111 protein-coding genes and 1 pseudogene (2 of these 112 running past the window's edge) are annotated in these 112,986 nt (G+C 67.2%); 71 read left to right on the top strand and 41 right to left on the bottom strand.

The features are described 5' to 3' along the window. The 3 genes in view from murD to murG are tightly spaced (each overlapping or abutting the next) and all read left to right on the top strand, a layout consistent with a single transcriptional unit that may run on beyond the window. Positions 1 to 506, top strand: the 3' portion of a protein-coding gene (gene murD, locus ACIQ0W_RS04120) for a UDP-N-acetylmuramoyl-L-alanine--D-glutamate ligase (RefSeq protein WP_304689567.1). The gene continues 1,117 nt to the left of window position 1, outside the view; only the last 506 of its 1,623 coding nucleotides appear in the window; its start codon lies off the left edge, out of view; the stop codon is at positions 504 to 506. Then, positions 457 to 1,725: a putative lipid II flippase FtsW gene (ftsW, locus tag ACIQ0W_RS04115; RefSeq protein WP_081766170.1), complete on the top strand. Its 1,269-nt coding sequence runs from the start codon at positions 457 to 459 to the stop codon at positions 1,723 to 1,725. Before murD ends, ftsW begins: the two co-directional genes overlap by 50 nt. Further along, positions 1,722 to 2,795: an undecaprenyldiphospho-muramoylpentapeptide beta-N-acetylglucosaminyltransferase gene (gene murG, locus ACIQ0W_RS04110; RefSeq protein ID WP_396641543.1), complete on the top strand. Its 1,074-nt coding sequence runs from the start codon at positions 1,722 to 1,724 to the stop codon at positions 2,793 to 2,795. The genes ftsW and murG overlap by 4 nt, the downstream gene beginning before the upstream one ends. Before the next feature lie 90 nt (positions 2,796 to 2,885). On the opposite strand, the gene ACIQ0W_RS04105 is transcribed toward murG, so the two are convergent. Then, positions 2,886 to 4,220 (bottom strand): hypothetical protein, encoded by a 1,335-nt coding sequence (locus tag ACIQ0W_RS04105; RefSeq protein ID WP_396641542.1) that lies wholly within the window; start codon positions 4,218 to 4,220, stop codon positions 2,886 to 2,888. Beyond that, a complete protein-coding gene (locus ACIQ0W_RS04100) occupies positions 4,217 to 4,570 on the bottom strand; it encodes a PadR family transcriptional regulator (protein ID WP_396641541.1) in 354 nt (117 codons plus the stop codon). Before ACIQ0W_RS04100 ends, ACIQ0W_RS04105 begins: the two co-directional genes overlap by 4 nt. 143 nt (positions 4,571 to 4,713) lie before the next feature. On the opposite strand from ACIQ0W_RS04100, the gene murC reads away from it, so the two are divergent. The 15 genes and pseudogenes from murC to ACIQ0W_RS04025 all read left to right on the top strand — a co-directional run bounded on the left by murC (position 4,714) and on the right by ACIQ0W_RS04025 (position 20,470). Beyond that, the gene (gene murC, locus ACIQ0W_RS04095) at positions 4,714 to 6,126 is read left to right on the top strand and encodes a UDP-N-acetylmuramate--L-alanine ligase (protein WP_396641540.1); all 1,413 of its coding nucleotides are present in this window, start codon (positions 4,714 to 4,716) and stop codon (positions 6,124 to 6,126) included. A gap of 3 nt (positions 6,127 to 6,129) precedes the next feature. Next, positions 6,130 to 7,161, top strand: a complete 1,032-nt coding sequence (locus ACIQ0W_RS04090; RefSeq protein ID WP_396641539.1) for an FtsQ-type POTRA domain-containing protein — start codon at positions 6,130 to 6,132, stop codon at positions 7,159 to 7,161. A gap of 184 nt (positions 7,162 to 7,345) precedes the next feature. Beyond that, entirely contained in the window at positions 7,346 to 8,500 is a 1,155-nt protein-coding gene (gene ftsZ / locus ACIQ0W_RS04085; RefSeq protein WP_036294609.1) for a cell division protein FtsZ, read from the top strand. Between the two features lie 42 nt (positions 8,501 to 8,542). Further along, a complete protein-coding gene (locus ACIQ0W_RS04080; RefSeq protein ID WP_396641538.1) occupies positions 8,543 to 9,238 on the top strand; it encodes a YggS family pyridoxal phosphate-dependent enzyme in 696 nt (231 codons plus the stop codon). 33 nt (positions 9,239 to 9,271) lie between these two features. Further along, entirely contained in the window at positions 9,272 to 9,721 is a 450-nt protein-coding gene (locus ACIQ0W_RS04075; RefSeq protein WP_036294602.1) for a cell division protein SepF, read from the top strand. Positions 9,722 to 9,730: 9 nt separating this feature from the next. Beyond that, entirely contained in the window at positions 9,731 to 10,036 is a 306-nt protein-coding gene (locus ACIQ0W_RS04070) for a YggT family protein (protein WP_036294599.1), read from the top strand. Positions 10,037 to 10,178: 142 nt separating this feature from the next. Beyond that, complete coding sequence (locus tag ACIQ0W_RS04065) at positions 10,179 to 10,781, top strand: DivIVA domain-containing protein (RefSeq protein WP_036294597.1); 603 nt, start codon at positions 10,179 to 10,181, stop codon at positions 10,779 to 10,781. Positions 10,782 to 10,880: 99 nt separating this feature from the next. After that, positions 10,881 to 11,537, top strand: a complete 657-nt coding sequence (lspA, locus tag ACIQ0W_RS04060) for a signal peptidase II (RefSeq protein WP_396641537.1) — start codon at positions 10,881 to 10,883, stop codon at positions 11,535 to 11,537. A 2-nt stretch (positions 11,538 to 11,539) separates the two neighbouring features. Then, entirely contained in the window at positions 11,540 to 12,460 is a 921-nt protein-coding gene (locus ACIQ0W_RS04055) for an RluA family pseudouridine synthase (RefSeq protein ID WP_396641536.1), read from the top strand. Between the two features lie 45 nt (positions 12,461 to 12,505). Then, positions 12,506 to 12,841: pseudogene (locus ACIQ0W_RS04050) on the top strand (GNAT family N-acetyltransferase); the annotation flags it as partial. A 144-nt stretch (positions 12,842 to 12,985) separates the two neighbouring features. Further along, complete coding sequence (dnaE, locus tag ACIQ0W_RS04045; protein WP_370651857.1) at positions 12,986 to 16,453, top strand: DNA polymerase III subunit alpha; 3,468 nt, start codon at positions 12,986 to 12,988, stop codon at positions 16,451 to 16,453. A gap of 61 nt (positions 16,454 to 16,514) precedes the next feature. Next, entirely contained in the window at positions 16,515 to 17,555 is a 1,041-nt protein-coding gene (locus tag ACIQ0W_RS04040) for a hypothetical protein (protein WP_396641535.1), read from the top strand. A gap of 21 nt (positions 17,556 to 17,576) precedes the next feature. After that, entirely contained in the window at positions 17,577 to 18,902 is a 1,326-nt protein-coding gene (gene hisD, locus ACIQ0W_RS04035; protein WP_396641534.1) for a histidinol dehydrogenase, read from the top strand. A gap of 43 nt (positions 18,903 to 18,945) precedes the next feature. Then, positions 18,946 to 19,431, top strand: a complete 486-nt coding sequence (nrdR, locus tag ACIQ0W_RS04030; protein WP_051513196.1) for a transcriptional regulator NrdR — start codon at positions 18,946 to 18,948, stop codon at positions 19,429 to 19,431. A gap of 16 nt (positions 19,432 to 19,447) precedes the next feature. Then, the gene (locus tag ACIQ0W_RS04025; RefSeq protein ID WP_396641533.1) at positions 19,448 to 20,470 is read left to right on the top strand and encodes a quinone-dependent dihydroorotate dehydrogenase; all 1,023 of its coding nucleotides are present in this window, start codon (positions 19,448 to 19,450) and stop codon (positions 20,468 to 20,470) included. 24 nt (positions 20,471 to 20,494) lie between these two features. Here the strand turns inward: ACIQ0W_RS04025 and ACIQ0W_RS04020 are convergent, their stop codons facing one another. After that, entirely contained in the window at positions 20,495 to 21,064 is a 570-nt protein-coding gene (locus ACIQ0W_RS04020) for a DUF3043 domain-containing protein (RefSeq protein WP_036297148.1), read from the bottom strand. Between the two features lie 51 nt (positions 21,065 to 21,115). Here ACIQ0W_RS04020 and ACIQ0W_RS04015 point away from each other — a divergent pair, with 51 nt between their 5' ends. The 6 genes from ACIQ0W_RS04015 to ACIQ0W_RS03990 all read left to right on the top strand — a co-directional run bounded on the left by ACIQ0W_RS04015 (position 21,116) and on the right by ACIQ0W_RS03990 (position 26,916). Continuing rightward, the gene (locus ACIQ0W_RS04015; protein WP_396641532.1) at positions 21,116 to 22,513 is read left to right on the top strand and encodes a dipeptidase; all 1,398 of its coding nucleotides are present in this window, start codon (positions 21,116 to 21,118) and stop codon (positions 22,511 to 22,513) included. Between the two features lie 22 nt (positions 22,514 to 22,535). Continuing rightward, positions 22,536 to 22,910 carry an iron-sulfur cluster insertion protein ErpA gene (gene erpA / locus ACIQ0W_RS04010; protein WP_036297134.1) on the top strand — a complete coding sequence of 125 codons (375 nt, stop codon included), beginning with the start codon at positions 22,536 to 22,538 and terminating at the stop codon, positions 22,908 to 22,910. A 107-nt stretch (positions 22,911 to 23,017) separates the two neighbouring features. Further along, positions 23,018 to 23,926, top strand: coding sequence for a cytochrome c oxidase subunit II (gene coxB / locus ACIQ0W_RS04005; RefSeq protein WP_396641531.1), 909 nt, complete (start codon positions 23,018 to 23,020; stop codon positions 23,924 to 23,926). Positions 23,927 to 23,931: 5 nt separating this feature from the next. Continuing rightward, positions 23,932 to 25,689: a cytochrome c oxidase subunit I gene (ctaD, locus tag ACIQ0W_RS04000; protein WP_396641530.1), complete on the top strand. Its 1,758-nt coding sequence runs from the start codon at positions 23,932 to 23,934 to the stop codon at positions 25,687 to 25,689. A gap of 1 nt (position 25,690) precedes the next feature. Further along, positions 25,691 to 26,125 carry a cytochrome c oxidase subunit 4 gene (locus ACIQ0W_RS03995; protein ID WP_396641529.1) on the top strand — a complete coding sequence of 145 codons (435 nt, stop codon included), beginning with the start codon at positions 25,691 to 25,693 and terminating at the stop codon, positions 26,123 to 26,125. Beyond that, positions 26,125 to 26,916: a PP2C family protein-serine/threonine phosphatase gene (locus ACIQ0W_RS03990; RefSeq protein ID WP_396641528.1), complete on the top strand. Its 792-nt coding sequence runs from the start codon at positions 26,125 to 26,127 to the stop codon at positions 26,914 to 26,916. The genes ACIQ0W_RS03995 and ACIQ0W_RS03990 overlap by 1 nt, the downstream gene beginning before the upstream one ends. 36 nt (positions 26,917 to 26,952) lie before the next feature. On the opposite strand, the gene ACIQ0W_RS03985 is transcribed toward ACIQ0W_RS03990, so the two are convergent. From ACIQ0W_RS03985 to ACIQ0W_RS03965, 5 genes are all read right to left on the bottom strand, one after another. Next, positions 26,953 to 27,363, bottom strand: a complete 411-nt coding sequence (locus ACIQ0W_RS03985) for a rhodanese-like domain-containing protein (RefSeq protein ID WP_396641527.1) — start codon at positions 27,361 to 27,363, stop codon at positions 26,953 to 26,955. A gap of 160 nt (positions 27,364 to 27,523) precedes the next feature. After that, positions 27,524 to 29,317: a cytochrome bc complex cytochrome b subunit gene (locus ACIQ0W_RS03980; protein ID WP_396641526.1), complete on the bottom strand. Its 1,794-nt coding sequence runs from the start codon at positions 29,315 to 29,317 to the stop codon at positions 27,524 to 27,526. Continuing rightward, complete coding sequence (locus ACIQ0W_RS03975; protein ID WP_396641525.1) at positions 29,314 to 30,369, bottom strand: Rieske 2Fe-2S domain-containing protein; 1,056 nt, start codon at positions 30,367 to 30,369, stop codon at positions 29,314 to 29,316. Before ACIQ0W_RS03975 ends, ACIQ0W_RS03980 begins: the two co-directional genes overlap by 4 nt. A 39-nt stretch (positions 30,370 to 30,408) precedes the next feature. Further along, complete coding sequence (locus ACIQ0W_RS03970; protein ID WP_396641524.1) at positions 30,409 to 31,206, bottom strand: c-type cytochrome; 798 nt, start codon at positions 31,204 to 31,206, stop codon at positions 30,409 to 30,411. Positions 31,207 to 31,223: 17 nt separating this feature from the next. Continuing rightward, positions 31,224 to 31,856 carry a heme-copper oxidase subunit III gene (locus tag ACIQ0W_RS03965; RefSeq protein WP_144237988.1) on the bottom strand — a complete coding sequence of 211 codons (633 nt, stop codon included), beginning with the start codon at positions 31,854 to 31,856 and terminating at the stop codon, positions 31,224 to 31,226. Positions 31,857 to 31,999: 143 nt separating this feature from the next. Between ACIQ0W_RS03965 and trpD the strand changes: the two genes are divergently transcribed. Genes trpD through ACIQ0W_RS03950 form a run of 3 tightly spaced genes read left to right on the top strand, consistent with a single transcriptional unit; the run spans position 32,000 to position 35,420 of the window. Beyond that, complete coding sequence (gene trpD, locus ACIQ0W_RS03960; protein ID WP_036297117.1) at positions 32,000 to 33,058, top strand: anthranilate phosphoribosyltransferase; 1,059 nt, start codon at positions 32,000 to 32,002, stop codon at positions 33,056 to 33,058. Between the two features lie 40 nt (positions 33,059 to 33,098). After that, positions 33,099 to 34,094 carry a PHP domain-containing protein gene (locus ACIQ0W_RS03955; RefSeq protein WP_036297115.1) on the top strand — a complete coding sequence of 332 codons (996 nt, stop codon included), beginning with the start codon at positions 33,099 to 33,101 and terminating at the stop codon, positions 34,092 to 34,094. Positions 34,095 to 34,142: 48 nt separating this feature from the next. Then, on the top strand, positions 34,143 to 35,420 hold the full coding sequence (locus ACIQ0W_RS03950; protein ID WP_396641523.1) for a CynX/NimT family MFS transporter: 1,278 nt from the start codon (positions 34,143 to 34,145) through the stop codon (positions 35,418 to 35,420). Here ACIQ0W_RS03950 and ACIQ0W_RS03945 read toward each other — a convergent pair. Beyond that, positions 35,397 to 36,359 carry a 5'-3' exonuclease H3TH domain-containing protein gene (locus ACIQ0W_RS03945; RefSeq protein ID WP_396641522.1) on the bottom strand — a complete coding sequence of 321 codons (963 nt, stop codon included), beginning with the start codon at positions 36,357 to 36,359 and terminating at the stop codon, positions 35,397 to 35,399. The two genes, ACIQ0W_RS03950 and ACIQ0W_RS03945, sit on opposite strands and share 24 nt — an antisense overlap. 145 nt (positions 36,360 to 36,504) lie before the next feature. Here ACIQ0W_RS03945 and ACIQ0W_RS03940 point away from each other — a divergent pair, with 145 nt between their 5' ends. Next, on the top strand, positions 36,505 to 37,575 hold the full coding sequence (locus tag ACIQ0W_RS03940; protein WP_396641521.1) for a PQQ-dependent sugar dehydrogenase: 1,071 nt from the start codon (positions 36,505 to 36,507) through the stop codon (positions 37,573 to 37,575). A gap of 4 nt (positions 37,576 to 37,579) precedes the next feature. Here ACIQ0W_RS03940 and ACIQ0W_RS03935 read toward each other — a convergent pair whose 3' ends face one another. The 5 genes from ACIQ0W_RS03935 to ACIQ0W_RS03915 all read right to left on the bottom strand — a co-directional run bounded on the left by ACIQ0W_RS03935 (position 37,580) and on the right by ACIQ0W_RS03915 (position 42,413). Continuing rightward, a complete protein-coding gene (locus ACIQ0W_RS03935; protein ID WP_396641520.1) occupies positions 37,580 to 37,741 on the bottom strand; it encodes a hypothetical protein in 162 nt (53 codons plus the stop codon). Positions 37,742 to 37,776: 35 nt separating this feature from the next. After that, positions 37,777 to 38,115 carry a DUF2834 domain-containing protein gene (locus ACIQ0W_RS03930; protein ID WP_396641519.1) on the bottom strand — a complete coding sequence of 113 codons (339 nt, stop codon included), beginning with the start codon at positions 38,113 to 38,115 and terminating at the stop codon, positions 37,777 to 37,779. 130 nt (positions 38,116 to 38,245) lie between these two features. Beyond that, positions 38,246 to 38,827, bottom strand: a complete 582-nt coding sequence (locus ACIQ0W_RS03925; RefSeq protein ID WP_396641518.1) for a hypothetical protein — start codon at positions 38,825 to 38,827, stop codon at positions 38,246 to 38,248. A gap of 12 nt (positions 38,828 to 38,839) precedes the next feature. Beyond that, positions 38,840 to 40,906 carry a primary-amine oxidase gene (locus ACIQ0W_RS03920; protein WP_396641517.1) on the bottom strand — a complete coding sequence of 689 codons (2,067 nt, stop codon included), beginning with the start codon at positions 40,904 to 40,906 and terminating at the stop codon, positions 38,840 to 38,842. A 31-nt stretch (positions 40,907 to 40,937) separates the two neighbouring features. Beyond that, the gene (locus tag ACIQ0W_RS03915; protein WP_396641516.1) at positions 40,938 to 42,413 is read right to left on the bottom strand and encodes an APC family permease; all 1,476 of its coding nucleotides are present in this window, start codon (positions 42,411 to 42,413) and stop codon (positions 40,938 to 40,940) included. A gap of 220 nt (positions 42,414 to 42,633) precedes the next feature. On the opposite strand from ACIQ0W_RS03915, the gene ACIQ0W_RS03910 reads away from it, so the two are divergent. Both ACIQ0W_RS03910 and ACIQ0W_RS03905 read left to right on the top strand, forming a co-directional pair. Then, entirely contained in the window at positions 42,634 to 44,127 is a 1,494-nt protein-coding gene (locus ACIQ0W_RS03910; protein WP_396641515.1) for an APC family permease, read from the top strand. 73 nt (positions 44,128 to 44,200) lie between these two features. After that, complete coding sequence (locus ACIQ0W_RS03905) at positions 44,201 to 44,854, top strand: helix-turn-helix domain-containing protein (protein ID WP_396641514.1); 654 nt, start codon at positions 44,201 to 44,203, stop codon at positions 44,852 to 44,854. A gap of 120 nt (positions 44,855 to 44,974) precedes the next feature. Here the strand turns inward: ACIQ0W_RS03905 and ACIQ0W_RS03900 are convergent, their stop codons facing one another. Continuing rightward, positions 44,975 to 45,760 (bottom strand): SDR family NAD(P)-dependent oxidoreductase, encoded by a 786-nt coding sequence (locus ACIQ0W_RS03900; RefSeq protein ID WP_396641513.1) that lies wholly within the window; start codon positions 45,758 to 45,760, stop codon positions 44,975 to 44,977. A gap of 51 nt (positions 45,761 to 45,811) precedes the next feature. Here ACIQ0W_RS03900 and ACIQ0W_RS03895 point away from each other — a divergent pair, with 51 nt between their 5' ends. The 3 genes from ACIQ0W_RS03895 to ACIQ0W_RS03885 are packed head-to-tail and all read left to right on the top strand — an operon-like array spanning position 45,812 to position 48,317. Further along, positions 45,812 to 46,309, top strand: coding sequence for a DUF427 domain-containing protein (locus ACIQ0W_RS03895; RefSeq protein WP_396641512.1), 498 nt, complete (start codon positions 45,812 to 45,814; stop codon positions 46,307 to 46,309). Positions 46,310 to 46,367: 58 nt separating this feature from the next. After that, a complete protein-coding gene (locus ACIQ0W_RS03890) occupies positions 46,368 to 47,144 on the top strand; it encodes an isocitrate lyase/phosphoenolpyruvate mutase family protein (protein ID WP_396641511.1) in 777 nt (258 codons plus the stop codon). A gap of 45 nt (positions 47,145 to 47,189) precedes the next feature. After that, on the top strand, positions 47,190 to 48,317 hold the full coding sequence (locus ACIQ0W_RS03885) for an NAD(P)-binding domain-containing protein (RefSeq protein WP_396641510.1): 1,128 nt from the start codon (positions 47,190 to 47,192) through the stop codon (positions 48,315 to 48,317). Here ACIQ0W_RS03885 and ACIQ0W_RS03880 read toward each other — a convergent pair. Next, the gene (locus ACIQ0W_RS03880) at positions 48,303 to 49,346 is read right to left on the bottom strand and encodes an aromatic acid exporter family protein (RefSeq protein ID WP_396641509.1); all 1,044 of its coding nucleotides are present in this window, start codon (positions 49,344 to 49,346) and stop codon (positions 48,303 to 48,305) included. The two genes, ACIQ0W_RS03885 and ACIQ0W_RS03880, sit on opposite strands and share 15 nt — an antisense overlap. Before the next feature lie 82 nt (positions 49,347 to 49,428). Between ACIQ0W_RS03880 and ACIQ0W_RS03875 the strand changes: the two genes are divergently transcribed. Beyond that, the gene (locus ACIQ0W_RS03875; RefSeq protein ID WP_396641508.1) at positions 49,429 to 50,073 is read left to right on the top strand and encodes an SDR family oxidoreductase; all 645 of its coding nucleotides are present in this window, start codon (positions 49,429 to 49,431) and stop codon (positions 50,071 to 50,073) included. A gap of 115 nt (positions 50,074 to 50,188) precedes the next feature. Here the strand turns inward: ACIQ0W_RS03875 and ACIQ0W_RS03870 are convergent, their stop codons facing one another. Further along, positions 50,189 to 50,560: a winged helix-turn-helix transcriptional regulator gene (locus ACIQ0W_RS03870; RefSeq protein ID WP_396641507.1), complete on the bottom strand. Its 372-nt coding sequence runs from the start codon at positions 50,558 to 50,560 to the stop codon at positions 50,189 to 50,191. Between the two features lie 100 nt (positions 50,561 to 50,660). Between ACIQ0W_RS03870 and ACIQ0W_RS03865 the strand changes: the two genes are divergently transcribed. From ACIQ0W_RS03865 to rpsA, 5 genes are all read left to right on the top strand, one after another. Further along, complete coding sequence (locus ACIQ0W_RS03865; protein WP_396641506.1) at positions 50,661 to 51,518, top strand: SDR family oxidoreductase; 858 nt, start codon at positions 50,661 to 50,663, stop codon at positions 51,516 to 51,518. 43 nt (positions 51,519 to 51,561) lie between these two features. Further along, positions 51,562 to 51,945 (top strand): TraR/DksA family transcriptional regulator, encoded by a 384-nt coding sequence (locus ACIQ0W_RS03860; protein ID WP_396641505.1) that lies wholly within the window; start codon positions 51,562 to 51,564, stop codon positions 51,943 to 51,945. Positions 51,946 to 52,054: 109 nt separating this feature from the next. Continuing rightward, positions 52,055 to 53,134 carry a hypothetical protein gene (locus ACIQ0W_RS03855; protein WP_396641504.1) on the top strand — a complete coding sequence of 360 codons (1,080 nt, stop codon included), beginning with the start codon at positions 52,055 to 52,057 and terminating at the stop codon, positions 53,132 to 53,134. A gap of 76 nt (positions 53,135 to 53,210) precedes the next feature. Further along, the gene (locus tag ACIQ0W_RS03850) at positions 53,211 to 53,888 is read left to right on the top strand and encodes a GAP family protein (protein ID WP_396641503.1); all 678 of its coding nucleotides are present in this window, start codon (positions 53,211 to 53,213) and stop codon (positions 53,886 to 53,888) included. A 189-nt stretch (positions 53,889 to 54,077) separates the two neighbouring features. Beyond that, a complete protein-coding gene (rpsA, locus tag ACIQ0W_RS03845; RefSeq protein ID WP_036297343.1) occupies positions 54,078 to 55,526 on the top strand; it encodes a 30S ribosomal protein S1 in 1,449 nt (482 codons plus the stop codon). An 87-nt stretch (positions 55,527 to 55,613) separates the two neighbouring features. Here rpsA and ACIQ0W_RS03840 read toward each other — a convergent pair whose 3' ends face one another. Beyond that, positions 55,614 to 56,336: an SDR family oxidoreductase gene (locus tag ACIQ0W_RS03840; RefSeq protein ID WP_396641502.1), complete on the bottom strand. Its 723-nt coding sequence runs from the start codon at positions 56,334 to 56,336 to the stop codon at positions 55,614 to 55,616. Between the two features lie 62 nt (positions 56,337 to 56,398). Between ACIQ0W_RS03840 and ACIQ0W_RS03835 the strand changes: the two genes are divergently transcribed. The 3 genes from ACIQ0W_RS03835 to ACIQ0W_RS03825 are packed head-to-tail and all read left to right on the top strand — an operon-like array spanning position 56,399 to position 60,891. Then, on the top strand, positions 56,399 to 58,033 hold the full coding sequence (locus tag ACIQ0W_RS03835; RefSeq protein WP_304687344.1) for an MFS transporter: 1,635 nt from the start codon (positions 56,399 to 56,401) through the stop codon (positions 58,031 to 58,033). Positions 58,034 to 58,084: 51 nt separating this feature from the next. After that, complete coding sequence (locus tag ACIQ0W_RS03830; RefSeq protein WP_051513228.1) at positions 58,085 to 59,725, top strand: cell wall metabolism sensor histidine kinase WalK; 1,641 nt, start codon at positions 58,085 to 58,087, stop codon at positions 59,723 to 59,725. Next, the gene (locus ACIQ0W_RS03825) at positions 59,725 to 60,891 is read left to right on the top strand and encodes a hypothetical protein (protein ID WP_396641501.1); all 1,167 of its coding nucleotides are present in this window, start codon (positions 59,725 to 59,727) and stop codon (positions 60,889 to 60,891) included. Before ACIQ0W_RS03830 ends, ACIQ0W_RS03825 begins: the two co-directional genes overlap by 1 nt. Before the next feature lie 91 nt (positions 60,892 to 60,982). On the opposite strand, the gene ACIQ0W_RS03820 is transcribed toward ACIQ0W_RS03825, so the two are convergent. After that, on the bottom strand, positions 60,983 to 61,789 hold the full coding sequence (locus ACIQ0W_RS03820; protein WP_396641500.1) for a response regulator transcription factor: 807 nt from the start codon (positions 61,787 to 61,789) through the stop codon (positions 60,983 to 60,985). A gap of 590 nt (positions 61,790 to 62,379) precedes the next feature. On the opposite strand from ACIQ0W_RS03820, the gene coaE reads away from it, so the two are divergent. Continuing rightward, complete coding sequence (coaE, locus tag ACIQ0W_RS03815; RefSeq protein WP_396641499.1) at positions 62,380 to 62,982, top strand: dephospho-CoA kinase; 603 nt, start codon at positions 62,380 to 62,382, stop codon at positions 62,980 to 62,982. A gap of 76 nt (positions 62,983 to 63,058) precedes the next feature. After that, complete coding sequence (gene uvrB, locus ACIQ0W_RS03810; RefSeq protein ID WP_396641498.1) at positions 63,059 to 65,143, top strand: excinuclease ABC subunit UvrB; 2,085 nt, start codon at positions 63,059 to 63,061, stop codon at positions 65,141 to 65,143. A gap of 25 nt (positions 65,144 to 65,168) precedes the next feature. On the opposite strand, the gene ACIQ0W_RS03805 is transcribed toward uvrB, so the two are convergent. Further along, on the bottom strand, positions 65,169 to 65,393 hold the full coding sequence (locus tag ACIQ0W_RS03805; RefSeq protein ID WP_036295871.1) for a hypothetical protein: 225 nt from the start codon (positions 65,391 to 65,393) through the stop codon (positions 65,169 to 65,171). Positions 65,394 to 65,430: 37 nt separating this feature from the next. On the opposite strand from ACIQ0W_RS03805, the gene ACIQ0W_RS03800 reads away from it, so the two are divergent. From ACIQ0W_RS03800 to ACIQ0W_RS03750, 11 genes are all read left to right on the top strand, one after another. Continuing rightward, positions 65,431 to 65,871, top strand: a complete 441-nt coding sequence (locus tag ACIQ0W_RS03800; RefSeq protein ID WP_036295873.1) for a MarR family winged helix-turn-helix transcriptional regulator — start codon at positions 65,431 to 65,433, stop codon at positions 65,869 to 65,871. A 94-nt stretch (positions 65,872 to 65,965) separates the two neighbouring features. After that, positions 65,966 to 68,851: an excinuclease ABC subunit UvrA gene (uvrA, locus tag ACIQ0W_RS03795; RefSeq protein ID WP_036295875.1), complete on the top strand. Its 2,886-nt coding sequence runs from the start codon at positions 65,966 to 65,968 to the stop codon at positions 68,849 to 68,851. Positions 68,852 to 68,853: 2 nt separating this feature from the next. Then, entirely contained in the window at positions 68,854 to 70,797 is a 1,944-nt protein-coding gene (gene uvrC, locus ACIQ0W_RS03790; protein WP_396641497.1) for an excinuclease ABC subunit UvrC, read from the top strand. A gap of 25 nt (positions 70,798 to 70,822) precedes the next feature. Further along, positions 70,823 to 71,701: an RNase adapter RapZ gene (rapZ, locus tag ACIQ0W_RS03785; RefSeq protein ID WP_036295878.1), complete on the top strand. Its 879-nt coding sequence runs from the start codon at positions 70,823 to 70,825 to the stop codon at positions 71,699 to 71,701. A gap of 41 nt (positions 71,702 to 71,742) precedes the next feature. Then, complete coding sequence (whiA, locus tag ACIQ0W_RS03780; RefSeq protein WP_036295881.1) at positions 71,743 to 72,720, top strand: DNA-binding protein WhiA; 978 nt, start codon at positions 71,743 to 71,745, stop codon at positions 72,718 to 72,720. A gap of 143 nt (positions 72,721 to 72,863) precedes the next feature. Then, a complete protein-coding gene (locus ACIQ0W_RS03775; RefSeq protein WP_304687353.1) occupies positions 72,864 to 73,490 on the top strand; it encodes a superoxide dismutase in 627 nt (208 codons plus the stop codon). A gap of 123 nt (positions 73,491 to 73,613) precedes the next feature. Next, positions 73,614 to 74,624, top strand: coding sequence for a type I glyceraldehyde-3-phosphate dehydrogenase (gene gap, locus ACIQ0W_RS03770; protein ID WP_100813090.1), 1,011 nt, complete (start codon positions 73,614 to 73,616; stop codon positions 74,622 to 74,624). Positions 74,625 to 74,632: 8 nt separating this feature from the next. Next, positions 74,633 to 75,850, top strand: a complete 1,218-nt coding sequence (locus ACIQ0W_RS03765; protein ID WP_396641496.1) for a phosphoglycerate kinase — start codon at positions 74,633 to 74,635, stop codon at positions 75,848 to 75,850. Continuing rightward, positions 75,838 to 76,650: a triose-phosphate isomerase gene (gene tpiA / locus ACIQ0W_RS03760; RefSeq protein ID WP_396641495.1), complete on the top strand. Its 813-nt coding sequence runs from the start codon at positions 75,838 to 75,840 to the stop codon at positions 76,648 to 76,650. The genes ACIQ0W_RS03765 and tpiA overlap by 13 nt, the downstream gene beginning before the upstream one ends. A gap of 91 nt (positions 76,651 to 76,741) precedes the next feature. Then, positions 76,742 to 76,990, top strand: coding sequence for a preprotein translocase subunit SecG (gene secG / locus ACIQ0W_RS03755; protein WP_036295896.1), 249 nt, complete (start codon positions 76,742 to 76,744; stop codon positions 76,988 to 76,990). Position 76,991: 1 nt separating this feature from the next. Continuing rightward, entirely contained in the window at positions 76,992 to 77,348 is a 357-nt protein-coding gene (locus ACIQ0W_RS03750; protein ID WP_036295899.1) for an RNA polymerase-binding protein RbpA, read from the top strand. Between the two features lie 15 nt (positions 77,349 to 77,363). On the opposite strand, the gene pgl is transcribed toward ACIQ0W_RS03750, so the two are convergent. From pgl to tkt, 6 genes are read right to left on the bottom strand one after another with little or no spacing between them, the layout of a single operon-like run. Continuing rightward, positions 77,364 to 78,155: a 6-phosphogluconolactonase gene (gene pgl / locus ACIQ0W_RS03745; RefSeq protein ID WP_036295902.1), complete on the bottom strand. Its 792-nt coding sequence runs from the start codon at positions 78,153 to 78,155 to the stop codon at positions 77,364 to 77,366. After that, positions 78,145 to 79,095: a glucose-6-phosphate dehydrogenase assembly protein OpcA gene (locus ACIQ0W_RS03740; protein ID WP_100813091.1), complete on the bottom strand. Its 951-nt coding sequence runs from the start codon at positions 79,093 to 79,095 to the stop codon at positions 78,145 to 78,147. Before ACIQ0W_RS03740 ends, pgl begins: the two co-directional genes overlap by 11 nt. Further along, entirely contained in the window at positions 79,092 to 80,642 is a 1,551-nt protein-coding gene (gene zwf / locus ACIQ0W_RS03735) for a glucose-6-phosphate dehydrogenase (protein WP_036295906.1), read from the bottom strand. Before zwf ends, ACIQ0W_RS03740 begins: the two co-directional genes overlap by 4 nt. A gap of 20 nt (positions 80,643 to 80,662) precedes the next feature. Beyond that, on the bottom strand, positions 80,663 to 82,282 hold the full coding sequence (locus tag ACIQ0W_RS03730; protein ID WP_396641494.1) for a glucose-6-phosphate isomerase: 1,620 nt from the start codon (positions 82,280 to 82,282) through the stop codon (positions 80,663 to 80,665). Continuing rightward, positions 82,279 to 83,397, bottom strand: coding sequence for a transaldolase (tal, locus tag ACIQ0W_RS03725; RefSeq protein ID WP_036295912.1), 1,119 nt, complete (start codon positions 83,395 to 83,397; stop codon positions 82,279 to 82,281). Before tal ends, ACIQ0W_RS03730 begins: the two co-directional genes overlap by 4 nt. After that, on the bottom strand, positions 83,394 to 85,490 hold the full coding sequence (gene tkt / locus ACIQ0W_RS03720; protein ID WP_396641493.1) for a transketolase: 2,097 nt from the start codon (positions 85,488 to 85,490) through the stop codon (positions 83,394 to 83,396). Before tkt ends, tal begins: the two co-directional genes overlap by 4 nt. A 242-nt stretch (positions 85,491 to 85,732) precedes the next feature. Between tkt and ACIQ0W_RS03715 the strand changes: the two genes are divergently transcribed. Both ACIQ0W_RS03715 and ACIQ0W_RS03710 read left to right on the top strand, forming a co-directional pair. Continuing rightward, on the top strand, positions 85,733 to 86,677 hold the full coding sequence (locus ACIQ0W_RS03715; RefSeq protein ID WP_396641492.1) for a heme o synthase: 945 nt from the start codon (positions 85,733 to 85,735) through the stop codon (positions 86,675 to 86,677). A gap of 188 nt (positions 86,678 to 86,865) precedes the next feature. After that, positions 86,866 to 87,726, top strand: a complete 861-nt coding sequence (locus ACIQ0W_RS03710) for an endonuclease domain-containing protein (RefSeq protein ID WP_396641491.1) — start codon at positions 86,866 to 86,868, stop codon at positions 87,724 to 87,726. A gap of 112 nt (positions 87,727 to 87,838) precedes the next feature. Here the strand turns inward: ACIQ0W_RS03710 and ACIQ0W_RS03705 are convergent, their stop codons facing one another. Together ACIQ0W_RS03705 and ACIQ0W_RS03700 are read right to left on the bottom strand one after the other, a co-directional pair. Beyond that, positions 87,839 to 88,276, bottom strand: coding sequence for a dinucleotide-utilizing enzyme (locus ACIQ0W_RS03705; RefSeq protein WP_396641490.1), 438 nt, complete (start codon positions 88,274 to 88,276; stop codon positions 87,839 to 87,841). Positions 88,277 to 88,403: 127 nt separating this feature from the next. Continuing rightward, positions 88,404 to 89,366, bottom strand: coding sequence for a heme A synthase (locus tag ACIQ0W_RS03700; RefSeq protein WP_396641489.1), 963 nt, complete (start codon positions 89,364 to 89,366; stop codon positions 88,404 to 88,406). Positions 89,367 to 89,620: 254 nt separating this feature from the next. Between ACIQ0W_RS03700 and sufB the strand changes: the two genes are divergently transcribed. Genes sufB through ACIQ0W_RS03665 form a run of 7 tightly spaced genes read left to right on the top strand, consistent with a single transcriptional unit; the run spans position 89,621 to position 96,367 of the window. Further along, positions 89,621 to 91,039 carry a Fe-S cluster assembly protein SufB gene (gene sufB / locus ACIQ0W_RS03695; protein WP_036295923.1) on the top strand — a complete coding sequence of 473 codons (1,419 nt, stop codon included), beginning with the start codon at positions 89,621 to 89,623 and terminating at the stop codon, positions 91,037 to 91,039. A gap of 34 nt (positions 91,040 to 91,073) precedes the next feature. Then, entirely contained in the window at positions 91,074 to 92,276 is a 1,203-nt protein-coding gene (sufD, locus tag ACIQ0W_RS03690) for a Fe-S cluster assembly protein SufD (RefSeq protein ID WP_396641488.1), read from the top strand. Further along, positions 92,273 to 92,599 (top strand): non-heme iron oxygenase ferredoxin subunit, encoded by a 327-nt coding sequence (locus tag ACIQ0W_RS03685; RefSeq protein WP_396641487.1) that lies wholly within the window; start codon positions 92,273 to 92,275, stop codon positions 92,597 to 92,599. Before sufD ends, ACIQ0W_RS03685 begins: the two co-directional genes overlap by 4 nt. 29 nt (positions 92,600 to 92,628) lie before the next feature. Next, complete coding sequence (gene sufC, locus ACIQ0W_RS03680; RefSeq protein WP_396641486.1) at positions 92,629 to 93,411, top strand: Fe-S cluster assembly ATPase SufC; 783 nt, start codon at positions 92,629 to 92,631, stop codon at positions 93,409 to 93,411. A 9-nt stretch (positions 93,412 to 93,420) separates the two neighbouring features. Next, positions 93,421 to 93,750, top strand: a complete 330-nt coding sequence (locus tag ACIQ0W_RS03675; protein WP_036295934.1) for a metal-sulfur cluster assembly factor — start codon at positions 93,421 to 93,423, stop codon at positions 93,748 to 93,750. A 47-nt stretch (positions 93,751 to 93,797) separates the two neighbouring features. After that, positions 93,798 to 94,958 carry a MalY/PatB family protein gene (locus ACIQ0W_RS03670; protein WP_396641485.1) on the top strand — a complete coding sequence of 387 codons (1,161 nt, stop codon included), beginning with the start codon at positions 93,798 to 93,800 and terminating at the stop codon, positions 94,956 to 94,958. After that, a complete protein-coding gene (locus ACIQ0W_RS03665; RefSeq protein ID WP_396641484.1) occupies positions 94,955 to 96,367 on the top strand; it encodes an MFS transporter in 1,413 nt (470 codons plus the stop codon). Before ACIQ0W_RS03670 ends, ACIQ0W_RS03665 begins: the two co-directional genes overlap by 4 nt. Positions 96,368 to 96,464: 97 nt before the next feature. Here the strand turns inward: ACIQ0W_RS03665 and ACIQ0W_RS03660 are convergent, their stop codons facing one another. Together ACIQ0W_RS03660 and ACIQ0W_RS03655 are read right to left on the bottom strand one after the other, a co-directional pair. After that, complete coding sequence (locus ACIQ0W_RS03660) at positions 96,465 to 97,745, bottom strand: DUF222 domain-containing protein (protein ID WP_396641483.1); 1,281 nt, start codon at positions 97,743 to 97,745, stop codon at positions 96,465 to 96,467. Between the two features lie 140 nt (positions 97,746 to 97,885). After that, positions 97,886 to 98,524, bottom strand: a complete 639-nt coding sequence (locus tag ACIQ0W_RS03655; RefSeq protein WP_396641482.1) for a biotin transporter BioY — start codon at positions 98,522 to 98,524, stop codon at positions 97,886 to 97,888. Positions 98,525 to 98,665: 141 nt separating this feature from the next. On the opposite strand from ACIQ0W_RS03655, the gene ACIQ0W_RS03650 reads away from it, so the two are divergent. After that, entirely contained in the window at positions 98,666 to 100,264 is a 1,599-nt protein-coding gene (locus ACIQ0W_RS03650; RefSeq protein ID WP_396641481.1) for an ABC-F family ATP-binding cassette domain-containing protein, read from the top strand. 19 nt (positions 100,265 to 100,283) lie between these two features. Here ACIQ0W_RS03650 and ACIQ0W_RS03645 read toward each other — a convergent pair whose 3' ends face one another. Genes ACIQ0W_RS03645 through ACIQ0W_RS03630 form a run of 4 tightly spaced genes read right to left on the bottom strand, consistent with a single transcriptional unit; the run spans position 100,284 to position 102,271 of the window. Beyond that, the gene (locus ACIQ0W_RS03645) at positions 100,284 to 101,174 is read right to left on the bottom strand and encodes an SURF1 family protein (protein WP_396641480.1); all 891 of its coding nucleotides are present in this window, start codon (positions 101,172 to 101,174) and stop codon (positions 100,284 to 100,286) included. Continuing rightward, a complete protein-coding gene (locus tag ACIQ0W_RS03640; RefSeq protein ID WP_396641656.1) occupies positions 101,174 to 101,437 on the bottom strand; it encodes a hypothetical protein in 264 nt (87 codons plus the stop codon). The genes ACIQ0W_RS03645 and ACIQ0W_RS03640 overlap by 1 nt, the downstream gene beginning before the upstream one ends. Positions 101,438 to 101,442: 5 nt before the next feature. Continuing rightward, positions 101,443 to 101,808 carry a DUF3099 domain-containing protein gene (locus ACIQ0W_RS03635; protein WP_396641479.1) on the bottom strand — a complete coding sequence of 122 codons (366 nt, stop codon included), beginning with the start codon at positions 101,806 to 101,808 and terminating at the stop codon, positions 101,443 to 101,445. Positions 101,809 to 101,863: 55 nt separating this feature from the next. Next, positions 101,864 to 102,271, bottom strand: coding sequence for a DUF4190 domain-containing protein (locus ACIQ0W_RS03630; RefSeq protein WP_396641478.1), 408 nt, complete (start codon positions 102,269 to 102,271; stop codon positions 101,864 to 101,866). 109 nt (positions 102,272 to 102,380) lie between these two features. Between ACIQ0W_RS03630 and fabG the strand changes: the two genes are divergently transcribed. Continuing rightward, positions 102,381 to 103,091, top strand: coding sequence for a 3-oxoacyl-ACP reductase FabG (gene fabG / locus ACIQ0W_RS03625; protein ID WP_396641477.1), 711 nt, complete (start codon positions 102,381 to 102,383; stop codon positions 103,089 to 103,091). Between the two features lie 37 nt (positions 103,092 to 103,128). Here fabG and ACIQ0W_RS03620 read toward each other — a convergent pair whose 3' ends face one another. Genes ACIQ0W_RS03620 through glgC form a run of 3 tightly spaced genes read right to left on the bottom strand, consistent with a single transcriptional unit; the run spans position 103,129 to position 105,807 of the window. Next, on the bottom strand, positions 103,129 to 103,824 hold the full coding sequence (locus ACIQ0W_RS03620) for an alpha/beta fold hydrolase (RefSeq protein ID WP_396641476.1): 696 nt from the start codon (positions 103,822 to 103,824) through the stop codon (positions 103,129 to 103,131). A gap of 47 nt (positions 103,825 to 103,871) precedes the next feature. Then, positions 103,872 to 104,516, bottom strand: a complete 645-nt coding sequence (gene serB / locus ACIQ0W_RS03615; protein WP_396641475.1) for a phosphoserine phosphatase SerB — start codon at positions 104,514 to 104,516, stop codon at positions 103,872 to 103,874. 46 nt (positions 104,517 to 104,562) lie between these two features. Continuing rightward, positions 104,563 to 105,807: a glucose-1-phosphate adenylyltransferase gene (gene glgC, locus ACIQ0W_RS03610; RefSeq protein WP_396641474.1), complete on the bottom strand. Its 1,245-nt coding sequence runs from the start codon at positions 105,805 to 105,807 to the stop codon at positions 104,563 to 104,565. A 46-nt stretch (positions 105,808 to 105,853) separates the two neighbouring features. Between glgC and glgA the strand changes: the two genes are divergently transcribed. The 3 genes from glgA (at position 105,854) to ACIQ0W_RS03595 (ending at position 108,225) form a co-directional block, all read left to right on the top strand. Continuing rightward, positions 105,854 to 107,041, top strand: coding sequence for a glycogen synthase (gene glgA / locus ACIQ0W_RS03605; RefSeq protein ID WP_396641473.1), 1,188 nt, complete (start codon positions 105,854 to 105,856; stop codon positions 107,039 to 107,041). A gap of 46 nt (positions 107,042 to 107,087) precedes the next feature. Then, a complete protein-coding gene (locus tag ACIQ0W_RS03600) occupies positions 107,088 to 107,873 on the top strand; it encodes an ABC transporter ATP-binding protein (protein WP_396641472.1) in 786 nt (261 codons plus the stop codon). Positions 107,874 to 107,976: 103 nt separating this feature from the next. Then, positions 107,977 to 108,225, top strand: coding sequence for a type B 50S ribosomal protein L31 (locus ACIQ0W_RS03595; RefSeq protein WP_396641471.1), 249 nt, complete (start codon positions 107,977 to 107,979; stop codon positions 108,223 to 108,225). Between the two features lie 92 nt (positions 108,226 to 108,317). Here ACIQ0W_RS03595 and ACIQ0W_RS03590 read toward each other — a convergent pair whose 3' ends face one another. After that, entirely contained in the window at positions 108,318 to 109,064 is a 747-nt protein-coding gene (locus ACIQ0W_RS03590; protein WP_396641470.1) for a 3'-5' exonuclease, read from the bottom strand. Between the two features lie 124 nt (positions 109,065 to 109,188). On the opposite strand from ACIQ0W_RS03590, the gene ACIQ0W_RS03585 reads away from it, so the two are divergent. Next, a complete protein-coding gene (locus tag ACIQ0W_RS03585) occupies positions 109,189 to 110,091 on the top strand; it encodes an alpha/beta fold hydrolase (protein WP_396641469.1) in 903 nt (300 codons plus the stop codon). Here ACIQ0W_RS03585 and ACIQ0W_RS03580 read toward each other — a convergent pair. Beyond that, a complete protein-coding gene (locus tag ACIQ0W_RS03580; RefSeq protein WP_396641468.1) occupies positions 110,048 to 110,611 on the bottom strand; it encodes a CGNR zinc finger domain-containing protein in 564 nt (187 codons plus the stop codon). The two genes, ACIQ0W_RS03585 and ACIQ0W_RS03580, sit on opposite strands and share 44 nt — an antisense overlap. A 99-nt stretch (positions 110,612 to 110,710) precedes the next feature. Between ACIQ0W_RS03580 and ACIQ0W_RS03575 the strand changes: the two genes are divergently transcribed. Then, a complete protein-coding gene (locus ACIQ0W_RS03575) occupies positions 110,711 to 111,691 on the top strand; it encodes an EamA family transporter (RefSeq protein ID WP_396641467.1) in 981 nt (326 codons plus the stop codon). On the opposite strand, the gene ACIQ0W_RS03570 is transcribed toward ACIQ0W_RS03575, so the two are convergent. Continuing rightward, positions 111,663 to 112,136: an Lrp/AsnC family transcriptional regulator gene (locus ACIQ0W_RS03570; RefSeq protein WP_396641466.1), complete on the bottom strand. Its 474-nt coding sequence runs from the start codon at positions 112,134 to 112,136 to the stop codon at positions 111,663 to 111,665. The two genes, ACIQ0W_RS03575 and ACIQ0W_RS03570, sit on opposite strands and share 29 nt — an antisense overlap. Positions 112,137 to 112,237: 101 nt before the next feature. Beyond that, positions 112,238 to 112,986: the 3' portion of an alkaline phosphatase family protein gene (locus ACIQ0W_RS03565; protein ID WP_396641465.1), read on the bottom strand. It continues 1,048 nt past the right edge of the window; 749 of the gene's 1,797 nt are visible here — the last part of the coding sequence; its start codon lies off the right edge, out of view; it ends in the stop codon at positions 112,238 to 112,240.

Raw genomic sequence — 112,986 nt, 5'->3', positions numbered from 1 at the left:
CGCATGCCGCCGCATCTTCCCTCTCGGCCTACCCCGGAGCGATCTGGGTCGTCGGGGGACTGCTGAAGGGCGTCGACATCGGCCCGCTCGTGGCGGGACGGGGAAGTGCGGTCAAGGCGGCCATCGTGATCGGACGTGTGCGCGACGACGTGGTCGCGGCATTCGCGCGACACGCCCCCGACGTGCCCGTGTTCGAGGTGGAGCACGGTGAGACTGAAGAGGTCATGAGGCGTGTCGTCCAGCGGGCGGCGGGCATCGCGACGTCGGGAGACGTCGTGCTTCTCGCTCCGGCTTCGGCATCCTTCGATCAGTTCAGCGGATATGCCGAGCGCGGCACGCGCTTCGCGGAAGCGGTTCGCGAGCACGTCGAGGGACTCGATCCCGAGCGTGACGACACAGAATCCGAACGGGACGTAACGCGTCCCGATCGGCATGAGGCACAGGCAGGGGAGACGGATGGCGACTCGGACGCCGACACGCCCCCCGCGGGCGGCGCAACAGCCTGACGACGCGCCCCCACCCCGAGGACTCGCGGCGCGGGTTTCGCTCGGACGCGTATTCGCTCCCGTACCGAGCGAGTTCCTCCTCATCGCATCGACCGCTCTGCTGCTGACCGGCTTCGGGCTGGTCATGGTGCTATCGGCCACGACCGCGTCCGCGACAGCCGAGGGTCAGAGCCCCTTCGAATCGCTGATCAAACAGGGTGTGTTCGCCGTCATCGGCATCCCCCTGATGTTCGTGGCATCGCGCTTCCCGGTCAGGTTCTGGAAGAAGATCGCCTGGCCCTTGCTCGGATTCGCGACGCTCTTCCAACTGCTCGTCTTCGTTCCCGGACTCGGCGTCGAGATCCTCGGAAACCGCAACTGGATTTCCATCGGAGGGCAGACCGTCCAGCCATCCGAGTTCCTCAAGCTCTCGCTCGCCCTCTGGGTCGCGTACGTCCTTTACCGCAAACAGACCCTCTTGGGTCTCTGGCGCCACGTCTTCATCCCGCTCGTCCCGGTCTCGGCGGCGGTCATCGCGACCGTCATGGCGGGGCACGACCTGGGAACGGCGATGATCCTGGTGCTGATCGTGCTCGGTGGACTGTTCTTCTCGGGAGTGCGGCTGCGCATCTTCCTCTTGCCGCTCATCGGTGCAGCGGCCTACGTGGCTTACATGGCGGTCGCGAGCCCCAACCGCATGCGCCGCATCATGAGCTTCATGAACGAGGACTGCGACTACTTCAACGACTGCTACCAGGCCATGCACGGCGTGTTCGGTTTGGCCGGCGGCGGGATCTTCGGGCTGGGTCTCGGCAACTCCAAAGAGAAGTACGGGTGGCTGCCCGCCCGCGCCAACGACTACATCTTCGCGATCGTGGGTGAAGAGGTCGGTCTCATCGGTTGCATCGTGATCCTCGGGCTCTTCACGCTGTTCGCGGTCGGTGCTTTCCACGTCATCCGCAAGACCGACGACCCGTTCATCCGGATCGCTTCGGGCGGCATCACGATCTGGATCGTCGGGCAGGCGCTCATCAACATCGGTGTCGTGCTGCGCATCTTCCCCGTTCTCGGTGTGCCCTTGCCGTTCATGTCGCAGGGCGGAACGGCTCTGCTCTCGGTGCTGATGGCCTGCGGTGTCTTGCTGTCGTTCGCTCGGACGCTGCCGACGTCGGCTCCGACCGTCCGCACCGGCATCCGTGGCGGGGCGACCGCGGCCCGTCGAGGTAAAGTCTCGGCGTGACGACCTATCTTCTGGCCGGCGGGGGAACCGCGGGCCATGTCAATCCGCTGTTGGCGGTCGCGGACGGACTACGTGCCCGGGATCCCGAGGCGCGGATTCTGGTGCTGGGCACGAAGGAGGGGCTCGAGGCGCGCCTCGTGCCCGACCGCGGCTACGAGTTGCTGACGATCGAACGTCTGCCGTTCCCGCGCCGGCCCGATCGTGCGGCCATCGGCTTTCCGGCCCGCTTTCGGAGGGCGGTCGGACACGTGCGGCGGGTCATCCGCGATCGGGATGTTTCGGTCGTTGTCGGGTTCGGAGGCTACGCGTCGGCTCCGGCCTACGTCGCGGCGCGCCTCTCGGGCACGCCCTTCGTCGTGCACGAGGCGAATGCGCGCCCGGGTCTGGCGAACGTGCTGGGCGCGCGGAGCGCGTCGGGAGTCGGCGTCGCCTTCGCCGGGACACCGCTGCGGCGCTCCCGCGTCGTCGGGATGCCGCTGCGTCGCGAGATCGTCGACCTCGACCGGTCGGCACTGCGTGACGAGGCCGCGGCGCACTTCGGCCTCGACCCCGCACGTCCGACCCTGCTGGTGTTCGGCGGGTCGCTCGGTGCGCTGAGGCTGAACGAGGCGTTCGCGGGTTCGTACGCCGATGTGCTCGCCGCGGGGTATCAGCTCGTGCACGTGACGGGAGAGCGGTCGGACTGGTCCGACCCGGGTGTGCCCGGGTATGTCGTGAAGAAGTACGAGGACCGGATGGATCTCGCCTTCGCGCTGGCCGATGTCGTCGTCTCGCGGGCCGGCGCCGCGACGGTCAGCGAGATCAGCGCCCTCGGCATCCCCGCCGTCTACGTTCCCTACGCGGTCGGCAACGGCGAGCAGCGCCTGAACGCGGCGTCTGCGGTTGCCGCGGGTGCGGCCGTGCTGATCGACGACGCGTCGTTCACGGCCGACCGGGTGCGCGCGGAGGTGGTTCCGCTGTTGGGCGATGCCGCCCGACTCGACGCGATGCGTGCGGCCGCGGCATCCGTCGGCTCGCGCCGAGGCACGGAAGACCTGATCGCTCTGATCGACGAGGCCCTCGCGCGCTGAGTCCGCGCCCTGGGGCTCGAACTGTCACAGAACGCTCGATCCGAGCGCCGAATAGAGCGGTCTGTGACAGTTCGGCGCCCCACCCCGGGCCTACGCAGCTGCGGCGCGTGAGGGCTGGGTGCGACGGCCGCGGTGCGCGGTCAGGCGGCGGGCTTCGCCGATGGCGAGGACCAGCGCCGCGATCGGCAGGACGAACGGAAGCATCTGGATCGATGTGCCGAGGATGACGACGGATGCGCCGCACAGGGCCGCGATCGTCGTCCGAACGACCCGAGAGGCCCAGCGACCCACCGCGAGAATCCAGGTGACGGCACCGCCGAGGGGCAGCGCGGCGATCGTCAGGGCCCAGACGATCCGGTTGCCGTCACCGCCCCCGATGACGTTCTCCGTCGCGGCAATGAGCAATGCGATCGCGATGAGCGTCGGCGGGCCCCAGGTGTCGATCGTGCGATGGTCGTGGGATCGCAACAGCCCGATCGCCGCGCAATACGGCAGTGCGGCAAGGAATCCCGCGACGATTCCGGTACGCATCGCCTCGGTCGAATCCAGGGTGACACCGCTCCACCCGCTACCCGTGAGGGCGAAGAAGATGGCGCCCACGCCCGCAACAGTCGACACCGCGGCGCAGGCCAACACGCTCGGGCGGGCCGGGCGGGGCATTCTTGCCGCGGGCCCGGCGGAACGGGGGGCGCCTGCCACAGGCGATCTGTGTCGCGTCAGCAGAATCACCGCGCCCAGGGTTGCCACAGCGACGAGTGCCCCAGTTGTGGGGCTCAGTAGCGTGAACGCCAGCAGGGGATAGGCGATGATGGTGCACCCGCCGCCGCCCAGCCGCGCCCACGCCGTAGGCGCGGTCAGGGTCCGGAGAATTCCGCCCAGAACGAGGGCACCCCACGCGGTGGCGGCAAGCCACGCGGCCACGAAGAACCACACGAAAGCCTGAGCGAACCAGCTGCGGGTGATTCCCGCGTCGCCCTCGTCGAAGCCGACCGACCACGAGAGAGCGGCAAGGGTCGACAAGGCGGCGGCCGGCACCGCGAGTGCGAAGGCGGCCAGCGCCTCGGGGGCGGAGAGGATTCCGCGCGTCCGGAGAGTGGCGACGATGGCGAGAAGCATCAGCAGTGGCGCGGCCCCGAAACCGGGTATCAATCCGATGGGGCCCGCTCCCGCGAACAGGAGCGGTATGCCCGCGAGCCCGAAGGCAACGGCGAGGGATGCCGCAACGATAGCCGCGCGTCGATCCAGTCGAGCGCCGAGGCCGTGGACGACCGCGGCGCGCCGCATCGAGGCATCCGGAATCCGCTGCCCGCGCGCCTCGGCGTCGTCGAGCATCGTGCCCAACACAACCTCACCGTTGCGCTCTCGCCAGCGGCGCGGGTACCAGCGCAGCAGGGCGCGGAATGCGCGCTCGTCCGGAGCCGTCATGCGAACGTCGCCACGCCGACGGCGGGCGCGGGGTGCGGGGACGCGAGCGCCCGCCGCGCCGCGGATGCCCGATTTTCGAGGTCGGCGAGCTCTTCTTCGAGGCGGGTCCAACCCGTGTCTGTGAGTGCGTAGTAGCGGCGTGCGCGCCCCTCCACGATCTCGTCGCCGTCGTCAACGACGAGTCCGCGCGTCTGCAGGCGCTCGATCGTCGCGTAGAGCGTCGTGGTCTTGAGGGAGCCGGGATCGCCGGATGCCTCGTCCACATGTCGCAGGATCGCGTAGCCGTGGCGGCGCCCCTCGGTGAGGCTCGTGAGGATCCAGAAGGCGGTCGTTCCCAGGGGCGCGCTCATGCGTCGACCATATGCCCACTTCGGGAGTATGTCGAGTTGCTGAGTCGCCCGCGCCGGCTTGGCGAGCGCGCACGCGCCGAGAGCCCGAGTCCGGGCGCGCCGGGAGCCGACCTCGCAGGAGGCCGACCTAGACTTATCGGGCCATGATTCGACCCGACCTCAGCCTGCCGATTCCCGACAACATCGGCGCCGCGCACTTCATCGGCATCGGTGGATCGGGGATGTCGGGGCTCGCCCGGATGTTCCTGGCCCGCGGCATCCGGGTCTCGGGGTCCGACCGCGCCGACAGCGACGCGCTGCGTCAGCTCGCGTTGCTCGGGGCGCGCGTGCATGTCGGGCACGACGCTGCCAATCTCGGCGACGCCGACACCGTCATCCACACCGGCGCGATCTGGCCCGAGAACCCCGAGTACGTCCTCGCGAAGGAGCGGGGGATGCCGGTCATCCATCGTTCGCAGGCGTTGCACTGGCTCATCGGTGGTCGCCGTCTCGTTTCGGTCGCCGGCGCGCACGGCAAGACAACCTCGACCGGAATGATCATCACCGCTCTGCACGAGCTGGGCGCCGATCCGAGCTTCGTCAATGGGGGAGTGATCGCGCAGCTCGGCGCCTCGAGCGGCACGGGCGTCGACGAATTGTTCGTGGTCGAGGCGGACGAGTCCGACGGCACGTTCCTGCTGTACGACACGTCCATCGCCCTCATCACGAATGTCGACCCCGATCACTTCGACCACTACGGAACGAACGACGCGTTCGATGACGCCTTCGCGCGCTTCGCCGACGCCGCCCGCGAGAGCGTCGTCATCTCGGCCGACGACCCCGGGGCGCTGCGGGTCACCGCCCGCCTCACGCATCCGAACGTCATCACCTTCGGGGAATCGAACGGCGCGGACGTGCGTGTCACCGACATCACCACCGACGGCCCGGTGTCGTTTGCGCTGACCTACCGCGGCGCGACGGAGCGGGCCCGACTCGAGATCCCCGGTGCACACAACGCGATCAATGCCGCGGGTGTCGTCGCTGTGTTGCTCTCGCTCGGGTACGAGCTCGAGCCCGCCCTGCGCGCCGTCGAGGGGTTCGCGGGCACGATCCGCCGCTTCGAATTGCACGGTGTCACCCGCGGCGTCAGCGTCTTCGATGACTACGCGCACCACCCCACCGAGGTGGCGGCAGCCCTGGCTGCGGCGCGCACCGTTATCGGCGAGGGCCGCATCATCGCCGTGCACCAGCCGCATACATACTCCCGCACACAGCAGATGTATCGCGAGTTCGCCGAAGTGCTCGAGGAGTATGCCGACCACACCGTCGTGCTCGACGTCTATGGTGCCCGTGAGGATCCCATCCCGGGTGTCACCGGCGCCCTCGTCCGCGACGCCTTCGCGGCCCCCGATCACGTCGCGTACGTTGCGGACTGGCAAGAGGCGGCCGACTACACGGCGACGGTGGCGCGAGAGGGCGACTACGTCATCACCCTCGGCTGCGGCAACGTGTACCTGATCATTCCGCAGCTGCTCGAAGCGCTTTCGCACACGGCGCCGGCCGGCGTCACGGACTGACGGATGCGTCGGCCCCCGCCGCTTCCCGCGCCCGAGACATCCGGGGCAGCCTCGAAGCGCACATCGCGTTCGTGGGATGAGTCGCGTTCGTGGGGCGACGCGCGTTCGAGGGACGACGGAGCGACCGTTCCTCGTAACGACGAGGGTCTGGGTGAAGACGCATCCGTCGTCCCTGCTCCGTCCGAGGCGCAACCGTCGCCGACGGGCGAGCTGGCGGTAGACGAGGCGGCGACCCCTGAACGGGGTGAAGACCAGACGGCCCCGGATGCCGCACCCCGACGCACGGGAATCCGTGACGTCTGGCGTGCCGCACGGGCACGTCGCCGCGCGTTGCGTCGCGAGGTGCGCCGCTTCACCGTCCGCAGCCGGCGTCGGCGTCTCGTGTGGCTCGTGATTAGCGCCGCCGTGCTGATGCTGATCGTCGGCAGCGTCGGCGCGGCCTATAGCCCGCTGTTCGCGGTCGAGCGGATCGAGGTCGTCGGCACGACGTCGCTGCCCGCGGCGACGGTCGAAGAGGCCCTGGCCGGCCAGATCGGGACGCCCCTGCCGCTCGTGGATGCGAGCGCCGTCAAGGCCGCGCTGGTGGCCTTCCCCCTGGTCGAGTCGTACACGCTCGAGGCACGCCCGCCGCATGACCTGGTGGTACGGATCGTCGAACGCACACCCATCGGGGTCATCCAGACGGATGCCGGGTGGACGCTCGTTGATGCTGCCGGCGTGGCGCTGGAGACCAGCCCGAACCCACCGGACGGTCGCCCCATCCTCGAAATCGCCGGCGGGACGACATCCGGGGCGTTCGAGTCGGCGGGACTCGTCATGCGCGCCCTCCCGGAAGCGATCGCGACCCAGGTGACGCGCATCGCGGCGACCACGCGCGACGATGTCACTCTCACGCTCGCGAGCGGCACCCAGGTCGTATGGGGTGCTGTCGAAGAGACTGCGCTCAAGGCCGTGAATCTCGACCGGGCGATGGCTGCTCGGCCCGGTATGTCGGTGTACGACGTCTCGTCGCCCGCATCCGTCGTCGTCCGCTGACCCTCGCTGCTGCGAGCTTCTGAACCTGAGGTTTTTCTCACGTGTGCCGCGACACGCCGCGCGCCTGCGGGCGCCTGCGATGCCCCGGCCTACCGTGTGAACAGAGGAAATGCATACCGGGCATTTCTTTACAGTTCTACTTGAGGTTGAAGGTTTCACCCAGGTTCGCGACACGGAGGCCGGCATGAGCCAGAACCAGAACTACCTCGCCGTTATCAAGGTTGTCGGCGTCGGCGGCGGCGGCGTCAACGCCGTCAACCGCATGATCGAGCTCGGGCTGCGCGGTGTCGAGTTCATCGCGATCAACACCGACGCGCAGGCGCTCCTCATGAGCGACGCCGATGTCAAGCTCGATGTCGGTCGCGAGATCACCCGCGGCCTCGGCGCCGGCGCCGACCCCGAGGTGGGGCGCCGTGCGGCAGAGGATCACGCCGAAGAGATCGAAGAGGCCCTCCGCGGCGCCGACATGGTGTTCGTCACAGCGGGCGAGGGTGGTGGCACCGGCACCGGTGGCGCACCCGTCGTCGCCAAGATCGCGAAGTCGATCGGCGCCCTCACGATCGGTGTCGTCACGAAGCCGTTCTCGTTCGAGGGACGCCGTCGTCAGACACAGGCCGACACGGGCGTGGCCAAGCTCAAGGAAGAGGTCGACACTCTCATCGTCGTGCCGAACGACCGCCTGCTCGAGATCAGCGATCGCGGGATCTCGATGATCGAGGCGTTCGCGACGGCAGACCAGGTGCTTCTCGCCGGTGTGCAGGGCATCACCGACCTCATCACGACTCCCGGTCTCATCAACCTCGACTTCGCCGACGTCAAGTCGGTCATGCAGGGAGCGGGATCGGCCCTCATGGGTATCGGCTCTGCCCGCGGCGCGGATCGTGCGATCAAGGCTGCCGAGCTCGCGGTTGAATCTCCGCTGCTCGAGGCCTCGATCGAGGGTGCGCACGGTGTGCTGCTCTCGATCCAGGGTGGCTCGAACCTGGGAATCTTCGAGATCAACGATGCCGCGCAGCTCGTCAAAGAGGCAGCGCACCCCGAGGCGAACATCATCTTCGGTACGGTCATCGACGACACGCTCGGCGACGAAGTGCGCGTCACGGTGATTGCGGCCGGATTCGACGGCGGAGAACCCCTGCAGCGCAGCGAGCCCGTCGTCGCTCAGCGACAGGCGCCCGCCCTGCCGGTCGCCACGGCCGACGAGGCAGCCGAGGTCAAGGCCCCCGTGCGCGAGTCGGTTTCGGTCGGCTCCGCGTCCGGCCCGATCGTTCCCGAGGCCGCGGGTTTCGACTCCGCGTTCGGTGACGACGATCTCGACATCCCGGACTTCCTGAAGTAGCGGTATCCCGCAACGGATGCCGCGGCCCGCGAGAGGTGCCGCATGACCGAAGTGGCCCCTCTCGCGGACCGACTGGCGTTGTTGGACGAACGCGTCGCAGCCGCGGCCCGGACGGCCGGACGCGACCCGGCTGAGATCACGCGGATCGTCGTGACGAAGTTCCATCCGGCGCAGCTGGTGCGCGATCTGCACGCCCTCGGCGTCCGAGACGTCGGTGAGAACCGCCAGCAAGAGATCTCCGCAAAACGTGCTGAGCTCGAGGACCTCGCGGACATGCGCTGGCACTTTGTCGGGCAGATCCAGACGAACAAGGCGCGTGCCGTGCGGGCCGCCGCATCCGTCGTTCACTCGGTGGATCGGACCAAGCTCGCCGACGCTCTCAGTGGCGCCGCGGACGCCGGGACGCCGCCGCTCGACGTGCTCGTGCAGATCAATCTGACGGCCGACGCGGGACGCGGCGGAACGAATGAGTCGGACGTCGTGGCCCTCGCCGAACACGTCGCCGGATGCGCCGGCCTCCGGCTGCGCGGCGTCATGGCTGTGGCGCCGCTCGACGAGAATCCCGCCGCGGCCTTCGCACGCTTGGCCGAGCACGCCGCACGGGTCCGCGCCGTGGTGCCCGACGCATCCTGGATCAGCGCCGGGATGACGGGGGATTTCGAAGAAGCGATCGCCGGCGGCGCGACACACCTGCGGATCGGGTCCGCAATCACGGGCAACCGACCCGCCCGCGGTTAACCTCGAAACAGACGAGCCAACACGGAGGATGCGATGTCGAACCCGCTCAAGAAGACCATGGTCTACCTCGGTCTTGCCGACGAAGAAGAAGTCGTCGACGAGCCGCAGCAGCAGCACTCGCGCGTGCACGCCGTCGAGCCCAAGGGCACGGTGACGCCCCTTCGTCCGAAGGCCGTCCACCAGCCCGCAGCGGGCGGACTGACCGAGATCCTCACGGTGCACCCCAAGCAGTACCGCGACGCCCAGGTGATCGCCGAGAACTTCCGCGAGGGCATCCCCGTGATCATCAACCTCTCGCAGATGAGCGACGCCGACGCGCGCCGCCTCATCGACTTCGCGAGCGGACTGTCGCTGGGACTGTACGGACGCATCGAGCGGGTCACGAGCAAGGTCTTCCTGCTCTCGCCCGAGCACGTCGAGGTTTCGGGTGACGGCGGCATCCCGCACGCCGACCCGGACGCCGCGCCCTTCTCCGCGTCGTAGTCTGTATACGTGGAACTGCTGAGGCTCATTGCGTCGATCCTCAACGGTCTGATCCTGCTGTACGTGTTCGTGCTGCTGGGGCGACTCATTCTCGAGTACATCCCGGTCTTCAATCGCGAATGGCGTCCTCGGGGTGCCGGGCTCATCTTCGCTGAAATCGTCTACACCGTGACGGATCCTCCGATCCGGCTTTTTCGCCGATTCATCCCGCCGCTCCGTATCGGACCGGTTGCGATCGATCTCGCTTTCGCGCTCACGATCTTCCTGTGTTTCATCCTGCTGAGCGTCACACGATCCATCGCCGGCGCGGCATAAACCGGCGCTTTCGGTTGGGCTGACTGTGCCGTGACGCACCCGGTCCGCTCTCGCGACACCGAGATGGCTCAGCTATGCTGATGGCTTCGCGCCCCAGCGCAGCCACGCCGTGACCAGCAGAGATGAACAGGACGGATCCCCCATGGCTCTGACCCCCGATGACGTTGTTACCAAGCAGTTCCAGCACGTCCGGTTCAAAGAGGGTTTCGACCCCGAAGAGGTCGACGACTTCCTCGACGAGATCGTCGTCGAGTGGCGCAAGACGATCGCCGAGAACGAAGAGCTGAAGGCCAAGCTCGAGGCCTATGAGGCCGGCGAGAAGCCGGCCGCCGCGGCACCCGCTGCTGAGCCCGCGCCCGAGGTCGAGGCTCCCGTCGCGGCCGCGCCGAAGCCCGCTCCCTCGAGCGATGACGCCGGCGCAAGCACCAGCGCGGGAATCATCGAGCTCGCGCAGCGCCTGCACGACGAGCACGTCGCCGAGGGCATCGCCCAGCGCGACAAGCTGGTCGGAGAGGCTGAGGCAACCGCATCGCGCATCGTTGCCGAAGCCGAGGCCAAGCAGCGCGAAGAGGCCGCCCGCCTCGAAAAGGAGCGCACGGTACTCGAGGGTCGCATCACCGAGCTCCGTCAGTTCGAGCGTGACTATCGCGCCCAGCTGCGTAGCTACATCGAGGGTCAGCTGCGCGACCTCGAGACGTCCGGCTCGACGTCGGGCTCGACGCCCGTGTCGGCCATCGGTCTCTAGACCTTGACCGAACCGAGTCCCGCACCCGAGCAATCCGCGGGGCCGCGCAAGCCTCTCAATCGACCGGCGGCCATCGCTATCATCGCGACTCTCGCGGTGGTGGCCTTGGCCGCCGATCAGTTGAGCAAGTTCTTCGCCTTGCAGAATCTGACGCCGGGTGATCCGGTCCAGATTCTGGGCGAGTTCCTCGTCTTCGTCCTGGTCTTCAACCCGGGCGCCGCGTTCTCGCTGGGCGAGAGTGTCACGTGGGTCTTCACGATCGCGCTGGCCGCGGTCGCGATCGCGATCGTCTGGTTGATGATCACGCGGGTGCGCTCCCGGCTCTGGGCCGTGGCCCTCGGGCTGCTGCTCGGCGGCGTTCTCGGCAATCTCACCGATCGTCTGCTGCGTGACCCGGGCTTCCCGGTCGGCCATGTCGTCGACTTCATCTCCACGCCGTGGATGATGCCGGCGATTTACAACGTCGCCGACATCTTCATCGTCTGCGACATGATCGGGATCGCCCTGCTCGTCCTGCTCGGACTGCACATGGACGGCACCCGTGAACGTCGGGAAGACCGCGCCGAGACATCCCCGGACGAAAGCGTTGCCGACGGGGCCGTGGGCGATGAGTCCACGGCCGGCGGTCCTGTTTCGATCGAGGGCGTGGGCACCGACCGTGATGCGCTTTTCCCGGTCGCGGACCCGGATGTCGGGGCCCCACGACGACCCGACGGCGCTGTCGCGGACGGCACCGACGACCCCCCGAGGGCCTAGCAGTGCCGGCGCGGAGTCTTCCCGTGCCCGACGGTCTGGAGGGCACCCGGGTCGACGCGGCCCTGGCCAAGATGCTCGGGTTCTCGCGCACCTTCGCGGCAGAGGTTGCCGAATCCGGTGGCGTCAGTGTGGATGGTCGCGTGGTCGGAAAATCGGACCGCCTGTCGGGCGGAGTCTGGCTCGAGGTCAACTGGGAAGAACGCGAGGAACCTCGTGTGGTCCCGATGGCGGTGCCCGACTTCGGCATCGTCTACGACGACGATGACATCGTCGTGATCGACAAGCCGGCGGGTGTCGCGGCCCATCCGAGCGTCGGATGGGAAGGGCCGACGGTCCTCGGGGCATTGGCCGCGAGCGGATATACCATCGCCACGACCGGCGCCGCGGAGCGGCAGGGCATCGTGCATCGGCTCGATGTCGGCACGAGTGGGCTCATGGTCGTCGCGAAGTCCGAAGCGGCTTACACGGCGCTGAAGCGCGCTTTCAAGGAACGTGAGGTCGAGAAGATCTATCACGCCGTCGTGCAGGGGCATCCTGATCCCTTGTCCGGCACGATCGACGCGCCGATCGGTCGGCACGCCACGCACTCGTGGAAATTCGCCGTCACGCCGGACGGCAAGGATTCGGTCACGCACTACGAGACGCTCGAGGCATTCCGTGGTGCCTCCCTGCTCGAGATTCATCTCGAGACCGGGCGCACGCACCAGATCCGCGTTCACATGGCCGCGCAGAGGCATCCGTGTGTCGGCGATCCGCTTTACGGTGCGGACCCGACGATGTCGGCTCGTTTGGGGTTGACCCGCCAGTGGCTCCACGCTCGACAGCTTTCGTTCCATCACCCGGCGACCGGCGACTGGGTCACCTTCGCCTCGGATTATCCGGCCGATCTCGCCCACGCGCTCGAGGTGCTGCAGGCCGGATGAGCCGGGGTCCTGCCGAATGTCGCAGGCCCGGGGCAGAATGCGGTGATGGCGATCGACGTGCGGCCCGCGACGGTGTTCGAAGATGTGCAGATCATGGTGGGCCCCAAGCGCCCCGATGCGAATGTCTGCTGGTGTCTGAGCTACCGCATCCCGTCGAAAGAGAACCTCGCGCTTCGGGGCACGGCGCGCGGCGAGCGCGTTGCCGAGCTCGTGCGCGAGGGGCCGCCCGGTGTTCTGGCGTACGACGGGGAAGAGATCGTCGGGTGGGCGGCGATCCATCCGCGGGCGGACACCTCGTTCGCGCGGAACCGCAAGATCCCCCGTATCGACGATCAGGATGTCTGGTCGCTTTGGTGCGTGCGGGTGCGCGGTGGTGAACGGGTTTCCGAGGGTCCTGATGCGTCTCGATCTGGCGTAGCCGGGTCGGTTTCGGTGCGACCCGTCGACGATGTCGGAGGCGCCCCTTAGTGTGGACGAGTGGCAGCCGACTCCTTCGTTCATCTCCATGTGCACAGCGAATACTCGATGCTCGACGGGGCCGCCCGCGTCGGCCCGCTCGTGCAAGAGGCGGCACGTCAGGGCATGCCCGCGATCGCGATAACCGACCACGGCAACACCTTCGGCGCATACGAGTTCTACAAGGCCGCGAAGGATGTCGGCATCAAGCCGATCATCGGCGTGGAGGCCTACGTCACGCCGGGAACGCACCGCAGCGACCGATCCCGTGTGAAGTGGGGCAGCCCCGACCAGAACGACGACGACGTCTCGGGTTCGGGTGCCTATACGCACATGACGCTGCTCTCGCAGAGCACCGAGGGCATGCACAACCTCTTCCGGCTCTCGTCGCTCGCGAGCATCGAGGGGTACTACTTCAAGCCGCGCATGGACCGCGACATCCTCCAGAAGTACGGCAAGGGACTCATCGCGACGACCGGCTGCCCCTCCGGAGAGGTACAGACCCGTCTGCGGCTCGGGCAGTACGACGCGGCTCGGGCGGCGGCCGCCGAGTTCCAGGACCTGTTCGGCAAAGAGAACTACTTCGCCGAGATCATGGACCACGGGCTCAGCATCGAGCGCCGCGTGATGAGCGACCTGCTGCGCATCTCGAAAGATCTCGACATCCCCCTACTGGCGACGAACGATCTGCATTACACGCATCAGCACGATGCCACATCCCACGCCGCCCTGCTGTGCGTGCAGTCCGGGTCGACGTTGGACGATCCCAAACGCTTCAAGTTCGACGGCGACGGGTACTACGTCAAGACGCCGGCCGAGATGCGCCAGATCTTCCGTGACCACCCCGAGGCCTGCGATAACACCCTGCTCGTCGCCGAGCGCTGCGAGGTCGAGTTCAACACCAGCGCGAACTACATGCCGCGCTACCCGGTGCCCGACGGCGAGACCGAACAGTCCTGGTTCGTCAAAGAGGTGGAGCGGGGACTGCAGGCGCGCTACCCGTCGGGGATCCCCGACGAGGTGCGCCGACAGGCCGAGTACGAGACCGACGTCATCGTCCAGATGGGATTCCCGGGCTACTTCCTCGTCGTCGCCGACTTCATCAACTGGGCGAAGAACAACGGGATCCGCGTTGGCCCCGGTCGTGGTTCGGGTGCCGGATCGATGGCGGCGTACGCGATGCGCATCACCGACCTCGACCCGCTCCAGCACGGACTGATCTTTGAGCGGTTCCTCAACCCCGAGCGCGTCTCGATGCCCGACTTCGACGTCGACTTCGACGACCGCCGCCGCGGCGAGGTCATCCAGTACGTCACCGATAAGTACGGCGACGAGCGTGTCGCTCAGATCGTCACGTACGGCACGATCAAGGCCAAGCAGGCGCTCAAGGATGCTTCGCGCGTGCTGGGCTTCCCGTTCGGCATGGGGGAGCGGCTGACGAAGGCCATGCCCCCCGCGGTCATGGGCAAGGACATGCCCCTCGAGGGCATGTTCGACAAGGCGCATCCACGGTTCAAAGAGGCATCCGAGTTCCGCACCCTGATCGAGACCGATCCCGAAGCGAAGACCGTCTTCGACACCGCGGTCGGGCTCGAGAACCTGAAGCGCCAGTGGGGTGTGCACGCGGCCGGCGTCATCATGTCGAGTGAGCCGCTCAGCGACATCATCCCGATCATGAAGCGGGAGCAGGACGGCCAGATCGTCACGCAGTTCGACTACCCCGCGTGTGAGTCGCTCGGCCTGATCAAGATGGACTTCCTGGGGCTCCGCAACCTCACGATCATCGACGACGCGCTCGACAATATCGAGGCGAACCGTGGCGAGAAGCTCGTGCTCGAAGACCTGACCCTCGACGACGTGGCGTCCTATGAGCTGCTGGCGCGCGGCGACACGCTCGGCGTCTTCCAGCTCGACGGTGGGCCGATGCGGTCCCTCCTGCGTTTGATGAAGCCCGACAACTTCGAAGACATCTCCGCCGTCCTCGCGCTGTACCGTCCCGGCCCCATGGGGGTCGACTCCCACACGAACTACGCGCTTCGCAAGAACGGCCTGCAGCCGATCACGCCGATCCACCCCGAACTCGAAGAACCCCTGAGCGAGATCCTCGGTACGACCTACGGGTTGATCGTCTATCAAGAGCAGGTGATGTCGGCCGCGCAGAAGCTCGCCGGCTTCTCGCTCGGTCAGGCGGACATCCTCCGTCGCGCCATGGGCAAGAAGAAGAAATCCGAGCTCGACAAGCAGCAGGCAGACTTCTTCGAGGGCATGACGGCGAACGGATACTCGCCGGCCGCCCAGAACGCGCTCTGGAAGGTTCTCGAGTCGTTCGCCGACTACGCCTTCAACAAGGCGCACACCGCCGCATATGGGCTCATCTCCTACTGGACCGCCTACCTGAAGGCGCACTACCCCGCCGAGTACATGGCCGCCCTGCTGACGAGTGTCGGGGATTCCAAGGACAAACTCGCGGTGTATCTCAACGAGTGCCGACGAATGGGAATGAAGGTCCTCCCGCCCGACGTCAGCCAGTCGATCCGGTATTTCGCGGCCGTGGGCGATGACATCCGATTCGGTCTCGGCGCCATCCGCAACGTCGGGGCGAACGTCGTGGATGCGATCGTCGCGTGCCGCGGCGAGGAGCCGTTCACGTCGTTCCATGACTTCCTGCAGCGCGTTCCGCTGCAGGTCGCCAACAAGCGCACGATCGAATCGCTCATCAAAGCCGGCGCTTTCGACTCGACGGGTGCGACACGGCGCGCGCTGCTCGAGATCCATGAGAACGCGATCGAGCAGACCGTCGACGTCAAACGCAACGAGGCGAACGGTCAGTACGGTTTCGACTTCGACAGCCTGTTCGATGAGCCCCAGCACGGCTCGAAGACCGTGCCGCATCGGCCCGAGTGGACGAAGAAGGACAAGCTGGCTTTCGAGCGCGAAATGCTCGGGCTGTACGTGTCGGATCACCCGCTCGCGGGGCTCGAGATGCCGCTCGCCAAACACGCCTCCACGACCATCCATGATCTGCTCTCCGCCGAGGATCTCGGCGACGGCGACCAGGTCACCGTCGCAGGACTCCTGACGAGCGTGCAGCACCGCGTCGCCAAATCGAGCGGAAATCCTTATGGCATGGTGACCGTCGAGGACTTCAACGGCGAAGTGAACGTGATGTTCATGGGCAAGACGTACATCGAGTACCAGCCGCTGCTGCAGGCCGATGCGATCCTGGTCGTGCGCGGCAGGGTGTCTCGTCGCGATGACGGGCTGAACCTGCACGCCGTCTCGGCGATGGTGCCCGATCTGGGCGCCGTGGACGCCGGGGGAGCGCTCGAGCTCATCGTGCCCGAGCATCGCGCGACACACGCGGTCATCACCGATCTCGCCGTGGTGCTCGAGCGACACCGCGGCCAGACCGAGGTGCGCATGAAGCTGACCAAGGGTGACGTCGCGAAGGTTTTCGACGTGCCGCTTCCGGTCAAGGTGACCGCGGATCTCTACGGGGAATTGAAGTCTCTGCTCGGACCCGGATGCCTGGGCTGAGCGTATGTGCGCGAGGTAAGGTAGCCGGGGCGCCGACGGCGTCGCACGAGAGGGGATGGTTATGGCCGACGAGAACCTGACAGACGACGAGAGGGATCTCGGAGCTTCGCCGGTCTCGGCGACGGAGCCGGACCCGACGCCGACGGATGACGCCGACTTCGACGCGGCGACCGAGAGCGAGCCCGAAGAAGCACCTCAATACGGCGTCGGCCCGTTCACGATCCGCGAGGTCGCGATCCTCGGGCTCTGGGCTGTGGCATTCATCGTCTCGTTCTTCTCCGTTGTTCGTGCACCGTTCAGCTCCGTCTGGATGAGCGGTATCGATTGGGTGCTGACTATCGGCGTGCCGACGGTGGCTGTGTTCCTCATCACCCTGCGCCGCTTCTCGCCCGACGGGATTCGACGCGTGGGGTCGCTCGGCGTCGACCAGTTCGCATCCGTCGCCTTCTCGGTCTCGAGCGTCATCTGGCTCTCGTACATCTGGAACACGATCGCCACGGTGGTCGATGACGGCCCGTGGTACACGACGTGGGTCGTATGGGTCGAGCTGATCGTCTTCCTGGCCCTCGTTCTGCTCACCGTCTTCGCGCCGTTCATCGCGCCGTTCGACGAGGACTTCCGGGGACGCCCCGAAGCACCCGCGCATCGCAACGCCCGCGCCGTGCGTGCCGTCGTGGCCCGCCCCCGCCCCGAGCCGACGCCCGAGTCCTACGCTCCCGTTTCGGGGGATGGGGCCGCGCAGGCCACCGGCGCCTACCCGATCGGCTCGTATGCGGTGGACGACGCCGAGCCGTCCACGGGTGACACGGGCGTTGTCGACGCTGGCGGCTGGAGCCCGACCCCGGCGTACGCGCGCGGAGCGACGGACACCGGCGCGCAGCCGGTGACGGATGCGGCACCCGCAGCGGCTTCGCGCCCCTTCTGGGCGCTGTCGCCGGTCGAGCGCGACGTGGTCGACGAGCGCACCGGGGCCGCGTTGTTCCGGATCGGGCCGACGGCGTGGGCACTCGTGATCGCGGATCGCGGATCGAGCTTCGTCGTGCAGCATGAGGACGGGCGCGTCGGCGTGCTCTACGACGTCTCGGGCGTCACCCGGGGCTGATCCGCCGGGTAGCCTGGGAGGATGCGCACGATCGACCTCCGCGGCACTGCCGCGCGCGATGCCGCGGCCCTCGTCCCGCGCGCGACCGAAGCACGCGACAACGCTTTGCGCGTCGCTGGCGAACTCGTCGCCGACGTCCGTGACCGCGGCGAAGCCGCCCTGCGCGAGCAGGCCGAGAAGTTCGATGGTGTCACCGGACACACGCTCCGGGTTCCGCGCGCCGATATCGACGCGGCGGTCGACGGACTCGATGCCGATGTGCGAGATGCACTCGAACGCGCCATCGAGAACGTTCGGCGCGCGTCGGCGGCGCAGGTCCCGCCTCCGGTCGTCACCGAACTCGCTCCCGGGGCACGCGTCACCCAGCGCTGGCAGCCGGTCCGCCGCGTCGGCGTCTATGTGCCGGGCGGCAAGGCGGTCTATCCGTCCAGCGTCGTCATGAACGTCGTCCCCGCCCAGGTCGCCGGAGTCAGCGCCGTGGCGCTCGCTTCGCCCGCCCAACGCAGTGACGGCAAGGTGCACCCGACAATCCTTGCGGCGGCGGGTCTGCTCGGCGTGGATGAGGTCTACGCGATCGGTGGTGCGGGCGCGATCGCTGCGCTCGCCTACGGCGTTGCGGACATCGCTCTCGAACCGGTTGACGTGGTCACAGGTCCCGGCAACAATTACGTCGCCGCGGCGAAGCGTCACGTCGCGGGCGTCGTCGGGACCGACTCCGAGGCGGGTGCGACCGAGATCCTCGTGATCGCCGACGATTCAGCCGACGCGGCACTGGTTGCGGCGGATCTGGTCAGTCAGGCCGAGCACGACGAACAGGCCGGAGCAGTGCTCGTGACGGATTCGGCCGACCTGGCCGAGGCCGTCCGCGCGGCGGTGCAGGATGTCGCATCGCGCACGCGGCACGCGGAGCGGGTGCGTACGGCACTCGCGGGCACACAGTCCGCGATCGTGCTGGTGGACGATCTGGTTGCTGCGGTGGCGTTCAGCAACGCCTACGCTCCGGAACACCTCGAGGTCCAGACGCGCGACCCCGAGGGGCTGTTGCCCGAGTTGACCAATGCGGGTGCGATCTTCCTCGGACCGAACTCGCCCGTGAGCCTCGGGGACTATCTCGCGGGAAGCAATCACGTTCTGCCCACCGGAGGTCAGGCGCGCTACGCGGCCGGGCTCGGAGCGCAGACGTTCTTGCGGGCGCAGCAGATCATCGCGTACGACCGTGATGCGCTGGAGGGCGTGGCCGACGCGATCGTCGCGCTGGCCGAAGCCGAGGCCCTGCCCGCGCACGGTGAGGCCGTGACCGCGCGCTTCGCGCCGGTCGCAGCAGACTCCGAAGCATCCACGATCTGAAGCTGCCATTCAACGACTCCGCCTTTAGCGAGGACCACGAGATATGCACTGCCCCTTCTGTCGGCATCCCGACTCTCGCGTGATCGATTCGCGCACGAGCGATGACGGGCTCTCGATTCGTCGTCGCCGGCAATGCCCCGAATGCGGTGGTCGATTTTCGACGATCGAGACCGCGAGCCTCAATGTCATCAAGCGGTCCGGGGTCATCGAGCCGTTCAGTCGCGAGAAGGTCATGTCGGGTGTGCGTAAGGCGTGCCAGGGTCGCCCCGTGACCGAGGCGGATCTCGCCATGCTCGCGCAGAAGGTCGAAGAAGCAGTGCGGCAGACGGGCGCGTCCCAGGTGGACACGAACGAGATCGGGCTGGCGATCCTGGGTCCGCTCCGGGCCCTTGACATGGTCGCCTATCTGCGGTTCGCGAGCGTGTATCAAGCTTTCGAGTCGCTCGACGATTTCGAGACGGCAATCGACGATCTGCGCGCGGATCGCGTCGCGGCTCCGGGGTTCGACGGCGACGTGCCTCGTGCGTGAGTCAGAGGGGGGCGGGATGTACCGCCTTCTTTTCTCCGTCGTGCTCTCGAGGTTCGACCCCGAGACGGCGCATCACCTCGGGATGCGGGTCGTGCGTGCCGCGGGTGTTACTCCGTTCTCCGCTCTGGTCCGCCGAGTGACACGCCCCGCGCCAACGCTTCGGACGCGAGCTCTCGGCATCGACTTTCCCTCGCCTTTCGGTGTCGCCGCCGGGTTCGACAAGGACGCGGTCGGGGTTCTCGGGCTCGGCGCGCTCGGCTTCGGGCATGTCGAGGTCGGCACACTGACGGCGATCCCGCAGGACGGCAACCCCCGCCCGCGCCTGTTTCGACTCATCCCGGATCGCGCTGTGATCAACCGCATGGGATTCAACAACGGGGGAGCGGATGCGGCAGCCGCTCGCATCGCGAAGCTCCGCCGGCGTCACGACCGACCGGTGATCGGCATCAACATCGGAAAGAGCCGAGTCGTCGATGTCGCGGATGCGACGGCCGATTATGTGCGCAGTGCGACGCGCCTGGCGCCGCTCGCCGACTACCTCGCCGTGAATGTCTCGTCGCCGAACACGCCGGGCCTGCGCACCCTGCAGGCCGTGGAGACGCTCACGCCGTTGCTGCGCGCGGTCAAGGATGCGGCGGGGACCACACCGCTGCTCGTGAAGATCGCCCCGGACCTCGACGACGAAGAGGTGCGGGCGATCGCACTTCTCGCGGTCGAGCTCGGGCTCGACGGACTCATCGCCACCAACACGACGCTCTCGCGTGCGGGCCTCCGGACCGACCCCACTGTCGTCGAGGCTGCGGGCGCGGGCGGGCTCTCGGGGGCACCGTTGCGTGATCGCTCGCTCGAAGTACTTCGCGTCGTCCGAGCATCGGTCCCCGCCGAGTTCTGCGTGATCTCGGTCGGCGGCGTCGAGAGCGGCGCGGACGTGCGTGAGCGCTTGGACGCGGGGGCCACCCTCGTGCAGGGCTATACCGCGTTTCTTTACCGCGGCCCGTTCTGGGCCCGACAGATCAACCGCGCTCTCGCTCGCGGCTGATCGCCGCGCGAGAGCGGGGGCGGGTCAGGCGATCGGCTTGCCGCCGCGACGCACCTGCGGCTTCGGCAGACGCAGGAAGCGCATCTGCATCGAACGCATCGCCGCGTACCAGGCGGTGCCGCGCTCGAGCTTGTCGGCACCGAACTTGGTGCGGATGGCTCGCTTGGCGCGCCACCCCGTCAGAACCATGTCGAGGACGACGAGCAGGATGAAGCCCCACAATGCGATGAAGGCGTAGTACTGGATGTAGGTGTTCTGGATGAAGGTCAGCAGGATGACGACGATCATGGCCGGCATCACGAACTCGGCGAGGTGCCATCCTCCGTCGACGTAGTCGCGCAGGAACTTGCGCTGCGGCCCCTTGTCGCGGGCGGGGAGGTAGCGTTCGTCTCCCTTGGCCATACCGGCGCGAGCCTGATCGCGCTTCGCCGCGAGTTCGGCGCGGGCACGCTGCTTGGCCTCTTTCGTGTCGGCCACGAGGGGGCGTCGACGCATCGCCTCACGCTCGGAGCGCGTCGGGGTGGCGCGCCCCTTTCCGGCACCGACCGCGGCGGAATCCTCGTCGCTCGGCACGGGGGCGGGGGAGTTGGCCACGATGTTTCCTTGCAGGTCGGCGGAGTTGTACTCGCCCATAAGATTACCCGCATGCACGCATCGGAAGTCCCCTCGTCCCCACTCCGTACCGCTGTCGAAGATGGAATCGCTCCGGCACTCGCCGACCTGGGCGCCCTCGTGCGTATTCCGGGCATCGCTTGGCCCGCGTTCGATCAGACCCAGCTCGAGCGGAGCGCGAGTGCGGTCGCGCGCCTCGCCGAGGACACGGGAGTGTTCGATGAGGTGCGGATCCTGCGCGCCGCCATCCCCGGAACGGATGAGGTAGGTCAGCCCGCAGTCCTGGCCACGCGGGCAGCACGCGGGAATGCCCCGACGGTGCTTCTCTACGCCCACCACGACGTCCAGCCCCCGGGCGATGACGCGCTCTGGGAATCGCCGCCGTTCGAACCGACCGTTCGCGACGGACGCCTGTACGGGCGCGGCGCGGCCGACGACAAAGCCGGCATCATGGCGCACATCGCTGCGCTCCGGGCGCTGCGGGCGAGCACGGAGGGTGAGCTCGAGCTCGGTGTCGTCCTCTTCGTCGAGGGTGAGGAGGAGTACGGGTCCCGCTCCTTCGCACAGTTCCTCGCGGACAATCGCGATGCCCTCCGCGCGGACGTGATCGTGGTCGCCGATTCGGGAAACTGGGATTCCGACACTCCAGCACTGGCCGTGTCACTGCGAGGCAACGCGCGGTTCACGATGCGCGTCCGAACCCTCGACCACGCTTCGCACTCCGGAATGTTCGGCGGAGCCGTGCCCGATGCGATGCTCGCCACGATCAAACTGCTGGCAACGCTGTGGGATGCGGACGGCACGGTCGCCGTCGAAGGGATGACGGTGCGTGAGGCGCACACACCGGACTACTCCGAGAGCACCCTGCGCGATGAGGCCGGGCTTCTTCCCGGGGTCTCGCCGGCCGGTGCCGGAGACATCCTGTCGCGGATCTGGAATCGTCCCGCGATCACGGTCATCGGCACCGACTTCACGAGCGTCGAAGCGGCTTCGAACACCCTCTCGCCCGAGGTCTCGGTCGTGATCAGCGCCCGCGTGGCACCGGGCCAGAAAGCCTCCGATGCCTATGCCGCTCTCGAGTCGCACCTGCGCGCGAACGCGCCGTTCGGGGCCGAGCTGACCTTCTCAGACGTCGACCTCGGGGACGGGTTCCTCGTCGACACGTCCGGGTGGGCCGTCGCGGCGGTGCGGGATGCTTTCGCCGAGGGATACGGCGTCGACCCCGTCGACATCGGGGTGGGCGGCAGCATCCCGTTCATCTCGGATCTCGTCCGCGAGTTCCCCGAAGCGCAGATCCTCGTCACCGGGGTCGAGGACCCGCATTCGCGAGCGCACAGCCCGAACGAATCCCTGCATCTGGAGACGTTCCGCCACGCGATCTTGAGCGAAGCGTTGCTGTTGCGCGCCCTCGATGACCGAGGCCGCGGGTAGACTCGGCGCAGGAGGACTGACAATGACAGACACCACGATCGTTCCCAACGAAACGACCACCGAGGCTCGCCCGCACGGCGTCAATCTCACCGAGGCCGCGGCCTTGAAGGTCAAGAGCCTGCTCGAGCAGGAAGGCCGCGACGACCTGCGTCTTCGCGTTGCCGTTCAGCCCGGCGGATGCTCCGGACTCATCTACCAGCTCTACTTCGACGAGCGCTATCTCGACGGCGACGAGACCGTCGACTTCGATGGCGTCGAGGTCATCGTCGACAACATGAGCGTCCCGTATCTCGATGGCGCAGCCATCGATTTCAAAGACACGATCTCGGAGCAGGGCTTCACGATCGACAACCCCAATGCTGCGGGCAGTTGCGCCTGCGGTGACAGCTTCCACTAGCCTCACGAGCGCATCACGATCGGTGCGCGCGCTGGGTGAGTGTCCTGAATCGCATGTGAGGTTGCCCTAGACTTGGGCGAGTCACACCCGCGTCCGAAAGGTGAATCGTGCGCTCCAAACGCCGCCTCCGCTGGGCCGCTATCCCGGTCGGGATTACGGCAGCATTCCTCCTTGCAGGATGCACGACCACCGAGTTGAACGGGTATCTCCCGGGCTTCACCGACGACGGCGTGCAGGCGACGGACCGCACCGAGATGGTGTCGGGTCTCTGGGTCAACTCCTGGATCGTCCTGCTCGTCGTGGGTGTGATCACGTGGGGTCTGACGCTCTTCGCGATGGTGGCCTATCGGCGCCGCAAGGGCCAGACCGGCCTCCCGGTCCAGCTTCGGTACAACATGCCGATCGAGATCTTCTACACGCTCGTTCCGTTCATTCTCGTCCTGGGCCTGTTCGCGTTCACCGCGCGGGACCAGACGATCCTCGAGACGCAGTACGAAGATCCGGATGTCTCGATTTCGGCCATCGGCAAGCAGTGGGCCTGGGACTTCCAGTACAACGGCGAAGAGGAAGACAACTCGGACGCCGTATGGACTCAGGGTGTCCAAGCGGTCCCCGCGGCGAACGGCGACGTGGATCAGGCGGCGCTGCCGACCCTGGTTCTCCCCGTGAACAAGACGGTGCAGATCGAGCTTCTCTCGCGTGACGTCATCCACTCCTTCTGGGTCATCGACTTCTTGTACAAGAAGGACATGATCCCCGAGCGGGAGAACTACTGGTCCTTCACGCCCACACGTGAGGGCACCTTTGCCGGCAAGTGCGCCGAGCTCTGTGGCGAGTATCACTCGGCCATGCTCTTCAACGTCGAGGTCGTCAGCGAAGACGAGTACGAGGACTACGTCGACTCCCTCCGCGCGGCGGGTCAGACCGGTGACATCACCACCGACTACGACCGCAATAGCAACCTGCCCGGCACGGGTGGAAATACAGTCGACGTCGTCGGCAGCGAGGAAGGCTGATCACCGTGGCCACGACTCTCCCACTCCAGGAGGCCGGACGAGCGACGACTCTCCCGCCGCGCCAAGCGGCGCTGCTGAGCTCATCGCGCGTTGAGCAGAAGGGCAACATCGTCGTCAAGTGGATCACCTCCACTGACCACAAGACCATCGGGTACATGTACCTGATCGCCTCGTTCATCTTCTTCCTCCTCGGCGGCGTGATGGCTCTCATCATCCGTGCCGAGCTGTTCGCGCCGGGTATGCAGGTCATCCCGACCAAGGAGCAGTACAACCAGCTGTTCACGATGCACGGCACGATCATGCTGCTGATGTTCGCGACGCCGCTCTTCGCCGGTTTCGCGAACGTCATCATGCCGCTGCAGATCGGTGCGCCCGACGTCGCGTTCCCGCGCCTCAACGCTTTTGCCTTCTGGCTGTTCCTCTTCGGCTCGACCATCGCTGTGTCGGGCTTCCTCACCCCGCAGGGTGCCGCATCGTTCGGATGGTTCGCCTATCAACCGCTTGCGAATGCCACGTTCTCGCCAGGGGTAGGCGGTAATCTCTGGATGCTCGGGCTGGGAATGAGCGGCTTCGGCACCATTCTCGGTGCGGTGAACTTCATCACGACGATCATCACGATGCGCGCGCCGGGTATGACGATGTGGCGCATGCCGATCTTCACCTGGAACACGCTCGTTACGAGCCTGCTCGTCCTGATGGCCTTCCCGGTGCTCGCCGCGGCGATCCTGGCCGCCGCCGCTGACCGTGTTCTCGGCGCTCACATCTACGACCCCGCGAACGGTGGCGTGCTCTTGTGGCAGCACTTGTTCTGGTTCTTCGGCCACCCCGAGGTCTACATCATCGCGCTACCGTTCTTCGGCATCGTGTCCGAGATCTTCCCCGTCTTCTCGCGCAAGCCGATCTTCGGCTACAAAACGCTCGTCTACGCCACGATCGCGATCGCCGCGCTCTCGGTGGCGGTCTGGGCGCACCACATGTACGTCACGGGATCGGTTCTCCTGCCGTTCTTCGCCCTGATGACGATGCTCATCGCGGTTCCGACCGGCGTGAAGATCTTCAACTGGATCGGCACGATGTGGCGCGGTTCGGTGACGTTCGAGACGCCCATGGCGTTCGCGCTCGGCTTCCTGATCACGTTCGTCTTCGGTGGGCTGACGGGCGTCATCCTGTCGATGCCTCCGCTCGACTTCGCTCTGTCGGACTCGTACTTCGTTGTGGCGCACTTCCACTACGTGGTGTTCGGCACGGTCGTGTTCGCGATGTTCGCTGGCTTCTACTTCTGGTGGCCGAAGTTCACCGGTCGGATGCTCAACGAGCGCCTCGGCTACCTCCATTTCTGGTTGCTGTTCATCGGCTTCCACATGACGTTCCTGATTCAGCACTGGCTGGGCGTCGATGGCATGGTCCGCCGTTACGCGGACTACTCCGAGGCCGACGGATGGACGTGGCAGAATCAGGTCTCGACGGTTGGTGCGATGATTCTGGCCGTCTCGATGCTGCCGTTCTTGTTGAACGTGTGGATCACCGCGCGCAAGGCCCCGAAGGTCACCGTCAATGACCCGTGGGGATATGGAGCATCCCTCGAGTGGGCGACCTCGTGCCCGCCGCCGCGCCACAACTTCACGTCGATCCCGCGCATCCGTAGCGAGCGCCCCGCGTTCGACCTCAACCACCCCGAGGCCGGCCTTCCTGTCGGTGTAGGTCCCGCCAAGGACGCCCCCGATGCTCCGACGGTCGATCTTGCGGCCGGAGAGGTGAAGTAACGTGCGTTCGAACGTCGGACTGTGGTGGCTGCTTTCGGCCTTCTTCCTCCTGATCGGTGCCGTTTACACCGTGTGGAACATCGTCGCTTATCCCGACCGCAACTGGTACAACGCGATCGAGTGGGTCGGGTCGGTTGCCCTCGTGTTCAGCGGTTTGATGGCTGCCCTCGTGGCCTGGTACCTGCAGCGCGTTCACAAGTCGCAGGGCGGCGAACTGCCCGAAGATATCCTGACCTCGGATGTCGACGACGGAGATCCCGAGCTCGGTGAGTTCAGCCCCTGGTCCTGGTGGCCTATCGTGCTCGCATTCTCCGCGGGCGTCGCGTTCATCGGCCTTGCCGTGGGCTCGTGGCTGGTGCCGATCGGGTTCGCCATCTTCCTTGTCGCGATCGTCGGTTGGGTCTACGAGTACTATCGAGGCTATTTCGCCCATTGATGGCGCTCTCACTGAGCGCGGCCGTCCTCTCTGACATCGGACCTCGTCGGTCCGGCAACGAGGACGCTGCGTTCGTGGCGCCTTACGCGGCGGCGGTTGCGGACGGCGTCGGCGGGGGTCCCGCGGGTGAGATCGCGGCCGCGCCCCTGATTCATCGTGTCGCTTCATCATCGCGCGATGTCGAGAGCGTCGAGCGGGTTCGTGCCCTGCTGCGCTGGTCGAATTGGGACATCGGGGCGCGGGTGCGTGAAGACCCGGCTGTTGCGGGGATGGCGACGACATTCACCGGGCTGTTTCTGTCGGGCTCCGGACTGTTCCTCGCTCACGTCGGCGACTCGCGTGGATATCTTCTGCGCGACGGGTCACTCTCACGGCAGACCCGCGACGACTCGTGGGTGCAGCACCTGGTCGATTCGGGATTGATCTCGCCGCGCGATGCACTGACGCACCCGCGACGGAACATTGTGACCGCATCATTCCAGGGCGATCCGCGAGACGGCGACGCGCTGACGGTGACCCGGCTTGAGCCGCGCGCCGGAGATCGGTGGCTGCTGTGCAGCGACGGCATCTCTGACTATCTGCCCCACGATGTCCTGAACGATGTGCTGAGCGCGCATACGGCCGCCGACACGGCCGCAAACGCTCTCGTTGCGATGGCCATCGAGGCAGGAACCCACGACAACGTCACGGCGGTCGTGTGCGATCTCGTCGACGGTGAAGTTTTTGACGGGCGGCCGCTTTTCGCCGGCGCGGCGGCTGACCATTTCGCCGAGGACGTTGCCATCGCCTGACTCCGCTCCTCGCGACGAGTCTGGATCAGCCGCGCCTCACGACCATAGCCTCACAACCATGGTGAGCGGGTCGAACGTGCGGGGCAGCGGGCCTTCATTGTTCTCCGTCGGCTGCCCCTCGCGCACCCAGTACTCGTATCCGCCGATCATCTCCCGGACGGAGTAGCCCAGTTGGGCAAACGCGAGCGCACCCTTGCTGCCGGCGTTGCATCCGGGACTCCAGCAGTAGACAACAACGGGGATCGCCGGGTCGAACTCGGCGATGCGGTCGGGGATGTCGCGATACGGCACGTGCACGGCACCGACGATCCTGCCTTGCGCCCAGGCTTCGTCCCCGCGGACGTCCACGAGCACGAGATCCTCGCCGGCACGCTGGGCGGCGTACACATCAGAAGGGTCCGTCTCGTGGGCGAGGCGAGCGGAGAAGTAGGTGATCGCGTCGGTCATATGTCGACCGTACGGCGCGCACGGCGGGAGAGTGAGACGCACAACTGCCAAGCGGCGTCCGAAGACCGCCGAGCCGTCTGGAGTGCCCATCGAGAATCACGAATGCCCCGGCACACCCGCGAAGGGCGGTGCCGGGGCATTGGTGGTGCGGACTCTCGTCCTACTTCTTCTTGCCGTCTTCTTCGGGCTCATCGGGGGCCACGATCGTCGTCGGACGAACCGCGGTCTCGGGGACGTTGCCCGTGGTGTCGGCGTGCAGAGCCGCCTCGGGGTTTCCGGCACGCTCGTGAGCGCCCTGGATCTCCGCCATCTCTTCGTCCTCGATGTGGCCGAGCGCGTGGTGCTGGTGAGCAACGGCCGCGTCGATCTCGGACTGGGTGAGGGGAGCGAAGCGGTCCTCGAAGAACCACCGCGAAACCGCGGAGCGCAGGTTCTGGTGCCAGGGGATCTGTCCGTGAGCGTTCGGGCGCACAACCAGCGGCTCGAATGTTTCGTGCGACGTGAGCTTCCACCGCTCGTACTCGTCCACGGGCTGGTGCACCTCGATGAACTCGCCACCCGGCAACCGTACGATGCGACCCGACTCGTAGCCGTGCAGGGCGATCTCGCGGTCCTTACGCTGAAGCGCGATGCAGATGCGCTTCGTCACGAAGTAAGCGATGATCGGGCCGACGAACAGCAGAGCCTGGAGGGTGTGGATCACACCTTCCATCGACACCCAGAAGTGGGTGGCGATGATGTCGGAGGATGCAGCTGCCCACAGGACCGCGTAGAACGTGACGCCGGCCGCACCGATGGCCGTGCGCGTCGCGGCGTTGCGCGGGCGCTGAGCGATGTGGTGCTCGCGCTTGTCGCCCGTGACCCACGCCTCGATGAAGGGGTAGATGAGCACGAGAACGATGAACAGCCCGATGACCGACAGCGGAAGGATGATGTTCCACGACCAGGTGTGTCCCAGGAAGACCGACTCGAGATGCGGGGGAACGAGGCGCAGGCCGCCGTCCGCGAATCCGATGTACCAGTCGGGCTGGGTACCGGCGGAAACGGGGGAGGGGTCGTAGGGACCGTAGTTCCAGATCGGGTTGATCTGCACGAACGACGCGATCAGGACGATCACACCGAACGTGATGAAGAAGAACCCGCCCATCTTGGACATGTAGACGGGGACCATCGGGTAACCGACGACGTTCTCGTTGGTGCGTCCGGGGCCCGCGAACTGCGTGTGCTTGTTGATGATCATCAAGAGCAGGTGGGCGGCGATCAAGGCCACCACCAGCGCCGGAAGGATCAGGATGTGCAGCACGTACAGGCGTCCGACGATGGCAACTCCCGGGAACTCGCCGCCGAAGAGCAGGAACGACGTCCAGGTTCCGATCAGGGGGATGCCCTTGATCATGCCGTCGATGATGCGCAGACCGTTGCCCGAGAGCAGGTCATCCGGCAGGGAGTATCCGGTGAAGCCCTCGGCCATCGCGAGGATGAAGAGGATGAATCCGACGACCCAGTTTAGCTCGCGCGGCTTGCGGAAGGCGCCCGTGAAGAACACGCGGAGCATGTGCACGCCGATACCGGCCACGAAGACCAGAGCGGCCCAGTGGTGGATCTGCCGGACGAGCAGACCGCCACGCAGGTCGAACGAGATGCGCAGCGTCGACTCCATGGCCGCCGACATCGGGATGCCCCGCATCGGCGCCCACGCACCGGTGTAGTGCGTCTCGACCATCGATGCCTGGAAGAAGAATGTCAGGAACGTGCCCGAGAGGAGCACGACGACGAAGCTCCAGAGCGCGATCTCACCGAGCATGAACGACCAGTGGTCGGGGAAGATCTTTCGGCTGAGCTCTTTGACCAGCCCCGACGCGCTCGTGCGCTCGTCGATGTAGTTGGCCGCTCCGCCGACGAAACGTCCACCGAGGGGGGCCTTCTTTTCCTCAGTTGCGGTTGAGGTACTCAATAGCGCTCCCAGAAGCTCGGGCCGACGGGTTCGTGGAAGTCGCTCTGTGCGATGAGGTAGCCCTCGTCGTCCACCGCGATCGGCAGCTGCGGCAGAGGGCGGGCGGCCGGTCCGAAGATGACCGCGGCGCCGTTGGCCACATCGAACTGAGACTGGTGGCAGGGGCAGAGCAGGTGGTGAGTGTGCTGTTCGTACAGCGCAACGGGGCATCCGACGTGCGTGCAGACCTTCGAGTACGCGACGATGCCGTCGTACGACCAGGACGCGCGCTCGGCGGTCTCGGTGAGCTCCTCGGGCTCCATGCGCATCAGCAGCACGATCGCCTTGGCCTTCTCTTCGAGGTAACCCTCGTCGTGCCCCAGCTCTGCGAGCGGCTCGGGGATCACGTGGAAAGCGGAGCCGAGCGTGACCTCGGAAGCCTTGATCGGAACTCCGGAGGGGTCGCGGGCTAGACGCATGCCCGGCTCCCACATCGTGTGGCTCAGCAGCTCGACGGGGTTCTCGCCCTCGGGCGCCAATCCGCGGAAGAGGACGATGCCCGGTGCGACCGACGCGATCAGGGCGCCGATGAGGGAATTGCGAATCATCGTGCGGCGTCCGAATCCGGACTCCTCGTTCGCGACCGTGAGGGCCTGGACGGCCGCCGCGCGCGTTGATTCTTTGCCACGCGTCAGGTGGCGCGCTTCGATGTGCTCCGTATCGGACATGACGGCCTTGGACCAGTGGATGGCCCCGATGCCGATGGCCAGCAACGCGAGCGCGATGCCGATGCCAATGAAGAGGTTGTTGTTGCGGATCGCGACGACCGTGCGGTCCTCGATCGGAAACAACATGTAGGCCGCGACGGCCCAGATGCTGCCCGCGATCGACAGATAGAACAGCGAGTAGACGGTGCGTACGGCTTGCCGCATCTTCGCGGGATCCTGGTCCGTCATGCGCGCGCGGTGCGGCGGGAGGCCCGGGTTGCGTACGGGATCGCTCACGGCGACCGCGAGCCCAGACGGAGGTTGGGGCCCCCGATCGTGCTCCGCTGCCTCGATCTCGTTTGCCATGCTGCTCCTCGTGCTAAAAGTTCTCGATGCGTGCGCGAGTCAGTTGGACTTCGCTGTGATCCACACGGTCAGCGCGACGAGTCCACCGATACCGAAGATCCAGATGAACAGGCCCTCAGAAACCGGACCCAGCGAGCCGAGCGTCAGCCCGCCGGCACCCGCGTTGTCTTCCATCCACAGCAGAGCCGAGATGATGTCGCGCTTGTCATCGGGCGAGAGATTCATGTCGTTGAACACCGGCATGTTCTGGGGGCCGGTGACCATGGCCGCGTAGATGTGGCGCGGGTCGACACCGTCGAGCGAGGGCGCGTACTTGCCCTCGGTCAGAGCGCCACCCGCGGCGGCGACGTTGTGGCACATGGCGCAGTTGACGCGGAAAAGCTCGGCGCCGTTTGCGACATCGCCTTCGCCATCCAGGACACGCCCGGTAGCGATCTCGGGCCCGGGGGCAACCGACTGGACGTACGCGGACATCGCGGCGATCTGGTCTTCGGTGAACTGAACCGGCTTCTGCGGGGCCTGCGGTCCCTGCATCTGCAGCGGCATCCGACCCGTGGCGACCTGGAAGTCGACGGCCATTGCGCCGACGCCGTACAGACTCGGCCCGTTCGCCGTGCCCTGCAGGGCAAGACCGTGGCAGGTGGCGCAGTTGGCCTGGAACAGCTTCTTGCCGTCTTCGACGGTGAGCGTTTGTGTGGCGGCAGTATCGGTCGTCGACGCCATGGCGGCGGATGCACCGGCGTACAGCCCGCCTGTCAGCACGAGACCCAGTCCGATCAGGCCGGCAGCGGCCAGCGGGCTGCGCCGACCGGAACGACGCTTCTTCTCACGAGGCATTCGGGTGTGGCTCCGCTCTATTTCAGGAAGTAGATCACGAGGAACAGGGCGACCCACACGACGTCGACGAAGTGCCAGTAGTACGACACGACGATCGCGCTCGTGGCCTCTTTGTGGCCAAAGTTTTTGACCGCGTAGGCGCGGCCGATCACGAGCAGGAAGGCGACGAGCCCACCCGTCACGTGCAGGGCGTGGAAGCCGGTGGTGAGGTAGAACGCCGACGCGTAAGAGTTCGCCTCGATCGGCATCCCCTCAGCGACGAGCTGCGCGTATTCCCACACCTGGCCCGACACGAAGATGGCGCCGAGGGCGAAGGTGAGGAAGAACCACTCGACCATTCCCCAGCGCTGCCAGAACGTGTTCTTCTTCACCGTGTACGGCTGGTTACGCTCAGCGGCGAACACACCCATCTGGCATGTCACGGAGGACAGCACCAGGATGATCGTGTTGCCGAGCGCGAACGGCACGTTCAGCAATGAGGACTCTTCGGCCCACAGCTCGGGAGAGGTGTTCCGAAGGGTGAAGTAGATCGCGAAGAGCCCGGCGAAGAACATGACCTCGCTACCGAGCCACACGATCGTGCCAACGGCGACAGGATCCGGACGTTTGATCGTCCTCACTGCCGGGGCATACGTCGCAGAGGTGGTCACAGGTCCATTATGTCCGATCGTGAGGGCGAAGGATCGCACGCGCACCCTTTCGATAGCCCCGATCGAGACTTAGGATCTCCTAAGAAAGCACGTGGCGCGGGCTGTGTGAATGGTCAGCGCGGCCCATCGTTAGGATCGCAGTCATGACGGATGCGACGACTTGGCCCGACCTCATCTCGGCGCTGCTGGCCGGACGTGACCTCAGTGTGTCGGAGGCCACCTGGGCCATGGGACGGGTGATGGCGGGCGAGGCGAGCCCCTCGCAGCTCGCGGGGTTTCTCGTCGCCCTCCGAGCAAAGGGCGAGACGGTCGACGAGGTCGTCGGGTTCCGCGACGCGGTTCTCGACGCGGCGATGCCTCTCGAGATCAATTCGGACGCCCTCGACATCGTGGGCACGGGTGGAGATCGTTTCGGAACCGTTAACGTTTCGACGATGGCATCGATCGTGGCTGCCGCATCCGGAGTCCCGGTCATCAAGCACGGCAACCGCGCCGCGAGCTCTTCCTCCGGTTCGTCGGATGTGCTCGGCGCGCTGGGTGTGTCGCTGACCCTCGCGCCCGAGGCCGTCGCCGAAACCCTGCGGCGAGCCGGGATCACCTTCGTCTTCGCCTCGGCATTCCACCCCGGCTTTCGGCACGCGGGACCGACGCGAGCCGAACTCGGCGTGCCGACCGTGTTCAACATCTTGGGTCCGCTCTGCAACCCGGCGCGGGCCGAGGCGAACGCCGTCGGCGTCGCGCAGTTGGATCGCGTGCCCCTCATCACGGGTGTGTTCCAGACCCGCGGAGCGACTGCTCTCGTCTTCCGCGGCGATGACGGGCTGGACGAACTCACCACGACGGGCCACAGCCGCATCTGGGAGGTCAGCCGGGGAGATATCCACGAACACGATCTCGATCCGCGCGATCTCGGCATCCCGCGTGCGGCGATCGCGGACTTGAAAGGTGGCGACCCTGCGCACAACGCGGAGGTCGTGCACCGAGTCCTTGCGGGGGAGGAGGGCCCCGTTCGCGACATCGTCCTCCTCAACGCGGCAGCCGGTCTGGTGTCGTACCGCCTATCGCACGACTCGGCTCAGGTTCAGCGCCCGATCGTCGAGAGACTCGCCGAGGAGCGGGAACGCGCGGCATCCGCTATCGATTCGGGTGCGGCCCGGGATCTGCTCGCGCGCTGGGGCGAGGTTTCGCGCGAACTCAGCTGAGGCCTTCGGGGGTGTCGGGGGCTCGGCGTAGGGTGATCGCGTGGATCCCGTAGCCGCCCTCAACGAGATCGCGACGCTGCTCGAGCGAGAGCGAGCATCGCGATACCGCTCCAAGGCTTTTCGTTCTGCCGCGGAGGCTGCGGCGGATCTTTCGGATGAGATCCTGCGGGATCCGACGCGTCTGCGGCGGATCGCGGGCATCGGCGATTCGTCTCTCGCCGTCATCGGTCAGGCCATGGCTGGCCAGGTCCCGGACTATCTTCTCGAGTTGCGCTCCCGCTACGACGTCCCCACCGTGGGAGAGGTGCGCGCCGCGCTGAAGGGTGATCTGCATGCGCACAGCGACTGGTCGGATGGTTTGGCTTCGATCGATCTGATGGTGCAGGCCGCGCGCGACCTGGGGCACGAGTACCTGGCGTTGACCGATCACTCACCCCGACTGCGTGTGGCGAACGGCCTCTCACCCGGACGACTGCGCGAACAGCTGGCAGTTGTCGCCGGGATGTCGGGCGAGGGGTTCACGCTCTTGTCGGGCATCGAAGTCGACATCTTCGACGATGGCGCACTCGACCAAGAGCCCGCGCTGCTCGACGAGCTCGACATCGTGGTCGCTTCGGCTCATTCGAAGCTGCGGATGGAGTCGCCGGCGATGACTCGACGACTGGTGGCGGCGGCATCCGATCCTCGCGTCGACGTGCTTGGCCACGTCACCGGGCGGCTCGTCGAGGGCGCACGAGGAACCCGACCGCCCTCGACATTCGATGCCCGTGCGGTGTTCGAGGCGTGCGCCGCGAGCGGCGTTGCCGTCGAGATCAACTCCCGTCCTGAGCGCCAGGATCCGCCCGATGACCTGTTGGCACTCGCGCTGGAAATCGGATGCCTGTTCTCGATCGACTCGGACGCTCATGCGCCCGGTCAACTGTCGCTGCTCGATTACGGTGCCGCACGTGCCGAGGCGGCGGGGGTTCCGGCCGAGCGCATCGTCACGACGTGGCCCCTCGCGCGCCTCCGCGAGTGGACGGGACGGGCACGTTAGATGCCCGGGCCGCGCTGCCTAGACTGAGTCGGTGACAGGTCTGGTTCGATGACGGGGCCCGCCGCCTCATCTGCCCGGCGCGCTTTTCCGTGGCTCGTCGTCGTCGGAATCCTGGTCGCGGCGCTGAGCCTGCGGGGGCCGATGATCGCCCCGACACCTGTGCTGCGCGACATCCAGGACGATCTCGGGATCGGCGCGGCGAGCGCGGGGCTGCTCACGACGGTGCCTGTCCTGATGTTCGCCCTGTTGACACCCGTCGCGGCCCTCGTCATCCGCCGGGCGGGCGCGGAACTCGCCCTACTGCTGACCCTCGTCGGAGTGATGCTGGGGACGCTCGTGCGTGCGATTCCGGGTTTCGGGTGGATGCTCGCCGGGTCGCTCGTCATCGGCGCCGCGATTACGGTCGGAAACGTCGTGGTGCCCGTCATCATCCGTCGCGATGTGCCGCCCACGCAGGTGAGTGCTGTAACGGCGGCGTACGTCGCGATGTTGAACGCCGGATCGCTGCTGACTGCTCTGGCGACGGCGCCGCTGGCGGGCGTGCTCGGCTGGCCGCTGGCGCTCCTCGCCTGGATCGTGGTGACCGTCTCCGGAATCCTGCTCTGGGCGGTGCACCTGCGGCGGGCTCGCGGCGCGGACGCCGGCTATTCGGGAGAACCTTGGGCTGGCGCCGCCAATCGGACCCAGGGTCGCGCTTCCGATATCGAGACGTTGACGGGACCACTCCCCGTGCCAGGAGGGCGCCGAAGCGGCATCCTCCGTCGTCCGATCGTGTGGCTGCTGGCCTTCACGTTCGCCTGCCAGGCAGCCATCTACTACGGCCTGACGACGTGGCTGCCGACGATTCTGGGCGACGAACTCGGGGTTGATCGGACGACGGCCGGCACTCTGGCATCCGTGTTCCAGGGCGTGGCAATCGCCGGCGCGTTCGTCGTTCCCCTGTTGGCGCGACGCTTCGCGCCGATCGTGCCCGCGCTCGTGATCTGCGCCTGCTGGCTGGCTCTGACCGTCGGGATGCTGGTCGCGCCCGCGCAGTTCATCCTGTGGGCGTCCCTCGGCGCGATCGCGCATGCCGGAGGTTTCGTCGTGATCTTCTCGACACTCGTCGCGGTCGCGCGCTCGGATGCCGAGGCAGCCGGGATGTCCGCTTTCGTTCAGGGCGCGGGCTACACCGTCGCGGCTCTTGCGGCGCCGGTCATGGGTGCTCTGCACGAGGTCAATGACGGGTGGACGGGCGCGCTCGTGCTGCTTCTCGTGTTGTCGATCGCGTACGGGGTTCTGATGCTCGCCGCGATGTCGCGGCTACCGAGTGGGCGCGCTTCCTGAATCGGTGATCGCGGTGATCGCCGCGAGCGCGCGGTCCATCGCCGTTCCGAGTGCCCATTCCGCTGCGAGCGCGAGTGCCTCGGCGTGCTGAGCGTCGGTCGGGGGTTTCAGCAGGCCGCCCGATTCGGGCACGTCGTCGGCCAGGTCGAGGTCGCGCACCACCCCGACGACCTTCGGTGCCACGGCCAGATAGGGAAGCGCTGCGAGGAGCTTGGCCCGGACACCGGCCGACATCCCCTCACCCGCTTCTGCGGCGGCGAGGATCCCCGTGAGGTCACCGTGCGCCGCGATCAGCGTCGCGGCGGTCTTCTCGCCGACGCCCGGGACGCCCGGCAACCCGTCTGACGCATCGCCTTTCATGACGGCGAAATCGGCATACTGCTGCGGCAGGACCCCGTACTTCCGCACGACGACGGCGTCCGTCACGACCTCGAGATTACTCATGCCGCGAGCGGTATAGATCACACGGACGTCGGCCGCATCGTCGACAAGCTGAAAGAGGTCGCGGTCGCCGGTGACGATGTCCACGGGGACGGATGCCTGGGTGGCAAGCGACCCGATGATGTCGTCGGCCTCGTGTTCGGCGCGCCCGACGATGGGGATGTCGAGGGCTCCGAGCGCGCGGCGGATGAGGGGTATCTGCGCCTCGAGGGGGTCGGGAACCTCTTCGACATCGGCGCCACCCGGGACGATCTCGACCACGCGATGCGCCTTGTAGCTCGGGATCAGATCGACTCGCCACTGCGGGCGCCAGTCATCGTCCCAGCAGGCGATGAGGTGCGTCGGCCGGTACGTCGTGACGAGCTTCGCGATCATGTCGAGCAGGCCCCGCACCGCGTTGACCGGGGTTCCGTCGGGCGCTTTCACCGTGTCGGGCACGCCGTAGAAGGCGCGAAAATACAGCGAGGCGGTGTCGAGCAACATCAGGCGCTGGTTCACGACATCAGTCTGGCAGCCCGGCCGAGCGGGCGTGCTGCCGGGTTAGCGTGGAGGGGAAGCAACCGGAGGTGCCATGCCGGCGAACACGATCCCCGACGAGCGACCGATGCGGTCGATACGTCGTGTGGTGATCGCTGCTGCTTTCATGACGATCAGCACGATCGGGCTCGCCGGATGCGTGGGCGCGCCGGTCGGGTCATCGACCCCGTCGGTCGCGGGTACACCGAGTGCCACCGCGTCGGAGCCGGCCGGCCCGCGGGACGTGGTGACCGGTCTCGCGGCCCCGTGGTCGGTCGTACGCGTCGGCGACTCCGCGCTCGTTTCGGAACGGGACTCCGCCCGGGTTCTCGAGTTCGCTCCGGGGGGAGACATCCGGGAAGTCGCCACTATCGCCGGCGTCGTGACCGGAGGCGAGGGCGGCCTGTTGGGGCTCGCCATCGCTCCGGACGAGGGCGCCCTTTACGCCTACTCGACGGCAGAGAACGGGAACCGCGTCCAGAAGTTTGCTCTGCAGGGCGAGCCCGGTGCCCTCAGCCTGGGCCCAGCCGAGGTCGTCATCGACGGGCTGCCGAAGGCCGGGGTCCACAACGGTGGCCGTATCGCGTTCGGACCGGACGGCGCTCTGTACGTGACGACCGGGGATGCGGGTGTGCCCGGATCGGCACAGGACCCGGACAGCCTCGCGGGCAAGATCCTGCGGCTCGATCCCGACGGGGGCATTCCCGCCGACAATCCGTTCGCCGGATCCCCGGTGCACAGTCTCGGACACCGCAACGTCCAAGGTCTGGGATGGGCGGACGACGGGCGGATGTTCGCGAGCGAGTTCGGTCAGGATGCGGTCGACGAGCTGAATGTGGTCGAACCCGGCGCCAACTACGGGTGGCCCGAGGTGGAGGGGTCGGGCGGCGCCGATCGCGGGTTCGTGGATCCGGTGCAGGAGTGGCCGACGGATGCGGCGAGCCCGAGCGGGCTCGCGGTGATCGGCGACACCATCTACGTCGCGAACCTGAGAGGCCGTTCGCTGCGGGTCGTGCCACTCGACGATCTGAGTGCGTCCACCGTGCATCTCGCCGGGACGTACGGGCGTCTGCGCTCGGTGCTGGAAGGGCCCGACGGCGACCTCTGGATCGTCACGAACAACACGGACGGACGCGGTGACCCCACGGAGGGGGATGACCGTATCGTCGCGTTCGATCCGACGACGGTGGTGTACTAGGGCTTCAGCTGCCGCCGGACATCAGACCGATGACGCCCGAACCGAGCCAGTAGATGCCGACCGCTCCACCGACCACCCAAAGAATCATCCGGGACGTCGTCGGAGGGGTGTGGGGCTTCTTGGCGGGTTTAGCGGGCTTGCCGGAGTCGGCGGAGTTGTCGGTCACCAGACGAGCCTAACGATCCGGGCGAAGCGGTCGGCTCACGCGTCGCGTGCGCGAGCGGTCAGGTGCCGCTGTCTCATCGCGAGGAACAACGGAAAGGTGAACGCGAACGCGGTCACGCCCGACAGGACGATGTAGAGCCAGGCGCGACGCATCCCGATCCTGCGCGCTTCCACGATGATGAAAACGCACCCGGCGATCGCGACGACGAGCAGGTCGACGGTGATCGATGACACCGCGGGGCCACTGGAGACCAGGTCGCCGAGGTAGTCGCGAAGTTGAAGGATGGCGATGGCGTTGAAGATCCAGGTGCCGACCAGCCCCGCGATGGCGAGCGCGAGGTAGGTGAGGGCGAGAGGGGTCCAGTCACGGGTCATGCGTCGATCATCCGCCCTCGGGCGGAATTGCTCGCGAACGGTCGCGACATGCCGTGCGCGCGTGGTCCCTCACGGCATGTCGCGTCCGTTCGCGGGGTCGCGACGACCTCACGCGAGGAGGGCCTCGACCTCAGGCGAGCAGGGCCACGCCCATCACGGCCGTCGATGCGCCCATCGCGATGAGCTGGCCGCGCTCCAGCGCGGAAGCGCGAGCCGCGCCCCCGTGTGGTGAGCGGGCGGCGATCACCGAGACGAGTCCGAAGAGCAGAGCGGATGCCGCGGCCATCGGCCCGAACGGGGCCCCCGTCGAGTGGTGCCCGGTCGCCACGGCCGGGGTCGAGGCATCCGGAATCATGGCGAGCACGAGCGTGGCCATCACGACCAGGCCGAGCGTCGCGTGCACCGTCATCACGGTGGAGGGCACTTTCGCGCCTGAAACGGGCACTTTCGCGACTGAAACGGGCACCCTCGCGACTGTCCGAACCCGCGCCGCGCGGCCGCGGAGGGCGGCCAACGCGATCGCCGCGACGATCAGCAGCGCCGCCCACACGAGCGGGGCGACGAGACCCCACAGCACGACGTCGAGCATCGCGATGAGCATCAGGACGGATGCGGCGAGCTCGGGCACCCGCGCCCGGCGGCGATCGGCGGCTATGCAGCACGCCCCGATCGCCGCCGGCGCGAGAGCCCCGAGGTGGAGGATCTCACCCACGAAGCGACCGGCTCAGTGAGACGCGTGGTCGTCGTGAGCGCCGTGCGCCGCGGACTCGTGCGCGTGCCCGGCGTCGTGCGCGGAGTGAGACTCGTGGGCGTGACCCGCACCAGCCGAGCAGTGATCCGACATCTCCGGCGCCGGCACGTTGAGCGTCGGGTTGCGCTCGAAGAAGTTGTACGGCTTGAGCGTGAACTTGGCGTAGTCCATCGGCATGACGGGCCAGTCCTCGTTGCGCGGGAAGTGCGTGAGGCCGAACGTGTGCCACAGCACGACATCCTCGCCGACGAGCGGCTCGTCGCCCGCGATGTACGCCGTCACGCCGTCGCCGCCCGGGTTCTGGTTGACGAAGTCGCCCGCCGCGTACCGCTCGGCCGGGTCGTACTTGGTCACGAACAGGTTCTTCGTCGCGAACTCGGCTCGCCTCGCGATCGAGGACGAGCCGTCCGCGAGCAGCGTGGGCGTCTCGGTCGGGAAGAGCACATACGACGTCGGCTGCCCGAGCTCGGTCGTCTTCTCGGTCGACGCGATCTGCCACACCCGGTTCACGGCGCCGTCGGCCACGCGCCCCGACACGGCCTCGGACATGATGGGCGTGACCTTCTTGGTGAAGGCATTGCCCGCGGGGTTCGTCTCGGAAAAGGGCAGGCGCACGGCGTCGATCTCGTTGACGACGTTCGACAGGCCGTCGACCGTCATGTCGAGGCGCGCCGAGAACAAGTGCTGGTGGTACGGAGCCCCGAGTCCGGGTGCGACCTGCGACGCGTATGGATAGGCGGTGCCGTCAGCCGCATCACCCGGGAAGGACGACGTGAACAGGATGCCTGTGAGCTTGGCCTCGCACTCGATGGTGCCGTCGAGGTAGAGGTACCAGAAGAATCCGTAGTCGTAGTTGCCGACCGTCGTGAAGAACGAGATGACCAGGCGTCGTGACCGACGCACCTCGTGCGACCCGGTGAAGATGTCGGTGTGCTTCCAGAGCGCACCGAAGTCCTCCTCGTGCATGCAGATCCCGTTGTCGATCGTGCGGGGCATGCCGAGCTCGTCCGGAAGCACCGCGTCGAAGTACTTGATCTCACCGACGCAGTCGCAGCCGAGCGCGAGCGAGTTCGTGTACCGCCCGAACATGTACTCGCCCGTGTCGAAATAGTTCTGCCAGAATCGGTTCGGGTGCGGGTCCGCGTACGGCACGAGCATCTCGTTGATCGACCCGCGGTACATGACCGGGCGGTCCACGCCCTTGTCAGCGAACGAGAGTTCCCGCAGGATCAGGCCCTCGCGCATGTCGAAGCCGATCCGCAGCTTCCAGTTGCCCCACGTGACGTGTTCGCCGTCGACCGTGAAGCTCGGTCCCTCGGGCTGCGTGATGACGATCGGCTTGAGGGTGTCGAGCGGCGGCCCCTGCAGCTCCGGGTCGTCGAAGTTGCCGTGCGTCTCGGGAACCGCGAACCCCGGGGTGTCGATGATCTCGATCACCCGGCGGTCGGCGGTGTCTATGTAGGCGGTCAGGCCATCGACGGGGTGGGCCCAGGGGTGGTCGGCCGGGTGGTCCATCCGGAACACGAACGACCGGACGACGCGCCGTCCCTCTTCCGCCGCATACCCGTAGTGGCCGGCGGACAGGGGGACGGCGATGACCTGATCGATCGTGAGGCCGCGGGCGGCGAGCGCGGCGATCCATCCCTCGTCCTCGGCGAGGATCAGCCCGACATCTTCGAACTCGGCGTCGAGGATCGGCAGCTGGCCCTTCGAGCCGTCGAGCACGATGCTCGAGAGCGTCGCGCCGGTCGTGATCGACACGATCGAGTCGGTCGATCGCCCCGTCGCCATGTCGAGCAGCTGCACCCGCGCGCGCCGGTCGGGGAGAGGACCTTCGCCCGACTCAAAGGCGAGCACCTCGCCTTTGGTCGGCTCTTCGAGACCGACGTACGCGAAGCGCATGGTGGTGGAGAAGTCCGGCCACCCCAGCACGATCGTGCGTACGGCCTCGAGCTCGGCGACCGAGAGGGACGACAACGGGTGGGCGGGGGCGCTGGGCGCGACGTGGGCGGCGGATGTCTGGATGTCGGTGATGCTCATGAGTGTCTCCTGGGTGGGGCGGTGAGGGGGGTCAGCCGGCGATCGAGTCGGTCAGCTTCGCGTAGGCGGCCGGGCGGCTCTTCTTGATCCACCACGCCTGGAAGTACCCGAGCGCGGGGAAGAGCGCGATGAGCGCGAACAAGAACCAGCTCACGCCCCCGAACACCGGAGTGCCCTCGCCATCCACGTCGCCGACCATGATCGGGAAATACGCCGCGATGAGGACCGCGGAGGCGAGCAGACCGAGCAGCCCCAGCGCGGGCGCGATGATCGTGTTCCACGGGCGGCGGTCCTTGCGGGTCTTCGCGAAGTACACGATGACGGCCATCGACGTGATGGCCATGAGGATCGCGATCGCGAGGGTCGCGACACCGGCGAACCAGGTGAACACCTGCAGCACCGGGTCGAGGTTCAGGGCCGCGAAGACGCCGATGAGCACGACGGCCGTCACGGTCTGCACGAGCGAGGACACGTGCGGCGAGAGATGCTTGGCGTGGACCGAACCGAGGCGGTCGGGCAGGACGCCGGCGTTCGCCATCGAGTGCTGGTAGCGGGTGACGACGTTGTGGAACGACAGGACGCACGCGAACATCGCCGTGATGAGCAGGATGTTGACGCCGATCTCGCCCGCGACGCCCAGGTAGCGACCCATGGTCGTGATGATGAAGGTGCCCGGGTCTTCGGCGATGACGTCGATGACCCCGTCGGGGCCCCAGGCCATGACCAGCGCCCACGACGCGAGCGTGTAGAACAGGCCGATACCGATCACGGCCGCGTACGTCGCGCGGGGGATCGTCTTGTTCGGGTCGCGCGCCTCGTCGCGGAAGATCGCCGTGGCCTCGAAGCCGATGAACGCCGCGATCGCGAACATGAGCCCTACCCCGGGCGATCCACTGACGATGTTGGCGGGCTCGAACGGAGCCAGACTCAGGCCGTCCTCGCCGCCCGTGAACATGACGGCGGCGACCAGCAGCAGCACGATGCCGACCTCGGCGATGAGCAGGACACCGAGGACCTTGCTGGAGAGATCGATGTGGCGGTAACCGAGGATGCCGACGAGCGCGATGACACCGAGCGAGTAGAGCCACCACGGCAGGAGTGGCCCACCGAGGGACTGGATCGTGACGGACAGGATGTACCCGATGTATCCGTATACCGCGATCTGGATGGTCGTGTACGTCAGCATCGCGATCCACGCACTCGCCAAGCCCGTCGAGCGGCCGAGGCCGTAGCCGACGTACGTGAAGAAGGCGCCGGGCTTGGGTACATGGCGGGTCATCGTGGCGAGACCGACGGAGAACAGCACCAGGATGACGGCACTGATCGCGTAGAGGGCCGGGAATCCGACACCGTTGCCGATCAGGATGCCGAGCGGGGAGGCGCCGCCGATGACGGTCAGTGGTGAGGCGGCGGCGACGACCATGAAGACGATGGCGGTCACACCGAGCGAACCCTTCAGGGTCCGCTTGGCGGATGCCTCGACTCCCGGGGACTCAAGTTTGGTCATGAGATGTCCGATCTGTGGGGGATCTGTCGTGAGGTGCGCGGATTGCCCCGAGCCTGACGGCGGCCGGTTGCCTCGCTGTCTCGGCCGTGTGAAACCTCTCCGCTGCCGTGTGGGACGCCGGAGCGACGGCGTCTCATTCCGTGACACACGGCCGAAACACAGGGGACGCGCTGCGGCAACCGGCCCTGCGTACCGTGAGCCGCAGCGGAAAGGAGATGACGTGACGGCACTCGATCGGGCGATTGCGCGTCCCGCTCCCGTCCGCGACTTCGGTGCGCGTTCTCCTCTCGACGGCCTGGACAGGCGGAGCGTCTCGTTCGCCGATGTGCTGGCACAGTCGGTTGCCGCCGTTGCGCCGTCCGCGGCCGCGACGACGGTGGTGGTGCTGGTCGCGGGGGTGGCCGGCGCCGCCACCGTCCCCGCGATGCTCGCGGCGGGTCTCGTCGCGCTGATGGTCGCCTCGACGATCAACCAGTTCACGAAGCGCATGGCCGCGGCCGGATCGCTCTACACCTTCGTCTCGAAGGGGCTCGGCTCCGGCGCGGCGCTCGCCGCGGGCGCCGCCATCGTCATCGGCTACGCGTTCATCTCGGTGTTCGCCCTGCTCGGCGGCGCGCACTACCTGACGATGCTGCTCGGTGGCCTCTGGCCGGGCTTCGGTGGGCCGTGGGACGTCGCGGCCGTACTCGCGGCCGAAGCCGCGGTGCTGACACTCGTTCTCGTGCGCGGCATCCGGGTCTCGTCGAGGGTCGCCCTCGTCGTCGAGCTCGTATCGGTCGTCATCATCCTCGTGCTCCTCGTCGTGCTCCTGGTGCAGATCGGACCGCTGGACGTCTCGGCCCTGGTTCCGACCGAGGGCTTCTCGCTCGCGGGCTTCGCGGCGGGCGCTGTGCTCGCGCTGACCGCCTTCGTCGGATTCGAGAGCGCCGCGACACTCGGGGTCGAGGCGCGGTCGCCGCTGCGCAACATCCCGCGGGCGATCGTGACGACGGTTCTGCTGGCGGGAGGGCTGTACGTGCTGGCCGCTTACACGCAGGTAGCCGGATTCCACGCCCTCGGACGGGAGCTGGCGGGCAGTGATTCGCCGGTCAACGCACTCGCCAGCGCCTACGGGGTCGCGCAGCTGGGCGTTCTGATCGACCTGGGCATCGCCGCATCCTTCCTCGCGTGTGCGATCGCCTCGACGACCGCCCTCACGCGGGTACTTTTCGCGCTCGGGCGAGACGGAATCGCGCCCCGCGCTCTCGGCAGCGTGCACCGGCGTTTTCGCACCCCGATCGGTGCGATCGCCGTCGCGGTGCCGGTCGTTGCGATCGCCCCGATAGTGGCCGTGCTTGCGGGCGTCGGGCTGTGGAATGCGATGGAATCCGTGATCGCCGTCTCGGCCGCGGGCTATATCGGTGCGTACGTTCTCGTGTGCGTCGCAGCACCCGTCTTTCTGCGGAGAATCGGAGAGCTGACCTTCCGCGCCGGTTTGGTCGCATTCACCTCTGCTCTCGTCCTCGCGGCAGGACTCGTCGCATACCTGGTCTTCGAGGGCGTGCGCGGAAACCCGGGCGCACCGCTGGCACTCCTGGTCGCGGTCGTGGCGGCGCTCGCGGTCGTCTGGCGCCGACGCCGGGGTGAGGCATCCCTCGCCGGAATCGGCGCGTACGACGAACCGGTCGCCTCGGAAGTGCTCGGCGGCGTCGCGCGGAGACCATCGGATGGCTGAGCCGCGCATACGCTCGGACCCCCACCCGACGGGTGATCTGTCGGCTCGCCAACCTCGCGCGATCCACAGTGCCTTGACGCTGCTCGAAGCCGTCGCTGAGCTCGGGGCCGGTGCGACGGCGCGCGAGATCTCCGAGGCGCTCGGGCTGCCGAAGGCGACGACCTACCGGCTCGTGAACCTGCTCGTGCAGGACGGCTTCCTCGTGCGCACGCCCGATCTGTCGGGCTTCGCGCTCGGCGCGAAAGTCGTTCATCTCGCTTCCGTGGCGGCGCCGGTGCGGCTGCCCTCGGCCGCGCGGGACCTGCTCACCGCAGCGCGCGATCATGTCCGCGGGGGAGTCCACGTCGTCCTGTACCCCGAGGGGCGCGTGAGTCTCGTCGACGCCGACCCGGACTTTCCGTTCAGCGATCCGGTGCGCCTGGCACGCGACCCTGCTCGCTACGCGCTGGGGCGGCTGCTCCTGGCGGAGGCCGATTCATTGCCCGACCGCGACAATGCGCCCGGGCTGAATTCCGCGGCAGCCGACATTCGCAGGTTCGGGGTGACGCGGCAGATCGGCGAGCTGGTGCCAGGATTCGGATGCCTCGCTCTGCCCATCCGCGACGCCGGAGGGGCGCTCGCGGGTGCGCTCGGCTTCTCGGGTCCCGCGCATCGCGTGGAGGAGCCGTCCGGGGTCATTCGCCTGCTCGCGCCGACCGCGGAGCGCCTGGCGCCCCTTTTGACCTGAGGGCGACGCTGAAACTGAAGCGTGAACGGTCGCAACACGCCGTTCTATGCGCGTGTGGAACGGCGAGTCGCGTCCGTTCGCGGCGTTGCGGTGGCGGCTCGCGAGGCGGCTGCGCGGGCCTCAGGCGAGCAGGCGACCGCTCGCGCCGAGGACGAGACCGCGCGGCAGCAGGCCCGCGAGTGTCGCGGCGACCGCGTTGGTGCCGCCTGAAACGACGCTCGGCGGGGTGTGGCGGCGATCGAGTGCGCGCAGGGCGGTTGCGACCACCTGTGCGGGGGACTGCACGCGCCCGCGGGCCATGTCCTCGGCGTTTGCGACCTCGAAGAACTCGGTTGCCGTGGCGCCCGGGCTCACGGCGAGCACACGCAGGCCCGAGGCGCGGGTCTCGTAGGCGATCGCCTCGGTGAAGCTCAGGACGAAGGCCTTCGAGGCCCCGTACGCCGCCATGTGCGGGGTCGGCTGGTACGCCACGACGCTCGAAATGTTGACGAGCACGCCCCGCCCGACGGCGACGAGCCGGGGCAAGAAGGCGTGGGTGAGGGCGACGAGGGACGAGACGTTCAGCTGGATCATCGCGGCGATCCGAGCGTGGTCGGCCTCGATGAAGTCCCCGCGCATGCCGAATCCGGCGTTGTTGATCAGCGAGTCGATGAGGATGCCCCTGCGCTCGAGCTCGTCGCGCAGCTCGGTCGCCGCCTCGTCACGGGCCAGATCCATCGCGATCGGTGTGGCCGTGATGCCGTGTCGCGCGCGGAGCTCGGCTCCGAGGTCGTTCAAGCGGTCCTCACGACGAGCCACGAGGACGAGGTTCGCACCGCGCGCGGCGAGAGCGTCGGCGAACGCCGCACCGATGCCCGAGCTCGCGCCCGTGATCAGGACGGTCGTGGCGGTGAAGTCGATGGGCATGATCGCCACACTAAGCGCCCGCGCATGTGAGGGGGCCGTTAGCGTTGACGGATGCGCCGTCCCACTCCCGACCCCGTTACCGCCGCACAGGAATCGGTGTGGGACTACCCACGCCCGCCCCGCGTAGAAAGGGTCGACGCGGGAGTGACCATCGACCTCGGCGGTGTCCGGATCCTCGACACCAGCGACGTGGTGCGCGTGCTCGAGACGAGTCATCCGCCGGTCTACTACCTGCTGATCGCGGACTTCACCGAGGGGGCGCTCGTGCCGGCGGCGGGATCGTCCTTCTGCGAATGGAAGGGTGCGGCGCGCTACCTGGACGTGCGTGGCGGTGGACGCGTCGTTCCCCGCGCGGCCTGGAACTATCCGAATCCCGCGGCCGGGTTCGAGATGCTGTCCGACCGCGTCGCGGTCTACGCGGGCGAGATGGATGCCTGCACCGTGGGTGGCGAACGCGTCGTCCCGCAACCGGGCGGCTTTTACGGCGGATGGATCACGGCGGCCATCGCCGGTCCGTTCAAGGGCGTTCCGGGTTCCAACGGCTGGTAGCCCGGCCGGTCGGGGGAGCAGCGGCCCGATTCCCGCGACCCCGCGTTAGCGTGGAGACATGAGCACCCAGGTAGAAAAGGCCCAGTCCCTCGAGCAGTTGCACACCGCACCGGAGATCCTCCGGGTCGTGAACGTGTGGGATGTCGTATCGGCGCGGGCGGTCGCGGCGTTGCCTGAGACGAAGGCCCTCGCCACCGCGGGTCACTCCATCGCGGCGAGCTTCGGGTACGAGGACGGCGAGAACATCCCCCTGGACGTCATGCTCGACATGATCGCTCGGATCGTCTCCGCGACGGATCTGCCCGTCAGCGCCGACCTCGACGCGGGCTACGGCGACGCCGGAGAAACCACACGTCGTGCCATCGGCGTGGGTGTGGTCGGTGCGAACGTCGAAGACCGGCTGCGTCCGCTCGACGAGTCGGTGGCGAATGTGCGGGCCATCATCGCCGCGGGCGAGGCCGAGGGAGTGCCGTTCGTGCTGAACGCCCGCACGGACGCCTTCGTACGTGGCGGAGGCCGTCCCCGTGAGGAATCCGTCGCAGACGCCATCGAACGCGGACGGGCCTACCTGGACGCGGGCGCCAGCCTCGTGTTCGTGCCCGGGGTGCTCGACGCCGACACGACCCGCGACCTGGTGCACGGCCTCGGTGTGGGCAAACTGAGCGTCATCGGGCTGCCCGGCTCGCTTTCAGCGGCGGAGTACGAGGCGCTCGGTGTGGCCCGCATCTCGTACGGCCCGATGACGCAGCGTGTCGCGCTGACGGCGCTGCAGGACCTCGCGTCCGAGCTGTATGCCGACGGTGTCATCCCGGCCTCGACGCGGGCGCTCAACTGACCCCGCTGGCGAGACTGGAATAGCGCGGGCGCGGCCAAGGTTCTGATGGGCGTGGAAGCCCTTCCGGTCGACGTCGTGGTGACCGGCGCGGGTCAGGCAGGGCTGTCGGCGGCGTATCACCTGAAACGGCGCGGGTTTGCGCCGGTGGACGATGCTGTGGCGGGTACGCGGACATTCGTCGTGTTGGACGCGAATGCGGGCCCGGGCGGTGCGTGGCAGCATCGCTGGGCGTCGCTCCGCATGGGCACGGTCAACGGGATCCACGAGTTGCCCGGGTTCCCCGTGCCGCCCGCGGATCCGACGGCGGCGAGCCGGGACATCCTGCCCGACTATTTCGCCGAGTACGAGCGACAGTTCGATCTGCGCGTTCATCGCACCGAACCCGTTCGGACGATCGAGCGTGAAGACGACGACCCGCACGGGCGGCTGCGGGTGCAGACGGAACGGGCGACGTATTCTGCGCGCTACGTGATCAACGCCACGGGCACGTGGACGAAGCCGTTCTGGCCGCACTACGCGGGCCAGGAGCGCTTTCGGGGGCGCCAACTCCATGTCGCGAACTACGTTTCGGCCGATGAGTTCGCCGGTCAGCGGGTCGTGATCGTCGGGGCCGGGGTGTCGGCTCTGCAACTGCTCGACGAGATCTCGCACGTCGCCGACACGTTCTGGGTCACCCGGCGCGAGCCGGAGTGGATCGACGACGACTTCGACATCGCCGCCCGGGTGGCGGCGATCGCGGGAGTCGACGAGCGCGTGCGCCAGGGTCTCGCGCCGGGCAGCGTGATCTCGGTCACCGGCATGCATTGGACACCGTGGGCCCGTGCGGCGCAGGCGCGGGGCGTGCTCATTCGGCATCCGATGTTCTCGTCCATAGAGGAGAACGGCGTGCGGATGCCGGATGGTTCGTTCGTCGCCGCCGACGCGATCCTCTGGGCGACGGGATTCCGCGCGGCGCTCGATCATCTGGCGCCGTTGCGCATTCGCGTGCCCGGCGGCGGCATCCGGGTCGGTGACAGTCGGGCGACGGACGAGCCCCGGCTGTTCCTCATCGGGTACGGGCCTTCGGCGTCCACGATCGGCGCGAATCGCGCGGGGCGTGTCGCGGTCTCGCAGATCGTCTCCGAGATGGATGCGCACATCGAAGAGTCCGCCGGGGCTCTACACCCCGCGTGAGAGAGTCGCGTGTATGCGTTGCAGATCTTCGAGCAGCGAGCCGATCAGGATCCAATGGTCTGGTGACGGGGTGGGGATCGCCAGAGGAGCGGTGAGCGCCGGGCCCGTGGCTTCGAGCGGGTCGGGTGGGCCTGCCGCGTCGGCATCGACACCCCTCAGATCGAGGCGGACATCATGGGCGGCGCGTCGCAATTGGCCGGCGATCGCCCGCACGGTGGGTTCGTCGGCGATCGTCGGGTCGTAGTGGTCGTAGAACGCGCGGGTCATCCCGATGACCTGCGTGACGATGGGTCCGAGGCGATCGAGCACCGAGCCGAGGCTCGCCAGCTCTTCGCGGTGACGCCGCGCGCGCGGGTTGAGGGTGAGGGACTCACGGCCCGCGGCGATCGCGTTCTCGGCCGCGTCACGCATGGGCCGCATCAGCCGGGCGGTGAGCAGAAGCTCCTCGAGATCCGCGCGCGAACGCGGATGCTCGAGGGCCGAGGCCAGGCGCTCGAGGGACGCGGCGACTTCTTCGCCGAGCGCATCGACGGCGCGATGGGCGGGAGCGACCGCGACCGGCGGTACCAGGATGACGTTCACGATGATGCCGATCGCTGCACCGATGATCGTCTCCAGCACACGGTCGACCGCGTACCCCGGAGTTGCTGCCCCGAGCGAGAGGACGAGGAGCGCGCTGATCGCCACCTGGTTCGCGGTTCCCGAGGTCGCGCGGGCCAGCCAGGCGACGATCAGTGCGACGACGATCGAGACGAGGATGACCCAGGTGTACTCCCCGAAGGCGATCCCGAGCGCCGACGCGATGACGACCCCCACGATCACCCCGACGCTTCGCTCGATGGCTTTGCTGAACGACTGGTTCAGGCTCGGCTGCACGACCAGCAGGGCGGCGATCGCGGCGAAGACGGGCGGTGGGCCCTGAACGACCCAGTCCGCGATCAGCCACGCCGAGACCGTTGCGACCGCGGATTTGAGAACCTGGAGGACGGGCGCCCGCTGCGGGGCACGAATGGCGGATGACACGCGCATGCCCCCACGGTATGCCGGTACCGGCCAGGCCAGGCGCGGGCGCGCATAGGCTGGATGGTTCCGAACGATCGAGGAGGCTCGCATGTCCCGGATTCTGATTATCGGTGGTCACGGCAAGGTGGCCCGTCTTCTGACCCCGATCCTGGCCGCACGTGGTGACCAGGTCTCGGCGGTCATCCGCAACGCCGATCAGACGGCCGATGTCGAGGCGGATGGCGCGAGCGCTCTGGTCGCGGACGTCGCGAATCTCGACCGCGACGAGCTCGCTGCGCTGTTCGCGGGCCAGGACGGCGTCGTCTGGGCGGCGGGCGCCGGCGGGGGAGACCCCGAGCGGACGTACGCGATCGATCGTGACGCGGCCATCCGTTCGATGGATGCCGCCGAAGCCGCCGGAGCGAAGCGCTATGTCATGGTGTCCTATTTCGGAGCCGGACCCGATCACGGTGTGCCCGCGGACAACTCGTTCTTCGCCTATGCGGAGTCGAAGGCGGCCGCCGACGGATATCTTGAGGACACGGGGCTGGACTGGACCATCCTCGGCCCGAGCGGCCTGACGCTCGACCCGCCGACGGGACGGATCGATGTCGGCGGCACCGAGTCGCGCACGGTGGCGCGCGCGGATGTCGCGGCGGTCATCGCCGCGGTGCTCGCCGAGCCCTCGACGATCCGCCGCACGATCGAGTTCAACACGGGCTCGACCGACATCGTCGAGGCCGTTCGCGCCTGAGTCCGCGACGGCAATCGCCGAGTGCACGACATCCAGCCCAGTGCACGACGTGGATACGGTGCGCAGGTCGTGCACTCGCGCGCAGGTCGTGCGCTCGGCGTCTTTCGGCGGGACGTCAGTCGGCCCGCGAGAGCATCGCGGGCGCGTTGGCCGCGATCCAGTCCATGAGCGGAAGAACCCGCTCCATCATGTCTCGGCCGAGATCGGTGAGCGCGTACTCCACGCGCGGCGGCACCTCGGGGTAGGACTCGCGGTGGACCAGACCGTCGGCCTCGAGCGTGCGGAGGGTCGAGGCGAGCATCTTCTCGCTGATGCCGTCGACCTCGCGGCGCAGTGCGCCCCAGCGGAGCGTGCCCTCGCTGAGGGCGAGGAGAACGAGCACGCCCCATTTGCTCATCACGTGATCGAGCACCGTGCGCGTCGGGCATCCATCGGTGAAGACCGCGTCGCTGGTCACGGCCCGGATGTCCGCAAGACTTACCACCATGTGGGTACCTTACCAAAAAGTGGGTACCCGACTGCCGGAATGCAGTCGACCATGGATGCGGTTGGCAACAGCAGACATCCGCCGTCGAAAGGGAACCACCATGACTTACCTCGTCACCGCCGCCAACGGACACCTCGGCCGCCTCGTCATCGAGGCGTTGGTAGCCCGGGGCATCGACCCCGCCGAGCTCGTCGCGGGCGCACGCTCGCCCGAGAAGATCGAGGACTTCGCCGCACGCGGCATCCGCACCGTCGAGCTCGACTACGACCGCCCTGAGACGATCGCGGCGGCACTCGAGGGAGTCGATCGCGTGCTGCTCATCTCGGGCTCCGCGCCCGGGGCTCGCCTCGCCGGCCACCGGAACGTCATCGACGCGTCGAAGACCGCCGGAGTGGAGCGCCTCGTCTACACGAGCGCTCCGCAGGCGACGACGTTCGACTATGCGCTCGGCGCCGATCATCGAGCGACCGAAGGGGCCATCTCCGCATCCGGGATCCCGGCCGTGATCGTTCGCAACAGCTGGTACACCGAGAACTATGCGGCAGACCTCGACCGCGCGGCCGAGACCGGCGTCGTCGCGTCGTCCGTCGGCGACGCCCGGATCGCCAGCGCGAGCCGCATCGACTATGCCGAGGGCGCCGCCGTCGCGCTCGTCGGCGACGGACACGTCGGTCGGGTCTACGAATTCGCCGGCGACGTGGCATGGACCTTCGACGACTTCGCAGCCGCGGCATCCGAGGTTCTGGGTCGCGAGGTCGCCTACCAGCGGTTGACGAGCGACCAGCTGGCCGCGGGACTCGAAGCCGCGGGTCTGGACGCAGGAACGGTGGGCTTCGTGGTCGGTCTCGATCAGGCCATCGCCGGTGGTGTGCTCTCGAGCGCCGACGGGACGCTGTCGCGGATCATCGGGCGGCCGACCACGCCTTTGGTCGACGGTCTGCGCGCGCTCCGCGGTTGAGCCCGACGGCCCCCGTCGTCACCCGCCGATCTATCGTGGAGAGATGACCGCGGGGGCCGAGATTCCGGGACCGTCGGCGGGCGATGCGCCCGACTACGCCGGCTTCATCCGCGCGCGTCGCGACGAGATCCAGACGCGTCTCGCCCTGGTCGAGGCTCAACTGATCGGCATCCGCGGCGCCCGCGAAGAATGGACGGACGACGAGCACGACCCCGAGGGTTCGACGCTCATCACCGAATGGTCACGGGCCGAGGGTCTCCGGGGCGAGTACCTCGCCGAGCTCGACGACCTGGAACACGCGCGCGAACGGCTCGACGCGGGGGAGTACGGCCGATGCACACGGTGCGGCGAGCGGATCGTCGAGGGCCGGCTTCGGCTGAGGCCCGCCGCGACGAAGTGCGTGCCGTGTCTCGGCGCGTCGCGCTGAGCCTCGCTACACTCGCACCCAAAGCCACCTCGTCGGAGACTTCGCCGCGGGGCGGAGTCCGGGGCCGCCGAAGGCAGGGACCGCAGTGGGGACTGAGAACAGAGCGCTGGTGGGCGATGCCCTCGAGCTCGTCGTGGCGGGCGTGGGGCCCTACCTCGATCGCATGCTTGTCGATCACGCTGTGGTGGAGGACGGTGTGCCCGTCGTCGATCGTGACCTCGTCGGCATGCTGGGCGTTCTCGCGGGAGCGCCGACATTCTCCGGCGATGAGGCGACCTCGAATGCAATGGCTGGGTACGCGCGTGAATTGCAGGCCGTGTGGGATGCGTGGGCGCGCATCCGTCCGTTCGACGCGGCGGAGACGTACCGAGCCTTGGATACCGCCGCCCGCCTGCTGCAGACCGCCGGGGCGGAGGATGAGGCACTGACCGTTCGAGAACTCGCCACCGTCCCCCTCGCCCTGTTCGCGGCACGGGTGCTCGCGGAGTATGTCGCGGACGCTCCGGATGCGGAGGCCGTGCCTCAACCCGAGATCGGGCCCGCATCTCATGTCGAGCCCGAGCTCGAGTCTCATGAGTCCGAGCGCGCAGCTCATGCAGAGTCCGAGCGCGCGGCTCGTGCCGAGCCCGAGTCCGGTGCTCAGCGCGAGCCCGCTCCGGACCCGCACGTCGAACCCGTGGGCGAGGATCTCGCCGAGAACGCGGACGAGCACGAGCACGAGAGCGAGGACCTCACACGCCCCGTCCGCCTCCGGGCCGTGAACCACGCGCGTCACGCGGAACGCGTCGAAGATGCGCGGGCACCGGCATCCATTCGCGCCCTGCGCGCGGTCGATCCCGCCCTGCCGCTCGTGACCTGGTCCGAGCTCAGCGATACGATCACCGCGCTCTTGGCAACGGGACGTCTCGACCCGCAAGTGCTCGCCAGCTTCACGCGTCGGAGCCTCGACGAACGCGCACGGGCCGCGGTGGAGGGCGCATCGGGACGCGGCGTCTCGATCCGGCCCGAGCATGTCGTCTGGGTCGTGACGGTCTTGCGCACGCGGTATGCCGGAACGGCTCGCGTCACGAGGGCCGCAGCCACGGCGCTCGTCGCCGAGTACATCGCCGAGTTGGCGCCCCGCGCGGGTGTCGATCCGAGGCGGGTGCGGCAGGACATGATGGCCTGGGTGGACGTCGAGCGCGCCTGATCCGCCGCCGTCCTGGCACACTTGCCGAGGGCATCCCTCGCGACGCGCCCCCTACGACCCGGGAAGGAGTGCGACGGTGGCCGAATGGCTGGTGCTCATCGCGCTCGGTTTGACCGTGGCCTTCACGACGATCCCGATCGTCACGACGATCGTCGTCGTCCTCTCCAGTGGGACGTCACGGCCGGGATGGCTCATCACGATCGGCTACGCGGCTGCGCTGCTCGTGATCGTCGGACTGTTCGCGGGTGTGCTGCACGCCGTGCGCCTGCCCCAGTTCGGCGACAAGACGTTGATCGGCTGGATCGAGGTCGTCGCCGGTCTGCTCATGGTGACGCTCGGAATCATTCAGATCGTGCGGCGTCGGAACGCGCCGCCGCGGACGTCGCCCCTCGTGCGGGGAGTGCGCAACCTCACACCGACGCTGACCGTCGCGCTCGGGGCGAGCTTCGCGATCCATCCCGAGGCGCTTCTGCTCACGGCCACCGCGGCGACGCGTGTGCGACACGAGGACCCGTCCCTGTTGGTTCTGGTCATCATGCTGGCGGTCTTCGTGGCGGCCTCCGTATCCACCGTCGCGGGCATCACGGTCCTGTTCTCGGTTGCCCGTGGGGGCGTTCGCGCCCGCATGGAGCGATTCCAGGACTGGATCGAGCGTGACTCCGGATTCGTGATGTCGATCGTGCTCGTGCTGGTCGGAGTATTCGTGCTGCTGCTCGGCACCGGCAATCTCGGCTGGATCGGAATCCGTCTTTAGCCGAAGAGCGGGCATACTGCGGGCGGCGGCACCGTTCTGATACCCTTGAATGTCACTTCTGTGACGTTCTCGCCGTGCATGCGCGGCAACAAGAAATCCGCTTCGCCCGGCCCCGGGTATCCGTTCGTCCTCATGGCGTTCGATCAGGGTCGGAGCCCGACCATACAACCAACAAGGACAACCCACTACATGACTACCGCAACGACCGCCACGGCTCCCAAGCAGGTCGCGATCAACGACATCGGATCTGCTGAAGACTTCCTGGCCGCGGTCGAGAAGACCCTCAAGTTCTTCAACGACGGAGACCTCATCGAAGGCACCGTCGTGAAGATCGACCGCGACGAGGTCCTCCTCGACGTCGGGTACAAGACCGAGGGTGTCATCCCCTCGCGCGAACTTTCCATCAAGCACGACGTCGACCCCAATGAGGTCGTCAAGCTCGGCGACGCTGTCGAGGCTCTTGTTCTCCAGAAGGAGGACAAAGAGGGACGCCTCATCCTGTCCAAGAAGCGCGCTCAGTACGAGCGTGCCTGGGGTGACGTGGAGAAGATCAAGGAGAACGACGGGGTCGTCACCGGTCAGGTGATCGAGGTCGTCAAGGGCGGTCTGATCGTCGACATCGGTCTCCGCGGCTTCCTCCCCGCCTCGCTCATCGACCTGCGTCGCGTCCGCGACCTCACGCCGTTCCTCGGCCAGGAGATCGAAGCGAAGATCCTCGAGCTCGATAAGAACCGCAACAACGTCGTCCTGAGCCGCCGTGCGCTGCTCGAGCAGACGCAGTCGGAGTCGCGCACGAACTTCCTCAACGCGCTGCATAAGGGCCAGGTCCGCAAGGGCGTCGTCTCGTCGATCGTCAACTTCGGTGCGTTCGTCGACCTCGGTGGCGTGGACGGCCTCGTGCACGTCTCGGAGCTCTCGTGGAAGCACATCGAGCACGCCAGCGAGGTTGTCGAGGTCGGCCAGGAGGTCACCGTCGAGATCCTCGAGGTCGACCTCGACCGCGAGCGCGTCTCGCTGTCCCTCAAGGCGACGCAGGAGGACCCGTGGCAGGTCTTCGCCCGTACGCACGCGATCGGTCAGGTCGCGCCGGGTAAGGTCACCAAGCTCGTACCGTTCGGTGCGTTCGTCCGCGTCGCGGACGGCATCGAGGGCCTCGTGCACATCTCGGAGCTGTCGGGCAAGCACGTCGAGCTCGCCGAGCAGGTCGTGTCCGTGGGCGAAGAGGTGTTCGTCAAGGTCATCGACATCGACCTCGAGCGTCGCCGCATCTCGCTCTCGCTCAAGCAGGCGAACGACTCGATCGATCCGTTCGGCACCGAGTTCGACCCGGCCCTCTACGGCATGGCGACCGAGTACGACGAGAACGGCGAGTACAAGTACCCCGAGGGCTTCGACGTCGAGACGCAGGCGTGGAAGGAAGGCTTCGACGCCGCCCGCGAAGCATGGGAGCAGGAGTACGCCGCTGCCCAGGCTCGCTGGGAGCACCACAAGGCTCTCGTCGCCAAGGCCGCCGAGGCCGAGGCTGCAGCGCCCGAAGCATCCGCGTCGTCGTCGTTCTCGAGCGAGTCGGCCGGAGCAGGCACGCTTGCTGACGACGAGTCGCTCGCGGCTCTTCGCGAGAAGCTCGCCGGCCGCTAAGCCGCGATTTCGCAACAACCGACAGGGGTCGGGGCCTTCGGGCCTCGGCCCCTGTGGCGTTGCGCCTCTGCTCCTGCGGTGTTCGCTTCAGCCCCGGCGCACCTCGACGCGGGGTCGCACCGCGACATCCGTGATCTGTACGTCGGCCGGTGCGTCCACGACGCGTCGCACTTCGCGGGCGACGGACTCCGGCCGGATGTAGACCTCGGGGTCGTACGTTCCGCCCGCGTCGGCCACCATGGTGCGCTGCATGGCGGTGTCGGTCGGTCCCGGGGCGACGGTGACGACGCGGACGCGGTGCCGTTCCTCGTCCAGACGCAGCACGTCAGCGATCGCACGGAGGGCGAACTTCGAGGCCGTGTAGATGGCGCTGCCCGCCGAGGGGCGCGTTCCCGATCCCGACCCGATGAAGACGACCGTGCCCTGGGCGCGACGGATGAGTGGCAGCGTCGCCCGTGTGAGCAAGGCAGGCGAGATGACATTGATCCGGAGCTGACGTTCCCAATCGTCCTCGGTGGCCTGTTCGACCGAGCGGACGTCGGCGATCGCGGCGGCGTGCACGAGAACATCGAGACGATCCAGTCGGGCCGCCAGCCGCTCGACCGCCGCGGCATCGGTCAATTCCACGACCTGTGTTTCGGTTCCGGTTTCGGAGGCCAGCCGTGCCAGCGAATCGACGTCCCGTCCGACGGCGATCACGTGGTGGGTTCGCGTCAGGTCCCGCACGATCGCGCCGCCGATGCCTCCCGTGGCGCCCGTCACGAGGGCGAGAGGGCGGGAGTCGGATGCGGGGGCTGATTGTGCGCTCATGCACCCTGTATACGCGACCGGTCTGCGCAATGCCGGCAGCGGGCGGGCGATAACGTGATGCCATGACCGATGCCGTACCGCCGCCCGCCCCCGCTTCTCCGGATGCGGACACCCCCCGGCGCGCACCGTTGGTGCTCGCCGCGCTGATTCTGGCGGCGCTGGTATGCAACATCAACCTCGCGGCAGCGAACATCGCGCTGCCGGACATCGGTGACGCGTTCGGTGCCGGTCAGACATCCCTGAATCTCGTGGCGCTCGGGTGTTCGCTCGGGCTCGCGATGTCCGTGCTCTACCTGGGGGCCTTGGCGGACCGCTACGGCCGGAAGCAGCTGCTGATGCTGGGGCTTGCGCTCACGCTCGTGGCGAGTCTCTTTTCGGCCTTCGCGCCCTCTGTCGAGCTCCTGATCGTCGCCCGCATCTTCACGGGGATCGCCGCCGGGATGGCGTACCCGACGACACTTTCGCTCATCACGGCGCTGTGGGCCAACGGTCCCAAACGTACCGGCGCCATTGCGCTCTGGTCGAGCGTCAGCGCCATGGCCACGGTCGTCGGCTCGGTGCTCGCGGGTCTTCTCCTGCAGATCTTCTGGTGGGGGTCGGCTTTCCTGCTCGCTCTGCCGTTCGCGGCCGTGGCGCTTGTGCTCGTCGTCATCCTCGTGCCCGCTCACGTGAAGGAATCCAGCGACCCGGTCGACCATCGCGGCGGGGTGCTCGCTACTCTCGCCATCGCCGCGCTCGTGCTCGGTATCAGCATGGTCTTCGCGCCTGGTCAGGTGCTCACCGGCGCGGTCCTGCTCGTCGCGGCACTGGTTCTGCTGGTGCTGTTCGGGTGGCGTCAGGCCGTGACGAAGCATCCGCTCTACGATCTGCGCGTCGCGCGGCGGCGCCTCTTCTGGGTGCCGGCCGCCGCCGGGACGATCGTGTTCGGCTCGCTCATGGGGGCGATGTTCGTCGGTCAGCAGTTTCTGCAGAACATCCTCGGATACAACACCCTCGCGGCCGGGCTCGCGGTTGTTCCCGCGGCCGTCGGTCTGCTGGCGATCGCCCCGATCTCGGCGCGCCTCGTCACCTCGCACGGCTCTCGGGTGACGATGCTCGTCGGTTACGCGCTCGTGTTCGTCGGATTCGTGACCATGCTCTTCTGGCGTGAACAGACGCCGTACCCGCTGATCGGCTTCGGGTTCCTCGTGATCGGTGCGGGAGCGGCGTTCGCGATGACGCCCGCCTCACGCGCTCTGACCGAGAGCACGCCCGTCCGTCGCGTGGGCATGGCCTCTGCGACCTCCGATCTACAACGCGACCTCGGCGGCTCCATCATGCAGGCCCTGCTCGGCGCGATTCTGGCGAGCGGCTTCGCGGCTGCTTTCGCGCGTTCGATCGCCGCGAGTTCCGAGGCCTCGCAGATCAGCGACAGCGTCACGCGGGCGCTCCAGGCATCCTTCGCCTCGGCCCTGCACGTCGCCGATCAGTACCCGCAGTACAAGACGGAGATTCTCGCCGCGGCGAGTCACAGCCTGGTCTCGGGCGCTCTCGCGGCCTACCTCGTCGGCGCCATCGCGATCGCACTCGGCGCGTGCCTGGTGGCGTTCTTCCTTCCCCCGCACGCCCGGGAACGTGAGCTGGTGGCCCAGTACGAAATGCAGGACGCGTCGGGCACACCAGATTCGAGGGATTCCGTTGCGCCGAAGCGGGGGTAGCGGTCTGCGTGGCTCGCACTTCGGCGGCCCCCGGCGCGGTAAGTTTCAGCAATGACCTCAGACGCCGCACTCGCGCGGCGCTCACGCATCAACGACAGTGTCCGCGAACGCACGGTGCTGCAGAATCAGGTTCTGCTCGGCAGCATCGTCTTGATCGGGGCCCTCGTGATCCTCGCTCTCGGCCAGGCGCAAAACCTCGACGCTTTCCTCATCGGCATCGCCATTGTGTTCGCGACAACGGGAGTCGCACTCATCGTTCCCTGGAACCGGCTCGCGCCGGTCGTGAGCGTCGCCATTCCCGCTGCAGACATCGTTGCGATCGCCATCCTCAGATACGCCTCGCCCGACTCGGGGCTGGGGATATTGTGGGCATTCCCCGCGATGTGGATCGCTTACATGTACGGGGTCGTCGGGACGGTGCTGGCGGTCGTCAGCGTCTCACTTTTCTTCTGGGTGCTGATCGCGATCAGCCCGGGCCAGGGGCTGACCGCCACTTCTCTCCTGCTGCCCATATCGGTGGCAGCCGTCGCAACCATCGCGTACCTGGCAGCCCGCCGCTCCGGGGCGCAGCGCGAGCTGCTCGACAAACAGACACGCAACCTCGAACGTTCGGTCGAGCGCGCTCGGCGCCAGGAAGACATCGTGACGGATGCGTTGGATGCCGTCGACTTCGGTGTGATCCGCATCTCACCGGACGGTTCGCTCGCCGTCACGAACGAGGCCCACGCTCGGCTTCAGCGCGCGAGGTCCAAGGGTGCCGAGGCTGCCGCTTTCGGAGCGGATGGCGTTACGCGCCTGCTCGCCGACGAGATGCCGCTCGCTCGCGCCCGCGCCGGCGAACTCTTCGAGAACGAGCTGGTCTGGTATGGCGAACCGGGTGACGACAGCCGTCGCGCGCTGAGCATGACCGCCCGTCGCATCCAGGATGTCAACGGTCAGGACGCCGGCACGATCGTGATCTCTCGAGACGTCACGACGGAAGAGCTCGCTCTACGAGCGCGCGAGGACCTCGTGGCATCCGTATCGCACGAGCTGCGCACCCCGTTGACGTCGATCATCGGATACCTCGATCTGGCCCTCGACGAAGATTCCCTCGCGCCGACGGCACGACGAAGCCTCGAGGTCGCCGAGCGCAACGCGACCCGTCTGCTCGAACTGGTGTCCGACATCCTCACCGTCTCCGCGGCGTCCCGACAGGGCGTGGACCTCACCGTCACACCGCAGATGTCGGATCTGGCGGAGGTGGTGATGGCGTCGATCGAGGCGGTCATTCCTCCGGCGGGGGAGCGACGCATCACGATCGATGCGTCCGGCGTCGAACCCGCGATGGCGTACGCGGACCCGCACCGTATCCGTCAGGTGATGGACAATCTGCTCTCGAACGCGGTGAAGTACAACGACGACGGCGGCCACATCGAGGTGGGTCTCACTTCCGACGGCCTGCACGCCTGGATCATCGTCCGCGACGACGGCCCCGGCATCAGCGAGCAGGAGCTGCCGCGCCTGTTCGAGCGCTTCTTCCGCGCGGATGCCGTCCGCAAGACGACGACGCACGGAAGCGGGCTGGGGCTCGCCATCACGCGAGACATCGTGCGCGCCTCCGGCGGCGAGATCACCGTCCAGACACGAGCCGGCGAGGGAGCGACGTTCATCGTCCGACTGCCCGCCACCGACCCGCGGGGAGAAGCCTGATGGTCTTCGACATGTTCTCGATCTCGATCTGCACCGCGGTCGTCGTGGTCGTCGCGGGGGTGCAGTTCGTCCTTGACACCGTGCTGCGACGCGACACGGGCGCCGGTCGGATCTGGTCGCTCGCCTTCATCGCGGGCATCCTGACGACCCTCTGCTACCTGGCTTGGGTCGCCTCGGGCGAGGCGGGGCTCGCCATCGCGATCGGTAACGCGTCGTTCGTCGTGGGAACCGGCTGCCTATGGGTCGGGTCCCGCAGTTACAACGGTCGCTCGTTGAAAGTCTCCGCATGGATCGTCGCGGGTTCTGCCGCTGCAGCGTTCATCGCGACCCTCGTCGCGGGACCGGACGGCGGGGACTGGGCGGGAGCGCTCGTGATGTTCATCGCTCTCGCCGTTCTGGCGGGCTTGGGTGCGGTCGAGTCGCGCCGCGCGGCGATGGGGCGCAGTGCCACCACGGTCGCGCTGACGCTCGTGCTCGGCGTGCAGAGCCTGTACTACGTCGCACGCTCCATCGTCTTCGCGCTGCTAGGCCCGACGGATGAATTCTTCCTGACGTGGTTCGGATCGATTACGACGTCCTTTCTCACCATCATCCTGACGATCGTGGCCGTCGTGTCGATGTCGGTGCTTCGGTCCGGGCAGGCACGCCTGCGCGGGCGCGGCGACAGCACGACCCTGCTCCTGGATTCCGACGGGCTGTACGACGACGAGTCGTTCGCCAAGCTGTTCGGCGACCTGACACACCGGGCCGCGGCGTTCAGCGAGCGGATCGCTGTGATCTCGGTCCGACTCGATGATCTGCCCCAGATCGCGACCGCCTTCGGCGCCGTCGAGGCTCAGGACATCGCGCACGCGTGGCGGGTCGGCACGCGTCGCTACGCGCCCACCTCGGCGATCGTCGGCCACGCGGGATCGACGGGCATCGTCATCGCTCTGCAACCGTCCTCGATCGGGGACGCGCGTCGCGTCGCGAGCCGTATCCACCGTCGTCTGCTGGACGACTTCGGATCGATCGGAACGTCGGTGGTTCCCGTTCTCGGTGTGGGCATCGCTGTCAGCGACATCGCGGGCTACGACTCGGAGGCGCTGTTGACCGCGGCGAACGACGCGGCCGTGCGCTCGGCTTCGAGTCCGGATGCTTCCGTGATGATCGCCGGCGCCGTCTGAGTCCGAGCCCGCGCGGAACGAGTTCAGGCGGGGAACGAGTTCAGACGCCGAACGAGTTCAGGCGCCGAACAAGTTCAGGCGCCGATAGTGATCAGGCAGATGTCAGGCGGTAGCCGACGCCGCGGATCGTCTCGATCCAGCGCGGCTTCGCCGCAGATTCGCCGAGCTTGCGCCGGAGGTTCGCGACGTGCACCTCGATTGCGCGCACATCGTGTTCGCTCACGAAGCCGCTCCCGCCCGCGTATCGTCCGCCACGGAGCATGAGTGCGAGGTCGTCCTTGCCGACGACACGGCGGCCGGCCGAGAGGAGGTCCGCCATGATGTCGAACTCGCTGCGCGTCAATTCGACGTCTGCACCGTCGACCATGGCGATGCGCATCTCGGGATGAAGGCGAAGACCGCGGTGCTCGTACCATCCGTCGGAGTCATCCTGTTGCGACGCAGCGGTCGGTGCGCTGTTCGCCGCTGCTGCCGCGGCCACCGCGGAGGGCGCTGACTCGATGGGGGTGACCGTGGCCGGTGCCGCGGTGCGCGGTCGCCGCATCATGGCCTCGATGCGGGCTCGGAGCTCTCGCGGGCGGAAAGGCTTCGTGACGTAGTCATCAGCCCCGGCCTGGAGTCCCTGCAACGTGTCGATCTCGTCGGCACGGGCGGTGAGCATGACGATGTAAGTGTCGCTGACCTCGCGAATCCGCTTGGCCGTCTCGAAGCCGTCGATTCCGGGCATGCTGACATCGAGGGTCGTCACGACCGGTTGATGCTCTCGAACAAGCTCGATCCCGTCCATGCCAGAGGATGCCGCGTGCACCACGAATCCGGCCTGCTCGAGGACCTGCGAGATCAGCACACGTATGTCCGTGTCGTCCTCGATGACCACCGCGACGCCCGAGTTCGACACCAACACCCCTCCTGGCCAGGCACGCGTGACGGAAGGTGCGCTGACTTCGGTGATGATATCCCAGAAGACTCTTCTGAATGCTTCCCCAGGCATTCGTGTCCTAACTGTCGAGGGGTGGATGCTGCGGGCTGAGACCGATTCGGGTGGTCTCGCGCGCGACGAGTTAGTACATACGGGCCCGCCGCCGTCCAGTCCCTGTGCTCGACGTCTCCCCAGACGTGTGTCGTTGCATGGCGTGCTGAACCCGTCAGGACTCAGAGGCATGCGGTCGCGAGCGACGTGGTCGGACGGCTGGCGCCGGCACCGATGTATCGAATAGCGAGATCCCCCCGGCTCTCGCTCTTCTCTTTACTGCTGCCCGAGAATCCAACGCCCCCCGCGTCGTTTTCTCGTGCTGTTCATTCGTACGTTGTCGCGGCTCGCGGTCCTCATCTTCGACCCGCTCGGTGCGACAGATATGACGTTAGGGGGTCAGTCTCAAGGGCGGCTCAGTCCGCGCTCAGGGTCGTCTTCAGGTCGCGTCTTGAGCCGATCCTGAGGTTTGCGGGGTCGTTTGCTCGCGTCGCTTTCGGGCATGGCATGCTCGATCCATGCCCCTTATCGCACTCACGGGAGGCATCGCGGCGGGCAAGTCGACGATCGCCCGTCGTCTTGCCGAACACGGAGCCGTCATAGTCGATGCCGACGCCATCGTGCGCGAGGTTCAGGCTCCTGGATCCGCAGTGCTCGAGCACATTGCACAAACGTTCGGCACCGACGTCATCCGGTCTGACGGATCTTTGGATCGCGCGGCGCTCGGTGCCATCGTGTTCGGCGACGATGCCGCTGTCGCTCGACTCAACCGCATCGTCCATCCCGCCGTGCGTATCCGATCCCAGGAACGCTTCGCCGAGGCGCGTGAGGCGGATCCCGACGGCGTGGTGGTCTACGACGTTCCGCTGCTTGCCGAAGCCCGGGCGGGCGACCCATGGGACCTTGTCGTGGTTGCGCACGCACCGGCGGACGTGCGTGCCGCCCGTTTGGTCACGGAGCGCGGCCTCACAGCAGACGAAGCCGCGCGTCGCATCGCATCGCAGGTCTCCGACGACGAGCGGCTCGCTATCGCCGACGTTGTCATCGATACGGCCGGCACGATCGAGCACACACTCGAGCAGACGGACGCCCTCTGGGAGCGGCTGAGCGTCGCATCCTGATTCCGCCGGTCCTCTCCGGCGTGCGCGGAGCGCGAACAGCAGAGCCGGTGTCGGAGGCCCCGCTTAGGCTCGAAGCATGCAGACCACGCGCAGCGTGCGGCCGTTCGAGGTCGTCAGCGAGTACCAGCCCTCGGGTGACCAGCCCACAGCCATCGCGGATCTCGCTCAGCGCATCAATGCGGGCGAGACCGACGTCGTGCTGCTCGGCGCAACGGGTACGGGCAAGTCGGCGACAACGGCGTGGCTGATCGAGCAGGTGCAGCGGCCGACCCTGATCCTGGCGCACAATAAGACCCTGGCCGCGCAGCTCGCGAACGAGTTCCGCGAACTGATGCCCAACAACGCCGTCGAGTACTTCGTCTCGTACTACGACTACTACCAGCCCGAGGCGTACGTTCCGCAGACCGATACGTTCATCGAGAAGGACAGCTCGATCAACTCCGAGGTCGAGCGGCTCCGGCACTCGACGACCAACTCGCTGCTGTCGCGGCGCGATGTGGTCGTGGTGTCCACGGTCTCCTGCATCTACGGTCTGGGTGCCCCGGAGGAGTATCTGCGCGCCATGGTCGCGCTCCAGGTGGGGGAGCGCTACGACCGCGATGCCCTGATCCGCAAGTTCATCTCGATGCAGTACAACCGCAATGACGTCGACTTCTCGCGCGGCAACTTCCGCGTGCGGGGTGACACGATCGAGATCATCCCGGTCTACGAGGAGTATGCGATCCGCATCGAGTTGTTCGGCGACGAGATCGAGGCGCTGTACCGCCTGCATCCGCTGACCGGCGATGTCCTCGAGAAGTTGGACGCCGTCCCGATCTTTCCCGCTTCGCACTATGTCGCGGGAACGGACGTCATGCAGCGCGCGATCGGCACGATCGAGACCGAGCTCGAGGAGCGTTTGAAAGAGCTCGAGGGCCAGGGCAAGTTGCTGGAGGCCCAGCGGCTGCGCATGCGCACGACGTTCGACCTCGAGATGATGCAGCAGCTCGGCTTCTGCTCCGGGATCGAGAACTACTCCCGGCACATCGACGTCCGTGGGCCAGGAGAGGCACCGCACTGCCTGCTCGACTTCTTCCCCGATGATTTCCTCGTCGTGATCGACGAGTCCCACGTCACCGTTCCCCAGATCGGGGCGATGTACGAGGGGGATGCCTCACGCAAGCGCACGCTCGTTGACCATGGCTTCCGTCTCCCGAGCGCCATGGACAACCGCCCCTTGCGGTGGGACGAGTTCAAGGACCGCGTCGGTCAGACGGTGTACCTGTCGGCGACGCCGGGTCGGTACGAGATGGGCATCGCGGATGGCATCGTCGAGCAGATCATCCGTCCGACAGGGCTCGTTGATCCGCAGATCATCGTCAAACCCGCCAAGGGACAGATCGATGACCTGCTCGAGCAGATCCGACTGCGCGTCGAGCGCGACGAGCGCGTACTGGTGACGACCCTCACGAAGAAGATGTCGGAAGAGCTGACGGACTTCCTGGGTGAGCACGGCGTGCGCGTGCGCTACCTGCACTCCGATGTCGACACGCTCCGTCGCGTGGAGTTGTTGACCGAGTTGCGAGCCGGTGTCTACGACGTCCTGGTCGGCATCAACCTGCTCCGTGAGGGGCTCGACCTGCCCGAGGTCTCGCTCGTGGCGATCCTCGACGCCGACAAAGAGGGGTTCCTGCGGTCCGGGACATCCCTGATCCAGACCATCGGTCGCGCGGCTCGAAACGTGTCCGGCGAGGTGCACATGTACGCCGATCGGATCACCGACTCGATGCGCAAGGCGATCGACGAGACGGATCGTCGCCGCGAGAAGCAGGTCGCGTACAACCTCGAGCACGGAATCGATCCGACCCCGTTGCGCAAGCGCATCGCGGACATCACCGAGGTGCTGGCGCGCGAGGGTGCCGACACCGCCGAGATGCTCTCGAAGCGCGAGGCCGGGCGCGGGAAAGGCAAGGCGCCGACCCCCCGATCGCTCAGCACGAAGGGCCACCAGGGGATCGCGGCCGAGGGTGCGAACCAGCTCGAGGCGACGATCGGCGACCTCAGCGCGCAGATGCTCGCGGCCGCGTCGGAGCTGAAGTTCGAACTCGCGGCGCGTCTGCGCGACGAGGTCCAGGACCTCAAGCGCGAGCTGCGGGCGATGGAGCGCGCCGGGCACGCCTGATCCGCGGTCGCGGCCTAACCCGCAGCTACGGGCAGTGCAGCAGCGGCTTCGGGCCGGAGCGATCGATGGTGTGACTGTCCATCGGTGCGTGGCAGATCGGGCACGGGGCGGGACCGGACGGCTCGGGCGCGACGTCGTCGTAGGGTCCGACTGCCGCGGGGCCCGCGACGCGGATGAGCGATGCGTTGAACCATTGGTACAGCCCGCCCGCTTCGCGAATGCGTTGCCGGAGCGGGGTCTTGTGGGTCATAACAATTAGTGTACTAAGTAATCGCTAGACTGGGTGCATGCCAACTCCCGACGATCTGCTGCGCCTCGACAACCAGGTGTGCTTCGCGATCGTCACGGCGGCGCGCAACGTGGTGTCGATCTACCGGCCCATCCTGGAGCCGCTCGGGCTGACGCATCCGCAGTATCTCGTCATGCTCGCCCTGTGGGAGAGCGCGCCTCGATCGCTCGGCGAGCTGGCCGAAGAACTCGCCCTCGAGCCCGCGAGCCTGTCGCCTCTGATCAAGCGCCTGCAGTCGCAGGGCCTGGTCAGCAGGGATCGATCACCGGACGACGAGCGGATGCTGCGGATAGCGCTCACCCCGGCGGGCACGGCGCTCCGCACGCGCGCCCTCGAGGTGCCGACGCAGGTAATGGCGTCCGTTGGGCTCGATGCGGAACGTCTTGCGGCGTTGCGGGACGCGCTCGGCCCGTTCGCCGGCCGCGGCGGAAGGCCCTGAATTCAGTGACGGGTGTGCGCACGCGTTCGGGCTCAGACATCCGCTCACCGCGAACCGCGAAGCCGGTGTCGGTGGCCGCTCCTACACTTGACGAGTGCCTATCGTCCCCGTTGCTACGTCGTCGAAACTGAGCGTCAGAGGCGCTCGGGTTCATAACCTCAAGAACGTCGACCTCGAGATTCCGCGTGATTCGCTGGTGGTCTTCACGGGGTTGAGCGGATCGGGTAAGTCGAGCCTCGCGTTCGACACGATCTTCGCCGAGGGGCAGCGTCGTTACGTCGAGTCGCTGAGCGCCTACGCGCGCCAGTTCCTGGGTCAGGTCGATCGTCCCGACGTCGACTTCATCGAGGGCCTCAGCCCGGCCGTCAGCATCGACCAGAAGTCGACCAACCGCAACCCGCGGTCGACGGTCGGCACGATCACCGAGATCTACGACTACCTGCGCCTCCTCTGGGCGCGCATCGGCGTACCGCATTGCCCGGTGTGCGGCGAGGTCATCCAACGACAGACGGTTCAGCAGGTTGCCGACCAGCTCGTCGAGTTGCCCGAAGGTACGCGCTACCAGATCGTCGCTCCCATCGTGACCCAGAAGAAGGGCGAGTTCGTCGACCTGTTCCGCGAGCTTGGGGCGAAGGGGTACTCTCGCGCGATCGTCGACGGTGACTTGATCCAACTGTCCGAGCCGCCGGCGCTGAAGAAGAGCTACAAGCACGACATCGCGGTCGTCGTCGACCGCTTGGTGGCGGGTCCCGACATCCTCGGGCGTGTGACGGATTCCGTCGAGACCGCGCTGGGGCTCGCGGGCGGAGTGATGCAGGTCAACTTCGTTGACGAAGAGGGCGACGAAGCCTGGCAGAGCTTCTCCGAAAAGCTCTCGTGCCCCAACGGTCACCCCTTGCAACTCACCGAGATCGAGCCGAGGACGTTTTCGTTCAACGCGCCGTTCGGCGCGTGCCCGGAGTGCTCGGGGCTCGGCACCCGGATGGCCGTGGACGTGGATCTGCTGCTCGGCGACGAGTCCGCGTCGATCCGAGAAGGTGTCATCGTCCCCTGGACCACTCAGGGCAAGGGGCTCTTCCAGTACTACGAGCGCCTCCTCGAGGGTCTCGCCCGCGACCTGGACTTCTCTCTCGATACGCCATGGCGGAAGCTCCCGGAAGAGGTCCGCGAGGCGGTCCTGCGCGGCGAGGACTACAAGGTCACCGTCAAGTGGAAGAACCGCTACGGGCGCGAGATGCGCTACGCCTCTGGGTTCGAGGGCGTCGTGCCCTACATCGAGCGCCAGTGGTTGCAGGCGGAGTCCGACACGCAGCGTGGCCGCTGGGGAGAGTTCCTGCGCGAAGTCCCGTGCCCCGTGTGTGACGGCGCCCGCCTGAAGCCCGAGGTGCTGGCCGTACAGGTGCACGGCCATTCGATCGCGGATGTCACACGGCTGAGCCTGTCCGATGCCTACGAGTTCATGCAGACGCTGCAGCTCACGAATCGTGAAGCGAAGATCGCGGCGCAGGTCCTGCGCGAGATCCGTGTGCGCTTGGACTTCCTCTTGCAGGTCGGACTCACCTACCTGAACCTCGGTCGCTCGGCCGGTTCGCTCTCCGGTGGCGAGGCGCAACGCATCCGACTCGCGACGCAGATCGGCTCGGGCCTGACCGGCGTGCTTTACGTCCTCGACGAGCCGTCGATCGGGCTACACCAGCGCGACAATCGTCGTCTGGTTCGAACGCTCGAGACCCTGCGCGACCTCGGCAACACGCTGATCGTCGTCGAACACGACGAAGAGACCATCCAGGCCGCGGACTGGGTCGTCGACATCGGGCCGCTGGCCGGCGTGCACGGCGGAACGGTTGTCCACTCCGGCCCGTATGAGGCGCTCCTGACCGACGAGAATTCGCTCACCGGCGATTACCTCGCCGGGCGCCGTGAGATCCCGACGCCCCGCAAGCGCCGCAAGATCGACAAGAACCGCAAGATCACGGTCGTCGGTGCGCGCGAGAACAATCTGCGGAACGTGAGCGCGGACTTCCCGCTCGGGGTACTCACCGCCGTCACCGGCGTGAGCGGCTCGGGTAAGTCGTCGCTCGTCAACGACATCCTGTATCAGGTGCTGGCGTCACGCCTGAACGGCGCCCGCACGGTTCCCGGCAAGCACACACGCGTCACGGGCTTGGACGATCTCGACAAGGTCGTGCACGTCGACCAGAACCCGATCGGCCGCACGCCGCGCTCCAACCCGGCGACATACACGGGCGTCTTCGACCGCGTTCGCACGCTGTTCAGCGAGACCCCCGAGGCGAAGGTGCGCGGGTACCAGCCCGGTCGCTTCAGCTTCAACGTCAAGGGCGGACGCTGCGACGCGTGCTCCGGCGACGGCACGATCAAGATCGAGATGAACTTCCTGCCAGACGTGTACGTGGACTGCGAGGTGTGCCACGGCAAGCGGTACAACCGCGACACGCTCGCCGTGCACTACAAGGGCAAGAACATCGCCGAAGTCCTGGAGATGTCGATCGAAGAGGCGGCAGACTTCTTCGAGCCGATCCAGGCGATCCACCGCTACCTCAAGACACTGGTCGATGTTGGGCTCGGATACGTCCGTCTCGGCCAGTCGGCCACGACGCTCAGTGGGGGAGAGGCGCAGCGCGTCAAGCTCGCCACCGAACTGCAGCGCCGCAGCAATGGACGCAGTATCTACGTTCTCGACGAGCCGACCACCGGCCTGCACTTCGAGGATGTCCGGCGCCTGCTCGAGGTACTGGGCGGTCTCGTGGACAAGGGCAACACGGTCATCGTCATCGAGCACAACCTGGATGTCATCAAATCCGCGGACTGGGTCATCGACCTCGGGCCCGAGGGTGGCTCCGGCGGCGGTCAGATCGTCGCGACGGGCACGCCCGAGCAGGTGGCCCGCAACGAGAACAGCTTCACCGGCGCCTTCTTGGCGGAGGTGCTGGGACAGCGCGAGCAGCGCAAGGCGGGGTAGCCGTGGCCGCCGCGCCGTCCCGCCCGCAGCTCCCGTATCGTCCCCGGGCGGGGGAGATCCCCACCAATCCGGGCGTGTATCGGTTTCGCGATGCTTCCGGGCGCGTTCTCTATGTGGGCAAGGCGAAAAATCTTCGGTCGCGGCTGAGCAACTACTTCGCGCCGTTGCACACCCTTCACGAGCGAACCCGCCGCATGGTCACGACCGCGACGTCCGTCGAGTGGACCGTCGTCGGAAGCGATGTCGAAGCGTTGCAGCTGGAGTACATGTGGATCAAGGAATTCGATCCGCCCTTCAACGTGCGCTACCGCGATGACAAGTCCTACCCCTTCATGGCGATCACGCTGGGAGACGAGGCTCCGCGCGTTGTCGTCACCCGCAATCGGCGGATCTCCGGGGCAAAGTATTTCGGACCGTATCCGAAGATCTGGGCGGTGCACGACACGATCGACCTGATGATCAAGGTCTTCCCGATCCGCACGTGCAGCGACTCGAGTTATCGCAAAGCGATGCAGACGGGGCGTCCCTGCTTCCCCGGTCAGATCGGCAAGTGCGGCGGGCCGTGCTCGATGAAGGTGACGATCGACGAGCATCGGGCGATTGTGGATGACTTCGTCGCGTTCATGTCCGGCGGCGATCAGAGGTTCCGGACGCAGCTGTCTGCCCGTATGCGCGAGGCGTCGGCCGCGATGGACTACGAGAGCGCGGCGAGCTATCGAGACAAGCTCGCGGCCGTGGACGCGGTGCTCTCGCGTAGCGCGCTCGTGCTGGGTGAGGACGTCGATGCGGACCTGTTCGGCATCGCCGAGGACGAACTTGCCGCGACCGTGCAGCACTTCGTCATCCGAGGTGGACGCATCCGTGGCGTGCGTGCGTCGACGATCGAGAAAGAACTCGACATCGAGGGCGGCGATCTGGTCGATCAGGTCCTGCAGCGCGCCTACGGCGACGCCCCGGCAGCAGACATCCCGCGCCGCGTCTTCGTGCCGACGCTCCCCTCGGATGCGACAGAGCTCGAGGAGTGGCTGCGCGACAAGCGCGGGCGACCCGTTACGGTGCAGACCGCGCAGCGGGGACGCAAGGCGGACTTGCAGCGCACGGCGAACCTCAACGCCCAACAGTCGCTCATGCTGCACAAGACGCGCCGCACGAGCGATTACATCGCCCGCAGCCAGGCGCTCACAGACCTGCAAGAGGCGCTGGGCCTCGCCGTGGCGCCCCTGCGGATCGAGTGCTTCGACGTGTCGCACCTCAGCGGGTCCAACGTCGTGGCGTCGATGGTCGTTTTCGAGGATGGGCTGCCGCGTAAAGACCAGTACCGGTCGTTTTCGATCGCCGAGACGACGGATGACACGGACTCCCTCCACCAGGTTCTGACGCGTCGACTGGCCTACCTCGACCGGCCCGAAGAGCCCGAGATTGAGGGCGCGCCGCGCAAACGCCCCCGCTTCGCGTACCCGCCGCAGCTCCTCGTGGTAGACGGCGGTCGGCCACAGGTCGAGGCCGCGGCGCGAGCCCTCGCGGACTCGGGGCATGAAGAGATCGCCCTGTGCGGCATCGCGAAGCGGTTGGAAGAGGTCTGGCTTCCCGGCGACGAGTATCCGGTCATCCTGCCGCGCACGAGCGAGGCGCTCTACCTGTTGCAGCGGCTGCGAGACGAAGCTCACCGGTTCGCGATCACACATCAGCGTTCCCGTCGCCGCAAAGACATCCAGAGCGTCCTCGCCGAGATCCCCGGACTCGGCGCCGAACGTATTCGGGTCCTGTTGAGGCACTTCGGTTCCGTCGCGGCTCTGAAGCGCGCCAGTGCGGATGAGATCACCGAAGTGAAGGGCATCGGGCCGAAGCTCGCCGCGACCATTCAGTCGCGGCTGCAGGATGCCGCGGAGGTGTCAGCAGCCGTCGAGGGCGCGAGCGTCCCGCCCCTCGCCGAGTCAGTAGGCTAGAAGAAGGGCGAATCGGGGCGGAGCGATGACGGATACGGACGGCAGCGCGGGGGAAGTCCTGGTGGTCACCGGCATGTCGGGGGCGGGCAGGTCGACAGTCGCCAACGCGCTCGAAGACCTCGACTGGTACGTGGTCGATAACCTGCCGCCGCAGATGTTGCGGCCGTTGCTCGACATCACGGGCCTCGCCGCCGGAGCGCTTCCCCGTGTCGCCGCGGTTGTGGACGTGCGCGGAAGAGGGCTCTTCGAGGACCTCCCCGACGTGATGAGCGCACTCCGCAAGGGCCGCCAGGTCCGGCTCGTGTTCTTGGATGCGTCCGACGAAGTTCTCGTGCGCCGTTTCGAAGCGGTCCGTCGGCCGCATCCGTTGCAGGGCGAAGGCACGATCCTCGACGGGATCCATCGGGAGCGTCGCCGTCTCGCTCCCATCCGCGAGAGCGCGGATCTGATCATCGACACGAGCGCCTACAACATCCACCAGCTCGCGACCACGGTGTCGGAGCTGTTCCTGGAGGAGAGTTCCGCGCGCCACGCGATCACCGTGCAGAGCTTCGGCTTCAAGTACGGGGTTCCGCCGGACGCGGACCTCGTGGCGGACATGAGATTTCTCCCCAACCCCTTTTGGAACGAAGATCTTCGCCACCTCACCGGTCAGGACGAACGGGTGAGAGACTTCGTGCTCGCACAAGAGGGGGCGACCGAATTCTTGGATGCCTACGCGTTGTCCCTGGCGCCCGTATTGGCCGGGTACCAGCGCGAGAACAAGCGCCATTCCACGGTCGCCGTGGGGTGCACCGGGGGCAAACACCGCTCGGTCGCCATGGCGGAGCAGTTGGCCGCTCGGCTCTCCTCCGTGCCCGGGGTCGCCGTGCGAGTGAAGCATCGGGATCTCGGTCGCGAGTAGGCTAGGCGGGTTCACGTTCGACCCGATCCGAGGAGCGCAGGTTGCCACTCACCGCCGATGTCAAGGCCGAACTGGTGACCATCCGTGAGTCGCGGGCAACGGCGCGCGTCGCCGAAGTGACGTCTTTGCTGCGTTTCTCGGGCGGACTGCACTCCATCGCGAACCGGATCGCGATCGAAGCGGAGCTGGACTCCGAGGTGCTCGCGCGTCGTACGGCGCGTGACCTGGTCGAGCTCTATGGTGTTCGTCCCGAGCTCGGGCATGTCCAAGCATCCTCCTCTCGTCAGGAGGGCCATTTCGTGGTTCGGGTCATCGAGGGCGGCGAGACACTCGCGCGTCAGACGGGCCTGCTCGATCAGCGTCGTCGTCCCGTACGCGGTCTGCCCAACAAGCTCACGACGGGATCCCGCGAAGACCTCGCCGCGATCTGGCGCGGAGCTTTCCTCGCCGCTGGCACCCTGACCGATCCCGGCCGCTCGGCGGCGCTGGAAGTCACCTGCCCCTCATCCGAAGCCGCGATGGCGCTCGTCGGCGCCGCACATCGTCTGAGCGTGGCGGCGAAGGCCCGCGAGGTGCGGGGTGTGCACCGCGTCGTCGTGCGTGACGGAGAGGCCATTCGTGCCATCCTGCAGGCCATGGGTGCCGTGCGCGCGGCGGCGGAGTGGGAGCAGTTGCGCCAGCGGCGCGAGGTTCGCGCGGGAGTGAACCGCCTCGTGAACTTCGACGATGCCAACCTGCGACGTTCGGCCCAAGCTGCCGTGGCTGCGTGCGCGCGCGTCGAGCGAGCTCTTGAGATTCTCGGACCCGGAATTCCCGACCACCTGCGGGAGGCCGGCGAGCTGCGCCTCGCACACCGCGAGGCGAGTCTCGACGAACTTGGGCACCATGCCGATCCGCCACTCACGAAGGACGCTGTCGCGGGCCGCATCCGTCGCCTGCTCGCGATGGCCGACAAGCGTGCCGAGGACGAGGGCATCCCCGGGACCGAGGCGGGGATCCCCGTCGACGTCGACGCCTGATCGAACGCAGGGGCGACGCGACAGCGATCCGATCCATGTTCCGGATCGGGAAGCAAGTCCCTGGCCTCTGTGTTGCCCCTCGTTAGGATGAGAACGTCATCCGCGCCGCGCGAAGCGTGGCACCGACAGGAGGAAATACGACTATGGCGACTTACACGCTGCCCGAACTTCCCTACGACTACGCCGCACTCGAGCCGCACATCAGTGCCTCGATCATGCAGCTGCACCACGACAAGCATCACCAGGCTTATGTGACCGGCGCCAACACGGCGCTCGAGCAACTGGCCGAGGCCCGCGACAAGGGCGACTACGCGTTCGTCAACAAGCTCGAGAAGGACCTCGCCTTCAACCTCGGCGGGCACACGAACCACTCCATCTTCTGGACCAACCTCTCGCCGAACGGTGGCGACAAGCCCACCGGCGAACTCGCGGCCGCCATGGATGACCACTTCGGTTCGTTCGACAAGTTCACGGCTCACTTCACCGCCGCCGCGCTCGGCGTCCAGGGATCCGGCTGGGCCGGACTGTTCTGGGATTCGATCGGTCAGAACCTGATCATCCAGCAGTTCTTCGACCAGCAGTCGCAGTTCGCCGCGGGCACGGTTCCGCTCCTCCTCCTGGACGTCTGGGAGCACGCGTACTACCTGGACTACAAGAACGTCCGCGCCGACTACGTGAAGGCTTTCTGGAACATCGCCAATTGGGCAGACGTTCAGACGCGCTTTGAGACCGCCCGTGAGAAGACTGCGGGTCTGCTGGTAATGTCGTGACGAAGGCGAGGACGCCGCTGAGCCCTCGCTGAGTCGAGGGTCCGGCGTCCTCCTTTCATCCGAAAACGCGCGTATCCGCGCACCTAAAGGCGCCGCCCCGCGCCATGAGAATCGGGAGACACCGTGTCTGTCAAGATCGGCATCAACGGCTTCGGCCGTATCGGACGCAACTACCTTCGCGCGGCACTCGCGCAGGGCGCTGACCTGGAAATCGTGGCGGTGAACGACCTCACCGACAACAAGAGCCTCGCTCACCTGCTCAAGTACGACTCGGTCGGCGGAGTTCTGACCGAAGACGTCACGTACGACGCGGACTCCATCACCGTCGGCGGCAAGAAGATCCGTGTCTTCGAAGAGCGCGACCCCGCGAACCTGCCCTGGGGCGAGCTCGGTGTGGACATCGTCATCGAATCGACCGGGCGCTTCACGAAGGCCGAAGACGCCAAGAAGCACATCGCCGGCGGCGCGAAGAAGGTCCTGATCTCGGCGCCCGCCACCGGCGACGACGCAACCATCGTCATGGGCGTCAACGAAGAGACCTACAACCCCGAGACCGATGTCATCATCTCGAACGCGTCGTGCACGACCAACTGCCTCGCGCCCCTCGCCAAGGTATTCAACGACGCCTTCGGTATCGAGCGCGGCTTCATGATGACGGCCCACGCTTACACCGCCGATCAGAACCTGCAGGACGGCCCTCACAGCGACCTGCGCCGTGCGCGCGGCGCCGCGATCAACATCGTTCCCGCGTCGACCGGTGCGGCCAAGGCCATCGGCCTCGTCCTGCCGGAACTTCAGGGCAAGCTGAGCGGCTCGTCGTACCGCGTTCCGGTTCCCACCGGATCGATCGTCGACCTGACGATCGTCACGCCCACGGAGGGTCTGACGGTCGACCAGATCAACGCGGTTTACAAGACCGCCGCGGCCGAAGGCCGTCTCAAGGGCATTCTCGAGTACACCGAGGACCCGATCGTCTCCAGCGACATCCAGGGCAACCCGCACTCGTCGATCTTCGACGCCGAGCTCACCAACGTCAGCGGCAACCTGGTCAAGGTCTCCAGCTGGTACGACAACGAGTGGGGCTACTCCAACCGCCTCGTCGACCTCACCGAGTACGTCGGCGAGCGTCTGTAGGTCTGTCGATGCCCCTGCGCACCCTCGATTCGCTGGGGTCGCTCGCCGGCACGCGTGTCATCGTCCGCTGTGATCTGAACGTCCCCCTGCGGGACGGGAAGATCACGGACGATGGCCGCGTGCGCGCGTCGCTGCCGACCCTGAACGCCCTCATCCAGCGCGGCGCCCGCGTCGTTGTCTGCTCGCACCTCGGTAGACCCGACGGTACGCCCGATCCGAAGTACAGCCTGGAGCCGGTCGCGCAGCGCCTGTCTGAACTCCTCGCCAAGCCGGTCGCGTTTGCGCGTGACACGGTGGGGGAGTCTGCGCGGGAGGCCGTCGCGGCCCTGGAATACGGCGATGTCGCGGTTCTCGAGAACCTGCGCTTCGAGCCGGGCGAGACGGCGAAGGATGCGGCGGAGCGTCGCGCGTTCGCGGAACGCCTGGCAGCTCTCGGCGACGCCCTCGTCTCGGACGGGTTCGGTGTCGTCCACCGCAAGCAGGCGAGCGTCTACGAACTCGCCGAGCTCGTGCCATCCGCCGCAGGTCTGCTCATCCAGACGGAACTGGATGTCCTCGACCGGTTGACGGAGAAGCCCGAGCGTCCCTACACGGTGGTGCTTGGCGGATCGAAGGTCAGCGACAAGCTCGGCGTCATCTCGCACCTTCTTCCGCGCGTCGACCGCATTCTGGTCGGTGGCGGCATGCTCTTCACCTTCCTCGCGGCGGAGGGATTGAAGGTCGGTTCGAGTCTGCTCGAAGCCGACCAACTCGACACCGTCCGCAACTATGTGCAGACCGCGAAGGACACGGGCGTCGAGCTGGTGCTCCCCACGGACATCGTCGTCGCGTCGAAGTTCGGTGCTGACGCCGAGCACGTCGTGACCGCTGCCGATGCTATCGAGGACACGGCCTTCGGTGCTTCCGGACTGGGGCTCGACATCGGTCCTCAGAGCGCGGCTCGTTTCGCCGAGCTCATTCGGGGGAGCAAGACGGTGTTCTGGAACGGCCCGATGGGTGTCTTCGAGATGCCGGCGTTCGCCGCCGGAACGAAGGCCGTGGCGAAAGCCCTCACCGAGGTCGATGGTCTGAGCGTGGTCGGTGGCGGGGATTCCGCTGCTGCCGTGCGTCAGCTCGGATTCTCGGACGATCAGTTCGGCCACATCTCGACGGGCGGCGGAGCCAGCCTGGAATTCCTCGAGGGTAAAAAGCTCCCCGGACTGGAGGTCCTCGGATGGGAACAGTGACACAGGGCGGCTCGCGCCAGGGGCGTACGCCGCTGATCGCCGGCAACTGGAAGATGAACCTCGACTACCAGCAGGCCATTGCGCTGGTGCAGAAGCTTGATTGGGCTCTGAAGGACGCCAAGCATGACGCGACCTCCGTCGAGGTCGCCGTGTTCCCGCCCTTCACCGACCTGCGAAGTGTGCAGACGCTGATCTCGGCCGACAAGATCGAGTTCTCGCTCGGCGCGCAGGACCTCTCGGTCCACGATTCGGGCGCCTACACCGGTGAGATCTCGGGCCAGTTCCTGAAGAAGCTCGACTGCGGGTACGTCCTAATCGGGCATTCCGAGCGTCGTCAGTACCACGATGAGGGTGATGATGTCGTCGCAGCCAAGGTCAAGGCCGCCATCAAGCACGGCCTTGTCCCCGTGATCTGTGTCGGCGAGACCGCCGAGGATCTCGAGACCCATGGTGCCAGCGCCGTCCCGGTGGCGCAGTTGAAGACGGCCCTCACGGATGTCGCAACCGGCACCGAGGTCGTCGTGGCGTACGAACCGGTGTGGGCCATCGGTTCGGGCCAGGCCGCTACTCCCGAGCAGGCTCAGCAGGTCTGTGAGAAGCTGCGCGCCGTGGTCGCCGAGACTCTCGGAGCCGACGCGGCGGCGGCAACACGCATTCTGTATGGCGGTTCGGTCGCGGCCGGCAACATCGCGGGTTTCATGCGTGAGCCCGATGTCGACGGGGCTCTCGTCGGAGGGGCGAGCCTGAAGGTCGATGACTTCGCGGCCATCATCCGTTATCAGAAGCATGTAGGTGTCTAGGCTCGCGCCTATACTTGAGCACGCCGTTGTTTGACGACTGGCTGTTTACGAACTTGCGCCCTCCCGACGGGTGCTCCGAAAGGCTTTTCCGGTGGAGATAATCGAATTCGTGATGCAGGTGATCCTCGGCATCACGAGCCTCTTGCTCACGCTGTTGATCCTTCTGCACAAGGGGCGCGGTGGCGGGCTGTCCGACATGTTCGGCGGCGGTATGACATCCTCCCTGGGCTCGTCGGGCCTCGCGGAGCGAAACCTCAACCGATTCACCATCGTTCTCGCCTTGACGTGGTTCGTTGCGATCGTCGCACTCGGCCTCATCACCAAGTTCCAGGGGATCTGACATGGCTACAGGCGGCAACGCGATCCGGGGCACCCGAGTGGGCGCTGGCCCCATGGGTGAGCAGGACCACGGGTACCACGCCGAGCGGGTCGCCGTTCCGTACTGGGACGCCCTGGGAAATGAGACGGTTCGCTACTTTGCCGCCGGAGTGCCCGAGGACGAGATTCCGGACACCATCGACAGCCCGCACTCTGGTCTTCCGGCCGGCCGTGACAAGGCCAACCCACCGGCTCTGGCCAAGACCGAGCCGTACAAGACGCACCTCGCCTATGTGAAGGAGCGTCGTACGGACGAAGAGGCGGCCGCGCTTCTCGACGATGCGCTTCGTGCCCTGCGCGAGCGTCGCGGCCTGGACTGAACCCCTTCAGATCTCTCAGTCGGGGTCGATGAGTTCCGCGGGAACTTCCGCGGCGGCATCGGCGTCGACGAAGAACAGCGTGCGGTGCCGACCCTTCGCCCCCGCGGCGGGCACACTCGTGTAGCTTGCGCCGGCGAGAGCCAGTCCGAGCGCCGAGGCCTTCTCAGACCCGGTCAGGACGAGCCAGACGCGCTGCGAAGCGTTGAGGACGGGGCGCGTCAGCGTCACCCGCACCGGCGGCGCTTTGGGTGAGTCGTGCACGGCAACGGCGGCCCGATCGGTGACTCCGATTTCCGGGCGGTCGGGGAAAAGGGACGCGATGTGGGCGTCCGGCCCGACGCCGAGAAGACAGATGTCGAAGCTCGGCCACGCGCCGGCTTCTGCGTCATCCGACGCCGAGAAGCGAGCAAGCTCTGTCGCGTAGGCTTCGGCGGCGGCCTCGGGGGAGTCCGAGCGGTCGGACGCGAGAATCTCATGCATGTTCTCGGCAGGCGCATCGAGCTGGCCGAGCAACGCCTGACGTGCTTGCAGGGCGTTCCGATCCGGGTCGGACTCGGGTACGTAGCGTTCGTCGCTCCACCAGAAATGCACGCGCGACCAGTCCACGAGTCGCATGCCCGGTTGCTCGGCGATCGCGGCAAGAACGGCGACACCGGCACGTCCACCCGTGAGCGACACGTGCACGATGGGACGCTCGACACTCAGGACGGTGAGCTTCTCGACCATGCGTCGCGCGACGACCGACATGACCGTGTCCCTGTCAGCGCTGACGACGACGCGACGATCGGTGAGGTTCTCAGTCGACATGCGGCTCCCGGCTGACGGGCGGGTCCAACAGCTCCCAGCCCTCGGTGATCACACGACCATACAGCAGGTCGGGATCGAGGCGACGGAGCTCTTCCGCGAGGCATTCGCGCAGGGTACGTCGCGGAAGCACCAGGTCGTGCTGCGGCTGGCCTTCCTGCGTCAGGCACGCGATGGCAGGGGAGGACCGCTCGAGCAGGATGTCTCCGCTCTCGCGCTGGAGCGCCACCGACTTGATGCCCTCCTGCCATTCCTCGGGAGGCATGTACTCCCACATCACGGGGACATCGAGCTTCAGACGCAGCCAGGCGGCGAGGAGCGCCGTCGACGGCGAGCTGCTCGCACCGCGGACGATGGCCGAGGTGACCGGCGTGTACGGCGGCTGGTCCAGCACGGCCGCGAGCTGCTCGCGCCAATGCGTCAGGCGCGTCCACGCGAGATCCGTGTCGCCCGGCGCATGGTTCTCACCGAGGTTGGACAGGCGGTCGGCGGCGCGGGGGCTGGTCGATGCATCCGTGATCCGGCGTTGCGCCATTCGCCCCAAAGGCGACTCGGAGGGGGTTCGCGGCGGCTGATCGGGCCACCAGACCACGAGAGGGGCGTCGGGGAGCAGGAGACCTGTGACGAGGCTCTCTTCGTTCGAAGCCGCGTCGCCGGTGGCGCGAAGCACGATGACCTCGCTCGCGCCGGCGTCGCCGCCGACCCGGATCTGAGCGTCCACCCGCGGCTCTCCGGAGTCGTCCGTCAGGAGGACGATCACGCGCATCGGGTGCTCGCGCGACGCGTCGTTCGCCGCCTCGATCGCATCTTCTTCGAGCCCGTGCCGGGTCGCGATGATGAGCGTCAGCACGCGGCCGAGCGCGACCACTCCGCCTTCCTCGCGCGCGTTGACGAGGGCCTTCGCGATCTGGCTGACAGTGGTGTCGGGCATTTCGATGATCATGGGCGTCTCCAGACTCGTCCGTCGCGGGCGAGCAGCTTCTCGGCAGAGGCCGGGCCCCACGATCCGGGACTGTACTGCTCGAGCGGTCCGCCCTGTGCGGCCCAGAATTCCTCGACCGGGTCGAGGATCCGCCACGAGAGTTCGACTTCTTCGTGCCTCGGGAACAGCGGGGGTTCGCCGAGAAGGACATCGAGGATCAGACGTTCGTACGCTTCGGGGCTCGCCTCGGTGAAGGCGTGTCCGTAACCGAAGTCCATCGTGACGTCGCGCACCTGCGTGCCGGCGCCCGGAACCTTTGAGCCGAAGCGGATCGTGACGCCCTCGTCCGGCTGAATGCGGATGACGAGGGCATTCTGTCCGAGCTCGAGGGTCTGGCTGCGCAGGAACAGGTGCTGGGGTGCCCTCTTGAACACGACGGCGATCTCGGTGACGCGGCGGCCGAGCCGCTTCCCCGTGCGTAGGTAGAACGGGACTCCCGACCACCGGCGCGTGGCGATCTCGAGTTTGAGGGCGGCGAACGTCTCGGTCGTCGACGCCGCATCCATCCCATCCTCTTCGAGGAACCCGGCGACCTTCTCGCCACCCTGCCAGCCGCCGGCGTACTGCCCTCGCGCCGTCGCTTCGGCGAGGTTCGCGGGAAGCTGCACCGCGGCCAGGACCTTCTCCTTCTCGGCGCGAAGGTCGTGTGCCGAAAGAGAGATGGGCTCTTCCATGGCGGTCAGCGCGAGCAGCTGCAGCAGATGGTTCTGGATGACGTCGCGTGCCGCACCGATTCCGTCGTAGTAGCCCGCGCGGCCCCCGACGCCGATGTCCTCAGCCATCGTGATCTGAACGTGGTCGACGTAGTTGCTGTTCCAGAGCGGCTCGAACAGCTCGTTCGCAAAACGCAGCGCCAGGATGTTCTGAACCGTCTCCTTACCCAGGTAGTGGTCGATGCGGAAGATCGAATCCGCCGGGAAGGCGACTTCCAGCGCGGCGTTCAGAGCCCGAGCCGACGCGAGGTCGTGCCCGAACGGCTTCTCGATCACCACACGCCGCCACGCGTCGTCCGCGTCCGCGTTCTCGTTGACAAGACCCGAATCCCGGAGCTGCTTCGCCACCATGGCGAAGTCCTTCGGCGGGATCGAGAGGTAGTAGGCGTGGTTTCCCATCGTGCCGCGTTCGACATCGAGGCGTTCGACCGTCTCCCGCAGACGGCTGAAGGCCTCTGCGTCGTCGAACTCGCCCGAGACGAATCGGATTCCCTGCAGAAGCTGGCGCCAGGTCTCTTCGCGGAAAGGTGTGCGCGCGTACTGCTTGACCGCGTCGTAGACGACCTTTGCGAAGTCCTGGTCCTCCCAGTCCCGGCGCGCGAATCCGACCAGCGCGAACCCCGGGGGCAGGAGGCCGCGGTTCGCAAGGTCGTAAACCGCCGGCATGAGCTTCTTGCGCGACAGGTCGCCTGTCACTCCGAAGATGACGAGCGCGCTCGGGCCCGCGATGCGGTTGAGGCGACGATCGTCCGGGTCGCGCAGCGGATTGTGCCCGCGCGAGATCTCGATGGGCATACGGGTGTGCCTCTCTGGTTCTACTGGGCGGCTTCGAAGAGCGCCAGGACCTCGACCGTGGGATCGGTGAGCGTAAGCGTCACGACGGGACGTTGGTGGTCTGCGAGTACGGATGCGTCGCCCGAGGCCTGAGCCTCGATCAGCTGGCCGAAGGTGAACGGGAGTCCCGGGATCTCGAGGTCGACATCCGTGCGCTCGGTGATCTGCAGGAAGACGCCGACGGCGGGCCCGCCCTTGTGGAACTGCCCCGTGGAGTGCAGGAATCGCGGTCCCCACCCGAACGTCGTCGGACGACCCGAGTCGGCCGCGACGAGTTCGCGCAGACCTGAGAGCTGCGGGATCGCGAGGCGGTCGACGTAGGCCTGAACCGCGACGTAACCGTCCGCGGGCAAGCGCGACCACAGTGCGTCGAGGACTCCGGCGATCGTGCCGGAGGCGGCGAGCTCGGGGTCGCTGACGCGCACCTCGACGCCGTCCACGACGAACGCCGGGGGAGTGGGCTCGGGACGTGCCTCGAGCAGACCGCGCGTGGCGATCTTTGCCGACTCCACGTCAGGCTGGTCGAACGGGTCGATGCCGAGCAGGCGGCCGGCGATCGCCGTCGCGTACTCCCACACGACGAACTGCGCGCCGAGCGAACCGCTGACGAGGACCTCTCCCGGGTGACGCTCGAACAGGTGGAAGTGCTCCGCGTCGTCGACCAGGCGGACGATCTGCAGGTCGGGCAGGTCTTCGTCGAGCTCGGGCGACACGGGCAACAGCACGACGGGGAGGATGCCCGTTCCCTGCTTGCCGGTCGACTCGGCGACGAGCTGCTCGATCCAGTCGGGCAGCCCCACGATGTGGGTTCCGTCGCTGATCAGGCCCATTTTGTCGCGGCGTGGGTTGGTTCCCGCGATGGCGGCGGCGAGCACGAGGGCCGGGTTCTCGGGGCTGTCGATCGCGACCTCGAGGAGTGTGGCGTCGGCTTCGTCGAGAAGCTCGCCGATGTCGACACCGGCCAGACCCGAGGGCACGAGCCCGAACGCCGTCAGGGCCGAGTAGCGGCCTCCGACCGTGGGATCGGCGTTGAAGACGCGGTACCCCGCCGCGCGCGCAGAGACATCGAGAGGGGAGCCGGGGTCGGTCACGACGACGATGCGCTCGACCGGGTCGATTCCCAGGTCGCGGAAGGCGCCCTCGAAGGTGCGACGCGCGGAGTCCGTCTCGACGGTGCCGCCCGACTTCGACGACACGATCAGCGCCGTGCGGTCCAGCCCTCCAGTCTCGGAATCGCCGTCGAGCGCCGCGAGCACCTGACCCGGGGCGGTGGAGTCGAGGATGACGAGCGGGACGCCCGACGTCTGCGTGATGACCTCAGGGGCGAGCGACGATCCGCCCATGCCGGCGAGAACGAAGCGGTCGACACCACGGGCGAGCATGTCTTCTCGGAGCGCCTCGATCTCGGCGACGAGCGGACGCGAGACCGTCACGGCCTGCACCCATCCGAGACGCTTGGATGCCTCGGCCTCGGCGGTGGGGCCCCAGAGGCTCGCGTCACCGCTCGTGATCCCCGATGCCACGAGGTCGGCGATGAGGGTCGGGACGACCCGCTCGACGGCCTCTTTCGGGGCCCCCGAGACGTGGATCTCGAAGCTCATCGTGCCGACTCCGGTGCCCCAGCGAGGGCTTTCGTGACGGTCTCTTGCAGGTCGTGCCACGAGGCGATGAACTTCTCGACGCCCTCATCCTCGAGCACCTGGGTCACGTCGTCGATGTCGATGCCGACCGCCGCGAGTCCGTCGATGACGGCGTGTGCGTCGGCGTAGTTGGTCGTGATGGTGTCGCCGGTGACGGCGCCGTGGTCGAAGGTCGCCTGAAGCGTCTTCTCGGGCATCGTGTTGACGGTGCCGGGAGCGACAAGCTCGGTCACGTAGAGCGTGTCGGGCAGGTTCGGATCCTTGACACCGGTCGATGCCCAGAGCGGACGCTGGGCGTGAGCGCCCGCCTCGAGCAGCGCCGCGGCGCGATCCGATGCGAACTTCTTCTCGTACAGCTCGAACGCGAGACGGGCGTTGGCGATGCCGGCCTTCGACTTGAGCGCGAGAGCCTCGTCCGTGCCGATGACGCCGAGGCGCTTGTCGACCTCGGTGTCCACGCGAGAGACGAAGAACGATGCGACGGACTCGATCGATGCGAGGTCGATCCCGGCGGCCTGGGCCTTCTCGAGCCCTGCGAGGTATGCGTCGATGACATCGGCGTACCGCTCGAGGCTGAAGATCAGCGTGACGTTGACCGAAATGCCCGATCCGATGACCTCGGTGATGGCGGGCAGGCCCGCCTTCGTCGCCGGGATCTTGATGAGGGCGTTCGGGCGGTCGACGGCGGCCGACAGCTCTTTCGCCTGCGCGATGGTCGCGTCGGTGTCGTGCGCGAGATCGGGCGAGACCTCGATCGACACGCGGCCGTCGACGCCGTTGGTGGCGTCGAAGATCGGGCGGAAGATGTCGCACGCGTCGCGCACGTCGGTCGTCGTGAGCGAGAAGATCGTCTCATCGGCGGTGGCGCCGGCCGCGCGCTGGGCGTCGATCGCCTCTTCGTAGCCGATGCCTGCCGAGATCGCACCCTGGAAGATCGTCGGGTTCGTCGTCACGCCGACGACGTTCCGCGTATCGATGAGTTCCTGCAGGTTGCCGGTCGTGATGCGCTGACGCGACAGGTCGTCGAGCCAGATGCTGACGCCCGCTGCCGAGAGGTCTGCGGTGGGGGTTGTCATGAGTTCTCCTCGATGGTCTCGCGTGCCGCCTGGATGACAGCCTCGGCCGTGAAGCCGAACTTCTTGTACAACGTCTTGTAATCGGCGGATGCGCCGTAGTGCTCGATCGAGACCGAGCGACCGCGGTCGCCGACGATGCTGCGCCAGGGCAGCGCGATACCGGCCTCGACCGAAACACGTGCCGTGACCTCGGGCGGGAGGACGTGCGCACGGTACGCCGCATCCTGTTCGTCGAACCACTCCAGCGAGGGTGCCGACACGACGCGGGCGTTGATGCCCTCGGTCGCGAGCGCCTCGCGGGCGGCGACGGCGATCTGAACCTCGGATCCCGTCGCGATCAGGATCACGTCGGGCGTGCCGTTCGGTGCCTCGGCGAGGATGTAGGCGCCCCGCGCCACACCGTCGGTGGAGGCGAACGTGTCACCCGATGCCTCGCCATCACCGCGCTCGAACGTCGGAACGTTCTGGCGGGTCAGGGCGATACCGGCCGGGCCGCCGTGGCGACGCAGCAGTTCGAGCCATGCCGCGGCAGTCTCGTTGGCATCTGCGGGACGAACGAGCGTGAAATTCGGCACGGCACGCAGGGTTGCGAGCTGCTCGATCGGCTGGTGCGTCGGACCGTCTTCGCCGAGGGCGATCGAGTCGTGCGTCCACACGAACAGGCTCGGGATGTTCATGAGCGCCGCCAGGCGGACCGGCGGGCGCATGTAGTCGCTGAAGATCAGGAACGTGCCGCCGAACGGACGCGTGGGTCCGTGCAGCACGATGCCGTTGATGATCGAGCCCATCGCGTGCTCGCGGATGCCGAAGTGCATGACCCGGCCGTACGGGTTGCCGCTCCACTCGTGCGTCGACCACTTCTCGGGGATGAAGGACTTCGCATCCTTGATCGTGGTGAGGTTCGACTCGGCGAGGTCTGCGGAACCGCCCCAGAATTCGGGCAGCTCGGCCGCGAGGGCGTTGATGACCGTTCCGGATGCGGCGCGGGTCGAGACATCCTTGCCTGCTTCGAAGACGGGCAGGGCGTCGGTGATGTCGGCCGGCAGCTCGCGGGCCAACATGCGCTCGAGCAGCGCTTTGCGGTCGGGGTGAGCCGCGGCCCATGCGTCGAACGCCTCCTGCCAGCGCGCCTTCTCGGGAGCGGTGCGGTCGGCGAGGGCGCGGGTGCGCTCGATGACCTCGTCGGGAACGACGAAGCTCTGCTCCCGGTCCCACCCGAGGACGCGCTTCGTCGCAGCGAGTTCGTCCGGGCCGAGCGCGGATCCGTGGATCTTGCCGGTGTTCTGCTTGCCGGGCGACGGCCAGCCGATGATCGTCTTCAGCACGATCAGCGACGGACGCGATGTCTCGCCCTTGGCGGCTTCGATCGCGGAGTAGAGCTCGGCGACGTCCTCGACGTACTCGCCGGTCTTCTTCCAGTCCACCGTCTGGACGTGCCAGCCGTAGGCTTCGTAGCGCGCGGCGACGTCTTCGGTGAAGGCGACGTTGGTGTCGTCCTCGATGGAGATCTGGTTGGCGTCGTAGATGACGACGAGGTTGCCGAGTTCCTGGTGACCGGCGAGTGAGGATGCCTCGCTCGTGACGCCCTCCTGGATGTCTCCGTCGGAAGCGATGACGTAGACGAAGTGGTCGAAGGGGCTCTCGCCGGCGGGTGCCTCGGGGTCGAACAGGCCACGCTCGTAACGCGCTGCGTAGGCGAAGCCCACCGAGGATGCGAGGCCCTGACCGAGGGGACCCGTGGTCATCTCGACACCATCTGTGTGGCCGTACTCGGGGTGACCGGGGGTGAGGGATCCCCACGTCCGCAGGCTCTTCAGGTCATCGAGTTCGAGGCCGAACCCACCGAGGTAGAGCTGGACGTACTGCGTCAGCGAAGAGTGACCCGCCGAGAGGATGAAGCGGTCGCGTCCGAGCCAGTGCGGGTCGGCGGGGTCGTGTCGCATCACGTGCTGGTAGAGGAGATACGCCGCGGGGGCGAGGCTCATCGCGGTTCCCGGATGACCGTTGCCCACCTTCTCGACCGCATCTGCCGCAAGCACGCGGACGGTGTCCACGGCCTGCTTGTCGATCTCGTCCCAACGCAGTTCCGACACCGGACCGCCCTTCGTCGTAGAGAGCGCCTCTGCCGCCTCTCGGGCACACGCCGAATCGTTTTTCGGTGGTGTTCACGGGGGAGGGCGCGAGGGCGCATGTCATGTCTTTCCAGCATAGCGAAGGGGCATCCTCGCGCGGCTGTTCGTATGACCCGGTGTGTTACCGGTGCCAGTCGGCGGGGAGGGGGTGCGAAGCAATGCCATAGACTTGAGGTGTATTTGCGAGCGCCGAGCGGGGAGCGATGGACACTACGAGGACGCCTGACGCCCCGGCATCCGAATCATCCCCGGTGTCCGCTGTTCCGCGGTCTTTCGGACGCACGCTGCGTGCCTATGTCGCCCTGACGAAGCCCCGTGTTCTCGAGCTGTTGCTCGTCACGACCGTGCCGGTCATGATCCTGGCCCAGAACGGGCTACCCAACCTGTGGCTGGTGCTCGCCACCGTCATCGGCGGCTCGCTCAGTGCGGGGTCTGCTGCGGCTTTCAACATGTACCTCGATCGCGACATCGACGCGCACATGCAGCGGACGGTGAACCGACCTCTGGTGACCGGCGAGGTCTCGCCGCGGGGTGCGCTGATCTTCGCGTGGTCGCTCGGGGTGTTCTCGACGCTCTGGCTCTGGCTGACGACGAACGCCCTGGCGGCGATCCTGTCGGCGACGGCCATCTTCTTCTACGTCGTGATCTACACGATGATCCTCAAGCGCCGCACCGAGCAGAACATCGTCTGGGGCGGCATCGCGGGGTGCTTCCCGGTCGTGATCGGCTGGTCGGCTGTCACGGGTTCGCTGACATGGACCCCGCTCATCCTGTTCGCGCTCGTCTTCCTTTGGACGCCTCCGCATTACTGGCCGCTGTCGATGAAGTACAAGGCGCAGTACGAAGAGGTCGACGTTCCGATGCTCGGGGCGACCCGAAGCGGTGCGCAGGTCGGGCTGCAGGTCATCCTGTACGCGTGGGCGACCGTCGCATGCTCGTTGCTGCTCATCCCGGTCGCCGAGATGGGGATCGTCTACACGGCATCCGCTCTCGTTTTTGGCGGTTGGTTCATCTACGAATCGCACCGGCTCTACAACCGTGCCGTGCGCGGTACCGAGCCGGCGCCGATGCGTGTCTTCCACGCATCCATCACGTACCTGACGTTGCTGTTCGTGGCGATTGCGGTCGACCCGCTGCTGCCGTTCTAGCCTGAAACGCCGAGCGTCGGATATCCGGTCGGCGTCGGACCGTCTCGGTCGCATTTCTCCGACTGTCGCCGGATCTCCGACGCTGGACGAGGTCGGTTCGTCGTCCACAGGCTGCTGAAGAGACGCTCAGTTCACAATCTGGGCGGATGCAGCACTGCAGTGATCTCGTTCGTCGCATGCTTTCCGGCATGACGGTGCAGAATTCCCGGGCTACGGCAGCGACGGTCGACCTTCTCGACGCGGTCCGAAAGTGCGGGGGAGTGGCGCGCTCGATGACGCTGCAGCACGACGGCTTCTCGCCGTATGTGATTGCGCAAGCCGTCGCGCAGGGGCTCCTCGTGCGGGTCCGCAGGGTGTGGGTCGCCCTCCCAGGAGCCGATCGTGAGCTCGTTTCTGCGGCCCGGGATGGAGTCGTCCTGTCGTGCATCACCCAAGCTCGCCGACTCGGGCTCTGGGTTCTGCGCGAGCCCGAGTATCACGTTGCGGTTTCACCGCATGGCCGAGGGGGCACGCCGGACGGAATCGTGGTGCATTGGGCGGATGCGGTTGTGCCCAGGCATCCTGACGCACTCGTCGATCCGGTCGAGAATGTCCTCGCGCTCGTCGCGGCGTGCCAGCCGCACGAGGCAGCGATGACGATCTGGGAGTCAGCGCTGCGTCAGGGCCTCGTTGAACGGGCCGCACTGATGAGGCTGCCGCTCCCTCGACGTGCGCGGCGGATTCTCGAGCGCGCCGTTCCCTTCGCGGATTCTGGCCTCGAGACGCTGTTCTCGATACGGCTGCGATGGTTGCGGGTCAGGATCTTGCCGCAGATCTGGATACTGGGCCACCGCGTCGACTTTCTCATCGGCGAGCGGCTCGTCGTGCAGATCGACGGGGGACACCATGTGGGATCGCAGCGGACGAGCGACATTGCCCACGATGCGGCCCTCATGGCTGCGGGGTACCACGTCATTCGTCTGTCCTACGAACAGATCATCGACGATTGGCCGACAGTCCAGGACATGATCGCGCGGGCCGTCGCGGCCGGGCTCCATCTCGCCGCGTAGGTTGTCGCGGGCGCCGGAGATTCGGCCGAGGTCGGGGCAGGGAAGCTCCTCCGCTCCTCCGCTCCGACGCCGGCCGAATTACCGACGCCCAACGAGGGGTGGCGTGGAACGCTCAGCTCTTGGCGGGCGGGACCTCTTCGTCGGCTGCTGTGGCGACATCGGCGTCCAGGGCGGCCTCGTCGGCGGTCACGCCTTCCGCGGTGGCGGGTTCGAAGTCGTCCTGGGGGTCGTCATCGATGTCGTCCGCGTCATCGAACGAGTCGGCCACCACCACGACGGGCTCGGCACGCTTCACGAGGGACGCGCCAGCCGCGAGGGTGAGGGCGAACGCCAGTCCGATCAGACCGGCGCCGATCAGGATGGAGCCGAGGACGGCCCACGACTGACCCACATAGACCTCGACACCGGTGGCGCTTCCGTCGAGGATCGTGTCTGTCATCACGCCGAGCTTGTCGAGCGTGAGCCACAGGCCGACACCACCGGCTGCTACGGAGCCGACGACGAGGACCCAATAGGGAACGCTGCGGACGAGGCGGGGACGGGCGGTCATAAGTTCTCCTTGTTCGTGGGACGGCGTACACCGCCGACGCAGAGACTCTTCCTGTCCCGTTAGTGCGCGGCCTATCCGAACCCTATGGGTTCGCTGTGGGGGGAACCGATCCGGCGCCCGAACTTGTCTACGAAGTGGGTACGGATGCTGGTGCCGCGGACTCGTCCCGCTCCGCGCGTATTGCGGTCGTCGGCACCTTCAGATGCATGACGACTGCCGTCATCGCCGCGACGAGCAAGACCGCGAGCACCATGTGGATGTTGACCAGCACGATGGGGAGCCCCGTGCGTGCCTGCCAGAGTCCGACGGCGATCTGCACCGCCTCGACGCCCAGCAGCAGTAGCACCCAGCGTCGGAGGGGAAGGCGCCAGCCACCGACGAGCAGAGCGAGCGTCAGGGCGAGTGTCGCGTAGGCGGGCCACGAGTGGAGGTGCTGCATGAGTTCGGGGTCGAGCCCGTTCCGCGCGGCACCCGCATCTCCGGCGTGGGGGCCCGCGCCGGTCACGAGGATCCCGACGATGACGGTGATCACCACGGCGACCGACGTGAGATGCGCGAGGATGGCGAGTCCGCGAGGCGCCGCAGGCACGCGCGGTCCGGGCGTGGAGTAGACCCGGACGACGAACACCGTGGCGAACGCCACGAGCACGACCGACGCGAAGTAGTGCAGGCCGACGACGTACGGGTTGAGGTTCGTCAACACGGTGATTCCACCGATGACCGCCTGGATCGGCACATACAGGCCGATGATCAGTGCGAGCCAGAACAGATCGGGGCGAGTGCGCCGCATACGCACGACGAAGAGGAACGTGATGATGGCGACGGCGACGAGCACGAACGTGAGCAGGCGATTGCCGAACTCGATGACCCCGTGAATGCCCATCTCCGGCGTATTGATGAAGGATTCGGGCGTGCATCGCGGCCAGGTCGGGCATCCGAGTCCCGAAGCCGTGAGCCGGACGAGTCCGCCGGTACCGACGATCGCGACCTGGACGACGAACGTGGCCCAAGCCGCGAAGATGACGCGACGATCGATGCTCGACGGGAGTATCCGCCAGAGCTTCTGCGCGGGTCCGGGTTCCTGCGACAAGCGGATCGCCTCCTGAGCGGTCCCGCGTCGGGTCGGGCGCGGGCAATGGTCGGCCCGCTGGACGGGGCGACCCTGTAGAATCGAGGGGTTGCGGCGCGCGTGCGAAAGCACTCGACGCACTGTCAACAGTTTAGGCGCGCGAACCGTGTGCCCCTGAGCCTGGCCCGGAAGCGGCGGACTCCTTTCTCGCACACAGAGAACGGATGGATCGCCGGGGCGGATGAAACCGTTGCGGCCAAGAGGAGAGTGTGACCATGTCTGATGTCCTGATCGATCGCCCCGAACTAGCGGGGCTCGGAGTCTACGAATTCGGCTGGCACGACAAGGACGCTGCGGGGGCTGCCGCCAAGCGCGGCCTCAGCGAAGCGACGGTTCGTGACATCTCGGCTTTGAAGGCTGAGCCCGAATGGATGCTGCAGCGCCGTCTGAAGGCGCTCGAGCTCTTCGGTCGCAAACCCATGCCGACGTTCGGCGCTGACCTCAGCGACATCGACTTCGACAACATCAAGTACTTCGTGCGGTCCACCGAGAAGCAGGCGCAGTCCTGGGAAGACCTTCCCGAAGACATCCGCAACACGTACGAGCGGCTCGGAATCCCCGAGGCGGAGCGCCAGCGCCTCGTCTCCGGTGTCGCCGCCCAGTACGAGTCCGAGGTCGTGTATCACCAGATCCGCGAGGACCTCGAGCAGCAGGGTGTCATCTTCATGGACACCGACACCGCGCTCCGCGAGCACCCCGAGATTTTCGAGGAGTACTTCGGCACCGTCATACCCTCGGGTGACAACAAGTTCGCAGCCCTGAACACCGCCGTATGGTCGGGCGGGTCGTTCGTGTACGTGCCCAAGGGCGTCCACGTCGAGATCCCCCTGCAGGCGTACTTCCGCATCAACACCGAGAACATGGGTCAGTTCGAGCGGACCCTGATCATCGCCGACGAAGACAGCTACATCCACTACATCGAGGGCTGCACCGCCCCGATCTACAAGAGTGATTCGCTGCACTCGGCCGTGGTCGAGATTATCGTGAAGAAGAACGCCCGCGTTCGGTACACGACGATCCAGAACTGGTCGAACAACGTCTACAACCTCGTCACCAAGCGTGCGGTCGCGCACGAGGGGGCGACGATGGAGTGGATCGACGGCAACATCGGCTCCAAGGTGACGATGAAGTACCCGGCTGTCTATCTGATGGGCGAGCACGCGAAGGGCGAGACGCTGTCGGTCGCGTTCGCCGGTCCCGGTCAGCACCAGGACGCCGGCGCCAAGATGATCCACATGGCGCCGTACACGCAGTCGTCGATCGTCTCGAAGTCGATCGCTCGCGGCGGTGGACGTGCCGGATACCGCGGTGAGGTCCGCGTGGATGCGAATGCGCACCACTCGGCGAACACGGTCCGCTGTGATGCGCTGCTGATCGATACGATCTCGCGCAGCGACACCTACCCGGCCATCGACATCCGCGTGGATGACGTCCAACTCGGACACGAGGCGACCGTCTCGAAGGTCAGCGAAGAGCAGCTGTTCTACCTGCAGTCGCGCGGCATGGCCGAGGACGAGGCGATGGCGATGATCGTGCGCGGATTCATCGAGCCGATCGCCCGCGAATTGCCCATGGAGTATGCCCTCGAGCTGAACAAGCTGATCGAGATGGGCATGGAAGGAAGCGTCGGATGATTCTTCGACCGACGATGAAAGGACGAGTCGGCGAGTGACGACGACAACGACCACCCCCCGCCAGGTGCCCGGAAACGTGCCCCACACCGACGGAGGATGGGGGCAGACGACTGCGCGCACCATCCCCGTCCAGACGCGCTCCGCGCGTCTCCGTTCGTTCGTTCCCGCGGACTTCGCTCGGCCCACCGGCCGCGAGGTCAACTGGAAGCAGACGCCCGTCGCGCGCCTCGCCCCGCTCTTCGACGATGTCGCGGGTGACGAGGGTGCCGTTGGCATCTCGGTGACGGGCCCTCTCGCGGCGGCAGGCCTGACCGTGGGACAGGCGCCCCGTGGTGAGGTTTTCGAACCCGAGGACCTTCCGAGCGCCATCGCCTGGTCACGCTCCGCCGAGGCGCTGTACATTGCCGTGCCCGCGAACGAGGAGCTCGACGAGCCCGTCGTTGTGGAGTTCATCGGCGCGGCCGCATCCCTCCGCGCCCACGCCCATGTCGTGATCGAAGCGCGCGAGAACTCCAGCGCCACAGTCATCCTGCGCCACGAGGGATCCGCTGCGTTCGCTCAGAACGTCGAGATCATCGTTCGTCCGGGTGCCCGCCTGAACGTCGTCTCCGTCCACCGTTGGGACGACGATGCCGTGCACGCCGCGGCGCACCAGGCGCGCGTCGAGCGCGATGGCAGCCTGCGTCACTCGGTCGTCAGCTTCGGCGGCGGCGTCGTGCGCGTCAACCCGTCGGTGGACCTCGCGGGCGCCGGCTCGGAGGGCGAGGTCTACGGCCTGTCGTTCGCCGACGCCGGCCAGCACCTCGAGAGCCAGGTCTACGTCCACCACCGCGGTCCCCAGACGCGAGCGGACGTGCTTTACAAGGGCGCGCTGCAGGGCGTCGGTGCGCGGTCGGTCTGGATCGGCGACGTGCTGATCGGACCGGATGCCACGGGCACCGACTCCTACGAGGCCAACCGCAACCTGGTGCTCACCGAGGGTGCCCGCGCCGACTCGATCCCGAACCTCGAGATCGAGACCGGCGACATCCAGGGCGCCGGGCACGCGAGCGCGACCGGACGGTTCGACGACGAGCAGCTCTTCTACCTCCAGGCGCGGGGCATCAGCGAGGACGAGGCTCGTCGCCTCGTCGTCATCGGGTTCCTCGCCGAGATCGTCCAGAAACTTCGTGTGCCGGACCTCGAGGCAGAACTCACCGCCGCGATCGAGGCGGAGCTCGCCGAGGGCATCGCGTGACCCTGCAGCGCGCCTGCGCTCTGAGCGAGCTCGAGCAGGACACGGCCAAGCGCGTCGAACTCGACGGCGTCGCGATCGCCGTCGTGCTCGACGGCAACGGCGACGTCCACGCTATCGGCGATGTCTGCACGCACGGAGACATCTCGCTCTCCGACGGATTCGTCGAGGGCGAGACGCTCGAGTGTTGGGCCCACGGCTCGGCGTTCTCGTTGCGCACCGGCCGCCCCCTCAACCTTCCGGCCTACGAGCCGGTACCCGTCTTCGTCGTCCAGATCGACGGTGACGACGTCCTCATCGATCCCGCTTCCACCGTGGCCGTCTGACCGGCCGAGTCCGTTAGGAACCCCTTTACATGTCTGTCCTCGAAGTTCGCGACCTGCACGTCACCGTCGACACGGATGCCGGCGTCACGCCCATCCTGAACGGCGTCACCCTCACCATCCGCACGGGCGAGACCCACGCGATCATGGGCCCCAACGGCTCCGGGAAGTCGACCCTGGCGTACACGATCGCCGGTCACCCGAAGTACACCGTCACCTCGGGGTCGATCACGCTCGACGGCGAGGACGTCCTCGCGATGACCGTCGACGAGCGCGCGCGGGCGGGTCTGTTCCTCGCGATGCAGTACCCGGTCGAAATCCCCGGAGTCACCGTCAGCAACTTCCTGCGTACCGCGAAGACCGCGATCGACGGTGAGGCGCCCTCGATCCGCAACTGGGTCAAGGACATCCGCGTGTCGATGAAGAACCTGCGCATGGACCCGAAGTTCGCCGAGCGCAACGTCAACGAGGGCTTCTCGGGCGGCGAGAAGAAGCGTCACGAGATCCTGCAGCTCGAGCTGCTGAAGCCCCGCATCGCAGTGCTCGACGAGACCGACTCCGGCCTCGACGTCGATGCGCTCAAGATCGTGTCCGAGGGTGTCAACCGCGCCAAGGCCGAGACCGACCTGGGCGTCCTCCTGATCACGCACTACACGCGCATCCTCCGCTACATCGCGCCGGACTTCGTGCATGTGATGGTCGCCGGGCGCATCGTCGAAGAGGGGGGCCCCGAGCTCGCGGACCGCCTCGAGAACGAAGGTTATGACCGGTTCCTCGACACGGCTTCCGAGCCCGCCGCACCCGCCGGCGCTTAGGATATAACCATGACCGCGACGCTCGCTCCTGAGAAGTACGACGAGGTCTCCGAGGCGCTCAAGGACGTCATGGATCCCGAACTGGGGATCAATGTCGTCGACCTCGGACTGATCTACGACCTCGGCTGGGACGACGAGAACGACGCCCTGGTGATCCACATGACGCTGACGAGCGCCGGATGCCCGCTGACCGATGTGCTCGAAGAGCAGACGGCACAGGCCCTGGACGACGTCGTCGAGCGGTTCCGCATCAACTGGGTGTGGATGCCGCCGTGGGGTCCCGAGAAGATCACCGACGACGGCCGCGACATGATGCGGGCACTCGGCTTCTCGATCTGATCGTGACGATCGACGCTCCGCTCTCGCGGCGTCGATAAGCTCGCAAGGTGACCGTCGTCCCCTTGGAAGCGCTGCCCCTCGACAAGCTGCGCGAGCGCTCGAGCGTCAAGTGGCGTCGCTACCCGGCGGACGTTCTCCCGATGTTCGTCGCCGAGACGGACTTTCCGTTGGCGCCCGCGATCACCGCCGCGCTTTCGCGTGCGCTAGAGCTCGGTGACACCGGCTACACCTCGCCCGCTTCGGGCGTTCGCGAGGCGTATGCGGGCTTCGCCGCGCGTCGGTTCGGATGGGATGTCTCACCCGAGGCCATCCGCTCGACCGGCGATGTGATCATGGGCGTGGTCGAGATTCTGCGACGCTCGATCGCTCCCGGGGACCGCGTCGTCGTGACGCCGCCGGTGTACCCGCCGTTCTATGAGGCGATTCCCGAGGCGGGAGGCGTCGTCGAGCGCGTTCCGCTGCTGCGGCGAGAGTCCGGGTTCGAGTTGGACCTCGACGGCATCGAGACGGCGCTGCGCGGAGGAGCGCGTGCGGTGCTGCTCTGCAACCCGCACAACCCGACCGGGACGGTTCATTCCCGAGAGGCCCTCGCTCGTCTGGCCGAGATCGCCGAGGCAGCCGGTGCCGTGGTGGTGAGCGATGAGATCCACGCTCCGCTCGCGCAACCGGGGGTCACGTTCACGCCGTTTCTGGACGCATCTCCTGCCGCCGCCCGCGTCGGCTACGTCATCACGAGCGCAAGCAAGGCGTTCAACCTTGCGGGGCTGAAGTGCGCGCTCATGATCGCGACCGATGCCGAGCGCTTCGAGGTCGTGCGGAATCTGCCCGCCGAGGTCGAGTGGCGGACGGGTCTCTTCGGCGCTCTTGCGGGTGTCGCTGCGTTCTCGCCGGAGAGCGATGCGTGGCTGGACAGCATGCTCGCCGCGGTCGATCGCAACCGACGGCTGCTGGGGGAGCTCTTGAGCGAGCACGTGCCCGGGGCGCGCTACGACGAGCCCGACGCCGGCTACCTGGCGTGGGTCGATCTGTCGGATGTCGGGTGGGGCGATAACCCCGGGGTGAGGATCCTGCGCGACGCGAAAGTCGCGCTGCACTACGGGCCGGCATTCGGGGTTGAGGGCAGGGGACACGTGCGCCTCAACATCGGCTGCTCGCCCGAGGTGCTCACCGAAGCCGTTCAGCGGATCGGGGCTCTGATCGAGCGGTGAGCGGCTCCGTCCGCGCGTCGTCCCCCACCAGCGAGCCCACGTCGATCTGGGATGCGCGTCTGATCTGGGTCACCCTCGGTGCCGTCTCGCTCATCTTTCTGGCGGCGACCCAGTCCCTCGCGATGACGACGGTGATGCCGATCATCAGCGACGAGCTGAACGGCGATTCTCTCTACGCACTGGCGTTCGCGGGGACGCTCGCGACCGGTGTCATCGGAATGGTCGTGACGGGAGCGTGGTCGGATCGATCCGGGCCGAAGGCCGCCCTCTACGCGTCGATCGCGCTGTTCCTGATGGGGTTGGTCGTGGCGGGGATCGCGCCGAACATGCCGATGCTCGTCGTTGGTCGGCTGCTGCAGGGCCTCGGCACCGGCGGCCAGACGGTGGCGCTCTACGTCGTCGTCGCGCGTATCTATCCCTCCGCCATCCACGGGCGGGTTTTCGCGGCGTTCGCGGCGGCGTGGGTCGTACCGTCTCTAATCGGGCCGCTCGCGGCGGGCGCCGTCACCGAGCATCTGCACTGGCGGTGGGTCTTCTTCGGAGTGGCTGTGCTGACGGTCGTGGCGTTCACCGCGGTGGCCGTTCGGCTGCACCGTTTGGACATGCGGACATCGCAGCCCGCCGGCAGCGGGTTCTGGGGGCGCCTAGGGCTCGCGGTGGTGGTCGCCGCCGCGGTTCTTCTGCTCGGGATGTCTGGGGGATTCGGTGCCGCGAGCCCCGTTGTCGCGGTCGCGGCGGCGGTGCTGATCGGGTTTGCGGCGCGACCGCTTCTTCCCTCCCGCACGCTGCGGGTCGGTCGCGGCCTGCCGAGCGTGATCCTGCTTCGCGGCTTGATCGCGGGCGCGCTGTTCGGGGCGGAGGTGTACGTCCCGTATCTCATGATCGACCGGTACGGGTTCTCGCCGACGTGGGCGGGTCTCGGTCTCACGACCGCTGCCCTCGCGTGGGCGACCAGCGCGGACATCCAGGGACGTTACGGCGATCGCATCGGCAATCGGCGGATCGTGATCATCGGCTGCACCCTGCTGACGATCGCAACGCTGACGGCGGCGGTCTGCGCCGTGACGGTCGCGCATCCCGCGATCCTGATCGCCGGGTGGACGTTCTCGGGCGCCGGCGTCGGCTTGATCTATTCGCGGTTGACCGTCCTGACGCTGGCCTATTCGACGCCGCGGAACCAGGGATTCAACTCTTCGGCGTTGTCGATCTCGGATTCCACGGGCGCCGCCGTGACGATCGCCGTGATGGGCCTCGTATTCACGGGCCTGTCAGGCACGGGGTGGGAGTTTCCCGCGGTGTTCGTGCTGGCGGCGGGCATCGCCATTTTCGCGCTCGTTCCCGGCCTGCGTCTCGACACGCGTGATGCAACAGGCGCGGACGGGATCCCCGTCGGCTCTCTCACCCGGTAACGGGGCGCTCGGCGGCGTTTGGCTCGTATCCGTCTCGCGGACGCCTAGAACCTTCCGCGGCCGAGCTTCCGCGTCTCAGCGGCCGAACATCCCCTTCTCAGAAGGGCGGGGGTTCGGTGTTCGGGGTGAAGTGGACGGCGGGTGGTGGTTTGTCGATGTAGACGTGGCCGCCGGGGGATGTCCATTCGAGGATTCCGCCGCCGAGTTGCCGGACCGTCCAGCCCGTTTCGCCCTTCAACGTGTGGTGTCTCTTGCACAGGCACGCCAGGTTGCAGGTGCTGGTTTCGCCACCCAACGCGTAGTCGAGGGTGTGGTCTCGGTCGCACCGGTGCGCCGTTTGCCGGCACCCGGGGAAACGGCAGTGCTGGTCCCGGGCTCGCAGGAACCGTTTCATGTCCGCGGAGGGTGTGTATCGGTCGACGGCGAGGACGCATCCGGTGATGGGATCGGCGAGGACTCGGTCCCATCCGGTGGCGTGGCCAGCCAACGCGCGGGCGGTCGCGGGGTCGATCGGGCACCGGCCCACGAGCTCGCCCGGCTCGTCGGTCACGCCAGCGAGTGCTAGCGCGGGCACGGTGACGTTCACGATGCCCCGAATCGCCCCCAAACCGCCGAACCCGTCCGACATGCCGGCACCGGTTTCGACGGTCGGGGTGGTGGTGAGGAGAATGTCCGCGACGAGGTCCGCGCGGATCTGATCCAGGGTGCGGGTGTCCGTGGGGTCGGCCTTCTTGATCGCCTGCGCTTGCTGGGTGATGCGGTCGTGCATCGCGTGCGCCAGCACCGCGGGTTGGATGGTGCTGAACTCGGCCATCCCGTCGCCGATGTCCCGCACACACGCCCCCCGCGACGCCCGAGCTTCCCGGTGCCGTTCGGTCAACGTCCGCGGCTGCAACGCTTCCGCGATTCGTGCCAGGGCCGTCCCGAGCCTGCCGGGTGTGGTCTCCTCCGCCCGGGCCACAGCCTGAACCTCGAACTCCGCACGCGCTTGCGTGTCGGTCAGTGGCAAACCGTGCTCCAGGACCACCGCAACATGCCCCGCACTGACCCGTCCCGCATCCCATGCCTCGAACGTCGCCGGGAACGACTCCTCCAACACCGCGGCATCGTTCATCCGACGCTGCACCGTCCGATCGGACATGTTCGCCGCAACACCCAACTCAGCCGCCAACGCACGGAACGGCAGCTCCGCCTCACGCGAGGAGGTCGACACGAGTTCCGCAACCCGCCGCATCCCGAGATCCGCCGCATCCGCCAACACCCGTGCCTGCGCGGCCTGCGCTCGCGCCACCGCCCTGGACGCCTCCGCGAACCGGTCGGCCAGGTCCCGCGCCGCAACATCAACGCCAGTGCCGATCTCGGAACGGTTCGAATGCATGTTCGAAACTCTACGGAAGACCACCGACATCCGAGGCTCGAAACGGTCCCCAAACCAGCACAATCACGCCACCCAAGATGAGAGTTCTCACATCTTCGGAGGCTGTCGCCGTGAGCGGGCTACGCGTTGATGACAGTTCCTCAGTCGCGAGCACGACGATCGAGCGACCGCACCAGCATCCATGCGGCGGGGACCAGCAGGGCCGCGAAGGCGGCCTTGATCAGTCCGGGCACGATGAAGGGCAGCACGCCCGCGCCCATGATCGAGGCGAACGACACATCCGAACCGACGACGTTGGCGAGGATCAGTGCCATGTAGGGCACGCCCACGAGGAACGGGATGATGCTCGCGGCGACGAATCCGACGAAGGCCAGAACCGGGCGTCGGTCCCAGGCGCGCTGCGCGAACCATCCCGCGACGAACGCCGCGGGGATGAAGCCCACGATGAACCCGAAGGACGGGGAGAGGACATACGCGGGCCCTGCGACCGGTCCGGCGAAGATCGGAAGTCCGGCCAGGCCGAGCAGCATGTACGACGTGAGGCTCGCGGCACCACGGCGGGCGCCGAGCGCCGCACCGACGAGGATGACGCCGAGCGTCTGGCCCGTGATGGGCACGGGGCCGATGTAGAACGAGACCTTCGCGAGGAGTGCGACGACGGCGACACCGGCAAGGACGAGCGTCGCGTCCATGGCGAAAGCCCGGGCGCGGGTGGAGGGCCGCGCGATGATGTCGGCGAGGACTCGGCGTGAGCCGGCGGCGGGGGCGAGGGCGGTCATGAAGACTCCTAGGCGTCGGGACAGCAGGCATCGGCGCAGCGGACGCTCTATCGCGATGGGGTGTGCGCTCCCGACTTATACTAGGGGTTTGGCACCTCTGCCTCTTTTGTACCCACCCCACCGACGGAACGGACATCCGCTGTGCTCGCCGTGCACGATCTCGAGATCCGCGTGGGCGCCCGCATCCTCATGTCGGGCGTCTCTTTCCGCGTCTCGCCCGGCGACAAGATCGGGCTCGTGGGCCGCAACGGTGCCGGAAAGACGACCCTTACAAAAGTCCTGGCGGGGGATCTGCCCGCCGCGGACGGGCGGGTCGAACGCACCGGTGAGCTCGGCTACCTCCCGCAGGATCCCCGCACAGGCGACCCGACGATGCTCGCGCGCACACGCATCCTCGACGCACGCGGACTCGGTACTCTGGCCATCGACATGCACGAAGCCGCCCTCGCGATGGGCGACGACGATTCGGCCGTCGCGGCGAAGGCGATGAACCGCTACAGCGCCCTGACGGAGCGCTTCGAAGCTCTCGGCGGATATACGGCCGAGGCCGAGGCGGCGACGATCTCGCACAATCTGTCGCTCCCCGACAGACTGCTCGACCAACCGCTCAGCACGCTCTCGGGTGGACAGCGTCGCCGTATCGAGTTGGCTCGCATCCTGTTCTCGGATGCCGACTCGATGATCCTCGACGAACCGACCAACCACCTCGACGCCGACAGCGTGGTGTGGCTGCGCGAGTTCCTGAAGAACTACAAGGGTGGGCTGATCGTGATCAGCCACGATGTCGAGCTCGTGGGCGAAACCGTCAACCGCGTGTTCTATCTGGACGCCAATCGCCAGGTCATCGACATCTACAACATGAACTGGAAGAATTACCTGCGTCAACGCGTGGCAGATGAGGAGCGCCGCAAGAAGGAGCGCGCCGGAGTCGAGAAGAAGGCGACGCAGCTGCAGATGCAGGCCGCGCGCTTCGGTGCGAAGGCATCAAAGGCCGCCGCTGCGCACCAGATGGTCGCGCGCGCCGAGAAGATGCTGTCGGGCCTGGACGAGGTCCGCCAGGTCGAGCGGGTTGCCAAGCTCCGATTCCCGAAGCCGGCGCCCTGCGGCAAGACCCCGCTCATGGCGTCGGGGCTCTCAAAGTCGTACGGATCGCTCGAGATCTTCACGGATGTCGACCTCGCCATCGACCGCGGGTCCAAGGTCGTCATCCTCGGCTTCAACGGCGCGGGAAAGACGACTCTGCTCCGCATCCTGGCGGGGGTCGACAAGCCCGACACCGGGCAGCTCGAGCCGGGTCACGGCCTCAAGATCGGCTACTACGCGCAGGAGCACGAGAACCTCGACGTGAACCGGTCAGTGCTGGAGAACATGATGTCCGCGGCGCCCGACATCACGGCGACCGAAGCGCGCAAGGTGCTCGGATCGTTCCTCTTCACGGGTGACGATGTGCTGAAGCCCGCCGGGGTCTTGTCGGGTGGGGAGAAGACGCGGCTGTCGCTCGCGACCCTCGTCGTGTCGTCCGCGAACATGCTGTTGCTCGACGAGCCGACGAACAACCTCGACCCGGCGTCGCGTGAAGAGATCCTCGGCGCGCTCTCGCACTACGAGGGTGCGGTCGTCCTCGTCTCGCACGACGAGGGAGCCGTCGAGGCCCTGAACCCCGAGCGCGTGCTGATTCTGCCCGACGGGGTCGAAGACATCTGGAACCGCGAATACGCGGACCTCGTCTCGCTCGCCTGAGCGATTACCTCGCGCCCAGTCAGCGGGCGGCCGCGTCGAGGATGGCATCCTCGGCGTCGGTGTCCGCGTCGCGTCGCCGCGCGGGAACTCGAGGAGGCCGCGGCGCGCGAGGGGCGGAGGCATCCCGTTCCGGATCGTCCTCGCCGGCCTCTGCGCGGTCTTCGCGCCGCTGAGCGATCTCTGTCTTGATGACGTATCCGATGAAGATGAAGCCCATGATGGCGAACAGGATCCACTGGATCGCGTAAGACAGGTAAGGACCGGGATCTTCCGTCGGCGAGGTCAGCGCCGTCGGACGCTCGGCGGGTGCGGGATCCTCGGAAACCATGAGGCCGTAAGCGGCCGTGACGGTTTCGGTGCCGGTGAGCTCGGCAATCGCGGTCAGGTCGATGACCGGCACCTGGCCCTCGGGCGCGCCACGCCCGGATGCGGGCGCCGCCTCGCTCGGGCGCAACCGAGCAGTGACGGTGACCTCGCCGGACGGAGGAGCGGGCACGGTGGCCGGGTCCGAGCTGTCGGAAGCGGGCGGGACCCAGCCCCTGTTCACGATGACGATGCGGCCGTCATCGAGCTGGAACGGCGTCAGCACCTCGAAGGCACTCGTGCCGCCGTGCGGCCGGTTCCGGGCGAGCAGCTGCTCGTCGGGAAGGTATCGCCCCTGCAGCACGACGGGCAACCACTCTGTGTCGGGATCGAAGTCGGAGGTGCCCGTGAGAACGGATGACACGGGCACCGGTGACGCGTCGTAATTGGCCTCGATCAGCGCGAGGTCCGCCGAACGCTCCTGATTACGGGTGAATTGCCAGTTCGACAGGAACGCGCATGCGATCGCGAACACGACCGCGAGCGACACATAGATCGCCCAGCGGCCCGCCGTCGGCAGATTCTGCATGCTGTGTTTCCGGGCCATCAGCCGCCCTCGGCAGCCGCATGGCGAAGTGAATCCTGTGTCGCGTCCGTCTGCGGAGCGAAAGGCGCCAGCTCGACGGGAAAGTCGCGCGCGGCCAAGTAGTCGCGGAGGTACTCGGCGTGTTCGTCGCACGCGAGCCAGACCTTTCGCCGGTCGGCCGTATGGATCCGGGGATTGCGCCAGATGACCTGCCATGAGGCGTCCGCTCGACAGCCCGCGCGGGAGCAGGGTGTTCCGCCGGGCTCCTGCCCGCCGCCGAGCATCGACATCAGCGCGTGTCCTCGGACCGCGGTGTCTCGGTGAGAAGGATCACACCCGGGGGCGTCGCCGACCGGGGCGCGGCAGCTGAGGATGCGGGGGCGACCGGAGCGGGAAGCATCCGCTGGACCGGCTCCGCCCGTGCACTCGAGTCGTACCCGACGTTCGCGACGATCACGGCCACGTAGGGAAGGAAGATCGCTCCTGCCGCAAACACCCAGGTGTACCAGCCGTACGGCGTTACGACGGCCATCAGCACGAAGCAGGTGATGCGGATGACCATGGTCCACATGTACCGCCGCATGCGTGCCGCGGCCTCGTCGCGCGGAGCGCGCGGTAAGGAGGTCGATGACAGGGATTCGGCGTGTGTTTTCACGGTACTGACCAGCGTACGCCGCCCGGAGGACACCAGGCTCGTGAACGAGCGCGGATCAGGAGTAGGACGAGGGCGAGTTCTCGACCATGGTGATGAAGAACGGGAGGAATGCCAGGAGAGCGATCACGGCGAGCACCCACAGCCCGACGCCGACCCAGCCGATGATCGTGCCCGCGAGCCCGAGGCCGCGTCCCTGCTCGCCCGTGCGCTTGATCTGACCGAGGGACATGTGACCGGTGATGACGGCAACGATCGACGGCACGAACGGGATCAGGACAAAACCGACGATGGCGCTGATGAGCGACACGATCGCCAGCGTGTTCGTCTTCGCTGCGGGAGGATACGTGCCGTAGCCGGGCGCCGCGGGGTATCCACTGGCCGGGGGAGCAGCCGGGTATCCCTGCGACACCGGGGGCGCGGGGGGATAGTTGCCGGGATCGCCTGCGGCCGGGGTGGAAGTCATGGGAAGCCTCTCGTCGGTACACCTCAGACTCGCAGCGCCCGCGCCCGGATGTCAACGCGACGCACGCGTGGGTAGTGTTGAGCGGTCCCACCTCGACCACAGGAGTGCCATGACCACCGAACGCGTCGTCCTTGTCACCGGCGGAAACCGAGGCATCGGTCGCGCGATCGCCGAACGCTTCGTTGCCGACGGACACCGCGTGGCCGTGACGGCCCGGTCCGGCGAGGGGCCCGAGGGGACGCTGACGGTCCGCGCGGATGTCACCGATTCCGCTTCGTTGGATGCCGCGTTCACCGAGGTCGAGGCGCAGCTCGGTCCCGTCGAGGTGGTCGTGGCGAATGCGGGCATCACGAAAGACACGCTGCTGATGCGGATGTCGGAAGACGACTTCGACTCGGTCGTTTCCACGAACCTCGGCGGCGCGTTCCGTGTGGTCAAGCGGGCATCGAAGGGCATGCTGCGCGCACGCTGGGGTCGAGTCATCCTGATCTCGAGCGTCGTCGGCCTCTATGGTTCCGCGGGACAGGTCAACTACGCCTCGTCCAAGAGCGGGCTCGTCGGTTTCGCCCGCTCGCTGACGCGCGAGCTCGGCGGGCGCGGCATCACGGCGAACGTCGTCGCGCCCGGCTTCATCGAGACCGATATGACCGCGGCCCTGCCCGACGAGACGCAGGCCGAGTACAAGCGCAGCATTCCGGCCGGTCGCTTCGCGACGCCCGACGAGGTCGCCGGTGTCGTGACGTGGCTCGCTTCGGACGACGCCGCCTACATCTCCGGGGCGGTCATCCCCGTCGACGGCGGCCTGGGGATGGGCCACTGAACCCACGCCGAGCGGACTGCTCGTCGAACTCGACTCGTCAGCGCGCGATGGCGTCGAGGATGGCCTGACCCACCGCGGTCGGCTGCGTGAACTGGGGCCAGTGTCCGGTGCCCAGATGCACGACACGCACGTCTTCGAGCGCGGTGAATTCGCTGCCCCATGCCGGCCACTGTTCGAGCATCGCGCGCAGTGCCCCCTCGTCGTGGGGTCCGCTCAGCACGGTCACGGGGCGTCTGTGGCGGCGAAGATCGTGGAAGTGAATCGGATCCATCGGCACGCCCGCCGGCACGGGCAGGGTGCGGGCCGCCCAGGCCCGACGCGTGGTCTCGTCGATATCCGCGACATCCGGTTCGTCGAAGCTGTCCCATCCGGGAAACGGGATGACGCCGTCTACCACCTCGAACTCGGAGATGATCGAGCCGTCCGGCGGGGGCACGGTGTCGACCAGGACGAGATGTGCGACGCGCTCTGGGCGCGCGTCGAGTGCTCCGTAGGCGACGTTGCCGCCTCCGCTGTGGCCCACGACCACAACCTCGCCGGGCAGTGCGTCGATCTGCGCGACGACCGCCGCGACCCAGTCGGCGATGCCGATGTCCGCAGACTCGGCAGCGGGGGCACCGGTTCCCGGGAGCGTCAGCGGATGGGTGCGATGACCGGCATCGGTCAGCGTCGGGACGACGGCATCCCACGAGGAGGCATCGAGCCAGAGACCCGGTACGAGGATGATGTCCATGCCGAGACGCTACGCCGCGCCACCGACATCGCGCGAGGGTCGGGAAGCTAGCGGGGGAGCAGCGGGATGACCTCGCGAAGGTCCACGCGACCGATCACGAGCGGTGCAGCGGCACGAACGGCGGGCTTGGCGTTGAACGCCAGTCCGAGCCCGGCGACGGCGAGCATCGTCAGGTCGTTCGCACCATCACCGATCGCGATCGTGCGTTCGCGCGGAACGCCGTGCTGTGTCGCCCACTCGCGCAACCTGTCGGCCTTCGCCGCGCTGTCGATGATGGCGCCGTCCACCGTGCCGGCGAGCATCCCGTCCGTCTGCACCAGACGGTTCGCCTGCCACATATCCACGCCGAGCGCGGGTGCGACCGTGTCGAGGATCTCGTGGAATCCTCCGGATACGACCCCGACCAGACCGCCGCGCTCGTGCACGGCGGCGATCAGCTCACGAACACCCGGTGTCGGCTCGATGCGAGCGACCACACGACCGAATGCCGAAACCGGAACTCCGGCCAGGGCGGCGACTCGCGTGCGCAGACTCTCGGCGAAGTCGACCTCGCCGCGCATAGCCTCCTCGGTCGCGGCGGCGACCTCGGGCCCGCGCCCGGCCTCGTCGGCGAGCAACTCGATGACCTCGTTGCGGATCAGCGTGGAGTCGGCGTCCAGGACGACGAGCAGGCGGGCGGCGTCTGAACTCACACCACGAGGCTAGCGCGCGGCACCCGTGCTGCCGCGCAGCGCCCGGTCAGGGGTCGACGCGGACGTTCTTGCCGACGACCGTGATCCCGGAATCCGTCACGGTGAATCCGCGGGCGAGGTCTCGCTCGCGATCGACGCCGACGGTCGCTCCCGGTGCGAGCTCGACGTTCTTGTCGAGGATCGCGCGATGGATGCGAGCGCCCGAGCCGACCCGGACGTAGTCGAAGAGCACCGAGTCGGTGATAGTCGATCCGCCGCCCGCGAGAGCCCACGGTCCGACGACGCTGCGTTCGAGGTGCGTTCCCGAGAGCACGGATCCGAGAGAGACGATCGAGTCGATGGCATTGCCGATGCGTCCGACCGAGTCGCGCACGAACTTCGCCGGCGGCGAGTTGACGGTCTGCGAGTGGATCGGCCAGTCCGTGTTGTACAGGTTGAAGATCGGAAGGGTCGAGATCAGGTCCATGTGCGCGTCGAAGAACGAATCGATCGTGCCCACATCGCGCCAGTAGGCCCGGTCGCGGTCGGTCGAACCCGGCACGTCGTTGCGCTTCATGTCGTAGACGCCCGCCTCGCCGCGGCCCACGAAGTACGGCACGATGTCGCCGCCCATGTCGTGATTGGACGTCGTCAGCTCGCCATCCGCCTCGACGGCCTCGATGAGGGCGTCCGCGTCGAAGATGTAGTTGCCCATCGACGCGAGAACCTCGTGGGGCGCATCCGCGAGGCCCTCCGGGTCCTGGGGCTTTTCGAGGAAGTCCCGGATGCGTGTCGGGTCGGCCTTGTCGACGTCGATGACGCCGAACTGGTTGGCGAGCGAGATCGGCTGCCGGATACCGGCCACGGTCGCTCGGGCGCCGGACTCGATGTGGGCGTCGAGCATCTGCCGGAAATCCATCCGATAGACGTGATCGGCGCCGATCACGAAGACGATGTCGGGCTTTTCGTCATTGATCAGGTTGAGGCTCTGCAGGATGGCGTCGGCCGATCCCGAGAACCATCGCTTGCCGAGGCGCTGCTGCGCCGGCACCGAGGTCACGTACGAGTCGAGCATCGTCGACATGCGCCACGTCTGCGAGATGTGGCGGTCGAGGCTGTGCGACTTGTACTGGGTCAGGACGACGAGCTGTCGTAGTCCCGAATTTATGAGGTTCGAGATCGCGAAGTCGATCAGCCGATACTGTCCCCCGAAGGGCACCGCGGGCTTGGCTCGGTCTGCCGTCAGTGGCATCAAGCGCTTGCCCTCGCCGCCGGCGAGGATGATTCCGAATACCTTCGGCGGTGTAGCCATGCCGACAGACTATGCCCCACTTCCTGCGGCGACTAGCGTTGCAAGCATGCGCGTCGACATCGTCACCAAGGAGTATCCGCCTGAGGTATACGGGGGTGCCGGCGTCCATGTCACGGAGCTCGTGCGAGCGCTTCGAACCCGGATGGACGTGCGCGTTCGAGCCTTCGGTGCACCCCGTGACGAGCCGGGAACGACGTCGTATGCCGTCCCGGCTGAACTCGGGGCGGCGAACCCCGCGGTTCAGACGATGGGCGTTGATCTCGAGATCGTCGGGGATGTCGCGGGCGCGGATGTCGTCCACTCTCACACCTGGTACGCCAACTTCGCGGGCCACACGGCATCGTTGCTCCACGGCATCCCGCACATCGTCTCGGCGCACAGCCTGGAGCCGCTGCGTCCCTGGAAGTCGGAGCAGCTGGGCGGCGGGTACGCCGTGTCGAGTTGGATCGAGAAGACCGCCTACGAGTCGGCTGCCGCGGTGATCGCGGTGAGCGGCGGCATGCGCACGGACATCTTGCGCAGCTATCCGTCCCTTGATCCCGAGAAGGTGCACGTCATCTACAACGGCATCGATGTGGACGAATGGGCGCCTCTGGATGACCCGGACCTCGCGCGCAGCCTGGGGTTGGACCCCGACCGTCCGTCGGTGGTCTTCGTCGGGCGCATCACTCGTCAGAAGGGGCTGCCGTACCTGCTCCGTGCTGCCGCCCTGCTGCCTCCCGATGTCCAGCTGGTGCTGTGCGCCGGCGCACCGGACACCCCCGAGATCTTCGCCGAAGTGGAGTCCGCGGTGCGGGGTCTGCAACAGGAACGCAGCGGGGTCGTCTGGATCGACCGCGTGCTGCCGCGCCGCGAGCTGCGGGCGCTGCTGAGCGCCTCGACGACGTTCGTATGCCCGTCCGTGTACGAACCCCTCGGGATCGTGAACCTGGAGGCCATGGCCTGCGGTGCGGCCGTGGTCGGGACGGCGACGGGCGGCATCCCCGAGGTCGTCGAAGACGGCGTCACGGGACGACTCGTCCCGATCGAGCAGCTGCAGGATGGCTCGGGCACGCCCGTCGACCCCGACCGCTACGTGCGCGATCTCGCGGATGTGCTGACAGAGGTCGTCAGTGATCCGGCTCGAGCCGCGGAGTACGGGCGCGCGGGACGCGAACGAGCCGCCGCATCGTTCAGTTGGGACCGCATCGCGGCCGAGACCCACGACCTGTATACGCGCGTTGTCGGCGGGTAGGTTGTCGCTGCCCGGTAGCGGGCGCACGGCCCGATAGGCTGGGGCAATGGCCGGGGTCCTGCAGTTCCATGATGTGGTCGTACGCCGAGACGGTCGCGATATCGTCGATCATTTGAACTGGAGCGTCGATGACGACCAGCGTTGGGTGATCCTCGGCCCCAACGGTGCAGGCAAGACGACTCTGCTCCAGCTCGCGGACACGGTGATGTACCCCTCGAGTGGCGAAGTCCACGTGTTGGGGGAGCGCCTCGGGCGAACGGATGTCTTCGAGCTCCGTCCCCGCATCGGCTTCGCCTCATCGGCGATGGCGCGCCGGATGCCGGCGGACGAGCGCGTGCTCGATGCCGTGATGACCGCGGCTTTCGCCGTCCTCGGCCGGTGGCGCGAGGACTACGAAGACATCGACGAGCGACGTGCTCTGCGCGTGCTCGCCGAATGGAACCTCGATCACCTTGCGGACCGCACGTTCGGCACACTCTCGGACGGCGAGCAGAAGCGGGTGCAGATCGCCCGCGCCGTCATGACCGACCCCGAGCTGCTGCTGCTGGATGAGCCCACCGCGAGCCTCGACCTCGGCGCCCGTGAGGAGCTTCTGACACTCCTCGGCGGCTACGCCCAGGCGCCGACGACGCCCGCGATGGTCATGGTCACGCACCACGTCGAAGAGATCCCCGTCGGCTTCACCCATGTGTTGTTGATGCGGGATGGCTCAGCGGTCGCGTCGGGACCGCTCGAGGAAGCCCTCACCGCCGAGAATCTCACCGAGACGTTCGGTCTGCCCATCACCCTGCGCTTCGACGAGGGCCGCTACACGGCCCGCGCCGCGGGCTGAGGCAACTGTGACGGGTCCCGTCTGATAAGATGGGTCCTTGGTGCCAGCGCTCGATCGGCGCACCAGAGACTTCTTCTTCCGCAATCGCCGCAAGGAACACCCCATGAAGACTGCAATCCACCCCGACTACCAGGCCGTCGTCTTCCGCGACCTCGCCTCGGGCGAAACCTTCCTGACTCGCTCGACCGTGTCGAGCGACAAGAAGATCGAGCTCGACGGTGTCGCGTACCCGGTCATCGATGTCGAGATCTCGTCGGCCTCGCACCCGTTCTACACGGGCAAGCAGCGCATCATGGACTCGGCCGGTCGCGTCGAGAAGTTCAACCAGCGCTTCAAGGGCTTCGGCAAGTAACTTCGACGTCTCACCGACGTTCCGAAAGGCCTCGCTTCGGCGGGGCCTTTCGCGTTGCCCGCGGGTCGGAGCGAGAACAGGGGAGCAGAGTCTCAGCGGATCGGCCACGCGCCGTCGAGCGTCTCGGTCGGCTCGAGACGACCGACCTTGATGAAGTACTCGGTCAAGCTCTCGGCCTGTGCCCGTGCCCAAGAGATCTGGCGCGTGTGCAATTCGTGCTCGCTGAAAGGAAGTCGGTCGGCATAGCGGGCAGCGATGGCCTGCGCCACGCGGCCGGCCGCAATCGCATCGTCCGCCGCCGTGTGCGCCGCCTCGAGCAGCACGTCGTAGTGGGCCGCGACCGCGTCGAGTGTGCGCTTGCCGCGTCGGTACCGATCGAACGTCTTGTCGACCACGAGCGGGTCGATCACGGGTGAGGGCGCAAGGATCGGCTCGATACCATGGCGCAGCGACTCGTACTTCAGCAGCGAGAAGTCGTAGGGCGCGTTGTATGCCACGACCGGGATTCCGGCGGCGAAGATCGCCCGCAACTCGGTCACGATCTCGGCCACGACCTGTGGCGAGGGAAGACCGTTGGCCCGGGCGAATGCGGTCGTGATGCCGTGCACCGCGGTTGCACCCTCGGGGATATCGACGCCCGGGTCGGCCATCCACGACCGCTGCCGCGTGACTGTGCCGCTGGCGTCCAGCACGCCGACGTGGGCGGTGACGATGCGGTCGGTCTCCACATCAACACCCGTCGTCTCGAGATCGAACACGCCCAGAGTGGTCGACCAGCGCGGCGCTGCGGGGGCGAAGAAATCGTCGCCGAAGAGCGGCTCGGGAAGGACCTGCGACATGCCAACACGCTATGGCCCCGCACCGACATCGCACGCCAGGCTCACCGGGGCGCCCTACACGCCGGGCGTACCGTGATGCCGAACCCCGGAGGTCGCGAGACGTGGGCATCCGTAGACTCGCAGGGTGAGTGCTCCCCAGCCGTACGCCGACCTCTTGGCGGCGACTCCCGTCGTGCGACGCGAGGTGCCGGTGCGCGGGGGCATCACGGCCTATTGGGAGTACGGTCCGACGGATGCCGAGACCACCGTCATCGCGGTGCACGGCTTCCGCGGCGAACACCACGGGCTCGAGCCCGTCGTGGCGTACCTGCCCGGGGTCCGGGTCATCTCACCCGATCTGCCGGGCTTCGGCGAGACGCCACCGCTCCCGGGGGTCACGCACGATCTTGCCGCCTATGTCGGGTGGCTGCGTGAATTCGTCGACGCGGTCGCACCGGGCGCGGTCATCCTCGGCCATTCGTTCGGATCGATCGTCGTGTCGGCGGCTGTCGCCGAGGGGATGCCGGTGCCATCCGTCATCCTCGTGAACCCGATCGGTGCCCCGGCGCTCGAGGGCCCGCGCGGCATTCTGACGCGGCTCGCGATCTTCTACTACTGGGCCGGTGCGCGCCTTCCCGCGCGTCTGGGGGACGCCCTCCTGCGCAACAAGGTCATCGTCCGCGTCATGAGTGTGTCGATGGCGAAGACGAAGGATCCCGAACTGCGTGCGTTCATCCACGACCAGCACGACACGTACTTCTCGCGGTTCGCCGACCGAGACATGCTGCGCGACGCGTTCGTGACCTCGGTGTCACACGATGTGTCGGAGTTCGCCGCGCGCATCGTGCAGCCGACGCTGCTGGTCGCGGCCGAGCGCGACGACATCACCCCGATCGAGGCCGAGCGTCGTCTCGCGAAGCTGTTCGCCGATGCCGAGCTCGTCGAGATCCCGGACGTCGGGCACCTGATCCACTACGAGACGCCCGCCGTGGCGGCCGACGCGATCAGGCGCTTTCTCGATCGGCCTGACGCTTCCGGTACGCGATGACGTTCATGCGGTTTCCGCAGTTGCCTGTGTCGCAGTAGCGCTTCGAGCCGTTGCGCGACATGTCGATGTAGACCGATTCGCAGTCATCCGCGTCGCACAGGCGAACCCGCGCGTACTCGTCCGAGCGGATGACATCGACGAACGCCATGGCCGCCTCCACCAGGATCCTTGTGGCGAGCGGTGCGTCGTCGGAGGTGGCGTGGACGTGCCAGTCGTAATCGTCGTGGATGACCAGGCGCGGGAGTGCGCCGCCATCGTGCAGCATTGCGTTGACGAGGGGTACGGCACCCTCGCGATCGACGTCCCAGAGAGCGCGCAGCCGGCCGCGGATATCGCGCATCTCGCCGAGCTCGGCTTCGTCGTGACGGATGCCTCCGGTGTACGGGTGCACTCTCAAGAACTCGTCGAGCTCGGCGATCGTGGTGAGGGCGTCTTGGCCCTCGCTCGACGTGCTTGGGTGGGTGTTCACCAGGTCCACGGTTGCGAGCAGGGCGGATCGGGTGTCATGGATAAAAACCATGTTGACTCCTGACGGTATCGTCTGAGAACATCAGTCAACCTCGTCATTAGTGTATGACAGGTTCACTCCTGACATCCCTCTCGCGTGAAACGGACGCACATGGTCCAGAGCCTGACGGCCCCCCTCCCGACGAAGCACGCGGACCACCGCGCCATCGGCATCGTGACCGGGCTCGCGTCCGCCCTCGCGTTCGCCTCGAGCGGGTCGTTCCTGAAGCCGCTCATCGAGGCGGGTTGGTCAACGGGGGCCGCAGCGTCCGTGCGGATGACCGGTGCGGCGATCGTGCTGTTGCCCGTCCTGATCCTCGCGCTCCGGCGGGATCCGCGGATCCTGCAGCGCAATTGGGTCATCATCGTCGGCTTCGGGGCGACCGGTGTCGCCGGGTGCCAGCTGTTCTATCTCGCCGCGATCCAGCGGATGCCGGTGGGCGTCGCGTTGCTTGTGCAGTACCTCGCGCCGGTGCTGCTGGTCGGCCTGGCATGGGTGCGCACGCGCCGCGCCCCGGGCCGACTGGTGCTACTCGGTTCGGCGGTGAGTCTCGTCGGACTCGTCTTCGTGATCGACATCGGCGGCGCGACCTTCGACGCCCTGGGAGTCCTCTTCGCGCTCGGCGCCGCGGTGTCGCTGGGCGGTTACTTCTTGCTGAGCGAGCGAGCCGGAGACGGTCTGCCCCCTCTCGTTCTCGCGGCGGCCGGCCTGACGGTCGGCGCGATGTTCTCCGGCGGGCTCTCGCTCGTGGGAGTCCTGCCGTTCGCGGCGCCGCCCGTCGACGTCGTACTGGCCGGGGTCACCGTCGCCTGGTACGTGCCGCTCGCGTGGGTGATCCTGATCGCAACGGCCCTCGCCTACGGACTGGGCGTGCTGGCGGTGACGCAGATCGGATCGCGCGTGGCATCCTTCGTCGGTCTGTCCGAGGTGCTGTTCGCAATCCTGATCGCCTGGCTCGTGCTTGGCGAGCAGCCGACCTTCGTCCAGGTGATCGGCGGGGCGCTGATCGTCGCGGGCGTCGTGTTCGTGAGGTCGGGAACGCCGTCGACGGTCGTTCCGGTGCCTAACGTTCCTGTCGTGCCAAGTCCATGAGCGGTCGCAGTCTGTAGGGGATGACTTCACCCATGACGAGGGATGTCTCGGTGCGTTCGACACCCGGGATGGCGAGGATGCGTGCGTCCACCTCGAACAGGTGTCGGGCGTCGCGGCACGCGACATGCACCAGCAGATCGACTTGGCCGCTCAGGCCGTAAGCCTGGATGATCTCGGGAATCTCGACGAGCTGCGGCGCGATGTCGGGCAGCTCCTTCTGTCGCAGCATGACAGATATCGCCGCCTGCAGCGGGTAGCCGATCGAATGCGCCGCGATCGTGCGCTCATACGAGAGGAACACTCCGGCCTTCTCGAGCTTCGCCATCCGCGCCTGAACGGTGTTTCGCGAGAGGCTCAGGCGCTCGGCCAGGGCGACGACGGTCGCCCGGGGGTCGTCGGCGAGAGCGCTCAGAAGCGCGAGGTCGGCGTGATCGAGCTTGCCCATAGTCGGTGACTTTACCCGAATCCGACGTTTCGCTTTACGCATCCTGCTCAGGGGCTCTGAGTGACGCTGAGCGAGCTGACAAGAGCATTTTCAGCGCGGAGCTATGCGCCGGACGTGATCTTCGGATAGAAGAGTCCCAGCCCGTGCGTCGTGCCGACACGATAGGCATCCGCGTAGGTCTGGGGTTCGGGCTCGGACCCATCGCCGTACTTCGCGAGCAGAAGGCCTAGCAGGCCCTTTCCGGGTGGGCTCAGCGGTTTGTCCTTCTGAGACCCGTGTGCGAGGTCTTCGATCTCTTCTTCGTCGATCTGCCGAGGCAGGTACATCGGATGAACGCTCGGCCAGGACTTCGGATCACGCGGCACCTCGAGATTCACGACGGGGAACAGGGTGTTGGCGCCCGCGTCGCGACGTGTCAGGGGCTCGAGACCATGCAATCGGCAGAGCGTCGCGATGACCGAGCCATGATGCATCTCGTCATGAACGATCGTTCCGGACCGGGTGTACGCCGACACGGCGATCGCCGGAACACGTGCGCCCAGGCGATCGAACCGGAAACCCATCTCGCCCTCGGGTGCGTCCGCGTCCGGGGGAGTGGCGGCGGGCGGCGGGACGTGATCGTACGTCCCGCCGTGTTCGTCGAACGTGATGAGCAGAAGGGTGTTGAGGGCGTTGGAGCCCTGCGGTGTCGCGCTCTTCTTGATCGAGTCGTAGACGTTGGCGACGAGGGCCTCGCCCGCGCGGACATCCGAGATCGCGGAATCCACTACCGGGGTGCCCTCTACCTCGCCGCTGCGAAGTGCGCCGAAGGGCGGATGGAAGTCGTTGTGGTTGTAGATCATGCGCGGCT

Origin of the sequence: Microbacterium sp., from assembly GCF_044340635.1 — a bacterium.
In the GTDB taxonomy this organism is placed as follows: domain Bacteria; phylum Actinomycetota; class Actinomycetes; order Actinomycetales; family Microbacteriaceae; genus Microbacterium.
Note: the sequence above shows the minus strand (reverse complement) of the source record. Positions and strands in the feature narration are given on the sequence as shown.

Bases quoted from the DNA above. Each gene is read 5' to 3' on its own strand.
- ftsW (WP_081766170.1), top strand. From the start codon at position 457: ATGGCGACTCGGACGCCGACACGCCCCCCGCGGGCGGCGCAACAGCCT.
- ACIQ0W_RS04105 (WP_396641542.1), bottom strand. From the start codon at position 4,220: ATGACGGCTCCGGACGAGCGCGCATTCCGCGCCCTGCTGCGCTGGTAC.
- ACIQ0W_RS04100 (WP_396641541.1), bottom strand. From the start codon at position 4,570: ATGAGCGCGCCCCTGGGAACGACCGCCTTCTGGATCCTCACGAGCCTC.
- murC (WP_396641540.1), top strand. From the start codon at position 4,714: ATGATTCGACCCGACCTCAGCCTGCCGATTCCCGACAACATCGGCGCC.
- ACIQ0W_RS04090 (WP_396641539.1), top strand. From the start codon at position 6,130: ATGCGTCGGCCCCCGCCGCTTCCCGCGCCCGAGACATCCGGGGCAGCC.
- ftsZ (WP_036294609.1), top strand. From the start codon at position 7,346: ATGAGCCAGAACCAGAACTACCTCGCCGTTATCAAGGTTGTCGGCGTC.
- ACIQ0W_RS04080 (WP_396641538.1), top strand. From the start codon at position 8,543: ATGACCGAAGTGGCCCCTCTCGCGGACCGACTGGCGTTGTTGGACGAA.
- ACIQ0W_RS04075 (WP_036294602.1), top strand. From the start codon at position 9,272: ATGTCGAACCCGCTCAAGAAGACCATGGTCTACCTCGGTCTTGCCGAC.
- ACIQ0W_RS04065 (WP_036294597.1), top strand. From the start codon at position 10,179: ATGGCTCTGACCCCCGATGACGTTGTTACCAAGCAGTTCCAGCACGTC.
- dnaE (WP_370651857.1), top strand. From the start codon at position 12,986: ATGCTCGACGGGGCCGCCCGCGTCGGCCCGCTCGTGCAAGAGGCGGCA.
- ACIQ0W_RS04040 (WP_396641535.1), top strand. From the start codon at position 16,515: ATGGCCGACGAGAACCTGACAGACGACGAGAGGGATCTCGGAGCTTCG.
- hisD (WP_396641534.1), top strand. From the start codon at position 17,577: ATGCGCACGATCGACCTCCGCGGCACTGCCGCGCGCGATGCCGCGGCC.
- nrdR (WP_051513196.1), top strand. From the start codon at position 18,946: ATGCACTGCCCCTTCTGTCGGCATCCCGACTCTCGCGTGATCGATTCG.
- ACIQ0W_RS04025 (WP_396641533.1), top strand. From the start codon at position 19,448: ATGTACCGCCTTCTTTTCTCCGTCGTGCTCTCGAGGTTCGACCCCGAG.
- ACIQ0W_RS04015 (WP_396641532.1), top strand. From the start codon at position 21,116: ATGCACGCATCGGAAGTCCCCTCGTCCCCACTCCGTACCGCTGTCGAA.
- erpA (WP_036297134.1), top strand. From the start codon at position 22,536: ATGACAGACACCACGATCGTTCCCAACGAAACGACCACCGAGGCTCGC.
- ACIQ0W_RS03990 (WP_396641528.1), top strand. From the start codon at position 26,125: ATGGCGCTCTCACTGAGCGCGGCCGTCCTCTCTGACATCGGACCTCGT.
- ACIQ0W_RS03985 (WP_396641527.1), bottom strand. From the start codon at position 27,363: ATGACCGACGCGATCACCTACTTCTCCGCTCGCCTCGCCCACGAGACG.
- ACIQ0W_RS03975 (WP_396641525.1), bottom strand. From the start codon at position 30,369: ATGGCAAACGAGATCGAGGCAGCGGAGCACGATCGGGGGCCCCAACCT.
- ACIQ0W_RS03970 (WP_396641524.1), bottom strand. From the start codon at position 31,206: ATGCCTCGTGAGAAGAAGCGTCGTTCCGGTCGGCGCAGCCCGCTGGCC.
- trpD (WP_036297117.1), top strand. From the start codon at position 32,000: ATGACGGATGCGACGACTTGGCCCGACCTCATCTCGGCGCTGCTGGCC.
- ACIQ0W_RS03950 (WP_396641523.1), top strand. From the start codon at position 34,143: ATGACGGGGCCCGCCGCCTCATCTGCCCGGCGCGCTTTTCCGTGGCTC.
- ACIQ0W_RS03940 (WP_396641521.1), top strand. From the start codon at position 36,505: ATGACGATCAGCACGATCGGGCTCGCCGGATGCGTGGGCGCGCCGGTC.
- ACIQ0W_RS03930 (WP_396641519.1), bottom strand. From the start codon at position 38,115: ATGACCCGTGACTGGACCCCTCTCGCCCTCACCTACCTCGCGCTCGCC.
- ACIQ0W_RS03920 (WP_396641517.1), bottom strand. From the start codon at position 40,906: ATGAGCATCACCGACATCCAGACATCCGCCGCCCACGTCGCGCCCAGC.
- ACIQ0W_RS03915 (WP_396641516.1), bottom strand. From the start codon at position 42,413: ATGACCAAACTTGAGTCCCCGGGAGTCGAGGCATCCGCCAAGCGGACC.
- ACIQ0W_RS03900 (WP_396641513.1), bottom strand. From the start codon at position 45,760: ATGCCCATCGACTTCACCGCCACGACCGTCCTGATCACGGGCGCGAGC.
- ACIQ0W_RS03895 (WP_396641512.1), top strand. From the start codon at position 45,812: ATGCGCCGTCCCACTCCCGACCCCGTTACCGCCGCACAGGAATCGGTG.
- ACIQ0W_RS03890 (WP_396641511.1), top strand. From the start codon at position 46,368: ATGAGCACCCAGGTAGAAAAGGCCCAGTCCCTCGAGCAGTTGCACACC.
- ACIQ0W_RS03885 (WP_396641510.1), top strand. From the start codon at position 47,190: ATGGGCGTGGAAGCCCTTCCGGTCGACGTCGTGGTGACCGGCGCGGGT.
- ACIQ0W_RS03880 (WP_396641509.1), bottom strand. From the start codon at position 49,346: ATGCGCGTGTCATCCGCCATTCGTGCCCCGCAGCGGGCGCCCGTCCTC.
- ACIQ0W_RS03875 (WP_396641508.1), top strand. From the start codon at position 49,429: ATGTCCCGGATTCTGATTATCGGTGGTCACGGCAAGGTGGCCCGTCTT.
- ACIQ0W_RS03870 (WP_396641507.1), bottom strand. From the start codon at position 50,560: ATGGTGGTAAGTCTTGCGGACATCCGGGCCGTGACCAGCGACGCGGTC.
- ACIQ0W_RS03865 (WP_396641506.1), top strand. From the start codon at position 50,661: ATGACTTACCTCGTCACCGCCGCCAACGGACACCTCGGCCGCCTCGTC.
- ACIQ0W_RS03860 (WP_396641505.1), top strand. From the start codon at position 51,562: ATGACCGCGGGGGCCGAGATTCCGGGACCGTCGGCGGGCGATGCGCCC.
- rpsA (WP_036297343.1), top strand. From the start codon at position 54,078: ATGACTACCGCAACGACCGCCACGGCTCCCAAGCAGGTCGCGATCAAC.
- ACIQ0W_RS03840 (WP_396641502.1), bottom strand. From the start codon at position 56,336: ATGAGCGCACAATCAGCCCCCGCATCCGACTCCCGCCCTCTCGCCCTC.
- ACIQ0W_RS03835 (WP_304687344.1), top strand. From the start codon at position 56,399: ATGACCGATGCCGTACCGCCGCCCGCCCCCGCTTCTCCGGATGCGGAC.
- ACIQ0W_RS03830 (WP_051513228.1), top strand. From the start codon at position 58,085: ATGACCTCAGACGCCGCACTCGCGCGGCGCTCACGCATCAACGACAGT.
- ACIQ0W_RS03825 (WP_396641501.1), top strand. From the start codon at position 59,725: ATGGTCTTCGACATGTTCTCGATCTCGATCTGCACCGCGGTCGTCGTG.
- coaE (WP_396641499.1), top strand. From the start codon at position 62,380: ATGCCCCTTATCGCACTCACGGGAGGCATCGCGGCGGGCAAGTCGACG.
- uvrB (WP_396641498.1), top strand. From the start codon at position 63,059: ATGCAGACCACGCGCAGCGTGCGGCCGTTCGAGGTCGTCAGCGAGTAC.
- ACIQ0W_RS03805 (WP_036295871.1), bottom strand. From the start codon at position 65,393: ATGACCCACAAGACCCCGCTCCGGCAACGCATTCGCGAAGCGGGCGGG.
- ACIQ0W_RS03800 (WP_036295873.1), top strand. From the start codon at position 65,431: ATGCCAACTCCCGACGATCTGCTGCGCCTCGACAACCAGGTGTGCTTC.
- rapZ (WP_036295878.1), top strand. From the start codon at position 70,823: ATGACGGATACGGACGGCAGCGCGGGGGAAGTCCTGGTGGTCACCGGC.
- ACIQ0W_RS03775 (WP_304687353.1), top strand. From the start codon at position 72,864: ATGGCGACTTACACGCTGCCCGAACTTCCCTACGACTACGCCGCACTC.
- ACIQ0W_RS03765 (WP_396641496.1), top strand. From the start codon at position 74,633: ATGCCCCTGCGCACCCTCGATTCGCTGGGGTCGCTCGCCGGCACGCGT.
- tpiA (WP_396641495.1), top strand. From the start codon at position 75,838: ATGGGAACAGTGACACAGGGCGGCTCGCGCCAGGGGCGTACGCCGCTG.
- ACIQ0W_RS03750 (WP_036295899.1), top strand. From the start codon at position 76,992: ATGGCTACAGGCGGCAACGCGATCCGGGGCACCCGAGTGGGCGCTGGC.
- pgl (WP_036295902.1), bottom strand. From the start codon at position 78,155: ATGTCGACTGAGAACCTCACCGATCGTCGCGTCGTCGTCAGCGCTGAC.
- ACIQ0W_RS03740 (WP_100813091.1), bottom strand. From the start codon at position 79,095: ATGATCATCGAAATGCCCGACACCACTGTCAGCCAGATCGCGAAGGCC.
- zwf (WP_036295906.1), bottom strand. From the start codon at position 80,642: ATGCCCATCGAGATCTCGCGCGGGCACAATCCGCTGCGCGACCCGGAC.
- ACIQ0W_RS03730 (WP_396641494.1), bottom strand. From the start codon at position 82,282: ATGAGCTTCGAGATCCACGTCTCGGGGGCCCCGAAAGAGGCCGTCGAG.
- tal (WP_036295912.1), bottom strand. From the start codon at position 83,397: ATGACAACCCCCACCGCAGACCTCTCGGCAGCGGGCGTCAGCATCTGG.
- ACIQ0W_RS03715 (WP_396641492.1), top strand. From the start codon at position 85,733: ATGGACACTACGAGGACGCCTGACGCCCCGGCATCCGAATCATCCCCG.
- ACIQ0W_RS03710 (WP_396641491.1), top strand. From the start codon at position 86,866: ATGACGGTGCAGAATTCCCGGGCTACGGCAGCGACGGTCGACCTTCTC.
- ACIQ0W_RS03705 (WP_396641490.1), bottom strand. From the start codon at position 88,276: ATGACCGCCCGTCCCCGCCTCGTCCGCAGCGTTCCCTATTGGGTCCTC.
- sufB (WP_036295923.1), top strand. From the start codon at position 89,621: ATGTCTGATGTCCTGATCGATCGCCCCGAACTAGCGGGGCTCGGAGTC.
- sufC (WP_396641486.1), top strand. From the start codon at position 92,629: ATGTCTGTCCTCGAAGTTCGCGACCTGCACGTCACCGTCGACACGGAT.
- ACIQ0W_RS03675 (WP_036295934.1), top strand. From the start codon at position 93,421: ATGACCGCGACGCTCGCTCCTGAGAAGTACGACGAGGTCTCCGAGGCG.
- ACIQ0W_RS03660 (WP_396641483.1), bottom strand. From the start codon at position 97,745: ATGCATTCGAACCGTTCCGAGATCGGCACTGGCGTTGATGTTGCGGCG.
- ACIQ0W_RS03655 (WP_396641482.1), bottom strand. From the start codon at position 98,524: ATGACCGCCCTCGCCCCCGCCGCCGGCTCACGCCGAGTCCTCGCCGAC.
- ACIQ0W_RS03645 (WP_396641480.1), bottom strand. From the start codon at position 101,174: ATGGCCCGGAAACACAGCATGCAGAATCTGCCGACGGCGGGCCGCTGG.
- ACIQ0W_RS03640 (WP_396641656.1), bottom strand. From the start codon at position 101,437: ATGCTCGGCGGCGGGCAGGAGCCCGGCGGAACACCCTGCTCCCGCGCG.
- ACIQ0W_RS03630 (WP_396641478.1), bottom strand. From the start codon at position 102,271: ATGACTTCCACCCCGGCCGCAGGCGATCCCGGCAACTATCCCCCCGCG.
- fabG (WP_396641477.1), top strand. From the start codon at position 102,381: ATGACCACCGAACGCGTCGTCCTTGTCACCGGCGGAAACCGAGGCATC.
- ACIQ0W_RS03620 (WP_396641476.1), bottom strand. From the start codon at position 103,824: ATGGACATCATCCTCGTACCGGGTCTCTGGCTCGATGCCTCCTCGTGG.
- glgC (WP_396641474.1), bottom strand. From the start codon at position 105,807: ATGGCTACACCGCCGAAGGTATTCGGAATCATCCTCGCCGGCGGCGAG.
- glgA (WP_396641473.1), top strand. From the start codon at position 105,854: ATGCGCGTCGACATCGTCACCAAGGAGTATCCGCCTGAGGTATACGGG.
- ACIQ0W_RS03600 (WP_396641472.1), top strand. From the start codon at position 107,088: ATGGCCGGGGTCCTGCAGTTCCATGATGTGGTCGTACGCCGAGACGGT.
- ACIQ0W_RS03595 (WP_396641471.1), top strand. From the start codon at position 107,977: ATGAAGACTGCAATCCACCCCGACTACCAGGCCGTCGTCTTCCGCGAC.
- ACIQ0W_RS03590 (WP_396641470.1), bottom strand. From the start codon at position 109,064: ATGTCGCAGGTCCTTCCCGAGCCGCTCTTCGGCGACGATTTCTTCGCC.
- ACIQ0W_RS03580 (WP_396641468.1), bottom strand. From the start codon at position 110,611: ATGGTTTTTATCCATGACACCCGATCCGCCCTGCTCGCAACCGTGGAC.
- ACIQ0W_RS03575 (WP_396641467.1), top strand. From the start codon at position 110,711: ATGGTCCAGAGCCTGACGGCCCCCCTCCCGACGAAGCACGCGGACCAC.
- ACIQ0W_RS03570 (WP_396641466.1), bottom strand. From the start codon at position 112,136: ATGGGCAAGCTCGATCACGCCGACCTCGCGCTTCTGAGCGCTCTCGCC.